Origin of the sequence: Mycobacterium sp. SMC-16 (assembly GCF_046250085.1) — a bacterium.
Lineage (GTDB): Bacteria > Actinomycetota > Actinomycetes > Mycobacteriales > Mycobacteriaceae > Mycobacterium > Mycobacterium phocaicum.
In genome coordinates, this window is record NZ_CP176427.1 from 169,690 (window position 1) to 285,032 (window position 115,343).

The following is a 115,343-nucleotide window of genomic DNA, read 5'->3' on the forward strand; positions in this document are numbered from 1 at the left end:
GTGATCAGGCTGAGGGAATCTTCAGCCGTTACGGCATCGCCTCGGCCGTGCTGGGTGTCGTCGCGGCGGTCGCCGTCGTCGTCGCGACCTGGGTCTACCTGGGCCACCGGGCCGACGACGCGGAGCGCGCGCACGAGGCGCAGGCCATGAAAGCCGCCGCCGAGTGGTCCAACCTGCTGATCAACATGACCAAGGACAACGTCGCCGTCAACGTGCCGAAGCTGCACGAGGGCACCGTCGGCCAGCTCAACGCCGATTTCGACGCCACCGTCGCGCCGTTCACCCAGCTGGTGCAGAAGCTGCAGAGCCAGACCAGTGGTCAGATCGAGTCCGTCGCGCTGGAGACGCTGCATCACGCGCCGCCGGGGGACCAGGGCAAACCGGCGGTCCAGCCCGAGCTGGCGGCGATCGCCTCGGATACGACGACGGTGCTGGTGATCGCGACGTCGGTGAGCCAGAACGCCGGTGCCAAGCCGCAGACCGTGCGCTGGCGGCTGCGCCTCGGGGTGTCCGACGTCGACGGCAAGATGCTGATCTCGCGATTGGAGACGCTGCGATGAGGAACGCGTGGCGGGTACTGGTCTTCGACATCCTGGCGCCGCTCGCGGTGCTGGCGAGTCTCGTCTACATCGGGCTGGCCCTGGAGCGGCCGCTGTGGTGGGTCGTGGTGGGCACCATCGTCGGTCTGCTGGTGTTGCAGGCGTCGGTGGTCAACTTCGTGCTGTTCCGCCGTGACGGCGTCACCATGGGCACCGATGACGACGCGCCCAGGCTGCGGCTCGCGGTCGTGGGGCTGACGGCGGTCGCGGTGGTCGCGGCCGCCATCGTCGGCTACACCAAGTGGACGGTGCCCGACCGCACCACCGAGAACGACATGTCCACGGTCGTGGGGATCGCCAGCAGCGTCGCGGAGGCGTCGGCGACCTTCACCCCCGGCGCGCCGAACGTGTCGATCGACCGGGCCACGTCGTTGATGGCGCCGCAGCGCGCGGAGGCCTACCGCAACGAGTTCAACGCGGTCGCCAAGGACCTGACCAGCCGTGGGGTGGCCGGGCAGGCCAGCACCATCTCGGCCGGTATCGAGACCATCGGCCCGAATTTCGCCAGTGTCGCGGTGGTCATGCGGGCCACTCAGAACACCCCGAACAAGCCGGCGCAGGCGACGGTGTTGGGGCTGCGGGTCACGCTGACGAAGCAGGACGGCCGCTGGCTGGTCATGGACGTGACGCCGATCGCGTCGCGGTAGGACGGCTCGGGCGCCGGCTCAGGACCGGGCGGAGCGCATCCGGGCGAACCGGTCCGACAGCCGCCGCATGCGCACCAGCAGCGCGGCCGACGGGCTGGTGGTGCCCGCGACGTAGGCCGAAAGTTCTTGTGCGCCAACACCGATGCGGGACGCGAATTCCGTCTCGCTGAGGCCGGAACGCTCCATCAGCAGCCGGATCTGACGCGCCACCTCGGCGCATTCGTTGGCCTCGAGCTGGGTGCGGGCACGGGCCAGCACCTCGGCCAAGGCCTTGGAGATGCCGTACGGGTTGGTGGTCGCCAGGATCTCTTCGACCTGACGAGCGGTGCGGCCGAAGGGGTCGCGCTTGATGGCGACGACGATGCGCTGCCACACCGCGAGGTCGTCGTTCTCCAGCGCGGCGCGGATGGCGGACGTCGACCAGAACTCGACGGGCTTCTCGCCGGGGGCCTGCGCCGGGAACGCGACGGTGGGTGCGCCGTTGGTGCCGGCTGCGGTGGCGTCACCGGGATCGTCGGCACCAGAAGGGGTGTCCCTCACTTCGGATGTCAACGTCACCTCGCCTCCTCCAACATGGCCACTGCCACCGCCAGACAACGCTGTTTGACGTCGGGCCAATCTGCCGTTTCGTGGTCGTCGAACGGGTGCGGGTCGGCCAACCTGCGGACCAACTGGGTGGCCACCCACTGGTTCTTCGACCGTTCTCCACAGTAATACCCGTCAATTCCCGCGAGAACCGCGGCTGCGGTCCGGATGTCCATGCAGGACACCAGGTCGACGAAGTCGGCGTAGTCCTGGACGCTGTTGCGGGACATGATCAGGTAGCCCTTGAGCCGCAGCGTTTCGGCGCCCGTCGGGATCTCGAGCCGGTCGCCGGTGGGCAGCAGCACCGTCGTCGTCTCCACGGGGCTGCGGCGCTCGATGGCGGGGCCGTCGGTGTCGCTGAGCGACAGCGCGTCGAGCGCGACCGACAGCCGGCCACCCCACATGGTGACGGGGTGCACGTCGGGGTTGTCCGACGCGGACCGGGACAGGCCGTGCGCACGCCGGCGCAGCAGCGCGAGGCCGGTGCGGGACCGGTCTTTGCGCGGGGGCGCCGCCGCGATCCGGCGGGGTACGGCCCGGGGCACGTACTGCTGCTCGCCCGGCTCGCAGCCGCTGAACGCCAGCGGATCGGCGACCGTAACAGTCTGTTCGGCAAGGTTTTTCAGCTTGGCGGCGGACTTCACGACGCTGCGCAGTTCGGCGCCGGACGGGCCCAGCGCGGAGATGTCGTCGGGGATGATGACGAGGCTGCCGGTATCGGTGGTGGGCAACGGCTTGTCGAAATCCACCGACGGCAGCAGGCGGTCCAGCCACTTGGGCAGCCACCAGTTCCACTGGTCGAACATCGCCATCAGCGCCGGCACCAGGACCAGGCGGACCACCGTCGCGTCGACCGCGATGGCCACGGCGCAGGCCACGCCCATCTGGGCCACCAGCGGCATACCGGCGAACGCGAATCCGATGAAGACGGCGATCATGATGAGCGCGGCACTGGTGATGGTGCGGGCGCTGGTGCTGACGCCGTACGCGACAGCGTCGCGGGTGTTGCCGGTCTGCAGGAAGCGTTCCCGGATGCGTGTCAGCAGGAAGATCTCGTAGTCCATGGACAGGCCGAACGTCATCGCCAGCACCAGCGGCGGGATGGTGGTGTCCAGCGATTCCAGTGGCTTGAACCCGAGCGCCTTGAACCAGCCCCATTCGAAGACGATCACCAGGCTGCCGTAGGCCGCGGCGACCGACAGCACCGTCATGAGGACGCCCTTGAGCGCCAGCACGATCGAGCGGATCGAGATCAGCAGCATCACGAACGCGATGAGCGACACGAAGACGAAGACCAGGATCTCGGTGTTCGCGACGCGGTGGTCGAAGTCCATGATCAGCGCCGTCGGCCCACCGACCGCGATGGCGACGTTCGGGCCGGCGACACCCGGTAGGTGTTGTCGCAGCCAGGTGATGGAGTCCCGCGCGACGAGGTCTTCGGGGTCCACCGCGAGCACCACCGAGAACAGGGCGCTGCGGTTGTCGTTGCTGAACACCGGCGGTGCCACCTGGGCGACGTCCGGCGCCTGCGTCATGGTCTGGTGCAGGGCGTCGAGCGTCGCGGTGTTCTGCGGGTCGGACGCCGTCGCGTCGGGGAACGTCGCCAGCACCCGGATCGGGCCGAGCGCGCCGGGGCCCAGCGCTTCCGCCGCCGCGGCCACGCCGCTGCGGATTTCGTGGGACGGCTCGAACTGGCGCAGCATGCTGTTGCCCAGTTGCATGCCGAACGATGGTGCGGCCAGGGCGACCAGGAAGACGGTGGCCAGCAGCGCCGACAGCCACGGGCACCGCATGGTCCGTTCGGTCCACTGGGTCCAGAACGGTGACTGCGTGGCGTCCGGGCGGCGCGAGACGTGCAGCCACGACGAGCGTTTGGCGACCCGCTTGCCGAACGTGGCCAGCACCGCCGGGATCAGCGTGGTCGACGTCAGCACCGCGACGGCGACGGCCAGGATGGCGCCGGTGGCCATCGACGACAGCACCGGCGTGCCGATCAGGTAGATGCCGGTGATCGACGCGATCACCGTCAGCCCGGACAGCAGCACCGCCAGACCGGACGTCGCCATCGACGCGTCGACGGCCTGCTCGGGATCGCGGCCGGCCCGCAGCTCCTCGCGGAATCTCATGAGGATGAACAGCGAATAGTCGACGGCCAGCGCGATGCCGAACATCGACAGCGTCGTCGTCACGAAGACACTCATGGTGACCCAGATGGACAGGAGATAGACCACCCCCATCGTCACGATCACCGTGCAGGCGCCGAGCAGCATCGGCATGGCCGCGGCCGCGAGGGAGCCGAATACCGCCAGCAGCACGATCAGCACGATCGGCAGGTTCCACTTCTCGGCCTCGGCGACGTCGTGCTTGGTGGTCTCGCTGGCGGCCGCGCCGAGTGCGCCCTGCCCGATGACGTACAGCCGGACCTTGCCGTCGGCGGTCTGACCGGCCTTGCCGCCCTCGATGCCGACCGCCTTACGCAGCTTCTTGGCGATGTCGACGGCGCCACTGTTGTTGAAGTCGAGGCGCAACGTCACGACGTAGGGTTTGCCGGCCTGCGGCTCGGCCTGCGTGGGGTCGGGGACGACCTTGACGTTGGAGACGCTCGCCGCGATGCGTTTGAGCTCGTCGACGGCGGCGGTCATGTCTTCCTGCGACGCGTTGGCGTTCGGGGCCGCAACCAGGGCCAGTGGTGAGGCGCCCTCGTCGGGGAAATGGTCCTCGAGCTCGTACTGGACGTGCAGCGATTGGGAGCCGGCGACGTCGAACCCGCCGCCGCTGAGGTTGCTGGACTGGGTCGCAGCGAGATACAGAGACGGCACCATGAGCAGCAGCCAGGTGGCGAAAACCGCCCAGCGCCAACGCCGGAGCAGACCGCTCAGCCGCATCATCAACTGCTGGATGGCGAACCCTCTTCCTGCGGTCGTCCCGGTTGCCACCGGAGTCTTCTGATCGGCGTTTCGTGCGGCCGACCCTACCCCAGTATGGGGTAGGGTGACCGGCTCGCGAGCGCCGTTGCGGCGCCAGGTGGGAACCTTGATCCAACTGCAACCGGGCCGCTCCCGGCCCCGCCGGCAACGCCGTCCGATGCCATAGGGGGCCTTCGGCGCAGTCCGCGAACCCCGCGGTGACCTGGATGTTTGCTGTGTGGATTGGTCACCGGCCTCGCCGCGATGGCAAGATGGCAGGAGCCGAATCCCGGATGCGGCCGGCGCAGCCATCGGCGCCACCCCGGGAAAACAGTGTTTGCCGAGTGTTTACACGGCCGTAGTTGGCCCGTAAACCGGTGAGGAGATTTGCCATGAAGACGACCAGTGTGGCGGTTCGCCGCGGACTCGCCGGGACGTTCGCTGTAACTGCACTCGGCGGTGTGATGGTGACGTCGGTCGGCGCTCCGTCGGCCGGTGCGGGCCAGGATCCGTGTGCCGCCAGCCAGGTCGCCAAGACCATCGGCATGGTCGCCACCTCGACGGGCACGTACCTGGACGCGCACCCCACTGCGAACCAGACGCTGACCAACATCTCGCAGCAGCAGCCCGGCCCGCAGTCGTTGGCAGCGCTGAAGACCTACTTCGATGCCAACCCGCAGGAGGGCGCCGCGCTGCAGAACCTGCAGGCGCCGCTGGTGACGCTGTCGTCGCAGTGCAAGCTGCCGTTGACGCTGCCGCAGCTGATGGGCCTGATGCAGTCGGCGCAGCAGGGCGGCGGATTGCCGGCCACGCTGCCCGCGATGCCCGCCGTGCCTAGCGTGCCCGGCGCCGTGCCGTTCACGCCCACCCTGCCTGGCGTGACGACGGCGACGGGGTCCATCCCGGCGGCCCAGGCCGTGTCGGCGGCGCAACCCGCCGGGCGCTAGACAGGCGGTTATCCGGCTCTTCTGCTTATCTTTGAGGGGCCGGTAGCCCCGTCGGGGTTCCGCTACCGGAACTCTCGACGAAGGGGTTTGACCACATGATGCTCACCGCTCTGGCCAAGCGACGCGTTGTTGCCGGTTTCATCGGCGCCGGCGCAGTCGCCGGCAGCATGTTGTTCGGTGCCGTCCCGTCGGCCCTCGCCGACGACCTGCCGCCCAACTGCTCCGCTGCGGACATCGCCGGTGTCAAGTCCGGTGTCGAGGCATCGACCTCTGCCTACCTGTTCACCCACCCGGACGTGAACGACTTCTTCACCAGTCTGCGGGGTCTGTCGAAGGACCAGGCGCACGCCAAGGTCAAGCAGTACCTGATCGCCAACCCGCAGACGAAGGCGGAGCTGCAGGGCATCCGGCAGCCGCTCAAGGACATCCGCGACCGATGCGGCCTGCCCGGCCCAGCCGCCCGCTAGTCAGGGATTTGTGCACGAAAATCCGCGGCTAGCGCGGATTTTCGTGCACAAATCACTTGCGGAGTCGAGCCAGGCCGCGCCAGCCGAGCAGGAAGACGGCCGTGACGGTCGAGGCGACGATCACGAAACTCACTGCGACGCCCTGGGCTGAGGCCTTGCGCAGCAGCATGCCGATGACGACGGTGCTGATCCACACCACCAACCCGGTCGGGTTCAGCGCCGTCGGGCGGTGCCAACCCCGCGACAGCGCCCAGCCCGCCACGGTTCCGGTCAGGAACGGCCAGCTCGTGTGCGCCACGCCGGCCAGGGTGATGCCCTCGGCGTGACTGCGCCGGCCGATGGCGCAGAAGATCACCACCAGCACCACGTCGGTGACGAAAGCCAGTGCGGCGCTGCGGTTTCCGGTGGTCTGCTCAGTTGTCATAGGTCATCACGTCCAGATTCAGTGGGCTGACATCGGTTTCGGCCCGGACGGTGAAGCCGGGGACCGGCCGCGCGGGACCGCCGGCCTCCACCGCGTCGACGGCGGCCATGTCGGCCAGTCGGTCGGTGAGCCGGAACGAGCGGAAGACGAAGGGCAGGCCGTCGGCGCGCAGCGGATCGGGCGTGCTCATCACGTGGAAATGTAGATGCGGCGCACTGGAATTGCCGGTGTTGCCGACGTTGCCCAGCACCTGCCCGGCAGTCAGCCGGTCACCGGGCTTGACCTTGACACTGCCGGTCTTCAGGTGCGCGTAGAACGCGAAGTTCCCGTTCCCGAGGTCCTGGACGACGTGGTTGCCGCCGTACTGCGCCAGCGTCAGGCCGGTCGGGTCGACGCCGGGCACCTGCTCGGGCAGTCCGTCGAGGACCGCGACCACGGGGCCGTCCGCGACGGCGTGCACGTCGGAGCCGAAGTAGAGGTAGCTGTCCGTCTTCGCGCGGTCCCCGCCGAACAGCTGTCCGTCGGCCCGGAGCTGCTCGTAGTCGATGGCGAATCGCTCTGCGGCCCAGAGCTTTCCGTCGATCGGGTTGAGGGCCATCCGGTGCGGCGTCATGTCGCAGCAGCCGTTGGCGTCGAGCCAGCCGGAGCCGCGCAGCGGTGGGTCGAGTACGACGGGCTTGCGGTCGGACACCGGCACGGGTGCGACGTTCTCCGTCACCACCGGCGGCACGAGCGGTGGCATGGGTTTAGGGACCTTGACCACCACGCGGTGGGAAAGCTGCTGCGGCACCGCACTTCCCGCGTCCAGTTTGACGTCGAGCCACACGATGGAACGCTGTCCCGGGGCCAGGTCGTTGGTGCTGACCCGGGTGCCCATGGTCCGCGTCCAGTAGCCGAGGCCGGCGCCGGACAGCTGCAGCAGTGGCCCGACGGGTCCCATGACCGCGACCGAATCCACCGTCACGGGTTCGGGTGAGGTGTTGGTGAGCAGCAGCTCGTACGCGAGATGGACCCGACCGTCGGTGGCCGGCATCGGGACGGGTTCGGCCACGACGTCGACCAGGACGGGTGTGACGATCGGCGTGGCGGCATCCGCGGAACCGGTTGGAGTAGTGGAAGATCGGCCCGGTTGTGGTACGGACGTACACGATGTCAGCGCGGCGGTGAGCAGGACTGCCGCCGCCAGCCGGCTACCCGGAGTCATGGCGAGTCCTCGGGGCTGTCGGGCCGCGGCCCGGGAGCGGTGCCAGGGCTGCCAGCCGTATCGGGCGCATCCGGGTCGATGTCCTTCTCCGTGCGGAACAGGAAGAAGAACACCACCCAGCCGATGGCCGAGATGAAGATCCAGCTGACCAGCCGATAGATCAGCATCGTCGAGATGGCCCCCGCCAGCGTCATCCCGCTGGAGACCAGACCGGGCACCAGCACCGCCTCGACCACGAGCAGTCCGCCGGGCATCAGGGGAATCGCCCCGACCGCGCGGGCCGCGGCGTAGGCGACCGTCAGCCCGGCCAGCGAAGGATGCCCGCCGGTGGCGTACGCCGCGCAGGCCAGGCATGCGACATCGGCGATCCAGTTGAACAGCGACCAGCTGAACGCCACGGTCAAGGTCCGGCGGCTCAGGCTCACCGACTCCAGCTGGCTCAGGGTGCGGCGCCAGCCGTCCAGCCCGGTGTCGGCGGGCTTACCGCGCAGCGAGTTGACCCACGACAGCAGCCGCACGCCGATGCCGTCGATCTGCTGCGGATTGGCGGCGACGGCCTGGGCGAGCAGCAGCAGCGCCACGAAGCCGCCGATCGTGAAGATCAGCGACAGGGGGTTCTTGCTCGCGCCGAGCAGGAACGCACCACCCAGACCCAGCAGCGCCAGCCCGACCACCTGCAGCGCCCCGGACATCACCAGCTGCCACGACGCCACCAGCGGCGACGCGCCCCACAGCCGCTGCTGGCGGTAGACGAAAGTGGCCGAGAGCACCGGGCCGCCCGGCAGCGTGGTGGACAGCGCGTTGCCGGCGTAGAAGGCGGCCTCGGATCGCCACTGCTTGACCTGGACCCCGGCGGACCGCAGCAGGGTGCGCTGGATCTGCGCGAAGCTGTGCATCGAGGCCAGGGCCGCGACGGCCGCGGCGGCCACCCACCACCACGTCGCCGACAGCAGGCTGCGCCAGGCCTTGGCCAGCTGCTCCCAGACCATCACGACCTCGACGGTCAGCACGGCGACGGCGATGCCGATGAGAACCCAGCGCAGCCACCAGTACTTGCCGCGCGTCCGAGCCGGCCGGGCATCGCCACGACGGCACGCCATCCAGAGGCCGCGACGGCGGGCCGTCATCGGTCCTGGCGCAGCCTCGTTCGACACGCGCTTAGCGTATCCGGCGTGTCGCGCCCGGCGTGCCGAGCGCGGCCGCATCGTGCAACGTCGTCACGGCGCTACGCTGGCGCCCATGTCACATGCCCACGAAGCGGTCGATCCGGTGGTACGCAAGGCAGCAGCCTGGTCATGGCGGTTGTTGGCGATCTTCGGCGCGATGCTCGCCGCGTTGTGGGTGGTGATCAAGCTCGAGGTCATCGTGGTGCCCGTGCTGCTGGCGACGCTGGCCACGGCGTTCCTGCTGCCGGCAGTGGACCTGTTGACCCGGCGGGGACTGCCGCGCGGCGCGGCCGTCGCGGTCATGCTGCTGAGCTCCATCGTGGTGATGGGCGGCATCCTGACGTTCGTCGTCTCCCAATTCATCGACGGCGCACCGGCTTTGGTGGAGCAGGTCACCAGGAGCATCGACGGCGCCCGCAGGTGGTTGACCGAGGGGCCGATCCTGCATCTGAGCGCCGAACAGATCAACAGCGTCGGCCAGACCGCCATCGATGCTCTCAAGAACAATCAGTCCAAACTGACCAGTGGCGTCTTCTCCACCGCCGGCGCGCTGACCGAGATCATCACCGGAATGCTGCTGGTCCTGTTCACCCTGATCTTCCTGCTGCATGGTGGGCGAGACATCTACGCCTTCGTCACCAAGATCGTCCCGGCCTCGGTCCGCGAGCGGGTGCGCGACGCCGGCCGCGCCGGCTTCGGCTCCCTGATCGGGTACGTGCGGGCGACGTTCGTGGTGGCGCTCGTCGACGCCGTCGGCATCGGCACCGGCTTGGCCATCATGGGGGTGCCGCTGGCGCTCCCGCTGGCGTCCCTGGTGTTCCTGGGCGCGTTCGTCCCGCTGGTCGGTGCCGTGCTGACCGGTTTCGTGGCCGTGGTGGTGGCGCTGATCGCCAAGGGCTGGATCTGCGCGCTGATCGCGCTCGGCCTCATCATCGCGGTGCAGCAGTTGGAAGCCCATGTGCTGCAGCCGATCGTGATGGGCCGTGCGGTGTCGGTGCATCCGCTCGCCGTCGTGCTGGCCATCGCCGGTGGCGGTGTCATGGCGGGCGTCATCGGCGCGCTGATCGCGGTGCCGATCGTCGCGTTCCTCAACAGCGCCATCCGGGTGCTGGTTGCCAGCGACCCGGACGCCGAGCAGGCCGAGCTACTCGCCGAAGCCGGCTCGGTCGCCGCCGAGACCGTCTCGCAAGGGGCTGACGCCCCTGCTACAGACGGCCCTCGCGGCGCAGCAGATCCTGCGCGCTGACCCCGCCGCCGGTACCGCGACGCTGGGTTTCGGCGGTATCGATCTTCTCGGTAGCGTCGGGTGCGTCGGCCGGCTGGGCGCGGAACGCCGTGGTCGGCTCGTTGCCCTGGTCGCCAGGGCCGTCTGACGGCGTCTGGATCTGCGGCCCCGAGGCACTGATGTTGCCCCGCAGCTGTCCGAGCCACGACTCGATCTCGCGGTTGCCGGTGGCGCCCTGGCCCTGGCCCGGGTCGGCAGACCGGCCCGCGCCGGGCGCACGGAACGCCGTGGTGGCGGGCTCGGAGGACTGACCGAAGGCGGTGGTCGCCGGGTCGCCGATCGCGGTGGTCGGCGGCGTCGGATCCCCGTTCTGCGGCGTGACGGCGCGCGTCACGTTCGACACCACATTGCGGAACGCGCCCTTGGCGGCGCTGAACCGCGTGGTCGCGGGCTCAGATGCCGGAGCCGACGGCGGTGCGGGCGGGGCCTGCGGTGCCGGTGGCTGCGGGGGAGCGCTCGGCATCCGGTTGGTCGGGGCCTGACTCGGCGGCTGCGGCTGGCCGGGGTTGATCCGGGTCGGGACGGCGCGTTGGCCGGCAGCCGGATGGGTCGGATCGTGCGGCGCCCGGACCGGGGCACCGGAACCGACCAGGGCACGCGGGTCCTCGGGTTCGCGGACGGTGGGACGCTTGCGCTCGTCGGGCAGCTCGGTTTCGCCGAGGCCCAGCTTCTGCTGGATGCGCTTCATCCACAGCGGTGCCCACCAGCAGTCGTCGCCGAGGAGCTTCATGACGGCCGGCACCAGGAACATGCGGATGACGGTGGCGTCGAGCAGCAGCGCCATCAGCAGACCGAACGCCAGGTACTTCATCATCACCAGGTCGGAGAACGCGAAGGCGCCGACCACGACGGCCAGCACCAGCGCGGCACCGGTGATGAGGCGGCCCGTGGTGGCGGTACCGATGCGGATGGCCTCGGCGGTGGACATGCCGCGCTCGCGGGCCTCCACCATGCGGGACACCAGGAACACCTCGTAGTCGGTCGACAGACCCCAGATGACCGCGATGATCAGGCCGATCATCGGCGCCATCAGTGGCTGGGCGGTGTAGTTCATCAGCCCGGAGCCATGCCCGTTCTCGACGAACATCCAGGTCAGGATGCCCATCGTCGAGCCGAGGGTCAGGGCGCTCATCAGTGCGGCCTTGATGGGCAGCACCAGCGAGCCGAACGCCAGGAACATCAAGACGGTCGTCGTGACCACCAGGATCACCACCATCAGTGGCAGCTTCTCGAACAGGGTGCTGATGCTGTCCTGCTCGAGGGCAGGGGTGCCGCCGACCATGACGTGGACGCCGTGCGGTTCCTGCAGGCCGCGCAGTTCGTCGATCTTCTGGGCGGCATCACCGCTGTTGATGAGACCGTTGGACAGCACCCGGACGGCCGGGTCCTTGGTCCCGCCCTCCTGGTAGGTCCGCTCGGCCCACATCTTCGACTTGTCGTTGTCGTCCGGGGTGACGAAACCGCTGACGGTGCCGGCGTTGGCTCGCACCTGGGCGATCTGCTGATCGGTGACGGGCTGGCCGTTGTCGCTCTTGATCACGAGGGTCAGCGCGTTGGTGCGGAAGCCGGGGAAGATCTTGTCGAACTCCTCCTGGGCCACGCGAACCGAGTTGTCCGGCGGCAGGTACTTCTCGCTCATACCGGCCAGGGCCAGCTGTCCGAGCGGGATGACCAGCAGGATCATGCCGATGGTGATCGGCACGGCGAACGCCAGCGGCCGCTTCATCACGACGTTGACCAGCTTGCCCCAGAAGCCCTTCTCGACTTCTTCGCGGGTCTTGGTCTTCTGCGTCTTCTCGGCGAACCAGTCGATGATCTTGCGCGAGAACGGCCAATTGGCCAGGAACGGCACCTTCAGCAGGGTGCGGACACCGAGCGCGTCGACGTTGGTGCCCAGGATGCCGAGGACGGCGGGCAGCACGGTGTTCGACAGGAAGGCGGCCAGCAGCACCGAGGCGATGATCGCGTACGTGATCGAGCGCAGGAAGCCCAGCGGGATCAGCAGCAGCGGCAGCGACGAGGCGACGATGATCACGGCGGAGAACGCGACGGTCCGCCCCGAGGTCATGACGGATCTTCGTACCGCGGCCTCGACGTCGTAGCCTTCGGCGAGCTCTTCTCGGAACCGGCTCACGATGAACAGGCCGTAGTCGATGGCGATACCGAAGCCCATCATGGTCACTACGGGCTGGGCGAAGAAGTGCACCGGCCCGAATTCGGCGGTGAACCGCAGGATGCCGAGCCCGCCGCCGATGGTCAGACCACCGATGATGGCGGGCAGCGCGGCGGCGACCGCGCCGCCGAACACGAAGAACAGCACGACCGCGACCAGCGGCACGATCGCGAGCTCGGCGCGCTTCTGGTCGGTGCCGATGGTGCCGGTCAGCTCGCTCGCGAGCGGTTCGAGGCCGGCCAGCTTGATGTTGCCGCCGTTGACCTTGTACAGGTCGGGCGCGACGGACTGGTAGTTCTTCAGGATCGCGTCGTCGTTGTCGCCCTTGAGCGGGACGGTGATGAAGGTGTGCCGCAGGTCCGGCGTCGTCATCTTCTTCAGGCCGTCACTGGGCGCTTTCAGCCAGCCGACCCAGGCGACCACCTTGTCCTTGTGGTCGTTGACGAAGGTGTCCAGCTCGCCGCTGACCTTCTTCTGCCACGCCGGATCGGTGATCTTCTTGTCGTCGGGCGGCGTCAGGATGGCCACCACGAGGCTGGTCCGATCGCGGCCGTACACCTCGTCACCGAGCACCGAGGCGGCGACGGACTCGCTGCCCTCGTTGTAGAAGCCACTCTGGGTGACATGCTCGCCGAGGCTGGACCCGTATACGGCGCCACCAAGGCACAGTGCGACCATGACACCGATCACTATGTATCGGAATCGGTACACCGTTCGACCCCACCAGGCGAACACGTCAGCTCCTCACGATTATCTGCAAAAAATATTGCTCAAAGGCACCCTCTAAGAGGTTGCCATTTTCAGCCACCGCACACGTCATCTGTAGTTTTTCCTAAACGCGCGAGCTCAGCAGCGCGGACAACGGCCGGAAGGGCTGCAGCCAGGCGCCCTGATCAGGCAGCGAATCCAGGCCGATTCGCGGCAGCGGCTCCCGGAAGACACCAGGGATGTCTTCCAGGTCGACGAAGTCCAAGGTATCCGACGCTAACGCCCAACTGGCATGTTCGCGAAATCCGACCACGGTCGCGGGAGTGCCGTCGCGGGCGATGTCTTCGAGCGGCTGCCGGAACGCCTGACCGTCGGCGGAGGCCACATAGATGCCGGCCAGACCCTCGCTGCGGCGCAGCGCGATGTGCGCCAGCATGTCGCTGTCGACGTCGCTGTCCTCGTCCGTCTTCGGTTTGGCGAAGACCGCGAAACCGACGTTACGCAGGGCCTCCACCCACGGGCGGACGACGTCGGCGCTACCGGGGGCGATGTTGGTGAAGACGGTCGCCTCGGGCTCCAGGGACACCGGTGCCTGGTCGGGCCTGCGGCCGTTGGCGATCTCGCTGGTGCGCGCCAGCAGCCAGCGGCCCAGGGCGTCGAAGCGGGGCCGGTGGGCGGCGGTCGGCCGGCCGCCGAGGATCGACCCGAGGCCCATGTCCAGGTTCGGCGCGTCCCAGACCAGCAGCACCCTGTGCGGCCGTGGTCCCGGCGGCGGAGCCGGCGGGAAGGGCTTCGGTCCGGGGACGGGCTGCGGGATGGCCTGCGGGAAGGCCTCAGTGGTGGTCACCTACGGCTTCTCCCAGATGAGCTCGGTGATGGGACTGCCCATCCGCATACCCCGGGCCTCGTATTTGGTGGTGGGCCGCTGGACCGAGATCGGCAGGTCGGCGTCGGCCGAGGTGCGCTTCAGCGTGGGCTCGGCGTCACCCACCTCGGCGATCTGCACCGCGTAGTCGGCGTGGTCGGTGGCCGCATGCAGGATGCCGCCGGACTTGAGGCGGCTGGAGATCAGGGCCACGGTCTCGGCCTGCAGCAGCCGGCGCTTGTGGTGGCGGGCCTTGGGCCACGGATCCGGGAAGAACACCCGCACGGCGGTCAAAGTGCCCGGCGCGATCATGTGTTCCAGCACATCGACGCCGTCACCGCGGACGAATCTCACATTCGTCAGTCCGGCCCGGTCGACGCCGCCGAGCAGCTGCGCCAGGCCCTTGCGGTAGACCTCGACCGCGATGACGTCCAGGTGTGGTTCCTCCTGCGCCATGGCCAGCGTCGAGATGCCGGTGCCGCTGCCGATCTCCAGCACGACGGGGGCGGTGCGGCCGAACCAGGCGGCGGTGTCGATCAGCGGGGCGGGTTCGCCGTCGTCGGAACGGGCGACTTTGCCCAGCTCAGGCCAGCGCCGGTCCCAGGTGCTCTGCTGCTTGGTGGACAGGCTCGACCGGCGGGACCGGAAGCTGGTGACGCGCCGGTGCTGGTGGGTGGGCGCGGCGGTGGTTTCGGTTGCGGACTCGTTTTCGGCCGCCGAGGCGCCGGCCGACGAGGCAGCGTCGTCCTCGCGCTGGGCATACATCCGTCCATCGTCTCTCATTCGGCGGTGAGAGCCCGCATCGTGGTGCAGATTGATACCCAACAGTTGCCTGGAAAACGGCGTCGGCCGGACCCGTGCCGAGGTGCGACGATGGCATCCGGGGGTACGTGGTGTCGGGGGATCTTTGGCAGCGGTTCACGGCCGAGCTGCAGCGGTTGACGGCCGAGGTGCCGGGGCTGGCGGACGTCGCCGCGGGCCCCGACGTCGGTGACGCCGCCGGCCGGTACCGGTCGATGTGTGCCGTGTTGAGTGAAATCGCCTGCACAGCAAGCGAATTGGATGATGGCCGCGTGTGGACGTGGTTGGCGTCCGATGCGGTGGCGGCAGTGCGCACCGCCGCGGCGACGGCAGCGCTGGAAGCGGACGGCCTGGCCGTCGACGCCGCCATGGACCCCGACGCCCATCTGCGACGGGCGCTGCACTGGCGCCGCTATGGCCGTCGCACCACCGCCGACCTGCAGCGTCGCTGTGCGGCGGACGTCAGCCGCGGTTCGCTGCGGCTGCTCGCGGGTGCCGCGCCGCGGCGGGTGATGTCCCGGCTGGAACTGCAGCGCGTCCGGTTGGACCTCGTCCGCGATTCCCGTCGTCGATACGGCGACCTGCGTGCCGATCTGCTCGCCCGGGTGCCGTCCGGGCGGGGCGCGGCCGTGGGTTTCGAAGCCGGCGTCCGCGAGCGGCTGGTCGAGGTCGCCGACCAGATGCGCGATGCAACCGCCGTTGAGCTGGGCAGTTCCGGGCCGGCTGAGCGGTGGCCGGTGCCCGAGGTCGCCGGTCCGGTGCTGGTCCAGCGTCCCGACGAGCTGTGGCTGGGCGTCGTCCTGGGCGCGGGTTTCGGTCTGGGGGCGGCGTTGGGGCTGGCCAGGATGGCGACGGGGCTGGCCGGCGTGCCCGACGGCATCGGCGCGGTGGTCGGACTGGTGCTGGGTCTGGCGCTCACCGTGGCGGTCGTCGGCGGCCGTGCCCGGTTGCATCGGCGGGCGGTGCTGGACCGGTGGGTCGGGTCCGTCATCGCGGCGGCACGGCAGGCGAGTGAAGAGGAACTGGCGTACCGGTTACTGGAGGCGCAGACGGACATGGCGCCCGCACATCACAAAACGAAAAATTGACCGCTTTACGAATTGTGCCCATCGGGGCTGCCGCGCTACTGGCAAGTAACCGCCCGTCGGTGTCACCAAACGCGTTACCAGCGGGTTCGGGAGCGGCGATCGGGCTTTCTGAATCGTTCTTGTGAGAGATCGGACAGCAGCCCGATTGTCCACTTGTATGTCACTCACGTTAACCTCTAAAGAGGTATAGCTGCGATTTGCGAGCAGGAGAATTTGATGACCTCAGCGACCATTCCCGGTCTCGACGCCGCTCCGACCAATCACGCCGGGCTGCTCGCCTGGGTGCGTGAAGTTGCGGAGCTGACTCAGCCCGACCGGGTGATGTTCGCCGACGGCTCCGAAGAGGAGTACGACCGCCTCGCCGCTCAACTCGTCGCCGCCGGCACGTTCCAGAAGCTGAACGACGAGAAGCAGCCGAATTCGTATCTCGCACTGTCGGATCCGTCTGACGTCGCCCGTGTCGAGTCGCGCACCTTCATCTGCTCGGAGCGCGAAGAGGACGCCGGCCCCACCAACAACTGGATGGACCCGGCCGAGATGCGCGGCATCATGACCGACCTCTACCGCGGTTGCATGCGCGGCCGCACCATGTGGGTCGTGCCCTTCTGCATGGGCCCGCTGGACGCCGAGGATCCCAAGCTCGGTGTCGAGATCACCGACTCGGAGTACGTCGTCGTCTCGATGCGCACCATGACGCGCATGGGCGCCAAGGCGCTCGCCAAGATCGGTGACGACGGCTTCTTCGTCAAGGCGCTGCACTCGATCGGTGCGCCGCTGGAGCCGGGCCAGGCCGACGTGCCGTGGCCCTGCAACGAGACCAAGTACATCACCCACTTCCCCGAGACCCGCGAGATCATGAGCTACGGCTCGGGTTACGGCGGCAACGCGCTGCTGGGCAAGAAGTGCTACTCGCTGCGCATCGCCTCGGCCATGGCGCACGACGAGGGCTGGCTCGCCGAGCACATGCTGATCCTCAAGCTCATCTCGCCGGAGAACAAGGCGTACTACATCGCCGCGGCGTTCCCGTCGGCCTGTGGCAAGACCAACCTCGCGATGCTGCAGCCCACCATCCCGGGCTGGCGCGCCGAGACCGTCGGCGACGACATCGCCTGGATGCGCTTCGGCAAGGACGGCCGCCTGTACGCCGTCAACCCCGAGTTCGGCTTCTTCGGCGTCGCGCCGGGCACCAACTGGTCCTCGAACCCCAACGCCATGAAGACCATCGCCGCCGGCAACACCGTCTTCACCAACGTCGCCAAGACCGACGACGGTGACGTCTGGTGGGAGGGCCTCGAGGGCGAGCCGGAGCACCTCATCGACTGGAAGGGCCAGGACTGGATCCTGCGGGAGACGGAGACCAAGGCGGCGCACCCGAACTCGCGCTACTGCACCCCGATCTCGCAGTGCCCGTCGGTCGCCCCCGAGTGGGACGACCCGCAGGGGGTGCCGATCTCGGCGATCCTGTTCGGCGGCCGCCGCAAGACGACCGTGCCGCTGATCACGCAGGCCCGCGACTGGCAGCACGGTGTGTTCATCGGCGCCACCCTGGGCTCCGAGCAGACCGCTGCCGCCGAGGGCAAGGTCGGCACCGTGCGCCGCGACCCGATGGCCATGCTGCCGTTCCTCGGCTACCACGTCGGTGACTACTTCCAGCACTGGATCAACATCGGCAAGAACGCCGACGAGTCCAAGATGCCGAAGATCTTCTTCGTCAACTGGTTCCGCCGCGGCGACGACGGTCGCTTCCTGTGGCCGGGCTTCGGTGAGAACAGCCGCGTGCTGAAGTGGGCCATCGAGCGCATCGAGCACCAGGCCGAGGGCAAGAGCACCCCGATCGGCATCGTGCCGACCGCCGCTGACCTGGACCTGGAGGGTCTGGACGTGAAGGCCGCCGACGTCGATGAGGCGCTGGCTGTGCGCGTCGACGAGTGGCGCAACGAGCTGCCGCTGATCGAAGAGTGGTTCGAGTTCGTCGGCGAGAAGCTGCCGACCGGCATCAAGGACGAGTTCGACGCCCTCAAGCACCGCCTGGCCGAAGAGGCCTAGGTCCTCCTCACGCAAACACGCAACCCCCGTCTCCGCCGGAGATCGGGGGTTGTGTGTATTCGGGGGTGTTCCGCCACGAATGTGCGGCCAGACCGCGGATCGGGTGGCGGAGACGCGCTACGAGCGCGCACGTGGCGCGACGGGCGAATGCGATGCCTGCGACGCGACGGCTTCCCCGCCGGGCCGGGGGAATCCGGTCCGGGCATAGCCAGGGAAGTGCGTAACTTCAATCACCGACGTACAGGGCTGCCCGTGATGGAAGCCAGGTACTTCTTCTGGACGCCGGCGGTCCCTGGGTTCAATAACCACAGCCTCTCGCGGCCGCGATTGAGCCCACGTACTTTGCGCCGGGACCCAGCACTGACGCCACGCCCGAAATCGGCGGCCGAGCTCGATCCGGGCTCGGGCTGGGCCCACGACTGCCGGTGCCGACGGCGTTCGGCGTGGTTCCACACACCCGGGGCTCGCCGACATCGCCAGACGTGGTTAGCCACAAAATCAAGTTAGGGTAGCCGAACTCAAAAGATTCGCGACTCTGAGCAGCAAATTCAGCATCGCAAGCTCAACTAATTCGTAGCAACACTAAGTTGCTGGCGTGGTTTTGGGCGGCTAACGTCAGCGGCGTGACCAGCACCAGATCCGTCGGCCCGACCACGCGTCGGCCGCTCGCGCGATCCCTGCTGCTGGCCGCCGCGTTCGTTCTCCCGGCGGTGGCGCTGCGTGTCACCGGTGTGCACCCCGAACCCGTCGTCTCGCTACTGGCGTTCGGCGCGGCCGTCGTCGCCGCCAGCTTCGTGCTGGCCTGGGCGGCCGAAGCGGCGCAGGTCGACGTGTCGGGCGGCCTCGCCGTCGCCGTCCTGGCGCTGATCGCGGTGCTGCCCGAGTACGCCGTCGACCTCTATTACGCCTACGTCGCCGGTCACGACGCCGAGTACGTGCAATACGCCGCCGCCAACATGACCGGCTCCAACCGGCTGCTCATGGGCATCGGCTGGCCGGTCGTGGTGATCGTCGGCCTGTACGTCGTACGGCGCATGTCGGCCGAGAACAGCAAACCGATGCTGGCGCTGGAACCCGGCAACCGGGTCGAGCTGGGATTCCTGCTCATCGCCGGGCTCGTTGCGTTCGTCATCCCGACGACGGGTCGCATCCACCTGGTGCTCGGCGTGGCAATGCTGGCCTGGTTCGGCTTCTACCTGTACAAACTGACCCGCGGGGAGCCCGAGGAGCCCGAGCTCGTCGGTACCGCCGCGGCCATCGGCGCGCTGCCGGACCGGGCCCGCCGGATCACCGTCGTGACGCTGTTCCTGGTGTCCGGCGCGGTCATCCTGATGTGTGCGGAGCCGTTCGCGAACAGCCTGATCGACGCCGGCACCGAACTGGGCGTCGACCGCTTCCTGCTGGTGCAGTGGCTGGCGCCGCTGGCCTCGGAGGCGCCGGAGTTCATCATCGCGACCATTTTCGCCGCGCGGGGCAAGAGCACCGCGGCGATCGCGACCCTGATCTCATCCAAGGTCAACCAGTGGACGCTGCTGATGGGCTCGCTGCCCATCGCCTACCTCGCCGGTGGCGGCGGAACCGCGCTGGTTCTCGACGGCCGGCAGGTCGAGGAGGTGCTGCTGACCGCCACCCAGACCATGATGGGTGTGGCGCTGATCCTGTCGCTGCGGTTCCACCGGGCGACGGCGTGGCTGCTGTTGGCGCTGTTCGTCGTGCAGTTCCCGATCACCTCGACCACCGGCCGGCTGGTGCTGTGCGGTGTCTACGGTGCGCTGACGGTGGTGGGCTTGATCATCAACCGCGGTCACATCGTCGCGACGCTGCGGGCGCCGTTCCGCGCGGACGACCGCGACGGTGACGGAGTCAGGTTCGACGGCCGGGAGCTGTCGATCGTCGGTCGGTGACCGCGGTGGCGGCCGGCGCGCACCGGCGTGTCCAGGATGAGATCTGCGGCCCGCGCGGCCATCGCCATGGCCGGCGCATTTGTGTTGCCGGACAACATGATCGGCATGATCGACAGGTCGGCGACCCGTAGTCCGTCGATGCCGCGCACCCGTAACTGGTCGTCGACGATGTCGTCGTCGTCGGGTCCCATGCCACACGTTCCGATGGCGTGGAACCCGGTCAGCCCCTGCGCCATCGCGGCGTGCAGGAGCTCGTCGTCGGATTGGGCGTCGGGGCCGGGTGTCAGCTCCGTGGCGATGAGGTCGGCGATGGGCGACTGCTGGAACACCTCGCGCATGGTGCGTAGGACGCCGATGGCAGCGGTCCGGTCGTGGGCGGTCGCCAGGTAGTTGGGGTCGATCATCAAGGGGTGGTCGGGGTCGGGTGAGCTGATCCAGACGCTGCCCTCCGACGTCGGGCGCAGAATCTCACCCATACAGGACACGCCCGGCAGACGCTCGACGGTGCCGCCGACGCCGGCCAGTGTCAGCGCGGTGACGAGCATCTGACCGTCGACGCGGGGCTGGTCGGGGGCGGTCTTGAAGAACGCGAGCACGTCGCCGGTCGGTGCGGCCAGTGGTCCCCGGCCGGTGGCGGCGTATCTGACGGTGGACCGGACCTTGCCGCACGTGGTCGACAGGTGCCGGTTGTGCCCGATGTTCCGATTGAGTCGGTAGGTGTTCACCAGGGTCCGGTGGTCGCGCATGCGCCGCCCGACGTTCGCGCGCTCGAGGTAACGCGGCACGCCTGCGGCCGCGAGTACGTCGCCGGGCCCGATTCCGGAGAGCTGCAACAGTTTTGGTGATCCCAGTGCGCCCAGCGTGAGCACCACTTCGCGCTTGGCCCGGACCACCATCGACAGGCTGCCCATTCGGAGGACCACGCCCGTGGCCCGGCCCCGCGTGAATTCCAGCCGCTCTGCCGTGGCGCCGGTGAGCACCTGCAGGTTGGGGCGGAGGCGCACCGGGTCCAGGAATGCCGTGGCGGCGCTGACGCGTCTGCCGTTGTGGATGGTCGCGGGCGACAGGCCGATGCGGGGCTCGTCCGACTCGTTCAGATCGGCGAGTGGGCGCATGCCCAGGTTGGTGCCGGCGGCGATCGTGGTGAGCGCGAGCGGATCGGGGTCGGGAACGACGCTGATCGCCAGTTCGCCGCCGAACCCTCGCGTCGACGACTGGCCGATGGTGTTGTGTTCGAAGCTCCGGTATGCGGCGAGGATGTTGTCCCAACCCCAGCCGCGGTTGCCCAGCTGTTCGAGTTCGTCGAAGTCGGCTTTCTGGCCGCGGTTGTAGACCATGCCGTTGACCGAGCTGGATCCGCCGAGAACCTTGCCGCGCGGCCAGAACTCGGTGGTGCCGTCGTGGCCCAGCGGAATGGTCTGGTGCTGCCAGATGTACCGCGGGTTGCCGAACAAGCGACTGCCGAGCTTGGGTACGCGCAGGTAGGGGCTACGCGCGTGACCGCCGGCCTCGATGAGCAGTACCCGGTTGCGGGGATCGGCGGACAGGCGATTGGCCAGTACGCACCCTGCCGTCCCGGCGCCCACCACGAGGTAATCGAATGTGGCCATCGCGACCTCCGGTCGGCGTAACTAGAAATTTGCCAAAACTACAGTCGCAAGCACACGACATCGAGAGATAGTGACATAGATATGCAAAAAATGTCGATTAGATACTGCTCTGGCGATTAGCTGAGAGTTTGCCAAAATTGCAGGAAAAGCAGAATATTGGCTGCTTGCCCAGTGGTGGCAGGGTGTCGTCATCGGCTGTGGCACGCCGAGGAGCCTCGGACACGGCCTTCTTGACAGGTGTCAAGTCACCTGTCGTAGAGTGCCGTCATGCAGATTCGCCAGCACGTGGGCAATGGGAAACCGGCCGTGATCTTGCACCCGTCCGGCACGGTGGTGACCTTCGACGAGCTCGAGGCCCGCGCCAACCACCTGGCGCATCACTTCCGGGCCAATGGCCTGGTCGAGGGTGACGTCGTTGCCATCCTGATGGAGAACAACGAGCACATGCACGCGGCGATGTGGGGCGCGCGGCGCAGCGGCCTGTACTACGTGCCGATCAACATCCACCTGACGCCGGCCGAAGCCGCCTACATCATCGAGAACAGCGGAGCGTCTGCGGTGATCGGCTCTGCGGCCCTGAGCCAGACCTGCGCCGGCCTGGCCGAGCACCTCACTGCCGGGCTGCCCAAGCTGCTCATGATCGCCGACGGTGAGTTGCCGGGCTGGGACCGATACCCGGAATGCGTTGCGGCCCAACCCGACACGCCGATCGAGGACGAGATCGAAGGTGACCTGCTGCAGTACTCGTCGGGCACGACGGGTCGTCCGAAGGGCATCAAGCGCGAGCTGACGCATCTGCCGCCGGCCGAGGTGCCCGGCCTGATGAAGATGCTGATGAGCTTCTGGCTCCCCAAGGATGCCGTCTACCTGAGCCCGGCGCCGCTGTACCACACCGCGCCGTCGGTGTGGTCGATGCAGATTCAGGCCGAGGGCATCACGACGGTCGTGATGGAGAAGTTCGACGCCGAGGGCTGTCTGGACGCCATCGCGCGTTACGGCATCACGCACGGCCAGTTCGTGCCGGTGATGTTCACCCGCATGCTGAAACTGCCGCAGTCCGTGCGGGATTCGTACGATCTGTCGTCGCTCAAGCGCGTCATGCACGCCGCCGCCCCGTGTGCGGTGGAGATCAAGAAGCAGATGATCGACTGGTGGGGTCCGATCGTCGACGAGTACTACGCGTCGTCCGAGGCCATCGGTTCCACCCTCATCACCGCCGAAGATTGGCTGACCCATCCCGGGTCGGTCGGCAAGCCGATGCTGGGCGTCCTGCACATCCTCGACGAGGAGGGCAACGAGCAGCCGCAGGGTGTGCCCGGCGAAATCTACTTCGAGGGCGGCAACACCTTCGAGTATCTGGACGACGCCGAAAAGACCGCGGCCTCAAGGGATGCGCACGGCTGGCCCACCGTCGGAGACATCGGCTACCTCGACGAGGACGGCTACCTCTACCTCACCGATCGCCGACATCACATGATCATCAGCGGCGGTGTGAACATCTACCCCCAGGAAGCGGAGAACGTCCTCGTCACGCATCCCAAGGTGATGGATGCCGCGGTGTTCGGTATTCCGGACGCCGAGATGGGCCAGAGTGTGAAAGCGGTTGTGCAGACGGTGGATCCGGCCGACGGCACCGAGGAGTTCGGCTCCGAGCTGCTGAGCTGGCTGCGGGACCGGCTGACGCACTACAAGTGCCCGCGGTCCATCTCGTTCGAAGAGCAATTGCCACGGACCGACACGGGCAAGCTGTACAAGCAATCGCTGATCGACAAGTACTCTGTGTGACGTGCCCTCTGGCGGACCGTTTTTCGAGGACCTCAGGATAGGTCTGGTCTTCGACTGGGCGCCCGGCATGACGCTCACCGACGGCACCGCTGCGGTACACCAGGCCATTCTGGGCGACCGAATGCGGCTGCCGCTCGATGCCGCACTGGCTGCCGCGGTCACCGGATCGCCGCGGGCGTTGGTGCATCCGGCGCTCGTGTGTGACGTCGCGATCGGTCAGTCGACCTTGGTGACCCGGCGGGTCAAGGCGAATCTGTTCTACCGCGGACTGCGGTTCCACCGCTTCCCGCACATCGGCGACACCATCACCACCCGTACCGAAGTGGTTGGACTCAAACAGAATTCGGCCAAGCCCGGCCGGCCGCGCACCGGGCTGGCGGCGCTGCGCATGATCACCATCGACCAGGATGGCCGCACGGTGCTCGACTTCCACCGGTGCGCCATGCTGCCGCTGCGCGACGACGCCGACGACACCGGCCACGCCGACGACCTCAGCACCATCGGCACTGCCGTGCCGGGCCTCCCGGACCCGGCCGCGGGATGGAGCGCCGATGCGTGGCGCTCCGCGGTGCCCGGCGAGAATTTCGATCCGGAGCTGGCCGGCCAGGTGTTCACCAGCACGGCCGACGTCGTCAGCAGCGCTCCGGAGCTGGCCCGGCTGACGCTCAACGTCGCTGCCACGCATCATGATTCGCGCGTGGCCGGGAGGCGCCTGGTGTACGGTGGGCACACCATCGGCCTGGCATTGGCGCAAGCCACCCGGCTCCTGCCGAACATCGTCGCCGTCCTGGGTTGGGAGTCCTGCGACCACACCGGTCCGGTGCACGAGGGCGACACCCTCTACAGCGAGCTGCACGTGGAGGCTGCCCACGAGACGTCGGGCCGCGGCGGCACGCTGGACCTCCGGTCCGTGGTGTTCGCGGTCGACGCCGACGGGCCCGACCGGCAGGTACTGGACTGGCGGTTCAGCGTCCTGCAGTTCTGAGCATTGCCAGAATGACGGCGTGAGCGCGTTGCGGTTGTCTGAGCTGGGCAGTGACCCCGAGTCGGTACTGCGGCTGGTCCGGTTCTTCGACGACCTGGACGCCACGGGCGCCGACGCGGTGCTGCAGGCGGCACAGGCTGTCGCCGGGTGTCCCGTCCATGTGCGCTGGGACGGTTCCGAGCCGGAGGTCTGGTTGGAGCGAGACGGCCCAGCCCACCCCTTGGACGCTGTCCTGCTGGATCGGGTGCGACACACGTTGGGCGACATCGGCGCCCGGGTACCGCCCAGCTTCGGCGACCCGGCGCTGGTCGAGGTGGTGCTGTCGAGCCGGGAGCGCGCCGAGGACCGGGCGCGGGCGATCAGGCTGCTGGGGCTCGACGAGTCCCGCGAGGTCAGGGTGCTGGCGGTGTCGGCGCAGTCGTCGCCGGAAGCGCTGCGGGTCATCACGTCGGCGCTGGCCTCGGTGTCGGTGCGGACCGCGGACCTGGGTACCGCGACGGCCGTGGTGTGCCAGGGCCGGACCAACACGCGCGCGCTGTCGGACGAGCTGGACGAGGCGATCGTCACCGCGTTCCCGGCGCCGCTGCCGATCGGTGCCGATCGGGGTCCGTGGGTCGGGCTCGGGGCGGCCGGCGGCGTGTTCGCGGCGCCGACCTCGTGGGCGCAGGCACTGCGGGCGCTGCGGTTCGCGTCGTCGACCGGCTTCGGGCGCCGCGCCGTCGCCTACGAGCGGCTGAGCGCGCTGGAGCTGCTGGCCGAGTTGCCGCCCGAGGCCACGCGCGGCAGTCACGCCCTGACCCGCCTCAACGAGATCGCGGCGACGCCCGCGGGCCTCCTGCAGGTCGAGACGGCCGAGGCGTTCTGCGTGTTCGGTTCGCTGCGGCGGACGGCCGAGGAACTGCACGTGCACCACAGCACGGTGGCCGCGCGGCTGGCGCGCATCGAAACCCAGTTGGGTTGGGACATGGACGATCCCCTGGATCGCTTCTCGGCGACCCTGGTGCTGATGATCCGGCGCATTGCGCTGTCGTCGGCGGAGCTGACGGACTGACCGGACCGGAGTCGTCAGCCGCCGAACGGAACGATCATGAACGTGGCGGTGGACCGGGCCAACACCCGCTCCCCGGCATCGACGATCGAGCATTCGCAACTGAGCAATCGGCGACCGACATTGACCACCTGGGCTTCGGCGACCAGCGGCCCGCCGTGCGGCTGCCGGTAGTACCGGACGTGCATGTCGGTTGTCACGGGGATCTCTGAGCCGAGCTCGAAGAGGCCTTCGAGGCAAAAGCCGGAAGCGGCATCCGCGAGTGTCGCCAGCATCCCGCCGTGGATGCTCCCGGCTGCGAGCCCCTCGAGGTCTGGCGCGAGCGGCATCGACAGAATCGCGACGCCCTGTTCCTGCCACACCACGCTGAGCTGCAGGTGCCGGTGTACCGGGGACCGTCGCAGGTCTTCGGTCGCTTCGAGCGGATCGCGGAACGCGTGCACCATCGCCGGCATCTCCTGTCGCGCGGGAGATCCGCATGTTATCGCCCTCAGCAACGCCCGGGACTGTTACACGCAATCCGACGAACGTCGGGAAATCTGGGCGCAAAACCCGACGTATGTCGGATGACCAAACCTGACTGGGTTCGTGATGATTGCCACACCAAGCCTGAACCGTCACGCTCAGCCACAGACTCAAGGAGTACCCACATGGCCGTCATCGACCCCACCAAGACCTGGGAACTGGTGGAAGAACGCCTGTCGCGCACCACGAACGAGCGCCACCGTCAGGTGCTGGGCATCGTGCTCGAGCACATGAAGGCCGAGGCCGTGCCGGACATGGACCGCCTGATGGCCACGTTGTCGCCCAACCCGGACTACCACTTCTGGTACGCCAACACCGATATGGGCCCGAAGACCACCGAAGGTGTGCGCGCCTACTACGAGGCGTTCGTGGCCAGTGGTGCCAATCATCTCGTCTTCGAGATCGATCGCCTCGCCGTCGACGATGATCTGGTGATGACCGAGGGCTGGATGAAGATGATCTACCCGGGCGCGGCCGCGCAGGCCATCGGCGTCGACGTCGACGACCCGAACGGCGATTACCTGCTGGTGTTCCGCCAGCTGATCAACTGGCCGATCGACGCCGACGGCCTGATCATCGGCGAAGACGCTTACCAGACCGGCCCGGTCAGCGTCACCAAGCTCGGCGTGGCCGACCTGCCGCAGGAATACATCGACCAGAAGGCCGCCGCCGCCAATGCCTGAGCCGCGCGAGGACATCGCGTCCCTGCTGCTCGATCGCCTCGGCGACGAGCGGCTGGGGCTGCGTACCCGGGACCAGGACTGGACCTGGGACGAGGTGGTTCGCGAGTCCGCTGCCCGCGGCACACTGGCTGCCGAGCTACGCAACGACGGTCCCTTCCACATCGGTGTGTTGCTGGACAACGTGCCCGACTTCCTCTTCTGGCTGGGCGGCGCCGCCCTGTCCGGGGCGACGATCGTCGGGATCAACCCGACGCGCGGCAACCAGGAGCTGGCCGGCGAAGTCCGCCATGCGGACTGCCAGTTGATCGTCACGGATTCGGCTGGGCGGGAACGACTTTCGGGACTCGACCTCGGCCTGACGCCGGACCGCGTCCTCGTCGTCGACGATCCCGCCTACCAAGACGCGATTCGTGCACGAAAATCCGCGGCCGGCGCGGAAAATCGTGCACAAATCGCTCCGGCGGAGGGCGTCGGGGCCGAGTCTCTGTTGCTGCTGCTGTTCACCTCCGGCACCACCGGCGCGTCGAAGGCCGTCAAGTGCAGCCAAGGCCGTCTGGCGTGGATCGCCTACTCGGCGGTGGACAAGTTCCACCACGTCCGGGAGGACGTCGACTACTGCTGCATGCCGTTGTTCCACGGCAACGCCATCATGGCGCTGTGGGCGCCGGCGCTGGCCGTCGGCGCGACCGTTTGCCTGACCCCGAGCTTCTCGGCGTCCGGGTTCCTGCCCGACGTGCGGTATTTCGGCGCGACGTTCTTCACCTACGTGGGCAAGGCGCTCGGCTACCTGCTGGCCACGCCGGAACAGCCCGACGATGCCGACAACCAGCTCAATCGTGGGTTCGGTACCGAGGCCTCGCCGGAGGACCAGGCCTACTTCAAGCGCCGCTTCGGCGCGGAGCTGTACGAGGGGTACGGCTCCAGCGAAGGCGGCGGCGCCGTCGTCCTCGACCCGAACCAGCCCGAGGGGGCGCTCGGCCGCCCCGCCCATCCGGGCGTCGCGATCGTCAACCCGGAAACCATGATCGATTGTGTCCCAGCGGTTTTGGACCGGCACGGCCGCATCCTCAATCCGGACGAATCCGTCGGCGAGATCGTGGACAAGCTCGGCACCAAGAAGTTCGAGGGCTACTACAAGAACGACGCCGCCGACGCCGACCGCATCCGGGGCGGTTGGTACTGGACCGGCGACCTCGGGTACCTCGACGCGAACGGTTTCATCTACTTCGCCGGGCGGCGCGGTGACTGGATCCGCGTCGACGGCGAGAACACCTCGGCGCTGTCCATCGAGCGCGTGCTGCGGCGTCATCCCGAGGTGATCGCCGCCGGGGTGTATGCGGTGCCGGACCCCCGCTCGGGCGATCAGGTGATGGCGGCCATCGAGGTCGCCGATCCGATCCTGTTCGACGTCGACAAGTTCGTGCAGTATCTCAACGACCAGGACGACCTGGGCAAGAAGGGCACGCCGCGGTTCCTGCGGATCTCCGACTCGCTGCCGGTCACGGGCTCCAACAAGGTGCTCAAGCGCGAGCTCCAGGCAGACAAGTGGCACACCGACGAGCTGGTGTACCGCTGGGTGGGTAGGGGGGTACCGGTGTACGGCCTCATGTCGGAAGATGCCAAGCGCGCGTTGGACGACGAGTTCACGCAGTACGGACGGCAGCGATACCTGTAGGGGAGTTTGGGCATGACGGACTGGGACGCGACGGTTGACGTGCTGGTGGCGGGCTCTGGTGGCGGTGGCGTCACCGGCGCCTACACCGCCGCGCGTGAGGGACTCGAGGTGCTGCTCATCGAGGCCACCGACAAGTTCGGTGGCACGACGGCCTACTCCGGCGGCGGAGGCGTGTGGTTCCCCTGCAACCCCGTACTGCAGCGGGCCGGCACCGACGACACCATCGAGGACGCGCTCGAGTACTACCACGCCGTCGTCGGTGACCGAACGCCCCGCGAGCTGCAGGACACCTACGTCCGCGGGGGCGCGCCGTTGATGGAGTATCTGGAAGCCGACCCCAACATCAAGTTCGACATGCTGCCGTGGCCGGACTACTTCGGGAAGATGCCGAAAGCCCGGCTGGACGGTCAGCGGCACGTCGCGGCCCGCCCGCTGAAGATCGAAAAGGCGCCTGAATTCAAGGAATTGGTGCGTGGCCCGCTCGACAATGACCGGCTCGGTGTTCCGCAGCCCGATGACTATTTCATCGGCGGCCGGGCGCTGATCGCCCGCTTCCTGGTGGCGCTGAAGCAATACCCCTCGGCGGCAACGCAACTCAATACCGCGCTGGTCGAGCTGGTGACGGAAGAGGGCAAGGTCGTGGGCGCCGTCGTCGAAACGGACGGCGTCCGCAAGACCATCAAGGCGCGCAAGGGTGTGCTGCTGGCGGCCGGTGGCTTCGAGGGCAACGACGAGCTGCGCCAGAAGTACGGCGTGCCCGGCGAAGCGCGAGACACCATGGGGCCCTGGGGAAATCTGGGTCAGGCGCATGAAGCCGGCATCGCCGTCGGTGCCGACACCGACCTGATGGAGCAGGCCTGGTGGTCACCCGGCCTGACCCATCCGGACGGCCGCAGCGCGTTCGCGCTGTGGTTCACCGGCGGCATCTTCGTCGACCAGGACGGCAAGCGGTTCGTCAACGAGTCCGCGGCGTACGACCGCATCGGCCGTGTCGTCGTGGACCGGCTGGCCAAGGGCGAGATGACGCTGCCGTTCTGGATGATCTACGACGACACCGATGGCGGAGTACCCCCGATCAAAGCCACCAACGTCTCGATGGTGGAGACCGAGAAGTACGTCGACGCCGGGCTGTGGCACACCGCCGACACCCTCGAGGAGCTGGCCGCCAAGATCGGCGTGCCCGCCGAGCAGCTCGCCGCGACCGTCAAGCAGTTCAACGAGTACGCCGACGCAGGCTCCGATCCCGACTTCGGCCGCGGCGACGAGGCCTACGACCGCGCCTTCTCCGGCGGCGCGTGCCCGATGGTCCGCATCGACAAGGCGCCGTTCCACGCCGCCCGGTTCGGCATCTCGGACCTGGGCACCAAGGGCGGCCTGCGCACCGACACCGCCGGGCAGGTGCTCGACACCGCCGGCCACCCGATACCCGGGCTGTACGCCGCCGGCAACACCATGGCCGCGCCGAGCGGCTACGCCTACCCGGGCGGCGGCAACCCGATCGGCACCAGCATGGTCTTCTCCCACCTGGCGGTGCTCGATATGGTCAAACGAGAGGCTTCGTGAGCGTCCTGGGTCCAGGGCTCGGCGAATTCGAAAGGGGCACAAGATGACTGAGGCTGAGGTCCGGCACATCGATGCCGGCGTGGAGATGACGCGGTTCGCGCGGGGCTGGCACTGCATCGGGTTGGCCGAGTCGTTCCGCGACGGCAAGCCCCACGCCATCCAGGCGTTCGGCACCAAGCTCGTGGTGTTCGCCGACTCCACCGGTGCGATCAAGGTGCTGGACGGCTACTGCCGGCACATGGGTGGTGACCTGTCGCAGGGCACCGTCAAAGGCGATGCGGTGGCGTGCCCGTTCCATGACTGGCGCTGGGGTGGCGACGGCAAATGCCAGCTGGTGCCGTACGCGAAGCGCACGCCGCGGCTGGCCCGCACCCGCGCCTGGCTGACCACCGAGGTCAACGGGCAGCTGTTGATCTGGCACGACCCGGAGGGGTCGACGCCCGCCGCGGAGCTGACCCCGCCGACCATCGAGGGCTACGAGGAAGGCCAGTGGTCGCCGTGGCAGTGGAACTCGCTGCTGATCGAGGGGTCGCACTGCCGTGAGATCGTCGACAACAACGTCGACATGGCGCACTTCTTCTACATCCACCACGCCTACCCGACGTACTTCAAGAACGTCATCGAGGGCCACACCGCCAGCCAGTTCATGGAGTCCAAGCCGCGCCCGGACTACGCGACGCGCGAGCTGTGGGATGGCACCTACCTGCGGTCAGAGGCCACCTATTTCGGGCCGGCATACATGATCAACTGGCTGCACAACGATCTGGCGCCGAACTTCACGGTCGAGATCGCGCTGATCAACTGCCACTACCCGGTGACGCATGACTCGTTCGTGCTGCAGTGGGGGGTGGCGGTGCAGAACAATCCGGCGCTGCCGGCCGACAAGGCCGAGAAGCTGGCGGCGTCGTTGAGCCGCAGTTTCGGGGACGGCTTCATGGAGGACGTCGAGATCTGGAAGAACAAGACCCGGATCGAGAACCCGCTGCTGACCGAGGAGGACGGCCCGGTCTACCAGCATCGCCGCTGGTACGAGCAGTTCTATGTCGACGCCTCCGACATCAAACCCGATATGGTCGCCCGCTTCGAGCAGGAAGTGGACACCACGCACGCCAACGACCTCTGGCACGAAGAGGTCGCCCAGAACCTGGCCAACCGCACCACCGTCGGTCAGGCGCACGCCGTTCAGTAGGCACCGAACAGCACTGAGCCGCCCTCGATTCCGAGGGCGGCTCAGTGGTCAGATCGGGGCGTTGGAGCCTAGCGGGCCGGGTGTGCCTGCGGGCCTTGCACGATGGCGGCGAGCTGGCCCAGGTTCTGCAGCTTGTCCATGTCCGGAGCGGACGGGACCGGGACCGCGGAGAACGTCGGCAGCACCGGGTCGGCCGGCTTGTCCTGCAGCATGCCGAGGGCCATGTAGCCGGCCACGCCCAAGCCTGCCGCCGTCAGCACCACCACAGCGGTGGAACGCCGGAACAGCTGCCGCAGCGGGCCGATGTTTTCGGTCGTCTGATGGGTCAGGGTGGTCATTGCCGTGCCTCTTCTCGGTGAAGATCACGACCGAGGTGGTCGTTGGTCTGTTCAACAACCATGCGCCCCGAAATGCTTCCCCGCAAGGGTTTATTTGATTGGCTAATATTTCGAAAAGCGCCATTGACCTGCGTAAACATCAATTAGATAGTATGAACTAAGTAACGAAGATCACGCTCTCTCCGACGCTGCGGCCCGGGATCGGCTCTGCCGCAGCGGGCTTGCGGCGGCCGGGAACCGGCATGGCGGGCCGTTGAGTTAGCCGATGGTCAGCCGACGACGGCCGGGTTCAGCAGCGGCCGCAGGAACGCCACCTGGCTGGCGAAGAACGCGCGGGCCACCTGCGTCTTGGCGGCGACGCCGTCGAACCCGTGATAGGCGCCCGGCACCACTTCCAGTTCGCACGGCACGCCCGCCGCGCGCAACCGCTCGGCGTACTCGACGTCCTCGTCGTGGAAGACGTCGAAGGTCCCGACCCCGACCCAGGCCGGCGGCAGCCCGGACAGGTCGGCCCGCCGGGCGGGCACGGCCACCGCCGGATCAGCGCCGCCGAGGTACGCGCGCCAGCCGAAGCGGTTCGACTTCTGGGACCACAACCGCTGCCCAGGGTGGTCCAGCCCGGGCCGACTGCCCGACCTGTCGTCGATCATGGGATACACCAGAAGCTGTGCTGCCAAGGGGATTTCGCCGCGGTCGTACGTCAGCTGCGCCAGTGCCGCCGTAAGTCCGCCACCGGCGCTCGCACCGCCGATCGCCACGCGGGCGGGGTCCACGGCCGGCAGCTCGACCAGCCAGCGCAACGCCGTGTAGCAGTCCTCCAGCCCCGCCGGATATGGATTGTCGGGCGCCAGGCGGTACTTGACCGCCGCCACGGTGATGCCCAGTTCGTCGGCGAAGCGGCGGCACAACTTGTCGTCCTGGGCCGGCGAGCCGATGAGGTAACCGCCGCCGTGGATCCACAGCAGCGCACCGCCGCTCCCGGTTCCGGTCGACGGCCGGTGCAGCCGGATGCCGACTCCGGACGGGAGCGTCAGCACCTCGACCCCCTCCGGGACCCGGCGTTCCTGCAGGAGGGTGAGCTTGCGGACCAAGCGCAAGTTCAGCGGATTGACCGCGCTGCGCGGCATGAACCGTGCGGCCCGCGCCAGCTCGGGGTGGAAGTCGACTGTTTGGGAGAGGCCCGACATCCGACCGACATTACCGACCTGAGCCGTCTCGGTGGGTTCACACACAGGAAACTCGTTGCCCTGCGCGAAGCTGCGCATCAGTGTTCACTGAAACGCTATGACCTCTACGCCGCATACGCATGTCGAGCCGCCCGGTCTGACGGCCGAGGACGCGGGCTACCACCACACCCTCAAACCGCGCCAGTTGCAGATGATCGCGATCGGCGGCGCCATCGGCACCGGCCTGTTCCTCGGTGCCGGCGGTCGCCTGCACAACGCGGGGCCAGGCCTGTTCCTCGTCTACCTGATCTGCGGCGGGTTCGTCTTCCTGATCCTGCGGGCCCTCGGCGAACTGGTGCTGCACCGGCCGTCGTCGGGATCGTTCGTGTCGTATGCGCGTGAATTCCTCGGGGAGAAGGCGGCTTACGTCGCCGGCTGGATGTACTTCCTGAACTGGGCCATGACGTCGATCGTCGACTCGACCGCCATCGCCACCTACTTCCACTACTGGAAGGCATTCGACGCCATCCCGCAGTGGCTGATCGCGCTGATCGCCCTGGCGATCGTGCTGAGCATGAACCTGATCTCCGTGACGCTGTTCGGCGAGCTCGAGTTCTGGGCGGCGCTGATCAAAGTCGTTGCGCTGGTGACCTTCCTCGTCGTCGGCACGGTGTTCCTGGCCGGCCGGTTCAAGGTCGACGGTCAGTCCACCGGCTTCAGCGTCATCGCGGACCACGGTGGCCTGTTCCCGACCGGCCTGCTACCGCTGGTGGTGGTGACCTCGGGCGTCGTCTTCGCTTATGCCGCAGTCGAACTCGTCGGCACGGCGGCGGGCGAGACCGCCGAACCGCACAAGATCATGCCGCGTGCCATCAACTCGGTGATCTTCCGCATCGCGCTCTTCTACGTCGGCTCGCTGGTGCTGCTCGGCCTGCTGCTGCCGTACTCCGCGTACAAGCCGGGGGAGAGCCCGTTCGTCACGTTCTTCTCGAAGATCGGTTTCGAGGGCGCCGGCACCCTGATGAACGTCGTCGTGCTCACCGCGGCGTTCTCGAGCCTGAACGCCGGGCTGTACTCGACGGGCCGCATCCTGCGCTCGATGGCGATGAACGGCAGCGCCCCGAAGTTCACGGGCGTCATGTCCAAACGCGGTGTGCCCTATGGCGGTATCTGTCTCACCGCCAGCATCGGCCTGCTGGGTGTCGTGCTCAACGGCGTCGTGCCGGCGCAGGCATTCGAGATCGTGCTGAACATGGCGGCACTGGGCATCATCGCGTCGTGGGCCACCATCGTGATCTGTCAGCTGCAGCTGTTCCGCTGGTCTCAGCGCGGCGAGATGGTCCGGCCGGCGTTCCGGATGTGGGGCGCGCCGTACACCGGATACGCGACGCTGGCCTTCCTGGCCGCCGTGCTGGTGCTGATGGCGTTCGACAAGCCGGTGGGCACCTGGACGGTGGCGACGCTGGTGCTCATCATTCCCGCGCTGATCCTCGGCTGGTACGCGGCGCGGGGCCGGGTGCTCGAGATCGCCAAGCAGCGCCAGGGTTTCACCGGCCAGTTCCCGGTGGTCGCCAACCCGCCGCCACCGGGCGAACGCCAACCTTGACGCGTTGACGTTTACCGCCCGCCGATTCGGGGTTTACTTGGCGGGTGGAGATCATGTCGCCAACCGATGCCATGTTCCTGCTCGGTGAATCGCGGGAGCATCCGATGCACGTCGGCGGCCTGCAGCTGTTCACCCCGCCCGAGGGATCCGGCCCCGAGTTCATCCATGACCTGTACCGGGACATGTTGGCGCACACCAACTTCAACCCCACCTATCGCAAACGCCCGGCGCGGATCCTGGGCGGCATCGCCAGCTTCGGCTGGGCGTATGACGACGACGTCGATGTCGACTACCACCTGCGCCGCTCGGCGCTGCCGTCACCGGGCCGGGTTCGCGAGCTGCTCGACCTGTGCGGGCGGCTGCACACCAGCCTGTTGGACCGGCACCGCCCGCTGTGGGAGACGTACCTGGTCGAGGGTCTCGAGGACGGCCGGTTCGCCATCTACTCGAAGGCCCACCACGCGCTGCTCGACGGCGTCTCCGCGCTGCGGATGGCGATGCGCACACTGTCCGACGACCCGGCCGAGCAGGAGGTGCGGGTGCCGTGGGACCTGCCGTCCCGCAAGCGCACGCCGAAACAGGGCTCATCCCTGATCGGTTCGGCGGTGGGCGCCGTCGGTGCGGCGGCGGGTCTCGCGCCGTCGACCTTCCGGGTGGCCCGCGCCGTGCTGCTCGAGCAGAACCTGACCCGGACTTTCAGTGCGCCGAAGACGATGTTCAACGTCAAGATCGGCGGCGCCCGACGGGTGGCGGCTCAATCCTGGCCGATCGCCCGCATCAAGGCCGTCAAGCAGGCTGCCGGCGGTGTCACTGTCAACGACGTCGTGCTGGCCATGTGCTCCGGCGCGCTGCGCGCCTATCTGCTCGAGCAGGGTGCCCTGCCCGACGCGCCGCTGATCGCGATGGTCCCGGTGAGCCTGCGGTCCGAGGCCGACGCCGACGCCGGCGGCAACCAGGTCGGCGCGATCCTGTGCAACCTGGCCACCGACGTCAAGGATCCGGCGACGCGGCTGCAGACCATCGCCGACTCGATGCGCGGCAACAAGCAGGTGTTCTCCGGGCTGTCGAAGACGGAGTCGATGGCCCTGTCGGCGCTGTTGCTGTCCCCGATCGCGCTGTCCGCGGTACCGGGTTTCGTCGATGCCACCCCGCCGCCGTTCAACATCGTCATCTCGAACGTGCCGGGACCACGCGTGCCGATGTACTGGAAGGGCGCCCGGCTCGACGGGAATTACCCACTGTCGATCGCCCTGGACGGCCAGGCGCTCAACATCACGCTGGTCAACAACGGCGACAACCTCGACTTCGGACTCGTCGGCTGCCGGCACAGCGTGCCGCACCTGCAGCGCCTGCTGGGCCACCTCGAAGACTCGCTGACGGACCTGGAGGCCGCGGTGCGCTAGCTGCCCTGGCCATCAACGGCCGCGAAACTGACTGGGTGGCGGAAAACCTGCCCGGAAATCGCCCTGTGGTCAGTCTCGGCGCGGATCGGCTCACGAGGCGGACCGCCACGAAGGCTCCGCCCCGCCCGTCCTGAGTTCTACGTGGTCCACCGCTCCTCGTGACTTGCGGGCATGGGCAATTCTGCGGAGCACCACACCGGCGGAATCACGCGAAGTGACGCGGATGACGAGCCAGTCCATCTCGATCATCTCCTCGATCCGGGTGATGTCTTTGCGGACCTGATCTGGGTCCATGTGGTGCCGGCCCTCGTATTCGACCGCGACCTTCAACTCCGGCCAGGCGAAATCGACAACTCCGATCAGCACGGAGAATTCGTTGCAGACCGGATGCTGACTTTCGGGCGGTGGGAATCCAGCGCGAACAATCAGCAGTCGCAAGGCGGTTTCCCGGGGCGACTCTGCTTTCGGGTCAACCAGTGCGATGGCCTTCCGCGCCTGCCGGATCCCGCGCTGACCGGCTCGACGCTGCGCGGCCAGTTCGATATCAGCGACCGTCAGTTTCGTCGCACGCGCCAGTGCATCGATGGCGGTGACCGCGACGTCTTCAGGGAACTTGCGTGCCAGGTCGACCGCGGTGCGGGCGGCAGTGGTCAGTCGCAGTTCGCCGATATGGCACACCTCATCGGCCTCGGTGCTGTCGGCCCACACCACGATGCCGCGCGTCGGTCGACAGGGACTGCCAATGATGTTGGCGGGCAGGGACGGATCGATATACCTGGCTCCGTGCATTGCCGCCGCTGAGAATCCCGCGAGAACGCCCGTGCGGTGGGAGCGCAGCCATGCGGCCTTCGCTCGGATGATCGCGGTTGGTCGTGTTCCCCTCGGGACGTAAACATCCTTGTGGACTGCAACGAAATTCATCCGCAGTTGATGACGGGTCAGGCGACCCGCCGCCACTGCTTCACTGCCGATGAATGGCTCCCCCACGTCGGCAGTGTGCCCGGTGATTCTGCGGCGACGCCACCGTCAGTCGACGCACCCTGTGGATAACCTTCGCGAAACTGACCGGGTGGCGGAAAACCTGCCCGAAAATCGCCCTGTGGTCAGTCTCGGCGCGGGCCTTACAGCGGGGGCGGGGCCCAGGGCAGGGTGATCGGGGCCATGCCCGGGATCTCGAGCACGTGCGACGGCGGGGCCGGCTCGGCGGGTGGTGCCGGTTCGGCCGGGGGCGCCTGCGGTACGGCCGGGTTGTCGACCGGCGACGCCGGGGCCGCCGGCGGTGCGGTGGTATCGGTGACGGAAGCGCTTGGCGCCTCGGCGGTTTGGGCCACCGACGCCGCTGACGACGCCGCCGACGTCGACGTCGGAGACGATGAAGACGGTGCCGCTGCCGTACTCGGGGCCGCGGCGGTGGTCGGCGCGCTGCTCGTCGGCGCGACGGTCGTCGTCGTAGCCGGCGGGGGCGGTGCGACCGGATGCGCGGCCACGGGAGCGGGTACTGCGGTGGCGCCGCCGGGGGCCTTGACGCTTCCGGTCATCGGGCCGGGTGTGCGCGGCGCCAGGGCGCAGAGCACCTGGTGGCTGCCGGCGGACCAGCTGGCCGCCCCGATCGGTCGGTGGCTCAGGGTCAATGCGCTGCCGGACAAGGTCTTCGGCGCCAGATACGCGGTGGCCATCGTGACGCAGGCGGGCCGCAGCACCTCCTCCTGCTCGGTATCCGAGGGTGGCGGACCGTCGTGGAAGTGCGCGCCGAGGTCGATGGGGCCGACGGCCTCGACCGAGTGCGGCTCGGCGCAGTCCACGGGCACCAGACCCGTCTGCCCGCCCTTCATGTCGGCGCCCAGGCAGGTGCCGGGCGGCCACACCCGTGACTGGTCCTGTTCGGCGACGAGCCCGCGGAACGGCAGCTGCGCGCCGTTCGGGCCGGGCAGTTGCAATCCGCACAGCGAGATGCGCGACCCGGCACCCTCGCCCACCGAGCGCAGCAGGCCGTACGCGAACCGGCCGTTCGGGTCGTAGTGCGATCCGAGGTACCGGCGTCCCGACACCGCGCAGGATTCCTGGTCACCGTCGCCCTGGACCGAGTTGACGACCTCGAACAGGTGCGGGCTGCTGCACTGGACGAAGGCGGGGCGCTGTGGCGGCTCAGGTTGCCAGGTCAGGCAGCTGCCGGCGTGCGCGCTGCGGAAGACGGCGTCGGTGTGGTCGTCGTCGGTCGCGCCGCCCGCGGACGGGCCGACAGCGGCCACGGTGACCACACCGGCGATCAGCTGGGCGCACAGCAAAGCCGCTAGCAAAGCGCGGCGCTGCACCCATGACTTGACCGATAGCACACTCATCGGTGCCTAGCGTGACATATCTGGCCGATCGGCGCAGCTTGGCGGATCGATTGCGACCGAGTCGGGGCCGACTCGTGACAGGCGACGGGCTACTTGAGCAAAGGGTCGCGGGGCAGCCCGAGAATGCGTTCGGCGATGGTGTTGCGGGTGATCTCCGAGGTGCCGCCGGCGATGGTCATGGCGCGGTAGCCCAGGTAGGCCTGGGTGAGCGCGGGAGTTTGCCCGGTCACGGCCGCGACGCCGGCGAGCTTCATGCCCAGCTCGGTCTGCCGCTGCCCCTGTTCGGCGACCACCAGTTTGGTGACGTTGCCCTCTGGCCCCGGGCCGGTGCCGGCGATGGCCCGGCTGATCCGGCGCAGATTCAGCAGCCGCAGGGTGTGTCCTTCGGCGATCACAGCGCCGGCCCGGTCGCGCTGCGCGGCCGCCAGGTCCGGCGGGGCTGCGTCCAGCAGGGCGATCAGGTCGTCGGCGCTGAATCCGGATTGTGCGCCGGAGCCACCGCCGATCGACAGGCGCTCGTTCCCCAGCGTCGCGCGCGCCACCAGCCAGCCCTTGTTGACGTCACCGATGACGTCGGCGTCCGGGACGAACACCTCGTCGAAGAACACCTCGTTGAAGTGTGCGTTGCCGGTCAGCCCCTTGAGGGGGTTGACGGTCACGCCGGGCGCCTTCATGTCGATCGCCATCATCGTGACGCCGGCGTGTTTGGGAGCGTCCGGATCGGTGCGCACGGTGGCCAGGCCCCACTGGCAGTACTGGGCCAGGCTGGTCCACACCTTCTGCCCGGTCACCAGCCAGCCGCCGTCGACCTTCTTGGCGCTGGTGCGCACCGCCGCCGCGTCCGAGCCGGCCTCGGGTTCGGAGAACAGCTGGCACCACATGATCTCGCCGCGCAGTACCGGGTATACCCAGCGCTCACGCTGGTCGTCGGTGCCGGCCTGGGCGATGGTCAACGTCACCCAGCCCGTGATGCCGAGGTCGGGCCGTTCCACATCGCGGAACTCCTCCTCGATCGCCAACTGCTCCAGCACGCCCGCGTCGCGGCCCCACGGCTTGGGCCAGTGCGGCACCAGATAGCCGGAATCGACGAGAAAGTCGCGCTTCTTGTCTTCCGCCAGCGACCGCAGGGTGGCGACGGCGTCGCGGGCGGCGGTGCGATATTCGGCCGCTTCCTCGGGCAGCGCGAACGACGCGCCGTGGGCCCGGCCGGTGCGCTGCCCGTCCACCACATCGGCCAGCGAGTCGGCGCCGTCGCCCGTCACCGCGGACAGTGTGAGGGCGCGGCGCAGATACAGATGCGCGTCGTGTTCCCAGGTGAAGCCGATGCCGCCGTGCAGCTGAATGTTGTTCTCCGCGTTGAAGACCTGGCTGTGCATCGCCTGGGTGGCGGCCACGGCCGCGCCGAACCAGGCGTCGTCCAGATTGTCGGCGCGGGCCGCGTCCCACGCTGCGGCGGTGGTGAGTTCGGCCGCCACCAGCATGTTGGCGGCATGGTGTTTGACGGCCTGGAACGTGCCGATGGTGCGGCCGAACTGCTCGCGCACCTTGGCGTACTCGACGGCCATCTCCAGCGCCGCCCAGCTGATCCCGACGGCTTCGGCGGCGGCCAGAATGCGAAATGCGGTGTGCGCCTTGGTAGCTGCATCGCGGATGACGGCGATGGCCGCGGCCTGGTCCAGCGTCACCGAGCCGATGCTGCGGGTGGTGTCCGCGCCGTCCAATGGCGTGACGGTGACGCCGGTGGCCCGGGCGTCGACGACCACCACGTCGTCACCGGCGACGAGGACCAGAAGCGCGGCGTCGGGGGCGCCCAGCACCGTCGGGCTCTCGCCGAACACGGTGTGGCCGGTGATGTGAACGTGGCCCGACAATCCCAGGGCGGCGACGGTGCTGCCGTCGGCCAGCCCGGGCAGCAGCGCGGCACGCAGCTCTTCGGTTCCGCACCGGTCGATGACGACGCCGGCGGCGACGGTCGGCAGGAACGGCCCGGGGCACAGTTCGCGGCCCTGCGCCTCGAGCACCACGGCCAGCTCGGGCAGCCCGAAACCGGAGCCGCCGTACGCTTCGGGGATCGCCAGGCCCTGCCACCCCAGATCGGCCGCGGCCGTCCAGAAACCGGCCGGATGCGACGGCCCACCCTCGAGCGTGGCGCGGGCGGCGGCCCTGCTGCCGAGCCGGTGCAGCAGTCCCGCCGCTGAGTCCGCGAGGTCGTTGTGGTCGTCGGTGATCGCCAGCGCTGAGGTACCCATCGCTCGACTGTAAGCACGACGGTACGACTTCGAATAGGCCCTGATCAGCTGTGATGCACTTCACAAATGAACAGTCGCCGAAATGTGACCACTAACTTGCCTTGCCCCCGAAACCGCGTGGTCAGGCCGGTGTACGCTCGCGAAATGACTGCTCAACAGGTCAACGTCGACCACAGTCCGTCCTTGGCGACCCGGCTCCGCTGGTTTATGGCTGCCAAGCCCTCCGATCATCTGTTGGCGATGGCCACGGCTGCCGCGTCGCTGCCGGTGATCGGCAAGAGTCTCGAGCCGCTCGGCGGCGCCACCGCGATGACCCTCTGGGGCATGCGGCACGTGCCGAGCTTCTGGGCGCCGACGTCGAAGGCGCTGTTCACTCCCAGCGTCGCCGAGATCCGCAAGGCCGAGCGCGACTGCACCAATGAGGTCGTCCGGGCCGCGCTGACGGGCGTCGTGCCGCCCAAGGAACTCGACATCGAATGGCCGGCGCCCGAGCGCACGCCGCCGTTCTGGCGGGCGCGCGAACACCGGCGCCAGGTGCACCGCACGTCGGTGCGCTATGGCGACAGCCCGTCACAGCTGCTGGACGTCTGGCGCGCCGACGACCTGCCCAGCGAGCCGGCCCCGGTCCTGATCTACCTGCCCGGCGGGGCGTGGGTGCACGGCAGCCGGCTGTTGCAGGGCTACGCCCTGATGAGCCACCTGGCCCAGCAGGGCTGGGTCTGTCTGTCCATCGACTACCGCGTGGCCCCGAATCACCGTTGGCCGCAACACATCACCGACGTCAAGACCGCGATCGCGTGGGCCCGGGCCAACGTCGACAAATTCGGCGGCGACCGCGAATTCATCGCGATCTCCGGTGGCTCGGCCGGTGGGCACCTCGCCGCGCTGGCGGGTCTGACGGCGGGCGATCCCGAACTGCAGGCCGAGCTGCCCGAGGGCGCCGACACTTCGGTCGACGCCGTCGTCGGCATCTACGGCCGGTACGACTGGGAGGACCGGTCCACCAAGGAACGCGAGGAGTTCGTCGACTTCCTGGAGCGCGTAGTGGTCCGGCGCCGCATCGACAAGCACCCGGAGATCTACCGGCAGGCCTCGCCGATCGCGCGCGTGCACCGCGACGCACCGCCGTTCCTGGTCATTCACGGCAGCGGCGACAGCGTCATCCCGGTGGCGCAGGCGCGGGACTTCGTGCACGAGCTGCGCGCGGTGTCCGCGTCGATGGTCAGTTACATCGAATTGCCCGGTGCCGGACACGGTTTCGACATGACGGACGGTGCCCGCACGGGGTCGATGGCCACTGCCATAGGGTTGTTCCTCGACGAGGTTCGCCGGAACCAGAACCAGCATCGCGTCGAAGAGGTCGTCTAGACCGATCGACCGGCCGAGGTTCCGACCCGAAGCGCAGGAGAGGTCGAGTGAAACGACTGAGTGGGTGGGACGCGTTCCTGCTGTATTCGGAAACGCCCAACGTGCACATGCACACCCTCAAGATCGCCGTCATCGACCTGGCCGGCCTCGGTGACCGCACCTTCGGGATCGACGAATTCCGGCGCGTGCTCCGCGAACGGCTGTACAAGCTGGAGCCTTTCGGCTACCAACTCGTCGACATCCCCTTCAAGTTCCACCACCCCATGTGGCGCGAGCACGCCGAGGTCGACCTCGAGTACCACGTGCGGCCGTGGCGGGTTGCCGCTCCGGGTGGTCGCCGCGAACTGGACGAGGCCATCGGCGAAATCGCCAGTACCCCACTGGATCGCAGCCGGCCGCTGTGGGAGATGTACCTCGTCGAAGGCCTGGCAAAGGGGCGGGTTGCCGTGGTCGGCAAGATCCATCACGCGTTGGCCGACGGGGTGGCCTCGGCCAACCTGCTGGCCCTCGGTATGGACATCACCGAGGGTCCGCAACGCGACAACGATCTGTATGTGACCGATCCGGCGCCGTCGCGCGGTCAGCTCGTCCGGTCGGCGTTCGCGGATCACCTTCGGCAGATCGCGCGCTTTCCCGGCGTCGTGAAGTACACCGCCGACGGCATGGCGCGGGTACGCAAGAGCAGCCGCAAGCTGTCGCCCGAACTGACCCGGCCGTTCACGCCACCCCCGAGCTTCATGAACCACGTGATCACGCCCCAGCGGCGTTTCGCCACAGCCACTTTGGCGCTCGCGGACGTCAAGGAGACCAGCAAGAAGCTCGGCGTCACCATCAACGACCTGGTGCTGGCCATGTCGTCGGGTGCGTTGCGTGAGCTGCTGCTGAAGTACGACGGCAAGGCCGATCACCCGCTCCTGGCGTCGGTGCCGATGAGCTACGACTTCTCGCCGGATCGCATCTCGGGCAACCGATTCAGTGGCGTGCTGATCGCACTGCCGGTCGATGTCGACGACGCTGCGCAGCGCGTCCAGCAGGCCCGTGAGGCCGCCCTGCTGGCCAAGGAGAGTCACCAGCTGGTCGGCCCGGAGCTCGTCGCCCGGTGGGCGGCCTACATGCCGCCGGCGCCGATGGAGTCCATGTTCCGCCGGCTGTCCAACAAGGACGGGCAGAACAAGGTGCTGAACCTCAACATCTCGAACGTCCCCGGACCCCGGGAAGTCGGCAAGGTGGGCGGCGCGACCGTCACCGAGATCTATTCGGTCGGACCGCTCACCGCGGGCAGCGGCCTGAACATCACGGTGTGGAGCTACGTCGACCAGCTCAACATCTCGGTGCTCGCCGACGGCTCGACCACCGACGATCCGCACGAGGTGACCGCGGGCATGGTCGACGACTTCAAGCAGATCCGCAGGGCCGCAGGGCTTTCCGAGGAGCTGACGGTCGTCGAGACCGCCATGGCGCAGTAGGCTTCTGGTCTGTGAGGGCGCCCAGTCAATGTGGGCCGGCGTTGAGTGTGCGTGGGCGCAGACAAAGGTCGAGTGGCGATCTGCTGGGGTGCACGGTCAAACCCGGCCTTGTTTGAGTGTGCGTGGGCGCAGACAAAGGTCGAGTGGCGATCTGCTGGGGTGCACGGCCAACTATGCGCACCGTTGCCCGCCGCGCCGACCGGCAGGACCGTCGGCTAACCCACGCCGTCCGCGGGGACCGTGGCATGCCCCTTCTCGGCCCGCACCCACTCCAGGAACCGCGTGATCGCCTCGGCGGTGTAGTGACCGTGTGCGGATCCGAAGATGTCGAATGCGTGCTGCGCGTTGGGGATTTCGGCGTACGCCACCGGCGCCGGCGACTGCTCCCGGAGCGCGGCGACGAAATCCCGTCCCTCCTGGACATCGATCAACGTGTCGTTGGTGCCGTGCAGCACGAAGAACGGTGGGGCGTCGGGGCCGATCCGCTTGATGGGCGAGGCATCGAGGAACACCTGCGAATCGTTGGCGTACCGCTTCTTGATGATCAGCTGCTCCAGGGCCCGCATCATTTCGGCGCGCCCGGGGCCCTCGAAGCCGAACCAGTCGTACCGGCCGTACACCGGGACTGCGGCCACCACCGAGGTGTCGGCGTCCTCGAAACCCGGCTGCCACTGGGGATCTCCGGGAGTAAGAGCCGCGAGTGAGGACAGGTGACCGCCCGCCGAGCCGCCGCTGATGGCGACGAAGTCGGGGTCGCCGCCGTACTCGGCGATGTGTTCCTTGACCCAGGCCAGGGCCTGCTTCACGTCGATGATGTGCGCCGGCCACTGATGCTTCGGGCTGACACGGTAGCCGATCGACACGCAGATCCAGCCGCGGTCGGCCAGCGCGCCCATCAGCGGGTACGCCTGCGGCCGGCGATCGCCGAGCATCCATCCACCACCCGGAACCTGGAGCAGCACAGGGGCTTTGCCGTTGCTCGGCAGGTCGGGGCGGCGCCAGATGTCGGCCAGGTTGGCGCGGTGCGGGCCGTACTTGACGGTGTCCTTGTTGTATTTGCGGCGCGACAACATGGTGCGCCCGATGCCGGGCAGGCGCGGGACGCCCGGATCGGCCGGGTTGCGCGGACCGATCACGTCGGTCAGCGGCTCCTCGAACGCCGGCTGCGAGCTCCGGCTGCGGGCGAAAATGTAGCCCAGGATGGCCCACGTGATCGCGTTGATGCCCAACGCGATTCGGCCGCTCGTGCCCGAGAAATCGCCGCGTCGGCCACGGCGGATCGCGGGCAGTACCGAGGAACTGAGCACGAAGCCGGCCGCTTCGCTCGAGGGCCAGCTGTAGGCGAACGCGACGATGCCGGGGTTCCCGGACCGGGCGAGCGGGCGGGCGGCGTTGGTGGCGTTGACGAGTCCGAGGACGGCCCGCAGCAGGGTCACCGGTTTACGCGCCATCGACCAGTGCCTTCAGTTCGCGGCGGTCGATCTTGCCGGTGCTGTTGCGGGGCAGTTCGCCCAGGACCGTAATCGACCGTGGCACTTTGTAATTGGCCAGGTTGTCGCGCACATGCTGCTTGAGCGCATCCTCGGTGACGGCTGAACCGTCGGTCAGCACGACGAACGCCACCAGGCGCTGGCCGTACTGCTCGTCGTCGACACCCAGCACGGTGGCCTCAGCCACCTCGGGATGGGTGGACAGCGTCTTCTCCACCTCGATCGGGTAGACGTTCTCGCCGCCCGACACGATCATTTCGTCGTCGCGGCCCACCACGAACAGGCGGCCCGCGGCATCGAGATAGCCGACATCGCCCGAAGACATGTAGTCCTGATGGAAATCCTTTGTGGCACCGGAGGTGTAGCCGTCGAACTGGGTGGAGTTACGGACGTAGATGGTGCCCACCTCGCCCGTCGGCAACTCCTTGAAGTCGGCGTCCAGGATCTTGATCTCGGTGCCCTCGGCCGGGCGGCCGGCGGTGTCGGGGGCGGCGCGCAGGTCGGCCGGCGTCGCGGTGGCGATCATGCCCGCCTCGGTGGCGTTGTAGTTGTTGTAGATGACGTCACCGAACTGGTCCATGAACGACGTGACGACGTCGGGGCGCATGCGCGAGCCGGAGGCCGCGGCGAACCGCAGCGAGCGGCCGCTGTAGCGGTTGCGGATGTGATCAGGCAGTTCCATGATGCGGTCGAACATCACTGGGACAACACACAATCCGGTCGCCTGGTACTTGTCGACCAGGGCCAGGGTGGCCTGCGGGTCGAACTTGCGGCGGGTGACGACGGTGCAGGCCATCGACGCCGCGAACACCAATTGTGAGAAGCCCCAGGCGTGGAACATCGGCGCGACGACGACGGTCGTCTCCTCGGTGCGCCAGGGCGTGCGGTCCAGGATCGCCTTCAGCGCGTCCACGCCGCCGCCGGAATGCTTGGCGCCCTTGGGAGTTCCGGTGGTTCCCGAGGTCAGCAGGATCACCCGGCTCTTCTCGCCGGTGCGCCGCGGCTGCAACCCCAGATGGTCGATGATGAGCGACTCGACGGTCAGCGGGTGGTCGTCGGTGTCGGTCCACGCCACGATCCGCGTGGTGCCGGTCCGGCCCTCGAGCGCGCGATCGACCGTCGCAGTGAACTCTTCGTCGTAGATGATGACGTCGACGTTCTCGCGGGCCACGACCTCGGCCATCGCCGGACCGGCAAAAGAAGTGTTGAGCAGCAACACATCTGCGCCGATGCGGTTCGCGCCGATCAAGGCGTCGACGAAGCCGCGGTGGTTTCGCGCCATGATGCCCACGACCTTGGCCGACGACAGCATCTGCAGGGCGGCGGCGAACGCGTCACCGCGCTTGTCGAGCTCACTGAAGGTCAGCGTGCCAAGTTCGTCGATGAGGCCGGGACGGTTCCCGCAGCGCTGCGCGGAGCTCGCGAAACCCGAAGTGACGCTCATGTTTTCGCGCGCCATGGCGCCGGCGATCCGGACGTACTTGTCGGGACGGAGCGGGGCGATGACACCGGCCCGGACCATGGTGTTGACCAGGCCGGCTGTCGCGGCCAGCTTGTCGGTGATACCCACGGCCGGTCAGCCTAGTACCGGGAAGCGCCGCTCTTCGGCGAGTTCGTCGAGAGCGTCCTGCATGACCTTGCGGACGCGAGCGTCGACCGCGTCGATGTCGGGCTCTTCACCGAACTCGGCCTCGATGTTGATGGGCGGCAGCACCTGCATGACGATCTTCGACGGCAGTGGCACGTTGAAGGGCAGCACGGCGGACAGGCCGAACGGCAGGCCGACGGACAGCGGCACCACCTTGGCGCGGGCGGCACGCGCGATGGGGCCGAGTGCCTTGGCGATCTTCTCGCCGCGGGTGAGGAAGATCTGCGTCTCCTGGCCGCCGATGCCGACCATCGGCACGATCGGCACGCCCGCGTTGATCGCCGCCTTGACGTACCCCTTACGGCCGTCGAAGTCGATCTTGTTGGCGTCGGTCGACGGCCGGTAGACGTCGTAGTCACCGCCGGGGAAGACGACGACGAGGCCGCCTGAGCGCAGTGCCTCGTCGGCGTTCTCGTGGCTGGCCAGGATGTAGCCGGTCTTCTTGAAGAAGTCCGCGGTCGGGCCGACCATGAGCATGGCGTGGCTGAGGGTGTAGACGGGACGGTCGTAGCCGTACTTGTCGTAGAAGTGCGACGAGAAGATTGGCACGTCCATGGGCAGCATGCCGCCCGAGTGGTTGCTCACGACGAGCGCGCCGCCGAGGGGAATGTTCTCCAATCCGCGGACCTCGGATCGGTGATACACCTTCAGCAGCGGGCGGAGAATCCCCATGACCTTCTCGGTCAGCTCCGGGTCGAATTTGGTGATTTCGGGCAGCTTGGCCACGGTTTCTCCTCTGACTGCGGCAAAAACTAGAACGCGTTCTAATTTTCGATTATTCACTGGTTGACCGCCGGACGCCAATCCCCTGTGGCTAGCATCACCGTCGTGACCGAAGAAGCCACCAGCGAAGATGCCGTCCTGCTCGAACAGCGCGACCGCATACTGATCATCACCATCAATCGGCCCCAAGCCAAGAACGCTGTCAACTCAGCGGTCAGCAATGGCTTGGCAGCTGCCGCGGACCGCCTCGACGAGGACCCCGGACTGTCGGTCGGCGTGCTGACCGGTGCGGGCGGCTCGTTCTGTGCCGGCATGGATCTCAAGGCCTTCGCCAAAGGCGAGAACATCATCTCGAGCCGCGGCTTCGGCCTGACCCAGCGCCCGCCGGCCAAGCCGCTGATCGCGGCGGTCGAGGGTTACGCCCTGGCGGGCGGCACCGAGCTGGCGCTGTCGGCCGACCTGATCGTCGCCTCCAACGCGTCGGCGTTCGGTATCCCCGAGGTGAAGCGCGGTCTGGTCGCCGGTGGTGGCGGGCTGCTGCGGCTGCCGCAGCGCATCCCCTACGCCATCGCCATGGAGCTCGCGCTCACGGGTGACAACCTCACCGCGACGCGCGCGCACGAATTGGGCCTGGTCAACGAGCTGACCGAGCCGGGTGGCGCACTGGAGGCCGCGCTGGCGCTGGCCGAGCGCATCACCGCCAACGGCCCGCTGGCCGTCGCCGCGACCAAGCGCATCATCGTCGAGTCGCCGGACTGGTCCGACGCGGAGAAGTGGGAGAAGCAGGGCGCCATCCTGGGCCCGATCTTCATGTCGAAGGACGCGCGTGAGGGCGCGGTGGCCTTCGCCGAGAAGCGCGCGCCGCAGTGGACCGGTAGCTGACCCTCGCTACTTGGGTTTCTTCTCCGGCTGCTGCACCGGGCACTGCTGCTCAACCCAGTTGTTGAGCGTGCGGCTGAACTGGCTGCGGTCGGGATCGCTGCTGTGCAGGCCGTTGGTCTTGACGAAGTGCGTCACGGCGGCCTGCACATCGGCCGGCGGGTGGAAGCCGTTGATGGTGTCGCCGGCGGCCTTCGCATCGTCGGGGGACGCCCCGGACATCAGGTTCACCACGGCGCCGGTGAGCTGTAGGCAGGTGCCGCCGTCGAGCTGACGGCTGGTGGGGGACGGCGGCGCACCGGCTTCGGGTGTGCTGGGGGCCGCTGCCGACGAACTCGGCGCCGGAGCGCTGGACGTCGAGGTGGTCGGCGGCGCCGGCTGCTTGTCAGCCGAACATCCGGCCAGCAGCAGCGCGGCTGCCAGCACCGCGGCCTGACGGCCACCGAATCGCCGCGACGTCATGTTCTCCCGGTAGCGCATGTGTTTGTTCTACCGGGAAGATCGTTCGCGTCGGCCGCTGGGGTCGAACAAATGTCAGACCGAGGCGACGAAGTCGCTGCTGTAGAACTCGGCCGGGCTCTGCGAGTGCGGCTGGGGCAGATCGACCGCGACCCAGACGCCGGTGGTGCCACGGGCGACGGGCAGCTGGACGGTGGCGCTGCCGTTGCCCCAGCCGTCGGTGCTCAGCGGGGCGGTGCCGATGCTCGGGTCGCCCGGCAGGCAGCCGAGGGTGGCATGCGGTGCCGGGATCACGCGGACCGTGTACTGCGCGTTGCGCGCACCGTCGAGCATCTCGATGTGGGCGGTGGCGGTGCGCCCGTCGGAGGTGATCTCCGCCGTCGGGACGGCCGGGAAGCGGAACTTCATGTAGTTGATCGGCTGCCGGTCGCAGGTGTAGGCCCGCGACATCAGGGTCTGACGATGCGTGCCGGCGGCCTGGGCGGGCGCGGCGACGACGGCCGCGGCGGGCAGGGCGGCACAGACGGCCAACGCGGCGAAAGCGCCACTCTTCTTGGACATGTGTCGAGTTTTTACCGGGACCGCCGGTAGCGCTATGGCCGCCGTCACAAGCGGATCGAACCCACTTTCGGCGTGATAATGACTTAGGTCACAACAGGATTCGGCTGCGCCCTACGGTCACATCCCATGGGCCGGTTGTCGCTGTGCGGCCGGCCAGTCGCCGGGCGTGCCAGCTGGCGCTGCCGAACTCGTCGGCCCAACTGCGGGCCCGCATCGTCGCGCGCCACAGCGGATGTTCCGCCGTGGTGCCGATGGCACCGTGCAGCTGGTGGGCGATGGTCGTCACCGGGCCGACGGCCCGGCCGACGGCGACCTTCGCCACCGTCGTGGCGTAGACGGTGCGGTCGTCGCCGAAACCGTATTGCGCAGCGGCCGTGACCGCCAGAGTGGTTGCGGCCCGGGCTCGCTCGATCTCGCCGAGCATCGTGGCCAGCGAGTGCTGCACGGCCTGGAATGCCGCGAGCGGGCGGCCGAACTGCACGCGTGTCTCGGTGTGCGCGACGGTCAGTTGTGCGGCGGCGTCGAACGCGCCGACGATCTGCACGCAGCGACACCACGCGCCGCGGATGGTCAGCTCGTCGGCGATCGCGAGCGGAAGCCGGACGACATCGGCTGCTGCGGTGTCGAATTCGATGGCGGCCCGGGGCTCGCCGGCGAAGTTGTGTCCGCCGTCGATGAGTGCCGGTGTGTCGCGCAGCGCGACGTAGAGGGCGTCCGGCTTGCGCGCCGCCACCACCACGGGTCCGCAGTGCGGCCAGGTGGCGACGCCGTCCGGCGCCAGTGCGAGCGGTCCCGATTGCGGCACGCTCAAGCCGGCTTCGGCGGCCAACCATGTTGCCAGCACATCGGTTTCGGCGATCGGCACCGCGGCGGCATGGCGGGCCAGGGTGCCCAGCACGACGGCCGCGGCGGCGGGTCCGGCGTCGGCGTCACTGCTGAGCCGGGTCAGTCCCGAACCCTCGGCGGTGCGCCACAGGGCGTCGTCGAACGTCAGCGGCAGTGTCCGGGCGGGCGCGGCCGTCCGGCCGATCTGCTCGGCCAGTTCCCGCAATTCGGCGTACTCATCCGAATGCTGCTCGGCCGCAGACTGTTTGGTCCAGTTCTTGGCGACGATGCCGCGCAGCACCTCGTTGGTGCCGCCGCGCAGTGTGAACAGCGGTGCGTGCACGCGGGCGGTGTCCAGCATCGCCTGTAGCCGCGGCCGGTCGGGGCCGTCGTACCGATCCAGCAACTCCGCGGCGATCTCGACGGAATCCTGTTCGAACCGCGTGCCGAGGTCTGTCACCAGCGCGGCGGACACCGCGGCGTCCCGGCCGGCGGTCAGTGCCCGGGCGACCGAGATGGACAGCTGACGCAGCGAGATCATCCGCGCCATCAGGTCACCCACATCGGTGCGCGGGTCAAGGGCCGCGATGAGCGCGAAAAGCAGTGTGGCCGTGGACAGGAAGCGCTCAGGGCCGCTGCGCTCGAAACCCAGCTCGGACGTCACCTGATGCCAGCCGGCGCCGACGGTGCCGAGTAGATCGGCATCCGTCAGCACGACGTCGTCGAACAGCACCTCGTTGAAGTGGTGCTCGCCGTTCATCTGGACGATCGGCTCGATGGTGACGCCCGGGGCATCGGTCGGCACGATGAACTGGCTGAATCCTGCGTGCCGATGTTTCGGGTCCAGCGGGCTGGTACGGGCGAGCACCACGATCTGGTGTGCCAGGTGCGCGCCGCTGGTCCACACCTTGCTGCCGCTGAGCAGCCAGCCGCTGTCGGTGTGCGTGGCCTTGGTCGTGACGGCGGCGAGATCGGAACCCGCCTCGTGCTCACTCATGCCGATGGCGGAATGCAGAGTGCCGGAGGCGATTCGGGGCAGGAGGCGGCGGCGCTGGTCCTCGCTGCCGTAGGTGAGGAGGGCGGGCGCCACCTGTCGGTCGGCGATCCAGTGTGCGGCGACCGGGGCGCCGTGGGCCAGGAGTTCCTCGGTGACGACGTACCGGTGCATGTGGCTGCGCCCGCGGCCGCCGTACTCGACGGGGATGGTCAGCCCGACGAAGCCGGCCGCAGCCAGCCGCACGCTGAAGTCGGCGTCCCACTTCGACAGCCAGCAGTCGACGCCGGGTTGCCAGCCGAACTGCGCCGCGTCCGCCGCCAGGAAGCGGCGCAGGTCGTCGCGTAGTTTGGCCAGGTCACCGTCGTCGGCGCGGAGAGCGTCGAAATCGTCCATCGGGCAACAGTAATCGCGGCGCGCCGGAATGTCGGTGGGTCACGGCATACTCGGTGCGATGGCGACCATTTACTACACCGCGTCGAGCTTGGACGGCTTCATCGTCGATTCCGCCGGCAGTCTCGACTGGCTGCTCTCGCGTGACATCGACGTCGACGGCCCGTTCGGCTACAAGGCCTTCGAGAAGTCGGTGGGTGCCCTGGTCATGGGGTCGACGACGTACCGCTGGGTCGTCGAGCACGAGCCGGGTGCCTGGCCGTATCCCCAACCGACGTGGGTGCTCACCTCCCGGTCGGACGTCGTCGTCGATGGCCATCCGGTACAGGCGGTGAGCGGTGATGTGGCGCAACTGCTTCCGACCCTGGTGGCGACGGCGGGCGAGCGTGACGTGTGGATCGTCGGGGGCGGTGACGTCGCGGCGCAGTTCGTGACGGCCGGTCTGGTCGACGAACTCATCGTGTCCTACGCGCCGTGCTCGTTGGGCGAAGGAGCACCCGTGCTGCCGGTGCGCTCGGAGTGGAAGCTGTTGGAGTCCGCGGTGAACGGGGACTTCGTGTGCGCGCGCTGGGCTCGCGCGGAAGGCTAACTGCCGGCGGTCGGCAGGCCGTTGTTCTTGACGAAAGCCTTTGCCTTGATGAGGAATTCGAGTTGAGTGGCGACGTCGTGCAGCGGTTCGACGCTCTGTGACGAGCGGCTCAGGACCACGGCGCCCTCGAGCGCGGCCAGGCAGGTGACCGCCAGCGCTGACGCGTCACTGTCGCTGAAGCCTTCGGCAGTGAAGGCGTGTCCGAGCGCGGTGCGCCACCGATCGAAGATCTCGGCGGCGATGGGCGTCAGGGTCGGCGCTTCGTCGCCCGACCCGACTGCTGCCGCGACCACCGGGCACCCGGCGGTGAAGTCGCTGTCGGCGAGGATGCGATCCCAGAACGTGACGAATCCGCGCACGAGGGCGATGCCGCCGTACGCGGCGGACGCGTCGATATGTGCGGCGATCGCATCACCGGCGAACTGCAGCGCCTCGATCAGCAGCTGGCTGCGGCCCTCGGGAAAGTGGTGGTAGACCGAGCCGCGCGGGGCACCGCTGCGGACCAGCACCTCGTCGATGGTCACGCCTGCGGCGCCGCGTTCACGCAGCACGGCGGCGGCGCTGCGCACCATGCGTTCCCGCGTGGCGCCCCGCTTGTTGACCGTCTTGGCGACGGGCTCAGCTGACGTCAATGCGTGACCCGGTTCCGCAGCCGCGTCATCCGATCCTGCATGCCGCGCGCAGCTTCACGCAGCCGCTCGTTGGCACCCAGGACGGTATGCGTGAAGCGATGGCCCTTCACGTTGACCTCGACCACCCACATGGCGCCTCCTTGATATGGGACTCAGCATAAAACGCCGACCGCACGAGGCCAAAGAATGTATTCCAGGTCACTATTGGGTGGCTACAGCGGCCAAATGCCATCAAAACTATGGTCTCTTGCATAATTTGTGAATCGAGAGTTCACTGCTGACATGACGACCGAACCCGTATTGCAGACCGTCACCATCGAACGGGACGGACGTGTTCTGGTGATGGGACTCGATCGGCCCGACAAGCGCAACGCGTTCGACCGCACGATGCTGGCTGACCTCTCCCGGGCATACGGGCTGTTGGAGCGCGACGAGAGCCTTCGTGCCGGCGTGCTCGTCGCTCACGGCGACCACTTCACCGCGGGCCTGGACCTGCTCGACGTCGCGCCGTCCATTGCTGCGGGGGAAAGTCCTTTTCCCGCCGACGGCCGCGATCCCTGGCGGCTCGACGGTCCGTGGACCAAGCCGGTCGTCGCGGCGGTCCAGGGCCGGTGCCTGACGCTGGGCATCGAACTGCTGCTCGCCGCAGACATTCGGGTCGCTGCCGCCGACGCCCGCTTCGCCCAGATCGAGGTGCTGCGCGGCATCTACCCGTTCGGCGGCGCCAGCGTGCGGTTACCGCGCGACGCAGGATGGGGCAACGCCATGCGTTGGCTGCTCACGGGTGACGAGTTCGACGCGGCCGAGGCGCACCGCATCGGCCTGGTGCAGGAGGTGGTCGAGAACGCTGCGGCCGCGCACGCGCGGGCGCTCGAGATCGCGCACGCCCTCTCCGACCGTGCTGCTCCACTGGGTGTGCGCGCGACGCTGGCCTCGGCGCAGCTGGCCCGCAGTTCCGGCGAGGCCGCGGCGTTCGAGCGACTGCAACCCGAAGTCGCCCGATTGTTCACCACCCGGGACGCCGCCGAGGGCGTGCAGTCCTTCGTCGAGCGTCGCCCCGCTCAGTTCCAGGGGGCGTAGCCACGGTCCAACTCGAAGGCCGGCCTCGCGACTGAGAAATGGCGTTGACTGCGAACCTACGCACCTGCCCACGCGTACTTTTGCGACCTCAGTTCGCACTCAACTCCCGCGATCCGGCCGGTTGCTGCTGGCTCGGCGCGAAAACCTCCCGACAAGTACGTCGCGTCAATCACCCTGCGCATTTAGCCGCCGTGATTGAACCCAGGGACCATTTAGGGGCTTGAGCCGTCCCTGAATGCAGAAACCGTCGGCAGATCCCGACCGCGATTGCACCCAGGTACTTTCCGCTAGCATCCGCTAAACCGAGCCGAGGCTGACACAGCGCTCAGCCGGACTCGGCGCGTGGCCCTCAGCATTACTGACGAACTCCCGCTCGGGGGAACGCAAAACTGCCCCTTCTCCGAGGAAAAGGGGCAGTTTTGCGTCAGTTCGCAGAGAAAACTAGCCGGCGTTCTCCAGCGCGACGAGCGCGGCAGCGACGGCGAAGTACTTGCTGGAACCGAGCTGACGCACGGTCTTGATGTTGAACGCCGCGGCGAGGTGCTCGGCGTCGGCGTCGCTGACCCCGGCCAGCGCGGCGGGCGATGCGTCGAGGATTTCCTTGAGGGACTTGCCCTCGTACGCCTTGTCGAGTGCCTTGTCGAGATCTACAGAGACAGCCATACGTTTCCTCCCAGATTGTTTGCCAGACCTTCGGACGGGCGTGACGGTATCAGCGATTGCTGGGGTTCGCCTGGGATAAAAAACCGGTGCTGAAAAAGCCGAATGGCCACCCGGCCGAGTCCCCCGAGGGGCGAAGGACAAAGCGCGGGTGGCCATCCGGACGAAGGTGGTATTACTCCGGGGTGTAGCCGAATGGCATCAGGACGCTCTTGGCCTGGCAGTAGGCCTCGATGCCCTCGGGGCCGTTCTCGCGGCCGATGCCGGAGTTCTTGTAGCCGCCGAACGGCGCACCCGGGTCGAACGCGTACATGTTGACCGCGTAGGTGCCGGTGCGAATCTGCGAGGCGATCTTCATGGCCCGCGGGATGTCGGTGGTGTAGACGCTGCCGGCCAGGCCGTAGTCCGAGTCGTTGGCGATCCGGATGGCGTCTTCTTCGCTGTCGAAGGGGATGATCGCCAACACCGGGCCGAAGATCTCCTCCTGGGCGATGGTCATCGAGTTGTCGACATCGGCGAACACCGTCGGCTGCACGAACCAACCGGAATCGAGGCCGTCGGGACGGCCACCGCCGGTGGCGATGCGGGCGCCTTCTTCGACACCCTTCTTGATGTAGCTCTCGACGCGCTCGCGCTGCTTCTCGCTGATCAGCGGACCGATCATGGCGGCCGGATTATCGGGGAGGCCGACCTGCATGGCGGCCGCGCCGGCGGCCACCTTCTCGACGACCTCGTCGTACCGCGACCGCGGGGCCAGGATGCGGGTCTGGCCGACGCAGGCCTGGCCGGTGTTCATCAGGCCCGAGAACAGCAGCATCGGAAGGGTGGAGTCCAGGTCGGCGTCCTCGAGGATGATCGCCGCGGACTTGCCGCCGAGTTCCAGGGTGCAGGGCTTGAGGCGCTCAGCGGCGACCTTGCCGATCTCCTTGCCGACAGCCGAGCTGCCGGTGAATGTGAACTTGTCGATCTCGGGGTTGGCGGTCAGCGCGCGGCCGGTCTCGGGGCCACCCGGCACGATCGACAGCACGCCCTCGGGCAGGCCGGCGTCGGCGAAGGCCTGCGCCATCGCGAACACCGACAGCGGCGTCTCGGCTGCGGGCTTGAGCACGACGGTGCAGCCGGCGAGCAGTGCCGGACCCAGCTTGTTGGCGGCCAGGAAGAAGGGGACGTTCCACGCGGCGACGGCGGCGACGACCCCGATGGGCTCGCGGGTCACCAGGGTCTGGCCGTAGATGCCGTCGCGGATGTCGCTCCACTGGAACTTGTCGGCGGCGCCGGCGTAGTAGTTGAACGACGACATGGCGGCGCCGTACTGCATCATGTCGACGATGCTCGGCGGCTGGCCGGTCTCGGCGGCGAGCAGGAACTTCAGCTCATCGGCGCGCTCGGTCATGATGCGCGACGCCTCGGCGATCACCGCGGCGCGCTCGGCCGGCGACATCTTGGGCCACGGGCCCTCGTCGAACGCCTTGCGGGCGGCGGCACAGGCGGCATCCACATCGGCCTTCGAGGCCAGCGGCACCTTGCCGACGAGCTCGCCGGTGGCCGGGGAGTGCACCGCGATGACGTCCGACGTCGCGGGTGCGGTCCACTGACCGCCGATGAACAGCTGATCCCACTCGGTTTTGAAAGCCGTGCTCTGTGTCATGGCCGTCACACTACCGAGTTTTCGGCCAAACGAGAACATGTTCCAATTAGGTCATTCAGCTGGGCCGGAGCACCAACACCAGGTTGCTCGTCAAGAACTCCTGTAACACCGGTACAGAAGTCGCACGCCAGGCCCATTGCGGGTGGTAGCGGGGGAATGCGGCGACCAGCGCCCCCGTGCTGCGCGCCCACTCCAGCCCAGCTGCGGCAGACACCGCGAACAACGACGATCCGTAGTCGTTCTTCGGCCGGCGGCCGTGTTTGCGGGTGTACATCTCGGCGGCCCGCCGGCCGCCGAGGTAGTGCGTCAGCCCCATCTCGTGCCCACCGAAGGGCCCGAGCCACACCGTGTACGACAGGATCACCAGCCCGCCCGGCCGGGTGACCCGCAGCATCTCCCGGCCCATCAGCCACGGTTCGGGGACGTGTTCGGCGACGTTCGACGACAAACAGACATCGACGCTGTCGTCGGCGAACGGCAGCGCCATGCCCGAGGCGCGCACGAAGCTACCGGCGCCATCGGGTTGCGCGGCCGGACCCGCGTGCATCTCGCGAGGGTCGGGCTCGACGCCGATGTATGTCATTCCGGCGCTGGAGAATTCGGTGGCGAAGTAGCCCGGGCCGCCGCCGACGTCGAGCACCGTCATGCCGTCGGGGGCGGTGCCGTTGAGGTCGCGCCACAGACCGTCCACGAGCGCGACGGTGTCGCTGGCGAGGCCGCCGTAGAAGCGGGCCGGGTCGCTCTGCTCGAAACGGAACTCGCCGAGCAGTCGGATCGAGCGCGCGAGGGTGGCCCGCTTACGCGTGGTGACCAGTCGTTTGGCTGCCCGGCGATTCACTCCGCAACCCTACTGACCGGTACCCTTCATTCGATGCCAGACCACCCCCAGCAGCCTGCTGGATCTCCTGACGAGATCCGGTCGGTGCTGCTGCTCTGCTGGCGCGACACCGGCCATCCCCAGGGTGGCGGGAGCGAGACGTATCTGCAGCGCATCGGCGCACAGCTGGCGGAGTCCGGCGTGCGGGTGACGCTGCGGACCGCCCGCTATCGCGGGGCGTCGCGCACCGAGGTCGTCGACGGCATCCGGATCAGCCGCGGCGGTGGCCGGCTGTCGGTCTACATCTGGGCCGGGCTGGCGATGGTGCTGGCCCGCGTCGGGCTGGGCCCGCTGCGCGGCGTCCGGCCGGATGTGGTGATCGATTCGCAGAACGGCATCCCCTTCCTGGCTCGCCTGGCCTACGGCCGGCGCGCGATGGTGCTGGTACATCACTGCCACCGCGACCAGTGGCCGGTAGCTGGGCGCGTGATGAGCAAGTTCGGGTGGTTCGTGGAGTCGCGGCTCTCGCCCCGGCTGCACCGCAACAACCAGTACGTGACGGTGTCGCTGCCGTCGGCCCGGGACCTCGTGGATCTGGGCGTCGACGCTTCGCGGATCGCTGTCGTGCGCAACGGCGTCGACCTCGCTCCGGCGGCGTCCCTGTCGCTGCCCCGGGCGACGGAGCCGCGCATCGTCGTGCTGTCGAGGTTGGTGCCGCACAAACAGATCGAGGACGTGCTCGACGCCGTCGCGCTGCTGGCGCCCCTGGTGCCGGGGCTGCGTCTGGATGTCGTCGGCGGCGGCTGGTGGGACGAGCGCCTGGTCGCGCACGCCCGGCGGCTCGGCATCAGTGCCGCGGTGACGTTCCACGGCCATGTCGACGAGGACACCAAACACGAAGTGCTGCAACAGGCTTGGGTTCACGCACTGCCGTCGCGCAAGGAAGGCTGGGCGCTGGCCGTCATCGAGGCCGCGCAGCACGGCGTGCCCACGGTGGGCTACCGGTCCTCGGGCGGCCTGACCGATTCGATCGTCGACGGCGTCACGGGCCTGCTGGTCGACGACCACCGCGGCCTGGTCACCGCGCTCGAGACCTTGCTGACCGACGCCGTCCTGCGCGATCAGCTGGGCGCCAAGGCGCAGGTGCGGGCCGCCGAATTCTCGTGGCCGCAAAGCGCTTCCGCGATGCTGACGGTTGCCGAGGCCGTCCGGGACGGCAAGTTCGTCAACGGGATCGTCTGAACCGAGTCGCGAGCGAGCCTGGCTTGAGCTGGGAAATTACCGTCCGGAAGGTTGTCGACTCCGAATAGACTAGGGCGGTATGGGGGATGCGCTCGATGCGTTTGATTCGGTGTGGCAGCGGGCGCACGCCACATTCGGTACGGGTACGCCGCAGACCGGCGAGCATTTCGACAAGAGCGCCCAATTGCGTGGCATGCAGGCCACCGTGCAGTCCGCTGCGCCGGGGGATAACTGGCGCGGTACTGCATCCAGCGCTTATGGCACCGCCAACACCAGTCAAGGACGTGCCCTCGGCGGACTGGCGGACCTGGACCAACAGTTGCGTACTGCTGTCGATCGATCAGCCGAGATCGTCACCAAGGGGCGGCAGGGCCTTGATGAGACCCGTAAGTGGGTCCAGGACATGGCAGCCCAGGTTCCGGCGGGACGTAACCCCGATATGCAGTTGCAGCCCATCGCCAGCCAGGGACTCAAGCAGGTTAGTGATCTCCTGACGTCGACTGTGACGCAGCAGAACGCCGTCGCCGGTGACATCAAGGTGCTCACTACGCGGTATAACGCCATCAAAGGCGATCTGCCGCTGTCGCCGAAGGACGACAGAAAGGACGATCAGGACAAAAAGGATGGCAAGGACTCGGTCGTCGGCGATGACAAGAAGGATGGCAAGGACGACAAGAAATCTCCGGCTCAAACGGGCGCTGACGATGCCAATGCCCTGCAGAACGGACAGCTGACCCCCGAACAGCGCGAGCGCCTGACGCAGAACACCACCCTGAGTCCCGAACAACAGGCCGCGCTGCACAACGGAAAACTGAATATGCCGCCCGACCAGATGGCGTATCTCCAGGGATTCTCGCGTGCCTTCGGCGACAAGACGCCGGCCGAGATCAAAGCGATCATGGACAAATCCGGCCCCGACGGCAAGAGCGTTGCCGATGTCTTTCAGCTCGCATCGAACCCCAACATCAAGACGGGACTGCCGGAGACACAACCTCCGTCAATTGACCATCCGTCCAGCGGTGGAAAGTACGCACTGCCGGACGGCATCCAAAAGGTGCTCGACGGACCTGTCCTGACTCCGCTGGTCTACGGCGAACCAGTGCACAAGCCTGACGGCTCGATCGGCCCGCCGCCGCTCATAGGTCCATCCCAGCCGACTGCGGGCCTCAATGACCTCGCCAACATCATCCAGAGTGGCAACCGAGATTTGCAGGTCGGGTCTGCCCTCGACTCCGGCATGATGACGCAGAGTCAACGACTGCTCGAGCAGTCCAATGGTTGGGCTGTCCCGAATGCCCACGATTTACAGGCCGACCGTGCCCATTGGTATCAGGCCGCTGTCGATCCGACACTGCAAAACATGTTCAACGCCCTGAACAAGGACGACATGGTGATCCATGGCGCCGTTGCCGGGCCCGGCGGGGATAAGTTTCTCGACAATCTCACCAATCATCAGTGGCAGGACAACGGGTTGGCCGCGGGCGGCCTCTTTGACTGGGTTGGGGATACTGCCGCACACGATTCCACTGGCCGTGCCGCGCAGACGGCGCATGCTCTCGCCCAGTACATGAGTGATCCCGACAAGCATCATTTGCTCAACTTGGAAAGCGCGCCGGGCCAATCCCTCGGCCAAGTCAATCCCGAACTGACCCGAGATTGGGCGCGGGCCCTATCTCCCTATCTTGACGACATGGTGGGCAACAACGTCAGTGGCAACAACGGATTGTTCCCACCGCTTGATCCGCCTGACGGCAGTAAGACTGAACCGACGAACACCCGCCACGTCATGAGCGTGCTGATGTCCGACCACCCGCCGGCCGATCAGAAAGTGGACGCCAACGCGCCAAAGACGGCCAGCCAGATTGTCTTCGAAGCCACTCAGCACGACGTCAATCAGATGTTCGACAAGGCGGCATTGTCCGCAGTGGACCCAAGCGGCGCGAAAGATGATTTCTCGGCTCAGGCTGCAGGTCGGCTACAGGCAGCACTGAATCTCGGGAGCTTCGACGAAGCGAATTCCCGACTGCACAACACATTTCAAGCCCAGCACGACGCGTGGCAACTGCGTGGGAAGTTGTACGACATTGTGGGGGCGGGTGTCGACCAATTCGGTGCTCCCGGCGGTGCCGCGAAGGACGTGATGGATCTCGGCAAGGAATACATCATCGGTCCGGAGCCGAAAGAGGTAAAAGCGGCGAATGTCACCATTCCGGGAACGTTCCCCACGCAGCAGCACATGGCCGAGGTGCTGGCGCAGTCGCACGCCGGTGATATGTCGAAGTTGCAAGAATATTTCAGAGACGGTGAGTTGCATCCACCGAAGAATGATGGAGGCCCTGCGTATTCCCGGTACCACAATCAGGTAGTGGCGTATCTCAATTCCATTGGGGAATCCGGCTCGATCAACGATCTTTTGCAGTCGTACTGGACCACCTACACGGGTTCGGTCTACGGGGCGACATAGATGACACGGGGCACAAAACTCATTGTTGTGATGCTCGCGGTCGTCACGTTGATTTCCGGCTGTGTTGATTACCAGAAACCTAAGGCTGACTCAACCGCGCCGACAGAGAAGCGCCTGTTTCAATACTGGCCCACCTTGCTCAACAATTTTCGATTTCGGTGGAGTTCTGAATTGGGTATTGATGTGACGACTGGTCCGGCGATGGTGGTTCGCGCGTATTTGGAGGCCCACGACATCGCGACATTCACCCTGGACGCGAACAATGTGTATCCCGGTTTCATGCGGGCGACGCCGGAGAATTTGACATTCAAACAAGCAGAGTTGTTGCAACAGACGTATGTACGTCCCCTTGGCGAGGGGTACCCGACCACTCCGAAGGACGCCCGTGCGCACTTCGGATACACCATCAGTCATTTTCTGGAGCTTGTTCCTAGCGGAGATGGCTGGGCGGCGCTCGTGTGCGAAGGGACCTATCCCCACTTCACGGCTAGTCGTGTGCATCCGGGCAAGTATGTGTCGGTGAACGCGGACGAAGTGACCGCGCAGCCGAATAATGGTGTAGTCAAGGATGAAGATCTCGGCGTTGAGCCTATTAGAGTGACGCTGACTCAACATGATCCGCGCGTCGGACCGGGTGCTCCTGCTGATGTCACCACTCCGCAGAAGGGGCCTGCGTTCTCGCCCGACCGCGACGTTTTCGGCAACTGGTTTATTACTGCGGCGAGTTTTGGCGGGTGGGGTCCAAAAGACGTCACCCAGTCGTTGCGGTGGGACCAGCCCGAACCGCAGAATCGCTGCAACTCCGTCATGCCGCAGAACGCCGCTGAGCGTCGAGCCATCATTACCGGGTTCAGAGACGCGCCACCTCCACACGGCGACGCCGTCCCAGGATGGCCGCTACCAGCGGGTGACCGACCATGACCCCGCCACCGGAGGACGTCGCCCACCAATCTGGAGATAGATAATGACCGAACCACTACGAGTAGACCCCGCAGGCCTGTTGAACTACGCCCAGCAGCACGCCGATGTCTCCTCGGGTATGTCAGGTCTGTTCGGTGCTGGGGCGCCTGACGGCAAGGGCGTCGACACCAGCCACGGGGTCGTGTCGTCGGCGGTTTCCACCGCACTGTCGAGTGCGCTGGAGGGCCGCGGTGAGGTCTTCGGCGCCGTCTCGGAGACTGCTGACAAGTTTTCGGAGCGCCTGCAGCGCGCGTCGAAGGCATATGCCGACGGCGATCGGCAGGCGGCGGATCGAATCAAGGCCGCAACGGGCGGGATGGAAGGAAATGGTTCCGGTGGCCAGGCGGGCGGACCGGCTGGCGGCGCTCCTGGCGCTCAGACGGGCCAACAGATGATGGGCCAAATGAGCCAGATTTTGGGGCAGGTCGGCCAGCAGGTCGGTCAGCTTGCGCAGTCGGTCACCCAGCCTTTGCAGGGCTTGACGCAAGGCCTGCAGCAGATCCCCCAGCAGATCGCCCAAGCTGCCCAGCAAGCATCGCAGTCTGCTTCCGCCGGCAGCGCCGGTCAAGGCAAGGACCTCAAAGCGCGCGACGCTGAACGGGACGAGCGCGAGCGCAATGACGCGGAACGCAAGCGGGCTGCGCGCGCAGAGCGCGACGGAGCCGGCGGCCCCCCAACGCAACAAGAACAAGCCGGACAAGGCAATTCGAGCGGCGCGGGGCGGGCTCCCGTCGAGCCGAGCGCGCCCACGGTTCGCCCTGCGCCGACGCGCGTGCCTGTTGACTGAGGTCGTCTTGCAAACTCGGCGACCCGTTCGCGGGCCCCAACTCTGGACGCCGTATGTACGGCGATCGGCAACCCGCGCGGATATCGCGGATCTTTCGGATCCAAATCTGCCGTTTTGCTGTTGGACACCGCCTCGCCGCATAAACTGACGGCCAGGTCAAATTTAATAGCAATGAGGGCCGCCTTCGGGTTCCGGCTTTCGGGTGTCCCTCTCATTTTGCGGATCCAGGCAACTGGGCCCGGTGATGCAGTGCGTTCGAACTCCGTTCTCATTCAATGTAATTGGATATTCCGCTCCATCGATGTACCACCGGGTCTGAGGAGTTGAGCATGTGGAGTTGCCGATGACGCTTTCGACGTTCGGGCTCACCCGGCTTTCGAATTCACGCACGGTCTGGCAGCCGCATTACGCGCGTCGCGTGCTGATCACCGACGCCGCGGCCATCGTCCTGGCGATGCTGTTCGCGCAATGGGTCCGATTCGGCGGAGCGGGCTACGGTCCGTCGGCCTCCATGCTCTATACCGGGTACTCGCTGGCGCTGGCCTGCCTGTGGCTGGGCGTCCTGACCCTGCATCACGCCCGCTCCGCGTCGATCCTCGGCTGCGGCATCGAGGAGTATCGCCGCGTCGTCGCCGCGTCGTTCTGGACGTTCGGGGTCATCGCGATCGTGGCGCTGCTGGCGCGGCTCGAGATCGCGCGCGGCTACCTGGCCCTGGCATTCCCGCTGGGCACGATCGGCCTGCTCATCGGACGCAAGCTGTGGCGGCGCCGGGTTCGTGCGCGCCGGCATGCGGGTGAATGCCTGACATCTGTTCTCGCCATTGGTGATCGGGACGCCATCGCGGTCCTGGCGACCGAGCTCATGAACGATCCGGGCGACGGTTACGTGGTGGTCGGCGCCGGCATCCCGGGCGATCCGGACGCGCGCGGTGACGTCATCAGGATCGGTGATCGGGTGATCCCGATCTTCGGCGACGAGAACGACGCCCTCGGTGCCCTCGGCGACCGCTGCGCCGCCGATACCGTGGCGCTGACCGACGCCGAACATTTCGGTGTCGCCGGAATTCAGCGGCTCACCTGGCGACTCGAGGCGTCCGACGTCGACCTGGTGGTGTCGCCGGGCCTGCTGGACGTGGCCGGTGCGCGGCTGGCGATGCGGCCGGTGGCCGGCATGCCGCTGCTGCACGTGGAGAAGCCGCAGTACCACGGCGCCAAGAGTTTCCTGAAGAAGGCGTTCGACTTCGGATTCGCGCTGGCGGCGCTGATCGGGACGGCGCCGCTGCTCGTGCTCGCAGCCATCGCCATCAAGATGACGAGCCGAGGCCCGGTGTTCTACCGCTCGGAACGTATCGGGCTGGACGGCGAGCCGTTCACCATGATCAAGTTCCGCAGCATGGTGGTCGATGCCGAGGAGCGTCTCGACGAACTGCTGCCGTCGAACGAGATGGCCGGCGGCGTCATGTTCAAGATGCGTGAGGACCCGCGGGTGACGATGGTCGGAAAGGTCCTGCGCCGCTACAGCATCGACGAACTCCCGCAGTTCATCAACGTGCTCAAGCAGGACATGAGCGTCGTCGGCCCCCGGCCGCCACTGCGCCGGGAGGTCGAGACCTACAACGGTGACATCAGGCGCAAGCTGCTCGTCAAACCGGGTGTGACGGGGTTGTGGCAGATCAGCGGACGGTCCGACCTCACGTGGGACAAGGCTGTGCGCCTTGATCTTTCGTACGTCGACAACTGGTCGATGCTCACCGATGTGGGGATCATCCTGAAGACCATCAGCGTGGTGGCACGCGGCGACGGGGCGTACTGAGGCCCCGCCACCGCTGAACGGCCATCGCGGCGGGGGCGCCGATCAGCATGCCCAGCCACACCACGTGTGCGGCGATCAGCAGCGCGCGTCCCGATGCCGCGGGCGTCGTCCCACCGACGCGGTACAACGCAATGTCGTTGTCCCGATAGGCAATCGGCAGGGACAGCGGGGGAGCCGCGCCCTCCACCACCACCCAGCCGACCCCGGCCGCGGCCAACTGATGCACGTCGGCGCCCCGCAGCAGCAGGTCCTGCACCCGCCGGGCCCGCACGCCTTCCCCGGGCACGGTCCGGCCGCCGATCACCAGGTCTCCGGTTGCCAGCACGTCGGCGGAAACCCACCGGGGCAGCGGGTCCAGTACTGCCGAGGGTCCGGCCCACGGGAACTGCCGGATCACGTCGGGCGGCAGCACCGCGACGGGCTTCCGGTCGGAATTGATCTGGGCTGCAACCGAATACCAGCCGGCCGGGTATTGCACCGCCCGCAGCTGGCCGCCGACGCCCCAGGCAAGGTCGGGCAGCGCCGCCAGCACCACCACACAGCAGCCCGCCGCCGCGAAAGCCGTTGGCAGCCAGCGCCGCAGCACCGCCACCGCGGCGGCCCCGGCCAGGGCATAGCCCGGCATCGCCAGCGCCACCCACTTCTGCCCGTCGCGCAGTACACCGGTGCTGGGCACGGTCCGGATCAGCCAGTCGAGGAACGCGGACCCGGCATCGGTCGCCAGCAGCGCGGGCACCACCACGGCGACGACCGCGAGCACCAGCAGCGGCCGCGCCGCGGCGACGGACCATGCCTTCCGGGCACCGCAGGCCACCACGGCCAGCAGCACCACCGTCCCGACCAGCGCCCACAGCGTCGTGCGGGACGCCGGTACCGCAGATGCGTTCCAGATGCCGCCGAGCCCGGCCAGGCTGCCCAGCGTCCCGAGTCCCGGCTCCGCCCGCGCCGCGAACGCCGGCACACCCGCGCTCGCCACCGGCAGTACCGCGCGCGCCACCAACGTCGCCACCAGCCACGGCAGCGCGGCTCCGACGGCGGCAGCCAGCGTCACCCAGACGCCGCGCCAGGTCCGCGAACACACCAGCGCCACCACCAACGCGAGCAGCAGACCCGTCGGCGTCAGCCCGGCCAGAGCGATCCAGAACGCCAGGCTCCAGCGATTTGTGCACGATTGTTCGCGCTCACCGCGGATAATCGTGCACAAATCACTCGAGAGGGCGACCCAGGGCAGGCAGCCGTAGCCGACCAGCAGGCTCCAGTGCCCCTGCAGCAGCCGCTCGGCGACGTAGGGGTTCCACACCGCGATGGTGACGGCCACCAGTTGCCCGCCGAGACCGGCGTCCAGAACGGCAGCGGCCAGCTTCGCCGCGCCCCAGCCGGCGAACCATAGCCCCAGGATCAGCAGTGCCTTGACCAGCAACCCGCCGTCGACGACGGGCGAGAGCACGGCCAGGAAGAAGTCCTGCGGCAGAGCCCGGGGCGCGGCCTCGGACAAGCCCAGGGCCGCGTCGGACAGGTAGGACCGCGGCGTCGAGACCGCGTCACGTAGCAGAAGATAACCGGGCGCCAGCAGCGGCGCGGTGACAGCGAGCGTCAGCCCCAGCGCGTACAGCGCCGGCAGGGCACGACGAAAAGCGATCAGATCCGGTCCGGTGGCAGATCGGTCGGCCGCTGGGTGGGCAGCTTCTCGGTCATGGCCTCAGCGGCGGGCATCGGTCCGGAATCGGTGTCGCGCCGGCCGAAGAAGCCATGCCCGGCGGCGTCGAGGCCCGGATCGATCAGCGCGGCCTGCGACCGCAGGCTGTAGCCGGCGAGCAGCACGCCACCGACGAGGAACACCAGGCCCAGGCCACCGAACGTGATGGGCAGGATGCGGTCCCACAGGGCCAGCTTGTCGCGCTCGTCGTGGGCCGCGGCGACCTGCGACTCGACCGTCTGCTCGTTGGAAGTGACGGTGAAGTCGGCGAACGTCACCTCAGGCTTGAGGGCGTCACGCGAGTAGTAGTGGAAGCCGCGGTCCTTCTCTTTGACGATGGTGCCGGAGACCGGGTCCACCCAGAAGGTGCGCGCAGCGGCGTAGTAGCGCTGCATGGTGATCGGGTCGGTCGGCTCGGCCGACGGCACGCCCCACAGTTCGGCGCGCGCGGTCACCGAACCGTCTTCGTCCTTGTCATACAGCGACGAGAACTTGATCGGCTCGACCAGCTTGCCGTCGGCGTCGAAGCCGACGTTCTGGGTGAACTTGTAGACCGAGAGGCCGTTGACGTCTTCTTCGCCCTCGTAGTTGGCGTCGTACGCCTTCTGCGCGATCGGGTCGAACACCTGGTAGGTCTTCTTCTCCGTGCTGAACGGGAAGCGGTAGCTCAGCCCGGTGTGGGGCAGCGCGATGTTGGTCGGCGGGTTCTGGTCCTCGATGGTGCGCGGCTTCTGCACGGAACCGGCCGCACCCGTCACCGCGGCAGCGGTGGTGCGGTTGAGCGTCACGGTGTCGACGAGCGCCAGCAGCAGGCCGTTGTCCTGCTGCTTGTCGGTGCGGCGCACGGTGCTGCCAACCTGCAGCGTCACCACGTCGGCGTTCGCCGGGTTCTCGACGCTGACCTGGCGCTGCAGCACCAGCGGCACGTTCTTGTTGACGACGAACTTCTCGCCCAGCAGCGACGCGGGGTCCAGCGCGGTCCCGGTGCCGTTACTGACCAGCGTGGTGTCGATGTCGAGCGGAATCTTGGCGATTTTGCCCGACGTATAAGTAGTCAACAGCAGAGCAGCAATCAGCAGGGCGGCGCCGAGCCCCATCAACACGCATGCCGCGATTCGCAACCCCACAGCGCGGTTCAACCCGTGCTCCTTACTTTGTCTGCCAGCCACACAGCAACCCGACTGACCCTAACAGCCCTTACTAAGGCACACCCTCAGAGTGGTCTGCGGGCGTCGGTGAGATTCGCCGCCGAGCCCGGGCACCCGGCACACTGGGGTCGTGGGCGACCAGGGACACGACACCGCGGACAGTGCTGAGGTGAGGGGCACCCGCAGTTTCCTGCCCGCTGTCGAGGGCATGCGTGCCTGTGCCGCCATGGGAGTCGTCCTCACGCACGTGGCGTTCCAGACCGCCAACAGCAGCGGCTGGTACGGCCGGTTGTTCACCCGTTTCGATCTGGCGGTGGCGGTGTTCTTCGCGCTGTCGGGCTTCCTGCTGTGGCGCGGCCACGCCGCGGCCGCGCGGGGTTTGCGGCACCGACCACCGACGGGTCACTACCTGCGCTCGCGCATCGTCCGCATCATGCCGGGCTACCTGGTCGCGGTCGTGGTGATCCTGACGCTGCTGCCCGACGCCCACGCCGACCTCACGGTGTGGCTCGCCAATCTCACGCTCACCCAGGTCTATGTGCCCCTGACGCTGACGGCCGGGCTCACCCAGATGTGGAGCCTGGCCGTCGAGGTCAGCTTCTATCTGGTCCTGCCGCTGCTGGCACTGCTGGCGCGCCGGCTGCCGGTGGACTGGCGCGTGCCCGCGATCGCGGCGCTGGCGGTGGCCAGCTTCGCGTGGCCCGCGCTGCCGTGGCACCTGCCCTTCGGCGTCAACCAGATGAACTGGCTGCCGGCGTTGTTCTCGTGGTTCGCCGCCGGCATGCTGCTGGCCGAGCTGACGGTCATGCCCGTCGGGCGCATGCATCAGCTGGCCCGCCGCCGCTGGGTGATGGCGGCCATCGCCGGGGTGGCGTTCGTCATCGCCGCGACGCCGCTGGCCGGCAACATCGGACTCGCACCGGGCGCCGTCAGCCAGGTCGTGGTCAAGACGGCGATGGGCGCCGTGGTCGCCGGGGCACTGCTGGCGCCGCTGGTGCTGGACGCACCGGGAACGCCGCACCGCATCCTCGGCAGCACCACGATGGTGACGCTCGGCCGCTGGTCCTACGGTCTGTTCATCTGGCACCTGGCGGCGCTGGCCATGGTGTTCCCGGTGATCGGCGAGTTCCCGTTCAACGGCCACATGCCGATCGTGCTGATCCTGACCTGGGTTTTCGGTTTCGCGATCGCCGCCGTGAGCTACGGGCTGATCGAGTCGCCCTGCCGCGAGCTGCTGCGCCGCTGGGAATCCCGGCATGCCCCGTCACCGCGGGACAGCGCGATCACGGACGCTCCGGAGCCCGCCGCGGTCGGATAGCCGCTGCTACGCGCCGCCGGTGCGGCCACGGTCCCACGGATCGGGCCGTGTCGGTCGGGTGCGCCATGCTCGCGCCATGACGCAATACACCTACCGGGCGGAGTGGTCGCCGGAGCGTGGCCGCTATCTGGCCGGATGCCTGGAGTTCCCGCGGCTCTGGGCGACGGGCATGACCGCCGCGACCGCGATTGCCGCAATGGAACAGACGGTGGCCGACGAGGTCCGCGATCTGCTGGCGAGTGAAATGTCGCCGCCTGAATCCATCACGGACCGCAAGTACAGCGGCAAGTTCCTGTTGCGGATGCCGACGGCCATGCACGCCAAGCTCAGTGTCGAAGCGGCTGAGCAGGGCGTCTCACTGAATCAATGGGTGGTCCAGAAGCTGGCTGCCCGGCCACCGTCATTCGACGATTTCTAGCAGTGTGCGGCCGGGGGTTCGGTGTGCCGGCGTGTCGAGTTGTCAGTTGGCCCAACCGATTCCGGAACTCGGTATCGCCCGCGATACCACCTGCCAATCTGTCCTGGTCAGGCCGCGCCTGATACTGCCGGCGATACCGAGTTCCAGATGCGTGTGGCGACCGACAGATCGGTGCGTGTGATGCAGGTGTGACTCGTGAATCACTCGTCGAGCTGGCGCGTCCATCTGGCCGGTGCCTCCCACAACGACGCGGCCAGCGCGGCCACCGAGATGAGCGCCAGGAACTGCACCCACGGCGAATGCCCGACGTAGCCGTCCACCGAGCGCCACGGGTACGCGCTGAGCACCGCGCCGGCACCGATGAGGCCGCTCGCCGAGGCGATGACGGTCCAGCCGTCGAGCCACCGCTCCTGCGACCGCAGCAGGTATCGGATGCCGATGGCTGCCCCGACGGTCGCCAGACCCGCGAATCCGGCCGCCAGGAAACCGAATCCGACGAGGGCCACGCCGACGAGCGCGGGCCCCGGCTGCCAGGTCTGCGTCGGCTCGTCATCGACGCGGCGCCGCATCGGTAGCAGCGCCAGGAGCGCCAGGAGCGGTAGCAGTGCGAGCCCGCCGAACAACCCGATGCGGTACGGGGTGTTCAGCCCGAATGTCAGTGTGACGATGCCCGCGGTGCCGGCCGGCAGCACCCAGCCCTGCTGCCAGCCGTTGATGGTCACCGGCGTGAGGACGGCGCCGTTGGCGGTGTGGGCGGTCCAGCCGGGGTTGACGCTCTCGGGCACGACGAGCACCCGCTGCAGCGGAGACGGCGTCACGTCCACCTCGCGGTGATCGGAGGTCCATGTCTTCAGCTGCGCGGGAGTTGTTGGGGCACTGTGGATGTGGGCGGCGAGCGGGCCCGTCAGGCGGGCGCCGACGACGGTGAAGAACGGGCCGGGGCTGATCAGCAGCTCCTGTTTCCCGGCGGGCAGTTGCAGCGGCGCGGATTGGCAGGGCTGGGCCGCGATGGGCTCGCTGTCCAGGAGCGCGCCGACGGTGGTGTGCACCGAGGTCTGCAGGAACTGGCCGGCGATCGCGACGATCGGTCCGCGGCCACACGGCAGCGTGATGGCGCGGCGTCGGTTGGCGGCCGCGTCGGCGGGGGCGATCGGCGCGCCGCGGTCGTCGAGGGCGGTGACCTCGGCGAGGCCGGGCGGCTTCACCTGGTCGAATCCCAGTGACGTGCGGTCGATCAGGTCGTGCCAGTCGAGGATCGACAGCTTGATGGTGTCGGTCTTCGTGGGGTTGAGCTTGATGGTCTGCGGGCCGTCGCCGATGCGTTGCACCTGCGGTCCGTTGCCGAGGTCGACGGCGACGACGGTCGGATGCGCCGGCAGCTCGGAGGCGCTGGGCGTGAGTCGCAGGGCGCTGACGGTCGTCGGCGCCGGCAGGTGCACGGTCAGGTTGGCACCGTTGCGGAACTGGACGATGCCCTGCGGCGCGACCCAGGCGGTCCGCGAATCGCCGTCGGTGGCGGCGTAGGCCGATCCCGCGACGTCGATGACGTCCGAGTCGCCGGACGCCCGGGTGGTGCCGGGCTGGCTCACCAGGTCGGCCAGGTGCGGTCCCTGCCGGGCCTGCACCCAGATCGTCGGGACGACGGCCGTCGGCGTCGGCACGGTGAGGGTGCGGCTCATGTTGACGGGTTCTTCGGGCGACTGCGCCATGGTGGCGGCGCACCGGACCCCGTTCGGGCCCTCGGCGCAGCCGGGCCGGCCCAGCTGGTCATTGCCCAAATCCCATTGCGCGACTGCCGATCCCGCCGGCGGGCCGGGCACGTCCACGGTGTGGCGCAGGCTCACGGCGTGGGCGAAGCCGGACGCGTCGTACTGCGTCACGGAGAAGTCGGTGATGCCGAACTGCACGCCGGGGGAGCCGTCGTCGGTGCCGGTCGCGGTGAACCGGACCCAGGACGTCTCGCCGTAGGGCAAGGCGGCGGTCAATGGCTTGCCGGGCTGATCGAAGCGAATTGTGCTGGTGCCGTTGGCGGTTGCGACTTCGATGCGGCGCACCTGGGCGCCGACGGCGGTGGCGCTGGGCGTCAGGGTGATGGTCGCGTTGGTCACCGGATGGTCGAAGTCGACCTGAAGCCATTGCCCCACAGCGGTTTGCAGCGAGCTCGACACCCAGCTGGTAGAGGTGTCGCCGTCGATCGCGGCGGCCGGGCCGGCCGCCGTCGCCACGTTGGGCAGCGCGGTGGAATCGGACGACGAACTCGACGTGGTGATCCGTCCACCCGGCCACTGGCCGTAGGCGGTGGTGGCGCCGGGGCTGGGGTAGTCCATGACGCGGTTGTAGGTGCGCCGCGGGTCGTCGGGGGCCCGGACTGCCGACGAGTGGTCGTCGACGCGTCCGTAGTCGGTCTCGCGGGCCAGCGGGGTGTCGGTGACGGTCACCTCGGGCACCGGCAATCCGGCGCGCTGCGCATCCTGCGTCAAGATCATGGGGCCCAGCGGGTTTCGCGCCATCAGGCGGCGGCGCTCGTCGATGCGCAGCAGCGATTCGGGTCCGCCGTCGACGCGCGGCATGGTGTCGGTGGCGGCGAGGTACGGCTGGGTGGGCACGGTGCCCGTCACGCGGTAGATCTCGACGGCTGGGTAGCGCGGCCGCAGGCCACTGTCGGAGACGAACCCGTCCAGCGTGCCCGGGCCGACGGGATCGCCGAACTGCGCGACTTTCGTGAGCCCCCGGGAACCTTCCAAGGCCCGGTGCACCAGCAGCGGTCGCGCCGACCGCGAGTTGTCGGGGTCCAGGTCGTTGCGCACCACGACGAACGAAATGCCTTGGCGGGCCAGGGTATCGGCCAATCCGGCGGACGGCCGCCCGGTGGCGAACAGGCGTTGCACGGAGTCCAGCGCCCGGATGGTCTCGGGCGGCGTCAGCGGAATCGAGTCCCGCACACCCCACGCGCCGCGTTCGAGGACCTGCAGCGGCTCGTCGTGCGTGTTCCCCCAGACCTGGTTGGCGAAAGGCGCGCCCGGCGCGACAAGCACGCGGCCCGGGGTCTCGGCGTTGTGCGCGTCGAGCCAGTCCGCGGTCTGGTGCCAGTACTGCGGGATGGCGCGGTAGGCACCCGGAGCGGCGAGCCGGCCCGTCCACGCCAGCGACGTCCCGGCCACCAGTGCCGTCAGCAGCACGACGGCCACGGCCATCCGCTTGTCCCGCTCGAGGTGCGCGAACGCGTTGATCCACTCTCGCCGCGGCGCGGTGCCCGGCAGGGGAATGCGGCCCAGCACGTGGGCCAGGCCCAGCGCCAGCGGCAGTCGCAGCACGGGTTCGAGTTTGTGCACGTTGCGCAGCGGGGTGCCGCCGGCATCGAGGAAGGCCCGCACCTGGTGCGCGATGGGCGAGCCCAGCCCGCCCGCGTACGCGACCGCGAGCAGCAGCAGCCCGAACAGCAGCATCGAGATGAGCCGGCCGCGGGCCGGCATGCTGCGCATCGCCAGGCCTGCCATGCCACCGGCGGCCACCAGCGTGGTGGCCAGTACCGCGACCGAACCGGTCACCAGCGACGAACCGGCCGTCGCGTTGGTCGCGACGAATGCCGTCCAGCCGTAGGTGCCGCGCAGCACCTCGGTCAGTGACAGCCACTGCGTCGTGACGCCCGACGATTCGATGAAGTCCAGGAACGGCGGGCTGATCCGGCCGAGCAGCAGCAGCGCGACGGCCCACCACAGGATCGCGAGCAGCGTGCAGCCGAACCACCAGGCCGTGAACCGCCACCAACGCCGGTTGGGCCGGTGCGCGGCCCACCAGATGATCGCGGCCAGGCAGCCCGTCAGCGTCGCGACGGCGTTCACGGCGCCCATCAGCGCGACGGCGACGGCCGAGCGCGCGGCCAGCTGACGGATTCGCGGGTCGCCGCGCAGCGCCAGGATCACCGGCAGCAGCACCCACGGCGCCAGCATCATGGGCAGCGTCTCGGAGGAGATGGCGCCCAGCGTCGTCAGCGCCCGCGGGGACAGGGCGAACGCCACGGCGGCGAGGACGCGGGACGACCGGCTGCCGATGCCGAGCGCCTCGGCGACCCTGATGACGCCCCAGAAGCCGACGACCAGCAGCAGGGCCCACCACAACCGCTGCGTCACCCAGCCGGGCAGGCCGATGACGTCACCGGCGAGGAAGAACGTGCCGTGCGGGAACAGGTAGCCGTAGGCCTGGTTCTGCGACTGGCCGAAGGGGAGGTCGCTGCTCCACAGGTTCGCTGCCCGCGCCAGGAAACGTGCGGGGTTGGCGGTGAGATCGAGTTTGGTGTCGGGCGAGACCCGGCCCGGTGACTGGGCGAACGTCAGGACCAGTGCGGCCGCGCTGACGACCCATAGGCAGCGCCGCGAGAGGGGCGCTACGGGATCAGCTGCGGTTGCCGTATTCGACCCGGTTGAGCACCGATGACGCTGGATCGCCCGATTGCAGCGTCGGCTTGGTGTCCTGCTCCAGCATCAGCGTGGTGCCGAAGACCGCTGCAGCGCCGAGCAACAGACCGACCACGATGCTGGCTCCGGCGGGCACGAGGAAGCGGTCCATGGGCCCCAAACTAGCATGGCGACCTGCCCGCTTCTGTGTTCGCCGGCCTGCGCGCAGGTCATCGCCGGACCAACGTGCCCCGGCTGCTCGACTCGTCACGCGGCTAGGCTCGGACCCCATGTCCCTGACCCGAACCCTCGGCGCGCTGGCACTGGTGTCCGGATTGATCGCCGGTTGCTCGTCGTCGTCCGACAAGCCGGCCGCCTCCAGCACGACCGGCACGGCAACCAGCACCGCGTCGTCGAGCAAACCGATGGACGCGCCCGCACCGACCGCCCCGCCATGCGATCCGCACGCGCTGCTGAGCACGCTCACGCTGCGGCAGAAGCTCGCGCAGCTGCTGATGGTCGGCGTCAAGGACGCCGCCGATGCCCGTGCCGCGGTGACGCAGCAGCAGGTCGGCGGCATCTTCATCGGTAGCTGGACGGACCTGTCGATGCTGTCGGACGGTTCGATCCCCGCGCTGCAGGCCGCATCCGGCGCTCTGCCGCTGGCAGTCAGCATCGACGAGGAGGGCGGCCGGGTGTCCCGGCTGAAGAAGCTGATCGGCCCGCAGGAGTCGGCACGCGTGCTCGCCGCGACCAAGACCCCGGCCGAGGTGCAGGCCATCGCCAAGGACCGCGGGCAGCAGATGAAGGACAAGTTCGGCATCACCGTCGACTTCGCGCCCGACGCCGACGTCACCGAAGAACCCGACGACGAGGTCATCGGCGACCGCTCCTTCGGCGCGGACCCGCAGAAGGTGACCGAGTACGCCGGCGCCTACGCCGCGGGCCTGCGCGAGGCGGGGCTCGTCCCGGTGCTCAAGCACTTCCCGGGACACGGGCACGGCTCGGGCGACTCGCACACCGGTGGCGTGAAGACGCCGCCGCTGGACGCGCTCAAGGACAACGACCTGGTGCCGTACCGGACCCTGACGACGCAGCAGCCCGTCGCCGTCATGGTCGGTCACCTGCAGGTGCCGGGCCTGACGCTCGGGGACGACCCGGCGAGCCTGAGCAAGCCGGCCTACGACCTGCTGCGCAGCGGTGACTACGGCGGCCCGCCGTTCGACGGTGTCGTGTTCACCGACGACCTGACCGGCATGGCCGCCATCACCCAGCACTTCGGCGTGGCCGACGCGGCTTTGAAGGCCATCCAGGCCGGCGCCGACGTCGCGCTGTGGATCACCACCGACGGCATCCCCGACGTGCTGGACAAGCTGGAGGCGGCCGCGAAGGCCGGGCAGCTGGACCAGGCGCAGATCGACAAGTCGGTGCTGCGGGTGGCGGCCATGAAGGGGCCGGGCGCGAAATGCGTGAAGTGAGCTGCTCGTTGCATACCCTGTTCTGATGGCAGGTGGAACCAAGCGGCTGCCGCGGGCCGTCCGCGAACAGCAGATGCTCGACGCCGCCGTGCAGATGTTCTCGGTGAACGGCTATCACGAGACCTCGATGGACGCGATCGCCGCGCAGGCCGAGATCTCGAAACCGATGCTGTACCTCTACTACGGCTCGAAGGAAGAGCTGTTCGCCGCCTGTCTGGACCGCGAGCTCACGCGGTTCGTCGACACCGTCCGGGCCGACATCAACTTCGCCCAGAGCCCGCGCGACCTGCTGCGCAACGCGGTGCTGTCGTTCATGACGTACATCGACCGCAACCGCGCGTCGTGGATCGTGCTCTACACGCAGGCCACCAGCTCGCAGGCGTTCGCCCACACCGTGCGCGAGGGCCGCGAGAAGATCATCGACCTGGTGGCGCGGCTGCTCAGCGCCGGTACCCGAAACCCGGAGCCCGACAGCGACTTCGAGATGATGGCCGTGGCCCTGGTGGGTGCCGGTGAGGCCATCGCGTCCCGCGTCAGCGCCGGCGACACCGACGTCAACGACGCCACCGAGCTGATGATCAACCTGTTCTGGCGCGGCCTGAAGGGTAAGCGCGCCGAGTCCTGACTTCCGCGGCGGGCGCGGTCACCTCCCCCTCGCGAGCAGACGCAAAACTGTCGATTTCGGCAGGAAAACGACAGTTTTGCGTCTGGTCGCGAGGCAGCGCCGGATCCGCGCGTTGTGGGATGCCTTGCAGGATCCCGATCGCAAGTCATGGATTGCGGTTAAGGAGCGCGCAGCGCGCGGGCATGCTGCTTTGCGTGTGTTGCTGGATGTTCCGCAAGCGTGACTGCATATTGCCGACGGCTAGCACCACTTCGGTCACTTAATCTGGAAGACGTGCACAAACGCGCATGGCGCCTCTCGCTGGTGGTCGCCGCCTTGGTGATTGCGGGTGTCGCAGCCTTGGCCGGGTATCGCGGCCACCGCGAACACGTTGCCCGGCCGGGCTTCCCGGCAGTCGACACCTCGCAACTCAGCCCCGGGCGGGCGGCCCTCGTGCATGTCCTGGCTCAGGAGTACGCGGCGCAAGCGGGCATGTCGAAGTACTCCGAGGGCAACGACGAGCCCTGGTGCGCGGACTTCACCAGTTGGGTGATGCGGGAATCCGGAAAACCCTTCACCAACCCCAACTCCGGGCACTGGCGCATCCCGGGTGTCATGACGCTCACCGACTATCTGCACACCGAGGGACGTTGGGAGTCAACGGATTACTCGCCACTGCCCGGCGACATGGTGCTCTATGACAAGCCGAGTCCAAAGGGCCAGCACGTCAACATAGTGCTGATCAACGACAACGGAACCCTCACCACGGTCGGCGGGGGTGAGGGGGCAAATGTGGGCCTGTCGACCTACAAGATCGCCGACGACCCCGGCATCCGCGGATTTGGTCGTTACGAATGATGCTGTGCCGGAAGGATGTTAGGTGACTGATCTGCCGAAGCCTGACGGCTGGAAAGACAGAACTCTGCTGTTCGGGTTCGCGCTGGTGATGGTGGGATCACTGGGGCTGTTCTTCGCGGTCAAAACCGTTCGCGCTGTGCAGCACATGCATTGGCTGGCGGCGACCATTTGCCTTGCGGTGGTGGTGGTTTCGTTGATCGCCGTGGTGGGCACGGCGTGGGTGCTGGTGGGCCGGGTCAAGTTGCGGGCGAGTTTCGATGCGGCCGGCACGACGTTGCGATCGGCTTCCGCGGCGAAATACCTTGTCGCGGTGTTGGTCGCGCTCGTTGTGGGGGGCGGCCTGTTTCTGATGTTCAATTCGCAGGTACGTGACGACCTACCCAGCGACGCAAGGGATCGCGGCAAGGTCACTGTCCTGCTGGTCATCAGTTTGATCGGCTTGGGTTTCATGGCCCGCACCCGTGGGCGTCCAGCGCCAGGATTGAGACTGTCCGCCGATGGTGTCGATTACACCGATTGCTACGCCCCTTTCACGCTGGCGTGGGATGAGATCAGCGACATCACCGGGCTCGCTCCGAAAGGCAAGACCTACTACCGCCCTGTGGTTTTAGAGCTGCATGGTGATCGGCCGCCAGCGGTGATCAACAACGCGTCGGCATGGGCGCCCGACGGTGTGGTCCTCTTCTGGCTGATCCGCCACTACTGGCGGTACCGCCAGGACCGCGGCGAATTATCCAATGATGTTGCGATAGAACGACTCAGGGACGGTCGGGTCACCGCCGAGCAGACGTAAAACTGTCGATTTCGGCAGGAAAACGACAGTTTTGCGTCTGCTCGCGAGGGGGTGGTGACCCCTACAAACCAGCGACCGTCGCCGTCAGGTGCGGGTAGCCCTTCGAGAGATTGCGCAGTGCCAGCTCCCAGCCGCCGTCGATGGGTTCGACGTACAGTCCCACCTTGGCCGGCAGCAGCACGGGCTTGCCGAACTTCACGGAGTACTTCACCGCATCCGGCAGCTGACCCTCGATGTTGGCCAGTACCGCTGCGGCACTGAACATTCCGTGCGCGATCGCGGTAGGGAAGCCGAACAGCTTGGCGCCGATCGAGCTCGTGTGGATCGGGTTGTGGTCGCCGCCGATATCGGCGTAGTGCCGAATCTGACCGGGCGTGATGCTGATGACCGCGTTGGGCGGCGGCAGCTTCGGCTGCTTCACCGGCTCCGGCTTCGGCCCACCCGACAGGCTGGTCCGCTGCTGGTGCAGGAACGTGGTGACCTGGTCCCAGACGAGGTCATTGCCGACCTTGATCTCCGTGATGATGTCGACCAGCAGACCCTTGCGATGCTCGCGCAGGTTCTCCGCACGCACCGCGACGTCCAGCTTGTCGGTCACCTTGATGGGCCGGTGTTGCGTGATGTGGTTCTCGATGTGCACCGAACCCATTGCGGCGAAAGGGAAATCGAAGCCGGTGACCAGCGACATCATGGTCGGGAACGTCAGCGCGAACGGGTAGGTCAGCGGCACGGTGTCGCCGAACCGCAGCCCGGTCACCGCGGCGTACTCGGCGACGTTCTTCGGGTCGATGGTCAAGCCCGACACCGTCACGGTACGGGCCGGCAAGGTGGAACCCCGCGACACGAACGGCAGCGCACCCGCCACCGCCCGCGCCATGTTCACAAGACCGTTGGGCTGCGACATCTCAGGCTCCCAACAGGGCCTGGCCGCAAACCCGAATCGTGTTGCCGGTGACGGCATTCGAGGCGGGGCTGGCGAAGTAGGCGATCAGCTCGGCGACGTCGACCGGCAGGCCGCCCTGGAACAGCGAGTTGAGGCGACGACCCACCTCGCGGGTGGCCAGCGGAATGGCGTCGGTCATCTTGGTCTCGATGAATCCCGGCGCGACGGCGTTGATGGTGACGCCCTTCTCGCCGAACACCTCTGCGTACGCGTCGGTCATGCCGATCATGCCGGCCTTGGTGGCGGCGTAGTTGGTCTGGCCGCGGTTACCGGCGATACCGGCCATCGACGACAGGCCCACGATGCGACCACCCTCACCGATGGTGCCGTTCTCGACCAGCCCCTGCGCAAGACGTTGCGGCGCAAGCAGGTTCACGGCGATCACCGAGTCCCAGCGGGCGTCGTCCATGTTGGCGAGCAGCTTGTCGCGCGTGATGCCGGCGTTGTTGACCAGTACGTCGGCCTTGCCGCCGTGGTGCTCGGTCAGGTGCGCGACGATCTGCGCGACGGCGTCGTCGGCCGTCACGTCCAGGGCCAGCGCGGTGCCACCGACGGCGGCGGCGGTCTCGGCGAGTGCGTCGGCGGCCTGCGGGACGTCGATGGCGACGACGGACGCACCGTCGCGCGCGAACACGCGGGCGATCTCGGCGCCGATGCCGCGGGCGGCACCGGTCACGAGCGCGACCTTGCCGGCCAGCGGCTTGTCCCAGTCGGCGGGGGCGACGGAGTCGGCGGCACCGACGTAGAACACCTGGCCGTCGACGTACGCCGACTTACCCGAGAGCAGGAAGCGGACGGTCGACTCGATGCCCGACGCGGCGGGCGACGCCGCGGAAGACAGGTAGACCAGGCCGATGGTGGCGCCGCGCTGCAGCTCCTTGCCGAGCGAGCGGGTGAAGCCTTCGAGGGCACGCTGGGCGATGCGCTCGTCGATGCTGTCGGTCTCGTCGGGCGTGGTGCCGACGACGACGACGCGGCTGTTGGCGGCCAGGTTGCGCAGCACCGGGGTGAAGAACTGGTGGAGCTGCTTGAGCTGCTCGGGCTTGGTGATGCCGGTGGCGTCGAACAGCAGGCCACCGAACGAGTCGGCCCAGCGGCCGCCGACGTTGTTGCCGACCAGGTCGTAGTCGTCGGCGAGGGCGGCGCGCAGCGGCTCGGCCACGCGGCCTTCGCCGCCGATCAGGAGCGGACCGGCCAGGGCGGGCTCGCCGGCCTTGTAGCGGCGCAGCGGCTGTGGCTGCGGCACGCCCAGCTGCTTGGCCAGGAACGAACCCGGACCAGAGGTGAGGACTTGGGAGAGGACGTCAGCCATTGCGGACCTTTCTGCGGACGTGTGTCGTATAGACGGAACCGTCTTGTCAGAGACGAACTTACTCCAGAGTAAGAACGGTGGGTAATATAGGCGTCAAGCAACATCTTGCCTCAGTCATCGAACGTCAAGGAACTGGAGAAAAACCGTGGCCGAGACCAACAGCCGCCGCCGTGTGGCCGTCCTGGGTGGTAACCGCATTCCCTTCGCACGATCCGACGGTGCGTACGCAAACGCCTCCAACCAGGACATGTTCACCGCGGCCCTGGACGGCCTGATCGACCGCTTCAACCTCAAGGGCGAGAAGCTCGACATGGTCATCGGCGGCGCCGTCCTCAAGCACAGCCGTGATTTCAATCTCATGCGCGAATGTGTGCTCGGCACCTCGCTGTCGCCGTACACGCCGGCCTTCGACCTGCAGCAGGCCTGTGGCACCGGCCTGCAGTCGGCCATCGCGGCCGCTGACGGCATCGCTGCCGGCCGCTACCAGGTGGCCGCTGCCGGCGGTGTGGACACCGCGTCGGACGCGCCGATCGCCCTCGGCAACGACCTGCGCCGCGTGCTGCTGAGCCTGCGCCGCGCCAAGTCGAACGTCGACCGCCTGAAGCTCGTCGGCAAGCTGCCCGCCGCCGTCGGCGTCGAGATCCCCGTCAACAGCGAGGCCCGCACCGGTCTGTCGATGGGCGAGCATGCCGCCCAGACCGCCAAGGAGATGGGCGTCAAGCGCACCGACCAGGACGCCCTGGCCGCCGCCAGCCACCAGAACATGGCCGCCGCCTACGACCGTGGCTTCTTCGATGACCTGGTCAGCCCGTTCCTGGGTCTGTACCGCGACAACAACCTGCGCGCCGACTCGTCGACCGAGAAGCTGGCCAAGCTCAAGCCCGTCTTCGGCGTGAAGCTGGGCGACGCCACCATGACCGCAGGCAACTCGACCCCGCTGACCGACGGCGCCTCGGTGGCGCTGCTGTCGACCGATGAGTGGGCTGCTGAGCACAACATCCCGGTGCTGGCCTACTTCGTCGACTCCGAGACCGCCGCCGTCGACTACGTCAACGGCACGGACGGCCTGCTCATGGCCCCGACCTACGCCGTGCCGCGCCTGCTGGCCCGCAACGGCCTGACGCTGCAGGACTTCGACTTCTACGAGATCCACGAGGCTTTCGCCTCCGTGGTGCTGGCCACGCTGGCGGCCTGGGAATCGCCGGAGTACTGCAAGGGCCGCCTCGGCCTGGATGCGCCGCTCGGCTCCATCGACCGGTCCAAGCTCAACGTCAACGGCTCGTCGCTGGCCGCGGGCCACCCGTTCGCCGCGACCGGCGGCCGTATCGTGGCCCAGTTGGCCAAGCAGCTCGCGGAGAAGAAGAAGGAGACCGGCAAGCCGGTTCGTGGCCTGATCTCCATCTGCGCCGCGGGTGGACAGGGCGTCACGGCAATCCTGGAAGCCTGAGCGATGTAGGAATGGCCGCCGAACCAGCGGTTTTGCGGCCATTTCCATTATTTTCCGCGGGCCTGTAACGCCCCGCGAAGTCGTAGCGATACCCCTAGTGCCTCGTGTTTCCGTCCGACCCCCGACCTGACGGAGGCACGGGGCACTCTCGTTTCCCGTGGGGATTTGTGCACGATTTTCCGCGCCGGCCGCGGATTTTCGTGCACAAATCCCTCGGCAGGCTTGCGTTCGAGCGCGCTCAAACTCTTAGCGTCGCGGCCATGACAGCTTCTACGTCACCGCAGACCTGGGTCATCACCGGCGCCTCGAAGGGGCTGGGACGCGCACTGGCCGAGGCCGCCCTGGTCGCCGGCGATCACGTCGTCGCCGCAGTCCGAAACCCGGACAGCGTTGCGGAGCTGAGCGCCACCTACGGCGACCGCTTCGCCGCCGTCGCGTTCGATGTCCGAGACGTGAGCGGAGCCGCCGGGCTCATCCAGGCGGCCGTCGACCGCTACCGTCGGCTCGACGTCCTGGTGAACAACGCCGGGCGGGCCATCGTCGGCGCCGCCGAGGAAGTCACCGACGCGCAACTGCGCGACCTGATGGACCTGCATCTGTTCGGTCCCGCGGCCCTGGTGCGCGCCGCGTTGCCGGTCATGCGGGCACAGGGGAGCGGGACGATCATCCAGATGAGCAGCCAGGGCGGCCGGATGTCGTTCCCCGGCGTCTCGACGTACTCGGCGTCGAAGTTCGCATTGGAGGGCTGGTCGGAGGCCGTGGCCGGAGAGGTCGCGCCGTTCGGGATCCGGGTGATGCTGGTCGAGCCGAGCCGGTTCCGCACGGCCTTCAACGCCGCCGAGGTGCTCGACTTCACCGCCGCCTCGCCGACGTACCGGGACGTCCTGGCCGAGGTGCGAGCCGACATGGCCGGTGCGGACGGGAAGCAGGAAGGCGACCCCGTTGCGGCCGCACAGATCATCGTCTCGATGGTCCGCGCCGACGACGTGCCGCTGCGGCTGCCGCTGGGTGCCGAGGCTGTCGAGCGGCTCACGGCGACCTACCAACGCGGTCTGGACGAGGTCGGCCGGTGGGCAGAGCTGGCCCGCAGTGCCGACTTCGCGGACGTCTCCGCGTCAGCGCGGCCGATCTAGGATCGAGTATGTCCTCCACCGACGACCTGATGAACAGGGCGCTCGCCGCGCTCGGCGAGATGGACGGCCCGATGTCGATCGAGGTGATCCACCGGCTCGCGGACACCGACGGGCTCGACGAGCCGATGACCATTGCCGAAGTTGCCGACCTGCTCGACGTCTCCGCGCACACCTTGCGCTATTACGAACGTGCCGGCCTGGTCGAGGTCGACCGCGACAGCAGCGGGCACCGCAGCTACCCACCCGAGGCGGTACGTCGGCTTGTCTTCCTCACCCGGATGCGGTTGTCCGGCATGGCTATTCGCGATCTGCAGCACTACATCGCACTCGTGGACAGTGGCGAACAGACCGTGCCCGAACGACTGGACATGCTGTTGGAACATCGCGACACCATCCGCCGCCAGATCCGCGAACTCACCCTCTCGCTGGCCGCCACCGAGTACAAGATCGCCACCTACGGGGGCACCACCGGCGACACCTGCTGACCGCGGCGCGAAAGGCTCAGAGGAGCGCCGCCAAGATCGGCACATGGCTGATGGCGACGTCCTTGGCAGCGGTCGTCAGCGTGACGGGTCCCATCGCGCGGAGCTTGGCCAAGTCCTCTGAGTCGGCGAGTTCCTCGCGGTAGCGGGCCGCGAAGTCGTCGTACTGGTCCAGATGCGCGTGGTACCACTTGCGCAGTTCGTTCGAGGGTGCGACGTGCGGCATCCAGGTGCCGACCCGCGGGTCTTCCTTGTGAATGCCCCGGGGCCACAATCGGTCCACCGTCACCCGGGGCGGCTGGGCGGGATCAACCGGGTCGTACACCCGAGCAGTGTCGATCATTTCGGGTCCTTGTGGATGGCTGCCGGGGCAGGTGGCGGGGTGAACAGGCTGCCTCCGACACTGCCACGCAGCGTCCGCACCGCGACCAGTGCCCAGGTACACAGTAGGAAGACGTACGCCAGGACCGCGGCGACGCGGAAGGCCGGCAGCCCGGTGTGTGCGGCGAGCTGCGAGGTGCCGGTGACGAACGTGCCGACGGGGAAGGTCAGGCTCCACCACGTCAGGGCGAAGGGCATGCCGCGCCGCATGGTCCGCACCGTTAAGGCGCTGGCCAGGCTGATCCACAGCACCGCGAATCCCCACACCGGGACGCCGAACAGCACCGCGAAGATGTTCATGCCCGACGCCAGCTCCGGGCTGATGGCCGAAGCCGCCGCCGTCCCCAGCAGCCCCGCCGCGGTGATGCCCTGCCCCAGCGGGCCCAGCACGATCCACAGCGTCGGCACTCGCGCCGATCCCGAGGTGCCGTAGTGCGCGAGCCGGCTCCAGATCATCGTGATGATGATCAGCGCCGCGATCAGTGACAGCCCGAACATCGCGAAGCAGCCGTAGAACATCGTCGTACGGGCCGTGCCCGGCGGCAGGTGCGGCAGCAGCAGCGCACCCGACGCCGCCGACACCATCGGCGGCACGACGGGCATCAGCCAGCCGCCGAACGCGGCGTCCGGCCCGACTTCCAGCTGCGTGAACATCAGGAACGGGATGGTCATCGCGGTGAACAGGCCGCCGATGGTGCCCGCGGTCCACAGGATCCAGTCGAGGTCGACGGCGAAGCGCGTGCCGATCAGGTCCTTGCCGATCAACAGCGCGCCGAGGCCGACGGTCATCAGCGCCATCGGCGCCGCGCCGTAGAAGTGCGTCATCTGCGGGTTGCGCACCTGGCTGCGCGCCACCGTCGGGTGGCGCACCCACTGCACCGACACCGCGACGATCAGCAGCACCAGCAGAGCGGTGGCGATCACCCAGACGCCTTCGGCAAAGCCCCGGAGTCCCGGCAGGTGCACGGGCAGGGACGCGGCAGCGGTCGCGACGATGCCGGTGCCCATGACCGAGGCGAACCAGTTGGGCCCGAAATATTGCAGCCGGGCAGTCTCGGGCGCATCTGTACTCATGCGCGATCCGCCTTCACTACTCGCTGGGAAGTCATGGTTCGATACAAACAGGTGACCCAATCCGGCCTCAAGGAGCATCCCGTGCAGATCAGCATTTTCGGTTCGTTGAGTGGTCTCAAATCGCCCGTCGATGACACCGTCGCGTACCTCGCCCAGCTGCGTGACGAGGGATTTCGCCGGGCCTGGTTCGCTCAGATGCCTTACGAGCCAGACCTTCTCACCGTGCTGACGGTCGGCCTGCGGGAGGTCGACGGCATCGAGGTCGGCACCGGCGTGCTGCCCATCCAGAATCAGCTTCCGATGCTGCTGGCACAGCGGGCGCTGACCATCAGCCAGATGGCGGGCGGCCGTCTGCTGCTCGGGCTCGGCATGACGCACCAGGCCGTCACGGAGGGCATGTGGGGCATCCCGTGGGACAAGCCGGTGCGCCGGCTCAACGAATACCTGGACGGTCTGCTGCCGCTGCTGAACGGCGAGAAGGCCGACGCCACCGGTGAGACGGTCACCACGCGCGGCGCGCTGATCATCCCCGGCGCACCGACGCCGCCGGTGTACATCGCCGCGCTCGGACCGAAGCTGCTGCAGATCGCCGGACGTCGGTCGTCGGGCACCGTCACGTGGATGACCGGGCCGAAAACCCTTGCGGGCCATGTCGGTCCGACGTTGCGCCAAGCCGCTGCCGACGCCGGCCGCGCCGACGCGGTCCGGGTTGTCGCGGCCATTCCGGTCGCCGTGACCGACGACGTCGACGGCGCCCGTAAGCAGGCCGCCGAGCAGTTCGCGATCTACGGTCACCTGCCGTCGTACCGCGCCATGCTCGACCGCGAGGGCTACGCCGGTCCGGAGGACATCGCGATCATCGGCGACGAGCAGACGGTGCGCGACCGGCTGGCCGAACTCGAAGCCGCCGGGGTCGACGAGTACGTCGGCGTGACGTTCGATCCGTCGGCCGAAGGCCGGGCCCGCACCCGCGCGGTGCTCAAAAAACTGGAATCCTGAGCAGGTTTGGCAAGGCTTCATTGGCTGGCGGATCGCCGCGCGCCCGCATAGCGTTGCAGGAATGGCGATCTCGTCCCATGATGCCGAGCCCCACGCGGGTTCGGTTGCGTCGAAGCTGAACTGGTTGCGCGCCGGCGTGCTCGGCGCCAATGACGGCATCGTGTCGACCGCCGGCATCGTCGTCGGCGTCGCGGCCGCGACGGCCGAGCGCGGACCGATCTTCACCGCCGGCATGGCCGGGTTGGTGGCCGGCGCGATATCGATGGCGTTGGGCGAGTACGTGTCGGTGAGCTCGCAGCGCGACACCGAGCAGGCCCTGCTGGCCAAGGAGAAGCGCGAGCTCAGGGAAGACCCCGCCGCGGAACTCGACGAACTGGCCGGCCTGTTGGAGGGGCGCGGCCTATCGGTGTCGACCGCCCGGACCGCGGCGGAGGAACTGACCGACCACAACGCGTTCGCGGCGCACGCGGTCGTCGAGTTGGGCATCACGCCAGGCGAATTGGCCAACCCGTGGGCGGCCGCGTTCTCGTCGGCGGTGTCGTTCACCATTGGCGCGTTGCTGCCGTTGGTGGCGATCTTGCTGCCCCCGACGACGCTCCGCGTCCCGGTCACGATGTTCGCGGTACTGCTGGCATTGGCGATCACCGGCGTGGTGTCGGCCCGGCTCGGTGGTGCGCCGGTCGGCAAGGCCGTGGCACGCAACGTCATCGGCGGCGCCCTGGCGTTGAGTGCCACCTACCTCGTCGGCCATCTCGTCGGCGGCGTCGTCGCCTGAGTTCGGCTCACCCTGCCGAGCAGACGCAAAACTGTCGCAAATCACGGGATTTTGACAGTTTTACGTCTGCTCGCGGTTAGGGGCGTTCCCCGGGCTCGTTGAGGAACTGTGCGATCACGGGCGCCAACTCGCCGGCATTGGTGATGAGGTCGACGTGCCCGCCGGAATGCAGATGCAGATGCGAGTGCGGCAGTAGAAAGTTCATGATGCGCGCGTTGGCCACCGGGATGATGGGGTCGTCGGTGCCAGCCACGATCAGGCTCTCCTGCCGGACCGCCGGCAGCGCGTGGATGCTCGTCCACACCGCCCCGGCCAGCAGCTGGTGTACGTAGCCGACCTTAGAACCGGCGTGCAGCTGCTGCAGGAACAGCTTGGCGATGTCGTCGCCATGCTGCCGGACCGTGCCGCCATACAGTTCCCCGGCGATCGAGGCGGCGTACGAAGCGTTCGAGAACCGTTTCGGCGTCACCATTTTCGCGAGCACCCGCGGGTGTCCGGGAATCATCACAGCGCCGGTCCCGGTGGCCACCAGCACCAGCCGTCGGCAGCGCCGGGGATTCTGGAACGCGAACTGCTGCGCCAGCGCCCCACCCCACGACAGACCGAGGATGTCGACGACCGTGAACCCCAGCTTGTTCAGCAGCCGGCCCAGCACCCACGCCAGGTAGGGAAAGCCATAGGGCGCAAACGACGTTGGTGACCCGCCGGTGCCGGGGACGTCGAACCGGATCACGGTGCCCGGCATCCGCTCGACGAAGGGGTCGAGCACCTCCAGGCTGGCGCCGATGCCATTGCACAGCACCAGCGGAACCGCGCTCGGATCGGTCCCATGGTCGATGCGCACCCGCAGCCGCTGGCCGCCGACCGACACGTACCGCTCGGTGACGGTCATTTCTGCAGCACGTACGTGCCGGGTGCGGGGCCGACGGCGATGAAGCCCTCGGCGCCCAGCGTCGTCGGGGCGTCGATGTCGTCGCCGCTGCGTTCGGCCAGCCACGCGACGTAGTCGGGCCACCAGGAGTCACTGGACTTTTCGGCCTCGGTCAGCCATTCCTCCGGCGTTCCATCGGTCACCTGGGCGATCCGGTACGACGCCTTCGGGTTCCCGGGCGGGTTGACCAGTGCCGCGATGTGGCCGCTGGTGGACAGCACGTAGCGGTTGTCCTTGCTGCCCAACAACTTCGCGCTGCGGTAGGTGGCCTGCCACGGCGAGATGTGGTCGGCGATGCCGCCGATGACGTAGGCGTCGCACGTGATCTTGGACAGGTCGACGGGTGTGCCGAGCATGCTCACCGCACCGGGCGTGACCAGTGAATTGTGCAGGCCCATCAGCACCATGTCGCGGTGCAGCGCCGCCGCCATGCGGGTGGTGTCGGCGTTCCAGAACAAGACGTCGAACGCCGCCGGGCTACGGCCCTGCACGTAGTTGTTCACCCAGTAGCGCCACACGAGATCGGTCGGCCGCAGCCAGGCGAACATCTCGGCCATGGCCTTGCCGTCCAGATAGCCCTTCTTCGCCGAGGTCGCGATCGCGGCCTGCGCTGCCCGATCACTCATTGCGGCAGAAGCGAATCCGGCCCGGTCCTGATCCAGCACCGTCACCGCGAGGGTGAGGCTCGCAACCTTGTCGCCGTCGCCGGTCTCGGCCAGGTGCGCGGCCGTCATGGCGGTGATGATGCCGCCCGAGCAGCTCGCCATGAGGTGGGCGCCGGCCGCGCCGGTGATGGCCCGCACCGCGTCGATGGCCTCGATGATCGCCGCCCCGTAGGCATTGATGTCCCAATCCTTGTGCCGGGCTTGCGGATTGCGCCACGAGATGGCGAACACCTGCTGGCCCTGCTGCACGAAGTACTCGATCATGCTGCGGCCGGGCGCGATGTCCATGATGTAGTACTTGTTGATCACCGGCGGCACCATCAGCAGCGGTACCGCGTGCACCGTCGGGGTCTGCGGCGCGTACTGGATCAGCTCGAACATCCGGGTCTGCAGCACCACAGCGCCTTTGGTGACGGCAACCGTCTCGCCCACGGTGTAAGCGTCGGGCTCGACCATGGCTGGCACCCGCGGCGACGACATGATGTCGCGGGCAAAGGCTTTCAGGCCGCGGACGGCGCTCAGGCCGCCGGTGTCGATCATGGCTTTCCAGCCCAGCGGGCTGATCAACGGGTTGTTGGTGGGGGCCAGGCCTTCGATGGCGTTGTCGAACACGAACCGCATCTGGGCTTCGTCGCGCCAGTCCAGGTCGGCGTCGGCGAAGAGCTTCTCGGCGGTGTCCGACGCGGCCAGGTAGCCCTGCATGATGCGATGCAGTAGTGGGTTCTGTTGCCAGGCAACATCACTGAAGCGTTTGTCGGCGCGTTGCGGGGCCCTGTCCGAGTCGCCGGTGGCGATGTCGCCGAGCTCGCGGGCCAGTTCCTTGCCGCGGTCGAGAACGGTGCCCGGCTGCTTGGCGAGGCTGACGGCCATCCGCGCCCAGGCCTGGCCGGGCATCATGCGGCGGGCAAACGGCTTGGTGGCGCTGGTCAGCAGCAGGTCCAGCGGTGCGGCGAGCTCATCGGGGTGCAGGGTTGCCATGTCAGTTGTCGCTTTCCGTTGTGGGGATGGTGATTTCGCGACGGAGCAGCTTCCCGGTCGGGCCTTTGGGCAGGTCGTCGAGGAACCAGATGCGTCGCGGATACTTGTAGGCGGCCACCTGGCTCTTGACGAACTCGCGGAGTTCGTCGGCGGCGACCTCGAGGCCCGGCTTGAGGCTGACGGCAGCGCCGACCTCCTCGCCGAGCGAGTCATGCGGGATGCCCACGACAGCCGCCTCGGCGACGGCCGGGTGGGTGTAGAGCACCTCTTCGATCTCGCGGGGGTAGACGTTGAAGCCGCCGCGGATGATGAGCGCCTTCTTGCGGTCGACGATGTAGTAGTAGCCGTCCTCGTCGGTGCGGGCGATGTCGCCGGTGGCGAACCAGCCGTCGGCGTTGATGGCTTCGGCGGTGGCCTCGGGCAGGTTCCAGTAGCCCGTCATGACGTTGTGCCCGCGGATCTCGATTTCGCCGGGCTCACCCTGCGGCACCTCGGCGCCGTCGTTGTCGACGATGCGCATCTCGACGCCCTCGACGGGCGTACCGATCGAACCGGGCTTGCGCGGGCGGTCCGGGTGGTTGAACGCCGCGACAGGCGACGTCTCGGACAGGCCGTAGCCCTCCAGAACCAGGCAGTCGAAGGTCTTCTCGAAGTCCTGCAGCACCTGTACCGGAATCGCGGCACCGCCCGACACAGCGATCCGCAGCGTGTCCGTCGACGCCGTACCGGCCGCGGCCAAGAGGGCCGAGTACATCGTCGGCACACCCTCGAAGATGGTGACGCCGTCGCGCTCGATCAGCTCCAGCGTGCGGGCCGGATCGAAGCGGGGCAGCAGGCTGAGCGCCGCGCCGGCCAGCACCGCCGAGTTCAGGCCGCAGGTCAGGCCGAACACGTGGAACAGCGGCAGGCAGCCCATCACCACGTCGTCGGGTCTGATGTTCAGCAGCGTCCGCACGCACACGTCGGCGTTGCGGCCCAGGCCGCCGTGGGTCAGCTCGGCACCCTTGGGCTTGCCCGTCGTACCCGAGGTGTGGAGGACGACGGCGGTGTCGTCGTCCGCGCGCTCGACCGGCACCGGTTGGGCCGGGAGCCCGTCGATCAGCGCCACCAACCCGGCGTCGTCGACGACCCAGCAGCCCGCCCCGGCGGCCTCGGCGCCGGCCTGCGCCTCGCCGGCGAACGCCGGTGGCGCGAACAGCGCCTTGGCCGTCGTATTGGCGAGGTAGAACTCGATCTCCGGCGCCTTGAGCAGTGGGTTCATCGGCACCGCGACGGCGCCGGCGTACAGGATTCCGTAGAACGCGGCGGCGAAAGCCGGACCGTTCGGCAGCATGACACCCACCCGGTCACCCGGCTCGATGCCGGCCTGCCGCAGCAGCGTCGCGACGCGGGAGGCAGCGTCGTCGAACTGGGCGTAGGTGTAGGTCTGGTCGTCGCAGCGGAGGGCCACGCTGTCGGGGCGACGGGTGCGGCTGGCGACGAGGTTCTGGGCGAGGTTGGTCATGCCTTCAAGCGTGATTCGGCGCGGCCCCAGAGGCGATGGTGGCGGGAACAACAGTGGCCACCGCCAAATGTGACCGGCCACAATCGGCGCCTCACCTAAGGTTGGCTGATGGCCGGGGTCGACGAGCACATGCGGGAACTCAGCCGGATCATGCTGACGCGTGTGGAGGCGCTCGGCGAGCAACTGGCCGACCGCATCTACAGCCGCATCGACGGCTACCGCGCCACCCCCGAGGCGCGCGACAATGTGCGCGAAAGTTGCGTCGCCAACATGACTTTCGTGTTCCACACGCTCTGCGGCGACGGCGAGGCGGACCTGTCGCCGGCCGAGGCGACCGGCCGGCAGCGGGCCGTCGAGGGCATTCCGCTGGCCGCGGTGATGACCGCCTATCGCATCGGTTTTCGCTTCATGTGGGAGAGCAGCGTCGCCGCGGCGCGGGAGGCCGGCATCCCGACCGAATCCATCCTGGAGGCCAGCGCGCGCATCTTCCTGAGCCAGGACGAGTTCACCCAGGCGATGACCGGCGCCTACCGGGAGCAACTCACCAGCCAGATCATGGACCGCGAAGAGGAGCGGTCGGCTCTGGTCGAGGCGGTGCTGCTCGGCCGCATCACCGACAACCAGAGCCTGTGGGAGGCGGCCGATCTGCTGGGCCTACCGACGACGGGCCCGTATGTGGTTGCGGCGGCCGAGATTCCGGCCATCGGCAAGCTGGGGCTACCCGAGATCGCGAGCAAGCTCGCGGCCCGTGACATCCGGTCGGCCTGGCGTCTGCTGCCCGATCTGCAGGTCGGCGTCGTGCACCTGCGACAGGACGCGACGTACGACGTGCTGGTCGAGGTGCTGCGCAAGATCGCGACGGCGCGCGTCGGCCTCAGCCCGGCGTTCACGAGCCTGGCGGAGACGGGTGAGGGCCTGCGTCTGGCCCGGCTGGCGGTGGCCGGCCGGCCGAGCCGTGATGGCTTCGTCTGCGCCTTCGACGACGCGCCACTGGCGTTCGCCGCCGTCAGTGCGCCGGAGGTGATGAACCGGATCGAGGAATCGGTACTCGGCGGGCTGCGTGGGCTGCCCGCCGAGGAGCGGGCCGTGCTGTCCCAGACCTTCCAGGCGTGGCTCGACGCCGGCGGCTCCGCCAATGAAGCCGCCGCCGCAATCTTCTGTCACCCCAACACTATTCGGCACCGGCTGCATCGCATCGAGGAGCGGACGGGACGGTCCCTGTCCCGTCCCCGCGACGTCGCCGAGCTGTGCCTGGCGTTCGAGATCAGTCAGCGCCTGCCGGACTAGGTGGGGCTCGCGGGCCGGGCAGGGCGGGGCTCGGGTCGCGGCTCGGCTCGCGGGGCGCCGAGGCGTTGATCGTGCGTCATGGCAGACGGCTACTCGCAGAGATTCTGCTGTGGCGCACGGTCAATGATCCCGGGAGTTCACCGTGCGTCTTGGCAGGCCTCCACTCGCAGAAAGTCGGCTGTGGCGCACAGTCAACCGGTGCAGAGATGGCCGGGGATCGAGTGTGCGTCCGGCATCACGCGGGCGCAGGCTATCCACAGTTCGCGATCCGTCCACAAGCGCCGCCTCCGGTGTGGCTGACACTGCAGTAGATGTCTGCGGCCGCGGAGACGGTGTCGCTATGACCGAACCATTCGTCGGCAGCGAGGCCCTGGCCTCCGGCATGCTCAACCGCTACGAGCTCAGCCGCTATTACCGGCTGCTCATGCCGAAGATCTACGTGGACAAGCGGACAGAGCTGTCGCTCCAGCAGCGCACGAAAGCCGCGTGGTTGTGGACGGGTCGGGAAGGCGTCGTCGCGGGAGCCGCTGCGTCAGCTCTTCATGGCGCGAGTTGGGTGGCCGACGACATTCGCATTGAACTGATCAGCGCCAAAATCCGCGCACCTCGCGGCGTGGTCACTCGCCGCGACCTGGTCTACGACGACGAGGTCACCCGCGTCGACGGGTTGCTCGTCACCAGCGTGGAGCGGACCGCGTTCGACCTTGGCCGTCGGGAGCTGATCGGATCTGCTGTGGCGCGCCTCGACGCCCTGGCTCGAGCTACCGGATTCACGGCCGACGATGTTCTGACGCTGGCTACGCGCCACCCTCATGCCAGGGGCTTGAGGCAACTGGAGCCGGCGCTGGGCTTGTTCGACCCCGGCGGCCATTCGCCGCAGGAAACTCGATTGCGATTGACGTTGATCGGCGCGGGGTTTCCCAAGCCTCACACTCAGATTCCGGTACCTGGGCCCGACGGCAACCCGAAGTACTTCCTCGACATGGGCTGGGAGGAACTGATGCTTGCGGTCGAGTACGACGGTGCGCAACATGCTGAGTCGCTCGCCTACGACATCGAGCGTGCTGACTACATCGCGCAAGTCGGGTGGACCCATGTCAGGGTTGCCGCAGGGCATCGCAAGGCGTCCGTGATTGCGCGGGTGGAGCGCGAGTGGAATCGCCTCTGGCGGCCAGGACTCGGAGTTGCCGGGCGCACGCCGCCCCTTCCAGGGCCTCCGCTGGACCTGATGCGTTGACTGTGCGTCTTGGCAGACGGCTACTCATAGAAGTTCTGCTGTGGCGCACGATCGACGGGACGAGGGGACGGCCGGGAGTTCACTGTGCGTCTACGCAGGCGCCTACTCGCAAGAGCTCCGCGCTGGCGCACAGCCAAAAACAGCAGCCCCCGGCGAATGCCGAGGGCTGCTGTTCTAGATGCGGATCAGAAGGACGCTTCGTCCAGCTCCATGGCCTCGTTGTCGATGGACTCGACGACGCCGCGGACGCTGGTGAGCAGCGGCAGCATGTTCTTGGCGAAGAACGAAGCCGACGCGATCTTGCCCTCGTAGAACGCCCGGTCGTCGCCGGTGGCGCCCTCGTCGAGCGCCTTGATGGCGACCGCGGCCTGCTTCAGCAGCAGCCAGCCGATGACCAGGTCACCGACGGCCAGCAGGAAGCGCACCGAGCCCAGGCCCACCTTGTAGATGGACTTCGGGTCTTCCTGAGCGGCCATCAGGTAGCCGGTCAGGCTGGCGGCCATGCTCTGGACGTCGCCCAGGGCGGTGGCGAGCAGCTCGCGCTCGGCCTTCAGGCGGCCGTTGCCGTCCTGGTTCTTGATCAGCGACTCGATCTCGCCGGCGACGAACGCCAGGGCCTGGCCCTTGTCGCGGATGATCTTGCGGAAGAAGAAGTCCTGCGCCTGGATGGCGGTGGTGCCTTCGTACAGCGAGTCGATCTTGGCGTCACGGATGTACTGCTCGACCGGGTAGTCCTGCAGGAAGCCGGAACCACCGAAGGTCTGCAGCGACTCGGTCAGCTTCTCGTAGGCGCGCTCGGAGCCGACACCCTTGACGATCGGGAGCATCAGGTCGTTGACCTTGAAGGCCAGCTCGGCGTCGACGCCGTGGACGGCCTTGGCGACCTCGGGGTCCTGGAACGACGCGGTGTACAGGTACACGGCGCGCAGGCCCTCGGCGTAGGACTTCTGGGTCAGCAGCGCCCGACGAACGTCCGGGTGGTGCATGATCGTGACGCGCGGAGCGGTCTTGTCCATCATCTGGGTCAGGTCAGCACCCTGGATGCGGGTCTTGGCGTACTCGAGAGCGTTCAGGTAGCCGGTCGACAGGGTCGCGATGGCCTTGGTGCCGACCATCATGCGGGCCTGCTCGATGACATCGAACATCTGCGCGATGCCGTTGTGCACCTCGCCGACGAGCCAACCGACGGCGGGGGTGCCGTGCTGGCCGAGGGTCAGCTCACAGGTGGCCGAAACCTTCAGGCCCATCTTGTGCTCGACGTTGGTGACGAAGGCGCCGTTGCGCTCGCCGGGCTCACCGGTCTCGGGGTCGAAGTGGAACTTCGGCACGAAGAACAGCGACAGACCCTTGGTGCCCGGGCCGGCGCCCTCGGGGCGGGCCAGGACCAGGTGCATGATGTTTTCGAACAGGTCGTCCGAGTCGGCCGAGGTGATGAATCGCTTCACACCGTCGATGTGCCAGGTGCCGTCGGCCTGCTGGACAGCCTTGGTGCGGCCGGCGCCCACGTCAGAGCCGGCGTCGGGCTCGGTCAGCACCATGGTGGCGCCCCAGCCGCGCTCGGCAGCCAGGATGGCCCACTTCTTCTGCTCGTCAGTGCCGTTGTTGTAGAAGATTTCGCACATGCCCGAGCCCATGGCGTACATGTAGGCGGCCGGGTTGGCGCCGAGCACGTGCTCGATGAGCGCCCACTGCAGTGCGCGGGGCATCGGCATGCCGCCGAGCTCTTCCTTCAGACCGACCTTGTCCCAGCCACCGTCGAGCAGTGCGCGCATCGACTTCTTGAAGGGCTCGGGCAGCGTGACGGTGTGAGTCGCGGGATCGAAGACCGGCGGGTTGCGGTCGCCGTCGGCGAACGAATCGGCGATCGGGCCCTCAGCGAGGCGCGCGATCTCGTTGAGCATTTCCCCGGCGGTGTCGGCATCCAGATCGGCGAACTTGCCTTCGCCGAGTGCCTTGTCTACGCCGAAGACCTCGAACAGGTTGAACACCTGGTCACGGACGTTGCTCTTGTAGTGGCCCACGATTTCTCCTCGATGAGATGGAACTGTCGGTTGGGTACTCAGGGCTAAGTTACCCACCAGTAACTGGGCCTAACTATACCGCCGGGTAACTTCATCGCAAAGCACTTGCGAGCAATTCGTCCGCAACCACCAACCCAGTAGTTGATAGAAGTCCCATCGGAACCGTCAAAAACTCCCTGACCTGCTGTTTCTGTGGGGTGTGAGGATGGTCACTCGGGGGTGAAGTACGGTGCACAAATGCGGCGAATTGTGGTGTGGGGAACAGGAAATATGGGTGCCACGGCGATCCGATCGGCGGTGGCGTTCCCGGGACTCGAGCTGGCGGCAGTCATCACCTCGAGTGCGGACAAAGCAGGCCGAGATGCGGCGACGTTCGCGAACCTGGACACCCTGACCGGGAAGGTCGCCACCACCGACATCGACGCGGCTCTCGCGGACTGCGACGCGGTGGCCTATATGTCTTCCGGAGACATCCGCCCGGAGGAGGCCATCGCCGAGATCGAGCGCTGCCTGCGGGCCGGCAGGCACGTCGTCACCCCATCGCTGTACTCGCTGTACGACCCGGCCTCGGCGCCGGCCGAGTGGGTCGAACGCCTCACCGACGCCGCGGCCGCCGGCAATGCCTCACTGTTGGTCAGCGGTGTCGACCCCGGGTGGGGCAACGACGCGCTCGCCGTCACGGCGGCCGGGCTGTGCACCCGGATCAAGACCATCCGGTGCCAGGAGATCTTCGACTACTCGACCTACAACCAGCCCGAAGCGGTGCGGGTGCGCTGCGGTTTCGGCGGCTCGATGGAGGAGACGCCGCTGATGCTGATCCCGACCATCCCGACCATGGTGTGGGGCGGCAACGTCCGGCTCATCGGCCGCGGGCTCGGCATCGAGATCGACGACATCACCGAGACCTGCGAGCGGCTGCCGCTGACCGAGGCCGTCGAGAACATCATGGGTCGCTTCGAAGCCGGCACCCAGGGCGCCTTCAGACTGGAGGTCATCGGGTGGTCGCAGGGTGTGCAGCGCGTCATCATCGAACACATCACCCGCATCGACCCGTCGTGCGCGCCCGATTGGCCGCAGCCCGACGAGGGTGTGGGCGATCACCGGGTGATCATCGACGGTGATCCGCAGCTGACCATCGTGGTGCGCGCCGACGTGCCGGGCGGCACTCGGGCCGACGGTGGCAACACCACCGCCGCGAACCGGCTGCTCGGGGCCATCGAGTGGCTGGCCACGCAGAAGCCGGGTATCTACGACGGATTGGATGTGCCCCTCCACGCGCCGCTGCCGGCTGAGGTTGAGGCGACGCGCTGGGCGTGAGCGTTTGCAGTAGAGGTAGACGCGGTCCATCGGCAGATTGGCCGGTGGGCGGCGCTCCTCGAAGGGATTAGCCGACCAGAACGCCGATCGGGGTTAGCTGCACCGAGTGACGCGCGGAGACCGGTTCCGGCCACCAATCGAGCTCGGTGATGCGGTTGCGTTCCATGGCATCGGATCGAGCCTCGTAGTCCGCGATTGCCGCCGAGATTCCGGTTACGCGCATCAGGCCTTTTCGAGCGGCCAAAAGCATCGACGTAGAAACTGCGATCTTCTTCACTCGTAGCACTCCTGTACCCTGGTCAGAAATTCAGAGCCGCTTCACGCTCTGCAACGTCCGTCGGTGGGTCCGGCGTCCATGGGATGGCTGCCAGCTTAGCTGAAATTGACGTCAGCAACCACCCAGTTGACGGAATTTCTTGTTTGCCAGCGCAGCGCAACGTCCTAGTTGAGCGGCGTTTTATATGGACCTGCGGTGTAGCAGCGATGGATATGCGATGGATCTGCAGCGACCCTGTGCAATGACCCTGGTCGTCGGGTCAATTTGCTGACGGTGGAGTTGCGCCCGTCGGCCTCGAGGTGTTTGCGGCGACGGCCCGCCCGCCCGGACTGATCTGTGAGCGGGTGTTGAGACCGGCTCGGATCTGACTCCGCCAGGGCCTGAGACTTCGGCCGCGACCAGCGGGTGTTACGAGTATTTGAAATTTACGACTACGTCACTGAAGTCTGGCTACGCTCCCAATCCAGAGACCCGGCGGCCGCAATCAATGCCTGGCCTCCCTCAACTCGCGCTCTTGGAACCGATGGGAAGTCCGACGTGACGAAAAAGGCATTGATCACTGGTATCACGGGCCAGGACGGGTCGTACCTGGCGGAATTGCTGCTGCAGAAGGGCTATGAAGTCCACGGGCTGATCCGGCGGGCATCGACCTTCAACACGGTCCGGCTCGAGCACCTGTACCGCGACCCACACGATCCTGAAGCCCGGTTGTTCCTGCATTACGGAGACCTCACCGAAGGCAGCCGATTGGCCACGCTGTTGCAGGACATCCGGCCCGACGAGGTCTACAACCTCGGGTCGCAGTCCCACGTGCGGGTGAGTTTCGACGACCCCGAATACACGGGCAACACGACCGGCCTCGGCGCGATGAGGCTCTTGGAAGCCGTCCGGAAAGTCGGCTTGGACTGCCGGTACTACCAGGCTTCCAGCTCGGAGATGTTCGGTGCGGCCCCGCCGCCCCAGAACGAAGAGACGCCGTTCTATCCGCGGTCACCGTATGGCGCAGCGAAGGTGTACTCGTACTGGGTGACCCGCAACTACCGCGAGGCGTACGGCATGTTCGCGGTCAACGGCATCCTGTTCAACCATGAATCTCCCCGGCGGGGCGAAACATTCGTCACCCGCAAGATCACCCGTGCGGTCGCGAACATCAAAGCCGGCAGGCAGCGTCACCTGTATCTGGGGAACATGGACGCGGTGCGTGACTGGGGTTATGCACCGGAATTCGTCGAAGGCATGTGGCTGATGCTGCAGGCCGATGAGCCCGAAGACTTCGTTCTTGCCACCGGCACCGACTACACGGTGCGTGATTTCGTTGAATTCGCTTTTGCGCATGCGGGATTGGACTGGCAGGAACACGTCGAATTCGACGATCGCTATCTGCGGCCGACCGAGGTCGACTCACTGATCGGCTGTGCGGACAAGGCGAACAAGGTGCTTGGCTGGAGCCCGAAGATCAAGACGCCCGAGCTGGCCCAGATAATGGTGGACGCCGACATCGAATCGGTCGCACACAGTGGCACTCCGTGGGTCGACCGGGTGAAACTTGACGGGTGGGGAGCCTAGGAGTGGCAGGTGGGTTCGCGCCGGCAGAGCTGGACCGCGATGTGCCGCTGTTCGTGGCCGGACACCGCGGCTTGGTCGGTTCGGCGCTGTGGCGGGCACTCGAGAGTCGGGGATTCACGAATCTGATCGGCAGACGCTCCGACGAGCTCGATCTCCGGGAACGTGATGGCGTGTTCGACTTTTTTGCCGACACCAAGCCGGAAGTCGTCATTCTCGCGGCGGCCAAGGTGGGCGGCATCCTCGCGAACAGCACCTACCCCGTCGACTTTCTGTCCGACAACGTGCGCATCCAGGTCAATGTGCTGGATGCGGCGGCTGCCTGTGGAACGCAGCGTTTGTTGTTTCTCGGCTCATCGTGCATCTACCCGCGAATGGCTCCCCAGCCCATCCGCGAGGACTGCCTGCTCACCGGGGCTCTCGAGGCAACGAACGACGCGTACGCGATCGCAAAGATCGCCGGCATCATCCAAGTCCAATCGGTCCGGCGTCAGTACGGCCTGCCGTGGATCTCGGCAATGCCGACGAATCTTTATGGGCCAGAAGACAATTTCTCCCCGCAGGGTTCCCATGTGCTGCCCGCATTGATCCGTCGGTATGACGAGGCCGTCCGGAATGGCACGGAAACGGTAACCAACTGGGGCACCGGGTCACCGCGCCGGGAGTTCCTCCATGTCGACGACATGGCGGCCGCGTGCCTGCATCTGTTGGAGAACTACGACGGCGACATGCAGGTGAACATCGGGACTGGTGAGGACTGCACGATCGCGGAGATCGCGTCGATCGTCGCCGAGACCGTCGGCTACACCGGTGAAACCCGCTGGGACACAAGCAAGCCCGACGGTACACCGCAGAAGCTGCTCGACGTCAGCTTGCTGCGCCAGACGGGGTGGACGTCGCAGATCGGCCTTCGCGCGGGCATCTCCTCCACCGTCGACTGGTACCGCGAGAACCTGCAGCAGTTGCGGCGCTGAGAGCGACGCGAAGACCCGCGATTCTCTTGGCCAAAACCGGCCGCGACGTGGTAAATGACGCTAAGGTCAATACATTGGAGACGCGGATGGCGCCCCCGCGGATCGGGGGTTGCCACCGGTTCTGCAGGGAGGAGGTCAAGCCGGCTAGTGGCTGTGGCCTGTGGGTGACGACACAGTGCAGGGAACTCACGTTTGAGTCGCGGGTGACGCCGTCGGCGTTCTGGCTCACGCGGAGCCTCGGCGCGCGCTAAGCGTGGCAGCCATTTCATTCGAGTCGTGATCGTCGACGGGGCAACGATGACTCGGATCGGCGTTCGCGCACTGGCCCCGTTGCGCAGCGAAGCGACTGTGACGCTGCGTATTACGAATACGCGTGGCATTCTCCGGTGTCGTGATGCTCTGAAAGTGGCTCATATGAAAATTCTCATCGTCGGTCTCAACTACTGGCCCGAAACGACCGGCATTGCGCCGTACACAACGGGTCTGGCAGAGGGGCTTGCGTCCAGGGGCCATAGCGTGAGGGTATTGACTGGGCTTCCGCACTACCCCGCTTGGCGAATCGCCGATGAGTACCGCGGCAGTCGCGGTGAGACCGCAATCATCAGGAACGTCACCGTCAAGCGGGTGCCGCATTACGTGCCCAGCCATCCAAGCGCCGGCGCGCGGGTGCACATGGAACTGTCGTTCTCGCGCATGGCCATGGCGAGCCATTGGGGCCACCCCGATGTCGTCATCGCCGTCAGCCCCGCGCTGTTGTCCGCAGCTGCCGTCGTGGCGAAAGCGCGCGCCGCGCGGATTCCCGTCGGCGTGATCGTCCAGGACATCTATAGCCACGCAGTCGTCGAAACCGCTCAGATGGGCGGTCGCGGAGCTAAGCTCACCACGGATCTCGAAGCATCGGTGCTGCGAAATGCCAGCGGTGTCAGTGTGATTCATGACCGGTTTGTCGCATCGATAAGGAAGCTGGGTGTCCGCGAGGACAAGATCACGGTGATCCGCAACTGGAGCCACGTGGACAACAGCCCCACGGCCTATCGCGGTGCCGACATTCGACGCGAATTCGGTTGGTGTGACGACAAGGTCATCGTCATGCACGCCGGAAACATGGGGGTCAAGCAGGGTCTGGAGTCGGTCATCTCGGCCGGACGGCTGGCTCATCGGCAAGCGGCCGAAAGATCACCGCACTTTGTCCTTGTCGGCGATGGAAATCGTCGGGCGGCGTTGCAGGAGTTGGCATGTGATGTGCCCACCGTGCAGTTCATCCCGCCGGTAGCCGACGACAAATTCGGTGCAATGTTGAGCGCGGCGGACATCCTGTTGGTAAACGAGTTGCCGGGGATCGCCGAGATGGCGGTACCGAGCAAGTTGACGTCATATTTTGCTGCGGGAAAGCCTGTCTTGGCGGCGACAGAGTCGCGAAGCGCGACCGCGTGCGAGGTGACTACGTCCCTGGGCGGGGTGGTGGTCAGCGGAGGCGATCCGGAGGCGCTGGTGCACGGAGTCGAGATGCTGGCAGCGGATCCTGCACTTCGGGCGCGACTCGGGGCGGCGGGCCAGGAGTTCGCGCGCCGCACCTTGCAGCCGGAAGTGGCCATCGATGCGTATGAAGCATGGTGTGGCGCCCTGATGGGGGAACCGCGGCGCCGGCGTCTCATCAGTCTGGCCGCCGGCTGAGGATTGGGCGTTCATCTTGCTGCAGTACCAACGGGCATCTGGGGTTGAATATGGGGGGTTGTCGATGACGCTGCCATCATTCGCGCTCACGCGACTGCCCAATTACCTTACGCGACTACCGAATTCGCGAGCGCGACTGCTGAACGCACGTGCAGTGTGGCAACCGTCATTCGCTCGCCGCGTGTTGGTGACCGACATGGCGACGGTGATTCTGGCCGTGATGTTCGCCCAATGGGCCCGATTCGGGCGGGAGAGCAGCTACTCGTATGCCCCGGCGACTGCTGTGTATTTCACTGCGTACTCGGTGCTGCTGGCGAGTCTGTGGCTCGGTGCGTTGAGCCTGTATCACGCCCGTTCGGCACCAATTCTGGGAAGTGGGATCGAGGAGTACCGGCGAGTCATCGCGGCGTCATTCTGGACGTTCGGCGCCGTTGCGATCGTCGCGTTGCTTTCGCGGGTGGATATTGCCCGGGGCTACCTCGCGTTGGCGTTCCCGTTGGGCACATGTGGGCTGCTGGCAGGGCGCAAGTTGTGGCGGCGGACAGTACGCGCGAGTCGGCTTGCGGGCAATTGCCAAACCCTCGTACTCGCCATCGGCGATCGGGAAGCGGTAGCTGTCCTGGCCGGCGCGCTCATGAACGATCCCGGCGACGGATACGTGGTGATCGGTGCAGGCATACCCGGTGACCCTGGTGCGCGCGGTGGTGTCATCACTGTCGGTGACACGGCGATCCCGATTCTTGGTGACGAGAACGACGCACTGGATGCGTTGGGTGACAAGTGCGTTGCCGACACAGTCGCCCTGACTGACGCCGAGCATTTCGGGTGCTCGGGAATCCAGAAGCTCACCTGGCGGCTGGAAGCATCGGACGTTGATCTGGTGGTGTCGCCCGGATTGCTCGACGTGGCCGGAGCGCGGCTGGCGATGACACCAGTGGCGGGTATGCCGCTGCTTCATGTCGAGAAGCCGCAGTATCGGGGCGCCAAGCGTTTCCAGAAAAAGGCGTTCGACTTTGGATTCGCGCTCGCCGCGTTGATCGGCACCGCGCCGGTGCTCTTGCTCGCTGCGATAGCCATCAAACTGACAAGCCGCGGTCCGGTCTTCTACCGAGCCGAACGCATCGGCTTGGACGGCAAGCCGTTCACGATGATCAAGTTCCGCACCATGGTGGTCGACGCCGAGGCGCGACTGGCGGACTACCTCTCGTCCAATGAGATCGACGGCGGAGTGATGTTCAAGATGCGCGAAGACCCGCGCGTGACTCCGGTCGGTAAGGTGTTGCGCCGCTACAGCATCGACGAGCTGCCGCAGTTCATCAACGTGCTGAAACGGGACATGAGTGTCGTTGGCCCGAGGCCGCCGCTGCGGCGTGAGGTCGAGAACTACAACGGGGACATCAAGCGGAAGCTGCTCGTCAAACCGGGTGTGACCGGGCTCTGGCAGATCAGTGGGCGATCGAACCTCTCGTGGGAGAAGTCGGTGCGCCTCGACCTCTCCTACGTCGACAACTGGTCGATGATCACCGACGTCGGAATCATCTTCAAGACCGTGAGCGCGGTTGCCCGTGCCGAAGGGGCGTATTGATGGTTGCTGCGATAGCCGATATGAGAGGAGTGACTCGGCCGGGCAGGTTGAAATCGAGCAGTTTCAACGCAGCCCGCTCGGCTCCGTGCTGTTGGGCAATAAGTGCTGCCGCACGACACTTTTGGAGTAGTCGCACGCAGCTATCATTCGTTCATGTGACGTACGCAGGTAGCCTTGCTGCGGTCCGCCTCCACTGAAATACGTTCGCGTTGCCGCGAATTGAATACGCGGCACCGCGGACTGCGGGCGTCACTATCGATCTTCTCCTGCATCGCACTCGGGTATTCGGTGGTAGTGCTATTGGCTCGCGCCTTGCCCCTGTCCAGTGTGGCCGCACTGGTGGTCGCGATCAGCTCGCCCTACGCCCCAGTTTTGGTGTTGTCGGGTGTCGCGTTCGCGGTCCTCTCACGTCGACCCATTCTGTCGACAAGCAGTGCGGTAATGGTGTTAGTGCTCCTCGCGTTTCAAGTTCCCTGGTACTACTTGGGCCGGCCGGAGAACATTGCTCGAAATGTCACCTTAAAAGTGGTGGCTTCGAATCTCCGCAATGGCGAGGCGGATGCATCCGCATTCGTGGGTATGGTGCGAGATGCAGCCGATGTGATCTGCGTATCGGAACTGACGCCCGAAGAGGTCGTTCGGTTTCGGCTAGCGGGGATCGAGAATCAGTTCCCGTATTTTGTGCTGAAGCCGGCGCCAGATGCCGCTGGTGTCGGTCTCTGGAGTCGTTTCCCGCTCAAGGAGTTTGTTTGGGCCGATGGTCGAACAACGGGATCGGCAGCGCGGCTGCGGGTTCCCGGCGTGAGATTCGACGTTGTTGTCGCCAGTGTGCACGTGATTTCGCCGATCGCGTTCGGCTTGACCTCATTCGGAGAGTGGCAAGCGCACATGACCGCGACCAAGGCGCAACTCGAAAGCCTGAGCCGCAGTGACGAACCGGCCGCGGTAATCGTCGCCGGAGACTTCAACAGCACAGTCGACATGCGCCAGTTCCGCGACTTGCTGGGCAGTGGCTATCGCGATGCCGTCGAACAGACCGGTGCGGGTTTCGCTCCTACCTATCCGGCCAGCCGCCTGGTGCCACCGTTGATCACGATCGATCACGTCCTAACGGAACGCGCGTCCGCAGTGTCGGTGAAGACGTTGAGCGTTGGTGGCTCCGATCATCGAGCATTAGCGGCCGCCGTCGACGTGCCGAGCGATCCGACGGCACCGTGAGTTCAGCGATGTGGTTCGTGGGCTTGACGTTGAAGAGCGCATGCGATCCGATCACTCGCGCTCGTACACGAAATCGCCCTGCAGCCAGCGACCCGACGAGTCGAATGTCGAAATGTGCCCGGCGACAATATGAAAGCCGCGGTCTTCGAGATAGCGGGATACTTCTGGGAACAGTGACTGCCCCTCGTAGAGCTCCACGAACGATGCTTCGATCAAGATCTGGTCGAGATGTTGGAGCGTCTTTTCGGCCCCTCGAAGAACCGGCAATTCGAAACCCTGCACATCGATCTTGAGAAGCGCGGGACGGGCGATCTCGCGGTCAGCCAACGCGTCGTCGAGGGTCCGAATCGACGCGCGAATCGTTCCAACTTCTTCGGTGCCCGGAAATATCGATGTCTGGCGTCCGCCGATCGGGAGCAGCGAGGACGAGTCGTCTCTGGCGCTGAGATGGATGTCCATCTCTCCGTTGGCCTCTCCCAAGGCGAACGGAGCGACAGTTACGCGGTCCTCCTTGTCGAAAAGTCGCAGCATCTGACCTCTCGCCACCGGAAGAGGCTCGAACGCAACGACTTCTGCTGTTGGAAATCGAGTACACGCGTACAGGGTGAACTGCCCCCGATTTGCACCGACGTCGATGACGGTGCGCAGATCGGGGCGCAGAGGTAGGGCATCGTGCTCTACGGTCGCCGCGACGCCGGATCGCATGCCACGCCGCCACTCTGGCTGCTGGATGAGTTTTGCGAACTTTCGCGCTTTGCGCACGGCTTCGAGGATGCGACGCCGGGCACTCCGTGCCGGCATCACAGGCCATCCAGGCAGCAGACGCCGAGGGGCGACGTGGCGTTGCGCGTGCGCGAACGTGGAGGGGAGGCTGGGCAACCCCAGCATCGGGTTTTCAAGTGCTTGAAAATCCTTCCGTGCGGGCCGATGTAACGCCTTTGGCGGTCTGGCGACGCTTGTTCGGTTCTCCAGCGTGTCCGCATAATATGGTGCGAGAATACGTGTTGTGGGTGGCATCGGAGACGAAATCAGCTGTGAATTAACAACAATGCCCGACAAATCTCCAGCTTTCACCACCTGCCGCGCGTTACCCCGTGGCGCAATGATCGACCGAACAAGCGAATGGAACGACATGACCAATGGTTCAATTTCATGAGCCGCGCGCGTGTTGTGATGATAGGCGCGTTCCCGCCACCAGTCGGCGGAGCAGCGTTCGTCAACGCCGCGGTCGAAGCCGAACTCACCGTGGCTGGCGTTGAGGTGACTCGGGTGAACCTGGCCGGCCCGTCGCTGGCCCACAACCGGGGCGTTACTTACCACGCTCGCCGATTAATGGCCAACGCGCACGGGCTTTTGCGAGCGCGAGCTACGGCAGATCGCCAGAAGACCCTGTACATCGTCCCCGACGCGGGGCTCGGTGCCTGGTATACGCGTGCCCACATGACGGCCGCTGCACGTCGATACGGCGCCGTCGTGATTCACCATCATTCCTGCCGCTATGTCGAGGAGCACGATCGGGCAATCGCTGCGGTAGCGCGTATCGCCCGCGGCACAGCAACTCATGTGTTCCTTACCGAAGGCATGGCAGAAGCCTTTCAACGCCAGTACGGAGACGTCTCTTTTCGGGTCGCAACGAACGCGAGCTTCGTCAGACAGGAAGCGGAGTGTCAGCCCCTTTCTCGGGGTGCAGGGCCGCTACGGATTGGGCATCTGAGCAACTTGTGCGCCGACAAAGGGTTCTTCGCAGTTGCCGACGCGTTTGAGGCTGTGCGAGCTGCCGGTATCGATGCAACGCTTGTACTAGCGGGGCCGATCCTCGAGCAAGCCGTAGCTGATCGCCTTACAAATCTTGTTGCTAGTCACGGCAACTCAGTACGCCATGCTGGGCCACTCGCTGGTGACGACAAGCTCAAATTCTATCGGGAGATCGACGTCTTCCTTTTCCCCACTGAGTTCAAACAGGAGGCGGCGCCACTTGTGGTGTACGAGGCGCTCGCCGCCGGAGTTCCGGTAGTCGCGACTGACCGCGGGCTGATCGCCGAAATCGTTCGAGAAGATGTTGGCGGCGCCGTGTGTGAGCGCAATGCGGATTTCACCGCCTTCGTGACGAACTATCTCCGCAACCAGACATGGTCGGAGCCAGAGCATAATCGGCGAGCGATCGCGATCAAGGAGTGGCTGCGTGATGAATGCGCCCGATCGGCGGCCCAGCATGAGGCGCTCGTAGCGCAGCTCGCAGCGTCCCCGGCCGCCAGATAGACGAAGTAGATCGACGGCCCTGCGGGTTCACCCTCGATGAGATCGAAGCCAATCAATCGTGAGAACCGTGCCCTGATCGAGTGAGAACGGCAAGGGGCCGGCTACAGCCTCTGTTCCGGACATGTCGAATGTCATGTCCGTCGTCAGATTGTTCAGCCGAAAGCTCGTCATCGGGAACCTGACCCCAATTCGTGCCAAAGCGTCCCCCGCGGCAGCGGCGACCCGAAGCGCCGCGTATGGCACTCTGCGGATTGGGCGAGACCCGAACGCCTCCGCGATTTGCGATGCCCACTCCGCAACCACCACGGGTTGATAATCGGCCAGCCAGAATGTCTTTTCATGCACGAGTTCCTTCGGCGCTTCGAGGAGCCGGTGTAGCTGATGCACGGAATTCCCAACGTAGCCGTAGCCCTTGTGCACGGCACGACTGGAGGGATTGACGTACATGCCTCGCTCGACCATCTCGAAGAACGATCGGTATGGTTCACCAAACCAAGGACCCCAAATGCCAGTCGGCCGAACTATCGTCCAGACGTCGAGATCATCAGACGCGGCTCGAACGATGTCCTCGCCCCTTGCCTTGCTCACTCCATACAGCGTCGAGGCGCTGTAGTCCGTTTCGTGACGGGGCTCGTAGCCAAGGTCGAAGACCAAACGGGTAGACGCAAATATCGTGCGGCGTACGCCACCAGTGGCGCGAACAGCATCGATGATGTTCCGTACCCCAGTGATGTTCGTGTCGAAGTGCTCCAACCCCTTGTGCTCCTCCAAAACCGCACGAGCTGCGAAGTGAAGCACTGCCTCTGGGCGGAAGTCGTCAAAGACAATCCCGAGCGACTGTCGGTCCATGATGTCCACCTCGCGGTAGACGGCAATGTGATCGACATTTCTGGGTGCCGCTATGTCGATACTGAGAACACTGTCGCCGCGTTCCAGAAATCCTTCGACGATGTTCGTGCCAATGAACCCAGATCCTCCTGTTACGAGCACCCGCATGACGGCACCGTACCGTAGTGCGCACCGACCTGAGCGCGTGTCGCGTCAAGTTCCCATCGGAAACTTCAACGGTCCGTTCGTGCTCGGCCGGCCGCGCGATCACTCAGGCCCCTTCCGTCGTCGATGCGTCGATTGCGGCGTTCGCCCCACTTGTGATTGTCACCACGAAAATCGCTAGCTATCAACACAATTCAACGCCAGACCAACGCAGCGCCAAGTCGCATGAAATGAAGGGCCAGGCAAGTCCAACTATCCCCTGCAACACAGGTACATTCGCGAATCTATAGACCCCGCGTACGGCGTTCCGCGAAAAACCGGGCTGGCTAGCGGTTGTCGGAGACGACCAATTCGGGGATCGGGCCGCGGGCGCCGTTCGCGAGCAGCAGGGGACCGAATCTATTACTTTCGCCGCCGTCTCGCAGCGGTACCATTGTGGACATGATGGGCGCTCCCGAGCTGCCGCTTTGGGTGATCGGACCGTAGTATCCACCAACGATATTCGATGTGGTCGACCGTATCAGTGGAATGTGTGCGAGATCGCCTATCCCATTTGACAGGACCTCGGATATGGTGTGGCCGCCGATCCAGCCTGTGGATGGTTTTTCGAGAACAGGCCATCTCTCGTTCTGTGCTGGCCCCGCGGATTCGTCGGCGTAGACGATACGTAGATCTATTCTGTCGAGGTACTCATTGCCAAATTTGCATCGATTCAACACCATCCCCGCGCCCGCGTTGACATCCGTCTCTGCGGGAACGAACCATACATCTATACGTGGAGGCCCATCTGGTGGTCCGAAGCGGAGAAAGTCGTTGTTGGTGATGTAGGTATTGTTGCCGCCAGCTGAGAGTTTAATGTGAATCCGATTGACGCGGAACGAGTTGTCGCTGATGCTCGTGCCGTCAGTCAGGCCCGATAATGCGATACCCATCGAAGCCCGGCAATCAGCCGCGTGGAAAATGTTGCGCGTAATTTTCCAGTAGGGATTGTCGCTGCTGTTGGTTGAAATGCTGCAGCTTTTGTAGTTTACGAACGCGCAGTCACTAACCACGTACAAATCGTTGACATTCGACCCTCGGAATCTATTTCGTATGTGCCCTAACCCGCCGTCGAAACGGATTCCGGTGAGGCTTAAGCGCAGCCAAGGCTGGTCGGAGTCGATGAAAAACGCATCTGGTGCGAGGGAGACGGTCGTAGCTCCCTGTCCGGCACCGGCTATTGTTGGCGCGCTGTGATTGATTCCGGGACCGTAATATAGGTACTGCCCGGGTGGCAGATAGACCGGTCGTCCCGACGCGACAGCGGCACGGATCGCGGGGCCGGAATCTCGCTTTGCAGTTGGGTCGGCCCCTCCTTCAAACTGCGCGTCCGTGGCAACTGCATGCCCTGCGAAGTGTGGATCTGTCGGCGGACCGGTGGGGGTGGCGTTCGTGCCGACTGGCTGCGGGGATGCCGGCGACCGTGAGGTTGTTCCGCAACTTGCCAGGGCTGAGCCAGCGACTAACCCGAGTCCGGCAATCATCGTCGCTCGCCGCGAGAACACCGAGTCGCGAGCATGTGGGTCGTGGGCGCTGTCGCGTGCCACCGGAACCTCCTCAAGCGGAGGCTGCGGCCTCACTGCGCGGAAGTCTCGATTGTATTGAGGAGATCGAATCACCTTGGCGGTATTGGGGTTAATCGCTGCTGACCGGAGAGCGATCTATGCGCGTAGCTCACCTGGTTCGAGCGCGTCGGGGATTGCGGACCCGGGGGCTTCAGTGACGATGCCAGGGCGGTGCTGGACGATGCCGGGGTCCAGATGGGGATGCCGCGCGGCACTTACCTGGTGGTGATGCCCGGCCAGTCGCTGCCGCTGCTGGATGCCGCCGGGCATCTGGACAAGTAGTTCGCGACCGGTAGGGAGATCGCCGAGCTGCGGGGATGCGCGCAGCGACGGTCGACCGGTACCTCAAATCGGCCCGCGACCAGCGCGAACATCAGTATTCTCAATTTACGACGGCGTCACTAAACTCCCGTTACGCTGCGAAACCAGAGACCTGACAGCGGCAACAAGTGCAGGGCCTCAGTCGAGAGCGCTCCTGGAACCGATGGGAAGTCCGACGTGACGAAAAGGGCATTGATCACCGGTGTCACCCTCGCCGCGCGCTGGCTCAGGACCGGCGCGGAGGATATGGAGTGAGCGCTCGAGGTATGTGTGTGACGGCGGCCGTGCTGTTCGTTGTCGCATCGCTCGGCAGCGGCTGCACATCCGACGACGCTGGCTTCGCAGCGTCCGGATTGACATACGACGAGCCGCTTCCGTCTCCGGTGCCGACGATCGCGACTGAGGTTCGCGAGAGTCGTGGCCAAATCATTTCACAATCGCAGTTGGATCCCCTGTCGGAGAGAATCGGCGCACACGCTGCGGCGGCGAAACAAGCTGATTACCAGTCAACTTCAGGAGTTACTGGCGCACGCACGGAGGTATCCGGAGCCTTCTTCATTCCTCTGGGTGAACCACCGCAGGGCGGCTGGCCGGTCGTTGCTCTCGCGCACGGGACCTCCGGAACACAGCATGGTTGCGCACCTTCGCAGACGGCTGATCTGCGGGGGGAGGCAGGGCTCGTTGTTGCACTGCTCTCGAAGGGGTATGCGGTTGCGGCTACTGACTACCAAGGACTTCGCGAACAGGGGCTGCATCCCTATCTAGAGCCGCGTACCTCAGCGTTCAATGTCATCGATTCGGTGAGGGCGTTGCGTGCTCTCTTTGGCTCAGTGTCGGACCGGTGGGTGGCATTCGGGCCATCCCAAGGGGGGCAAGCCGCCTGGGCGGTCAACGAGTTGAACGGCACGTATGGCGACGGTTTGCAATTGCAGGGGACTGTGGCGTTGTCACCCGCAGTGAATATCAGCGATTTGGCAGACCGCGCTTTCAGCGGTGCGCTGACAGGGTGGCAGAGCGCGTTGATGCCACTGGTGGTCGATGGATTGGCTCGATATGACCGAACCATAGTGGTCAGTCATTACCTGCGAGGTGAGACGGCCAAGGAGTTGAACACCATCACCGGCTGCGGTCCTGAGGCACTGCACACTCGAGCACGTCTCGCAAAATCTGACGACGTCAAGCCGACTACTGTCGCCGATGCGACGGCGCTCAGGGACGCTCTCAGGCGCATCGCATTGCCTCAGGGCCCTCTGACCGTGCCAATGCTGGTGATGAACGGATCGAAGGACGAGTCCATCATGCCCAGTTGGGTGAGCGGGGCGGTCGAGCGCGCCTGCAACCTCGGCGGGCGTGTTCAGCACATGGAGATACAAGGAGTTGGCCAGTCCAACCTTGGCCATGACGCCGTAACGTTGCACTGGATCAGTGAGCGATTCGCTGGGCTGCCCGTTCCGCAAGGGTGCGGCGATCTACCGTGATGCCCGATGATGCGACGACAGAACGTGTGACTGTCAGCCGCTATGACCGCCGTAATGCGGGCCAGACGGCTCGGTACTTGGTCGGGCCCCTCGCCAACATGGACGATTCGCGCGCAATACGAAACCGCTTGCAGGTCATTGCTTCTCAAGGACCGCAGAATCGGATTGGGTTGATTCCTGATCCGTCGGACACACGTTGGGAATTCGACCGTACTACGGAGGCATTCGTGGTGACGGAAGGGCCGGCACCTGACATGACCGATCCCGCAAGAGTGATTGTGGACTTCCCGTTTCCAAGATCACGACCTGCGCCGATGCACATTCACTTGGCCGCGCCGTGGCTCTTACTTGAATTCGACCATGGCCTCGGAGGTGGCCGCCTCATCTCTAAGCTGATTGCAGCGATCACGTCGGACTCACCGGGATACGCGGAGCCGCGGGCCTCGACAGTCTGCACCCGACCTGGGTTGCGCGCATTCGTTCACGAGGTGCGAGAGAACCCAGTAGCGATGTTGCACGCACTGAGTGAAATGGGGCGGCGCCCAAACCGGCCCGTTGCGAACGGCAGTTTCACCGAGTCTCGGCAGCTCGTATACGCGCGCAGCGATGTTCATTTTTTGGACAAGCTCCGCGCTCGGCGCGATACGACATCGCCGACAGTCACCACCCTGGCGTGCGTAGTGTCATCGGCGCTGAAATCGCTAGAGTCGGTTGGAATACGCGCAGAGCCATACGTCGGTGTATTGGTCGACTTGAACCGCCATTTGCCACCGGAAGTAGAAGCACTGTCGAACTTTCAGGGGGTCGCTCCGATCGCTGTTTCGCCGCCATTCGGCGCTGTGCCAATCGCTACTGCATTGGCGGAGTACACAAGCGGGTGTCGGACGCTGGTCAGATTTGGTTTGGCTAACGGCCGCGATATGTTGCGATCGGGTATCTCACATGATGTCCAACGGTGTGAGAATCGAACGGCCACGCTTACGGTCTCAGACCACGGTGAGTCAGCGTCGCGAACGATCCAATGGCGATCCGCCAGCGATGGTCTGTTTCTGGGGCTGGCGCCGCTGGGGTCTTCGAACCAAATCAGTCTGGTCATGGGTCGCGTGGGATCGCAATTGCACTTGAGCGCTTCATTCTTCGGGTCACAATTCGACCGAACGCTGGTTGAATCAGCGTTGTCGCGCGTGGTTGACATCGCCGATGAGGTATCTGCGATCGGATGCTGCGAATGATGAGACAACTCGCCACTCGGCACACTGATGGCGCGCAACCGCGTGAGGGCAGGTCTCCGTCGTCTCGCGCAATAGATCCGAAGGGGCGCGGGAGGGCGAAGTCTCCGAAGTGGTCCGTACGCGACTTGACCGTCGGCTATGTATTCGGAGTGGTAACAGTCGTTGCAGTGCTGGCGGCCGTTTGGGGAATCAACCGGCTACCTGTCCACCGAGTAACCCCAACGCTGATTGCAAACTTCGCGGCGATGTCCAACGGCGCCGTACCAAAGGCAACCAGCGGCCAAACTTGGTCCAATTCGAGTAATGGAGCAGCGGGTTCCGAACTCTCAGTGGTAGACGGGAGATTGACCAACAATGCCGTGACCGACGGTGCTGCGGCCGGCATTCTGTCCGCGGATCTTCCATCAGCGGTAACTATGATCACCGCAAAGTTCGGGTTCGTCGGTGCGGGCTCGACGGGCAACGGTGCGGCCGTCATTCTGGTGAGTGCTGATCCTGCGCCAAAGTCCGAGAATTTGATGGCCCACCTTACGTCTCCGTGTTACCTCATCGTATCTCCCACGCAGGTCGCATTTGGCGTGGTGAATGATGGTCGGCTGAGTTTTTTGGATACCTCGAAATTCGATGCGCCGCTTTCTGACAACACAGAGCATGAGGTCCAGATGGAAGTCAATTACGAAACGGGTATAGCAAAAATCAAGGGACCTGACGGTCGGGTGCGAGTGCACAGTGATCCTCGGATCACGGCCAACAGAGGAAGTATCGCGAATTTCGAGGCCTACCAGAAGAACGCCGCGACCGATGACCGCGCATATTTCACTTATGTCGAGGCCGGATGACGGCGCAACTCCACGACAACACGGTTTCACAGTAAGGCAAGTCAATGGAAATCCAGGAGATCTTGCGGGTCGCAGGCGAGCGGTGGCGAGTGATCGCTTCCGCGATGCTGTTGGGTGTCTCGCTCGCGCTTGCTTGGACTCTCGCAGGACCTGTCGACTATCAGGCGCAGGCGCGCGTCATGATCGCGACGTATGGCAGCTTGGGATCCGCGATGGATGCGTACAACGGGGAACGAATCTCGCAGCTCCGGGCGCCCACCTATGCCCAAATATTACGGGGACCTGAGGTTGCAAGGCGCGCAGCAACGGCCCTGGGGGGACGCTTCACACCTGAAATGATCGAGAGGTCGTTGGATGCGCGCATCTCGGCTGCCATGCCGATGGTGGTTGTGACGGCCAAAGCCAGAACTCCGGACGATGCCGCACGGATCGTGACCATGGTCGAGCAGGTATTTGAGGAGTACGTCAAAGAAATCGAGCAGCCCGGACGGGACGGGTCACGCACGGCTGTGCGGTTGACTGGTGATCCACCGGAAGTTACCAGGGTCAACAATCCGATTACTACCGCGGTATTGGCAGCTATAGCGGGTTTGGTATCGGGGATCGCGATCGCACTCTACCGGGATAGGACGGACGAGGTGCTGCGCAGTCCGGGTCAGCTGGCCCGAGTCGGCCTGACATATCGCGGAATCGCCACGATAGGCGACAACGGTCGGCAGAATTCGCAGGAGGGATTTAGAAAGCTGGCTGTCGAATGCCTCATGAGCGACGATCGCGGAGGAACCCGCCTGATGGTGAGTGGAGTCGGCGCAGAAGCTCCGACCTTCGACGTCGCGCACGGCCTTGCAGTCGGCTTCGCCTCATATGGTCGCGCGACCGTGTTATTGGATACCGGCACCGACGAAGATTCGTCGCGTCCGGGGTTGTCGGATTTCCTAGCTGGACTAGCACCTTGGCAGGCCTGCACGGAATTGCCGCAGGCCGGCAGCGTGGCAACTGTTTCTGCCGGTTCTCAGCGTGGGCGGCTCGACGAGTTGCTGATACGTGCCAATAGGAACGGTCTGGAGTTGCCAGTGGATGCAGATGGCCAGATGGTTGTGGTGGCGCCATCGATTCTGGCATCGCCGGTTGGTGCTGCGTTGAGCGGCTTCGTCGATGCCTGTCTACTGGTAGCAACGCTGCACGTATCGCTGCTCTCAGATCTTGTCGAAGCCGCGCTGACGCTCGAGGCGCTCGAATGTCGCCTGGTCGGAATCGTGGTGGTGTCCGAGGACGGCCAGCGAGCCGTTCGAAAAGCCGGCAGGGAGTCGGTGCCTACCGATCTCGCCCCTGCCACGGTTGCCAGCTCGGAACCATGAGCACGTCAATCGGTAGCTTGGCTGTCGGTGGGCCAGAGAAGGGAAGCAACGCACCGGTTGGCACCGGTGGTCGGTCCGTGATTCTCACCGCCACCGACCAATTGCTGTCGAGTGCCAGTAACGCCCTGATGCTTTTTGCGCTCGGTCAGGTCTCGAGTGTGGACGAATTCGCAACTATCGGAATTCTCGTGGCGGTGGCTTTGACTTTCCTCGGATTCAATCGAGGAGGCCTCGGAACACCGGTGCTGTTGGTGAGCAACCTACCTAGATCCGCGATCCTCGCCGAATCGGGGTACGCACTGTCCTGGGCTTTTCTTGTGGCGGTTGTTGGTGCTGCTCCGGCTTTGCTGGTAGCTGGCGGAGTTATGGGCGACTGGACGGTCGGCGTCGCGTTTGCTCTCGCCATCCCCTTCGTTCTGGCGCAGGACGTACTCAGGATGGCTTGCATCGCCTTGAACCGGCCGGTTGTGGCGGTGTTGTCAGATGGCTTCTGGACGGCGTGTATGGCGGGCTTGTTCGTCGCGAACCTGATCGGGGTCGGCGCGTTACCGCTTTCTGTGGTCGGCTGTTGGGGTGTCGGCGCGGTTGTTGCTTGCGCGATTCCACTCGCAGTAACGGGCGTTCTTCCTCGATCCGCGGATCTTATGGGTTGGTGGTTGACCTACTGGCGGGCCCGCGTTCGATTCGGGGGTTTGTGGTCCGTCAACCAGCTTGGCGTCGTGTTGGTCCTATCGATTGCGGCTACCCTCGTGGGCTCTGCTGCTGCCGCCGGCTTGCGTGGCGCATATGCACTGTTTGGACCCATTACGATTCTGATCAGTGCTGTGCCACTGGTCTTCGTGCCGCATGCGCGGCGTGCCGCCGGTTCTGTTGACGACGAGTGGCATCTACTGGTGAAGTCGTCGCTCGCAATGTCAGTTCTAACCCTCGTCGCTACAACGGTGTTGATGGTGACGCCGTCGTCGATGGGTGCGGCTCTGATCGGATCCAGCTGGAAACCTGCCGCGGAATTGGTGCCGTACGTGGGACTTGAGTCAGCCATGTTGTGCTGGTTGGTCAGTGTCTATAGCTATCTGCAAGCGTGCGGTCTCAGCAAACTGCTGATTAGGTTCAAACTAATACAATTGGGTATCCAATTGTGCGCGTGCACGGCAGCGGGCATAGTCTTCGTGACATCGGCTGCAATCGGTTTGGCGCTTGCCGCCAGCGCCATGTTCACCACAGTTTGTGGACTTCAGATTGTGAGGCGACGTCAGCCGCGGAGTGCCCGCAACCGACTGAGGTTCGGCGGGCTCGTACATGCGGGAGGTCGGGGGTGATGTCGAAAGTTCTTGGCAATGTGGTTGTGGCACTGCTGGTCGTCACGGTTGCGATCCTCGCGGTCGCAGTGAATCACTGGAATGCGGCAACGACTCCGCCCGATCACTTTCGAGGCGTTCACGTCAGTACGTCAAAAACATCGTCTCCAGCGGCGGACGCGGTGCCGGCAACGGCGGTGTTTATCGGAGATTTCACGGCCGGATCCGATCAAGGTGGCGAGGGCGACAGAAATTGGACAGCCCAAGTAGCGGCCTTGGTCGGACCAGATCATCCCATTCGCGTGGTGGCCGACAATTCCGGAGGGTCCGGCTATGTCATCAGGGGTGCACTGACAACGTTTCCTGACCGGGTTCAATCGATTGTGACATCCGACGCAAACGTGGTTGTCATTGCGGGAAGCCGAGACGACATGGTCGCGGAGCCGCGGGACGTCCTCGCGGCGGCAGCGCAAACCTACGCAACCGTGCACCAAACGGCGCCTGGCGCGGTGCTCTTGGTGGTGGGACCATCGTGGATCGATGACAATCCGCCACCACGATTGTTACAGACGCGGGACGCGGTCAAGGCCGCAGCGCAAGCTGCCGGCGCCATTTTCATCGACCCCTTGGGCGATCACTGGTTCAGCGAACCCGGACTTGTGGCTCCGGACGGAATCCATCCGACCGATGAGGGCCACCACAAGATGGCCGTGTTGATGGCGCCGCTGGTATCGGACGCGCTGGACCGGTCCGCGTCCGGAACTCAATCACCGGCACGCGGAGATGTGTCAGTTCCGAGCGAAACGGTGACGCCGAATGCATTCCACGCTGGATAGCGAATCCCAGATTGCGAACGATCGGATTAGGGGAGCGGCCCGAATGAGGAACAAATTTCGCCAGCTGATGGGGCGGACCTCGCTGGTGTTGTTGGCGGCGTTGGCAATTGGATTTGCCGTCGGAATCGCGATTGTTGTCTTCCCTAAAGACAAGTTTGTTGCACGGGCGACATACTATGCCGCCCCCCCGAGGGCAAGCAGTCTTTCGGACGCGGTCATGGGAACCCAATATGCGGAAAACCGGGCTAAGTTGTACCTCTCGTTGATCGAAAGCGAACCGCTGGCGCGAGCCGTCGCAGCTGCGCTGAATGAACCGGATGGTGCACAGGCAATCAAGCGCCGAGTGAAAGCGACAGGCGTACATCAGACATCGCTCATAGAACTGGAAGCGAGTGGCCCGACTGCCGAGGCGGCGGTGGCTGTGGCTCGGGGATACGCACTCGTGCTGCCCGAGTTCGCGAAATCAGTTGAGGACCAGAGTGGCCTTCGTCAGGGACCTGCGCTGACATTGCTCGGACCGCCGGACGGTATTACAGCCAAACGAAAGGGTCTGCCGCCCTGGCAGCTCGTGAGCGCCACCACGCTCAGCGGTGGACTGATCGGACTCGCATTGTGTGGTTGGTATAGGCGGCGAAATCCAGTTGTGACTGGTCCGCGGGCCGCCCGCAGGCTCCTTGGTATTCGTTATATCCAAGCTGCCGCGTCGAATGACCTCCGCCGACTGGCGGCGTTGCTTCACCGGCGAAGCCGCAAAGATGGCGCCCTGTTGCTCGTTTCAGCCACACGCGCGGATCAATGCCATGAGTTCGTTGAGAAGTTGGCAGCAGAATTGCGAAACGAGCATCTTCCGGTGAGTGTGCTTCGATTAGTTGATATAGGCGCGGAACCATTCGCTCCCAACAGCAACGGAATGACGTTGATCGAGGCGTCGGAGTTGTTGGACGACTCAGTTGGCGCTGCGGCACTTCGAGGCCATGATTTCGAAACCGTCATAGTCACCCGCCGCAATTTCACCCGTATCCAGTCCGTTGTTGAACTCAATCGACTTCTCGAACTGAACGGTCGAGCCGCCGACGGGGTCTTCATCGTCCGCAGCCCCCGGCCCGGCAGAATGAAGCAGTCCGGGTCCGACGTTGCCACGAGCAGTGTGCCCGCGAACCCGTG

The 115,343-nt window shown here is 66.6% G+C and carries 95 protein-coding genes and 1 pseudogene (2 of these 96 only partly in view); 53 read left to right on the plus strand and 43 right to left on the minus strand.

Going from position 1 to position 115,343, the window contains the following annotated elements:
* Nucleotides 1–560, plus strand: partial view of a hypothetical protein gene (locus tag ACJEIK_RS00825; protein WP_064858615.1) — the 3' portion only. The gene continues 121 nt to the left of window position 1, outside the view; only the last 560 of its 681 coding nucleotides appear in the window; the start codon falls outside the window, past its left edge; its stop codon occupies nt 558–560.
* The gene (locus ACJEIK_RS00830) at nt 557–1,246 is read left to right on the plus strand and encodes a hypothetical protein (protein ID WP_061006518.1); all 690 of its coding nucleotides are present in this window, start codon (nt 557–559) and stop codon (nt 1,244–1,246) included. Before ACJEIK_RS00825 ends, ACJEIK_RS00830 begins: the two co-directional genes overlap by 4 nt.
* A gap of 18 nt (nt 1,247–1,264) precedes the next feature.
* On the opposite strand, the gene ACJEIK_RS00835 is transcribed toward ACJEIK_RS00830, so the two are convergent.
* Together ACJEIK_RS00835 and ACJEIK_RS00840 are read right to left on the minus strand one after the other, a co-directional pair.
* Nucleotides 1,265–1,804 carry a helix-turn-helix domain-containing protein gene (locus ACJEIK_RS00835; RefSeq protein ID WP_409430867.1) on the minus strand — a complete coding sequence of 180 codons (540 nt, stop codon included), beginning with the start codon at nt 1,802–1,804 and terminating at the stop codon, nt 1,265–1,267.
* On the minus strand, nt 1,801–4,719 hold the full coding sequence (locus ACJEIK_RS00840; protein WP_409431779.1) for an MMPL family transporter: 2,919 nt from the start codon (nt 4,717–4,719) through the stop codon (nt 1,801–1,803). Before ACJEIK_RS00840 ends, ACJEIK_RS00835 begins: the two co-directional genes overlap by 4 nt.
* 410 nt (nt 4,720–5,129) lie before the next feature.
* Here ACJEIK_RS00840 and ACJEIK_RS00845 point away from each other — a divergent pair, with 410 nt between their 5' ends.
* Nucleotides 5,130–5,684 (plus strand): hemophore, encoded by a 555-nt coding sequence (locus tag ACJEIK_RS00845; RefSeq protein ID WP_409430868.1) that lies wholly within the window; start codon nt 5,130–5,132, stop codon nt 5,682–5,684.
* Nucleotides 5,685–5,779: 95 nt separating this feature from the next.
* Entirely contained in the window at nt 5,780–6,151 is a 372-nt protein-coding gene (locus tag ACJEIK_RS00850) for a heme-binding protein (protein ID WP_293015187.1), read from the plus strand.
* A gap of 52 nt (nt 6,152–6,203) precedes the next feature.
* Here the strand turns inward: ACJEIK_RS00850 and ACJEIK_RS00855 are convergent, their stop codons facing one another.
* From ACJEIK_RS00855 to ACJEIK_RS00865, 3 genes are read right to left on the minus strand one after another with little or no spacing between them, the layout of a single operon-like run.
* Nucleotides 6,204–6,575 carry a DUF3054 domain-containing protein gene (locus tag ACJEIK_RS00855; protein ID WP_409430869.1) on the minus strand — a complete coding sequence of 124 codons (372 nt, stop codon included), beginning with the start codon at nt 6,573–6,575 and terminating at the stop codon, nt 6,204–6,206.
* Nucleotides 6,565–7,779 carry a M23 family metallopeptidase gene (locus tag ACJEIK_RS00860; RefSeq protein ID WP_409430870.1) on the minus strand — a complete coding sequence of 405 codons (1,215 nt, stop codon included), beginning with the start codon at nt 7,777–7,779 and terminating at the stop codon, nt 6,565–6,567. Before ACJEIK_RS00860 ends, ACJEIK_RS00855 begins: the two co-directional genes overlap by 11 nt.
* Nucleotides 7,776–8,879, minus strand: coding sequence for a YbhN family protein (locus ACJEIK_RS00865; RefSeq protein WP_409431780.1), 1,104 nt, complete (start codon nt 8,877–8,879; stop codon nt 7,776–7,778). Before ACJEIK_RS00865 ends, ACJEIK_RS00860 begins: the two co-directional genes overlap by 4 nt.
* Nucleotides 8,880–9,018: 139 nt before the next feature.
* Here ACJEIK_RS00865 and ACJEIK_RS00870 point away from each other — a divergent pair, with 139 nt between their 5' ends.
* Nucleotides 9,019–10,191, plus strand: a complete 1,173-nt coding sequence (locus ACJEIK_RS00870) for an AI-2E family transporter (RefSeq protein ID WP_409430871.1) — start codon at nt 9,019–9,021, stop codon at nt 10,189–10,191.
* Here the strand turns inward: ACJEIK_RS00870 and ACJEIK_RS00875 are convergent.
* The 3 genes from ACJEIK_RS00875 to trmB all read right to left on the minus strand — a co-directional run bounded on the left by ACJEIK_RS00875 (nt 10,151) and on the right by trmB (nt 14,759).
* Complete coding sequence (locus ACJEIK_RS00875) at nt 10,151–13,138, minus strand: MMPL family transporter (protein ID WP_409430872.1); 2,988 nt, start codon at nt 13,136–13,138, stop codon at nt 10,151–10,153. The genes ACJEIK_RS00870 and ACJEIK_RS00875 overlap by 41 nt on opposite strands.
* A gap of 97 nt (nt 13,139–13,235) precedes the next feature.
* A complete protein-coding gene (locus ACJEIK_RS00880) occupies nt 13,236–13,928 on the minus strand; it encodes an NYN domain-containing protein (RefSeq protein ID WP_110767573.1) in 693 nt (230 codons plus the stop codon).
* Nucleotides 13,929–13,958: 30 nt separating this feature from the next.
* Entirely contained in the window at nt 13,959–14,759 is an 801-nt protein-coding gene (gene trmB, locus ACJEIK_RS00885; protein WP_064860321.1) for a tRNA (guanosine(46)-N7)-methyltransferase TrmB, read from the minus strand.
* Between the two features lie 110 nt (nt 14,760–14,869).
* Here trmB and ACJEIK_RS00890 point away from each other — a divergent pair, with 110 nt between their 5' ends.
* From ACJEIK_RS00890 to ACJEIK_RS00900, 3 genes are all read left to right on the plus strand, one after another.
* Nucleotides 14,870–15,865: a hypothetical protein gene (locus ACJEIK_RS00890; protein ID WP_131808824.1), complete on the plus strand. Its 996-nt coding sequence runs from the start codon at nt 14,870–14,872 to the stop codon at nt 15,863–15,865.
* A 216-nt stretch (nt 15,866–16,081) separates the two neighbouring features.
* Nucleotides 16,082–17,911 (plus strand): phosphoenolpyruvate carboxykinase (GTP), encoded by a 1,830-nt coding sequence (locus ACJEIK_RS00895; RefSeq protein WP_064860319.1) that lies wholly within the window; start codon nt 16,082–16,084, stop codon nt 17,909–17,911.
* Between the two features lie 623 nt (nt 17,912–18,534).
* Complete coding sequence (locus ACJEIK_RS00900) at nt 18,535–19,815, plus strand: sodium:proton exchanger (protein ID WP_061003499.1); 1,281 nt, start codon at nt 18,535–18,537, stop codon at nt 19,813–19,815.
* On the opposite strand, the gene ACJEIK_RS00905 is transcribed toward ACJEIK_RS00900, so the two are convergent.
* Nucleotides 19,716–21,425: a GMC family oxidoreductase gene (locus ACJEIK_RS00905; protein WP_061003501.1), complete on the minus strand. Its 1,710-nt coding sequence runs from the start codon at nt 21,423–21,425 to the stop codon at nt 19,716–19,718. The genes ACJEIK_RS00900 and ACJEIK_RS00905 overlap by 100 nt on opposite strands.
* Nucleotides 21,426–21,692: 267 nt before the next feature.
* On the opposite strand from ACJEIK_RS00905, the gene fadD4 reads away from it, so the two are divergent.
* From fadD4 to ACJEIK_RS00920, 3 genes are read left to right on the plus strand one after another with little or no spacing between them, the layout of a single operon-like run.
* On the plus strand, nt 21,693–23,210 hold the full coding sequence (gene fadD4 / locus ACJEIK_RS00910) for a fatty-acid--CoA ligase FadD4 (RefSeq protein ID WP_409430873.1): 1,518 nt from the start codon (nt 21,693–21,695) through the stop codon (nt 23,208–23,210).
* 1 nt (nt 23,211) lies between these two features.
* Nucleotides 23,212–24,195, plus strand: a complete 984-nt coding sequence (locus ACJEIK_RS00915) for a MaoC family dehydratase (RefSeq protein ID WP_409430874.1) — start codon at nt 23,212–23,214, stop codon at nt 24,193–24,195.
* A gap of 19 nt (nt 24,196–24,214) precedes the next feature.
* Nucleotides 24,215–25,246 (plus strand): PucR family transcriptional regulator, encoded by a 1,032-nt coding sequence (locus ACJEIK_RS00920; protein WP_409430875.1) that lies wholly within the window; start codon nt 24,215–24,217, stop codon nt 25,244–25,246.
* 14 nt (nt 25,247–25,260) lie between these two features.
* On the opposite strand, the gene ACJEIK_RS00925 is transcribed toward ACJEIK_RS00920, so the two are convergent.
* Nucleotides 25,261–25,689, minus strand: coding sequence for a PaaI family thioesterase (locus tag ACJEIK_RS00925; protein WP_409430876.1), 429 nt, complete (start codon nt 25,687–25,689; stop codon nt 25,261–25,263).
* A gap of 204 nt (nt 25,690–25,893) precedes the next feature.
* Between ACJEIK_RS00925 and ACJEIK_RS00930 the strand changes: the two genes are divergently transcribed.
* The 4 genes from ACJEIK_RS00930 to ACJEIK_RS00945 are packed head-to-tail and all read left to right on the plus strand — an operon-like array spanning nt 25,894 to nt 30,878.
* Nucleotides 25,894–26,451, plus strand: coding sequence for a nuclear transport factor 2 family protein (locus tag ACJEIK_RS00930; protein WP_293015210.1), 558 nt, complete (start codon nt 25,894–25,896; stop codon nt 26,449–26,451).
* Nucleotides 26,444–28,126, plus strand: coding sequence for an AMP-binding protein (locus tag ACJEIK_RS00935; RefSeq protein WP_409430877.1), 1,683 nt, complete (start codon nt 26,444–26,446; stop codon nt 28,124–28,126). Before ACJEIK_RS00930 ends, ACJEIK_RS00935 begins: the two co-directional genes overlap by 8 nt.
* Before the next feature lie 12 nt (nt 28,127–28,138).
* Complete coding sequence (locus ACJEIK_RS00940) at nt 28,139–29,689, plus strand: FAD-binding protein (RefSeq protein WP_409430878.1); 1,551 nt, start codon at nt 28,139–28,141, stop codon at nt 29,687–29,689.
* 43 nt (nt 29,690–29,732) lie between these two features.
* A complete protein-coding gene (locus ACJEIK_RS00945; RefSeq protein WP_409430879.1) occupies nt 29,733–30,878 on the plus strand; it encodes a Rieske 2Fe-2S domain-containing protein in 1,146 nt (381 codons plus the stop codon).
* Between the two features lie 68 nt (nt 30,879–30,946).
* On the opposite strand, the gene ACJEIK_RS00950 is transcribed toward ACJEIK_RS00945, so the two are convergent.
* The gene (locus ACJEIK_RS00950; RefSeq protein WP_061003520.1) at nt 30,947–31,216 is read right to left on the minus strand and encodes a hypothetical protein; all 270 of its coding nucleotides are present in this window, start codon (nt 31,214–31,216) and stop codon (nt 30,947–30,949) included.
* Between the two features lie 269 nt (nt 31,217–31,485).
* On the minus strand, nt 31,486–32,403 hold the full coding sequence (locus ACJEIK_RS00955; protein ID WP_409430880.1) for an alpha/beta hydrolase: 918 nt from the start codon (nt 32,401–32,403) through the stop codon (nt 31,486–31,488).
* A gap of 97 nt (nt 32,404–32,500) precedes the next feature.
* On the opposite strand from ACJEIK_RS00955, the gene ACJEIK_RS00960 reads away from it, so the two are divergent.
* Nucleotides 32,501–33,988: an amino acid permease gene (locus ACJEIK_RS00960; protein ID WP_226520360.1), complete on the plus strand. Its 1,488-nt coding sequence runs from the start codon at nt 32,501–32,503 to the stop codon at nt 33,986–33,988.
* Between the two features lie 44 nt (nt 33,989–34,032).
* Nucleotides 34,033–35,391 (plus strand): WS/DGAT/MGAT family O-acyltransferase, encoded by a 1,359-nt coding sequence (locus tag ACJEIK_RS00965; RefSeq protein WP_409430881.1) that lies wholly within the window; start codon nt 34,033–34,035, stop codon nt 35,389–35,391.
* 90 nt (nt 35,392–35,481) lie between these two features.
* On the opposite strand, the gene ACJEIK_RS00970 is transcribed toward ACJEIK_RS00965, so the two are convergent.
* The 3 genes from ACJEIK_RS00970 to ACJEIK_RS00980 form a co-directional block, all read right to left on the minus strand.
* Nucleotides 35,482–36,378, minus strand: coding sequence for a hypothetical protein (locus tag ACJEIK_RS00970; RefSeq protein WP_409430882.1), 897 nt, complete (start codon nt 36,376–36,378; stop codon nt 35,482–35,484).
* Between the two features lie 134 nt (nt 36,379–36,512).
* Nucleotides 36,513–37,730 carry a septum formation family protein gene (locus tag ACJEIK_RS00975; RefSeq protein ID WP_409430883.1) on the minus strand — a complete coding sequence of 406 codons (1,218 nt, stop codon included), beginning with the start codon at nt 37,728–37,730 and terminating at the stop codon, nt 36,513–36,515.
* An 89-nt stretch (nt 37,731–37,819) separates the two neighbouring features.
* Nucleotides 37,820–39,979, minus strand: a complete 2,160-nt coding sequence (locus ACJEIK_RS00980) for an acyl-CoA dehydrogenase (RefSeq protein ID WP_409430884.1) — start codon at nt 39,977–39,979, stop codon at nt 37,820–37,822.
* 144 nt (nt 39,980–40,123) lie between these two features.
* On the opposite strand from ACJEIK_RS00980, the gene ACJEIK_RS00985 reads away from it, so the two are divergent.
* Both ACJEIK_RS00985 and ACJEIK_RS00990 read left to right on the plus strand, forming a co-directional pair.
* Complete coding sequence (locus ACJEIK_RS00985; RefSeq protein ID WP_409430885.1) at nt 40,124–41,347, plus strand: alpha/beta hydrolase fold domain-containing protein; 1,224 nt, start codon at nt 40,124–40,126, stop codon at nt 41,345–41,347.
* A 47-nt stretch (nt 41,348–41,394) separates the two neighbouring features.
* Entirely contained in the window at nt 41,395–42,813 is a 1,419-nt protein-coding gene (locus ACJEIK_RS00990; RefSeq protein ID WP_409430886.1) for a WS/DGAT/MGAT family O-acyltransferase, read from the plus strand.
* Nucleotides 42,814–43,028: 215 nt separating this feature from the next.
* Here the strand turns inward: ACJEIK_RS00990 and ACJEIK_RS00995 are convergent, their stop codons facing one another.
* From ACJEIK_RS00995 to ACJEIK_RS01005, 3 genes are read right to left on the minus strand one after another with little or no spacing between them, the layout of a single operon-like run.
* A complete protein-coding gene (locus tag ACJEIK_RS00995; protein WP_409430887.1) occupies nt 43,029–44,264 on the minus strand; it encodes an alpha/beta hydrolase fold domain-containing protein in 1,236 nt (411 codons plus the stop codon).
* Nucleotides 44,254–45,825, minus strand: coding sequence for an acyl-CoA ligase FadD12 (gene fadD12, locus ACJEIK_RS01000; protein ID WP_409431781.1), 1,572 nt, complete (start codon nt 45,823–45,825; stop codon nt 44,254–44,256). The genes ACJEIK_RS00995 and fadD12 overlap by 11 nt, the downstream gene beginning before the upstream one ends.
* Nucleotides 45,826–45,879: 54 nt before the next feature.
* Nucleotides 45,880–46,623 carry a lysophospholipid acyltransferase family protein gene (locus ACJEIK_RS01005; protein WP_409431782.1) on the minus strand — a complete coding sequence of 248 codons (744 nt, stop codon included), beginning with the start codon at nt 46,621–46,623 and terminating at the stop codon, nt 45,880–45,882.
* Nucleotides 46,624–46,770: 147 nt separating this feature from the next.
* Here ACJEIK_RS01005 and ACJEIK_RS01010 point away from each other — a divergent pair, with 147 nt between their 5' ends.
* The gene (locus tag ACJEIK_RS01010; protein ID WP_409431783.1) at nt 46,771–47,556 is read left to right on the plus strand and encodes a crotonase/enoyl-CoA hydratase family protein; all 786 of its coding nucleotides are present in this window, start codon (nt 46,771–46,773) and stop codon (nt 47,554–47,556) included.
* Nucleotides 47,557–47,562: 6 nt separating this feature from the next.
* Here ACJEIK_RS01010 and ACJEIK_RS01015 read toward each other — a convergent pair whose 3' ends face one another.
* From ACJEIK_RS01015 to ACJEIK_RS01030, 4 genes and pseudogenes are all read right to left on the minus strand, one after another.
* Nucleotides 47,563–48,033, minus strand: a complete 471-nt coding sequence (locus tag ACJEIK_RS01015) for a hypothetical protein (protein WP_409430888.1) — start codon at nt 48,031–48,033, stop codon at nt 47,563–47,565.
* A gap of 54 nt (nt 48,034–48,087) precedes the next feature.
* The gene (locus ACJEIK_RS01020) at nt 48,088–48,573 is read right to left on the minus strand and encodes a hypothetical protein (protein ID WP_409430889.1); all 486 of its coding nucleotides are present in this window, start codon (nt 48,571–48,573) and stop codon (nt 48,088–48,090) included.
* Between the two features lie 88 nt (nt 48,574–48,661).
* The gene (locus tag ACJEIK_RS01025; RefSeq protein ID WP_409431784.1) at nt 48,662–49,699 is read right to left on the minus strand and encodes an acyl-CoA dehydrogenase family protein; all 1,038 of its coding nucleotides are present in this window, start codon (nt 49,697–49,699) and stop codon (nt 48,662–48,664) included.
* Nucleotides 49,676–50,788, minus strand: a pseudogene (locus ACJEIK_RS01030) (acyl-CoA dehydrogenase family protein); the annotation flags it as partial. The gene ACJEIK_RS01025 and the pseudogene ACJEIK_RS01030, both read right to left, overlap by 24 nt.
* A 58-nt stretch (nt 50,789–50,846) precedes the next feature.
* Here ACJEIK_RS01030 and ACJEIK_RS01035 point away from each other — a divergent pair.
* Entirely contained in the window at nt 50,847–51,374 is a 528-nt protein-coding gene (locus tag ACJEIK_RS01035; protein WP_409430890.1) for a dihydrofolate reductase family protein, read from the plus strand.
* Here ACJEIK_RS01035 and ACJEIK_RS01040 read toward each other — a convergent pair.
* Together ACJEIK_RS01040 and ACJEIK_RS01045 are read right to left on the minus strand one after the other, a co-directional pair.
* The gene (locus ACJEIK_RS01040; protein ID WP_133425815.1) at nt 51,371–52,006 is read right to left on the minus strand and encodes a TetR/AcrR family transcriptional regulator; all 636 of its coding nucleotides are present in this window, start codon (nt 52,004–52,006) and stop codon (nt 51,371–51,373) included. The two genes, ACJEIK_RS01035 and ACJEIK_RS01040, sit on opposite strands and share 4 nt — an antisense overlap.
* Nucleotides 52,003–52,137, minus strand: coding sequence for a hypothetical protein (locus ACJEIK_RS01045; protein ID WP_272868753.1), 135 nt, complete (start codon nt 52,135–52,137; stop codon nt 52,003–52,005). Before ACJEIK_RS01045 ends, ACJEIK_RS01040 begins: the two co-directional genes overlap by 4 nt.
* A gap of 151 nt (nt 52,138–52,288) precedes the next feature.
* Between ACJEIK_RS01045 and ACJEIK_RS01050 the strand changes: the two genes are divergently transcribed.
* Nucleotides 52,289–53,086 (plus strand): crotonase/enoyl-CoA hydratase family protein, encoded by a 798-nt coding sequence (locus ACJEIK_RS01050; RefSeq protein WP_133425816.1) that lies wholly within the window; start codon nt 52,289–52,291, stop codon nt 53,084–53,086.
* 441 nt (nt 53,087–53,527) lie between these two features.
* Here the strand turns inward: ACJEIK_RS01050 and ACJEIK_RS01055 are convergent, their stop codons facing one another.
* The 3 genes from ACJEIK_RS01055 to ACJEIK_RS01065 form a co-directional block, all read right to left on the minus strand.
* Nucleotides 53,528–53,749, minus strand: coding sequence for a hypothetical protein (locus tag ACJEIK_RS01055; RefSeq protein WP_061006832.1), 222 nt, complete (start codon nt 53,747–53,749; stop codon nt 53,528–53,530).
* Nucleotides 53,750–53,921: 172 nt separating this feature from the next.
* Complete coding sequence (locus tag ACJEIK_RS01060) at nt 53,922–55,394, minus strand: aldehyde dehydrogenase (protein WP_163692837.1); 1,473 nt, start codon at nt 55,392–55,394, stop codon at nt 53,922–53,924.
* A 55-nt stretch (nt 55,395–55,449) separates the two neighbouring features.
* The gene (locus ACJEIK_RS01065) at nt 55,450–56,208 is read right to left on the minus strand and encodes a class I SAM-dependent methyltransferase (RefSeq protein WP_061006844.1); all 759 of its coding nucleotides are present in this window, start codon (nt 56,206–56,208) and stop codon (nt 55,450–55,452) included.
* 57 nt (nt 56,209–56,265) lie between these two features.
* On the opposite strand from ACJEIK_RS01065, the gene ACJEIK_RS01070 reads away from it, so the two are divergent.
* From ACJEIK_RS01070 to ACJEIK_RS01090, 5 genes are all read left to right on the plus strand, one after another.
* Nucleotides 56,266–57,453: a glycosyltransferase family 4 protein gene (locus ACJEIK_RS01070; RefSeq protein WP_064861096.1), complete on the plus strand. Its 1,188-nt coding sequence runs from the start codon at nt 56,266–56,268 to the stop codon at nt 57,451–57,453.
* A 79-nt stretch (nt 57,454–57,532) separates the two neighbouring features.
* Complete coding sequence (locus ACJEIK_RS01075; protein ID WP_064861095.1) at nt 57,533–59,917, plus strand: EspA/EspE family type VII secretion system effector; 2,385 nt, start codon at nt 57,533–57,535, stop codon at nt 59,915–59,917.
* Nucleotides 59,918–59,944: 27 nt separating this feature from the next.
* On the plus strand, nt 59,945–60,838 hold the full coding sequence (locus ACJEIK_RS01080) for a hypothetical protein (RefSeq protein WP_135357734.1): 894 nt from the start codon (nt 59,945–59,947) through the stop codon (nt 60,836–60,838).
* 43 nt (nt 60,839–60,881) lie between these two features.
* Nucleotides 60,882–61,664, plus strand: a complete 783-nt coding sequence (locus ACJEIK_RS01085; RefSeq protein ID WP_409430891.1) for a type VII secretion target — start codon at nt 60,882–60,884, stop codon at nt 61,662–61,664.
* 343 nt (nt 61,665–62,007) lie between these two features.
* On the plus strand, nt 62,008–63,477 hold the full coding sequence (locus ACJEIK_RS01090) for a sugar transferase (protein WP_244602397.1): 1,470 nt from the start codon (nt 62,008–62,010) through the stop codon (nt 63,475–63,477).
* Here the strand turns inward: ACJEIK_RS01090 and ACJEIK_RS01095 are convergent.
* A complete protein-coding gene (locus ACJEIK_RS01095) occupies nt 63,443–65,098 on the minus strand; it encodes a hypothetical protein (RefSeq protein ID WP_409431785.1) in 1,656 nt (551 codons plus the stop codon). The two genes, ACJEIK_RS01090 and ACJEIK_RS01095, sit on opposite strands and share 35 nt — an antisense overlap.
* Nucleotides 65,099–65,115: 17 nt before the next feature.
* A complete protein-coding gene (locus ACJEIK_RS01100) occupies nt 65,116–66,312 on the minus strand; it encodes a DUF3068 domain-containing protein (protein WP_064861093.1) in 1,197 nt (398 codons plus the stop codon).
* Nucleotides 66,313–66,529: 217 nt separating this feature from the next.
* On the opposite strand from ACJEIK_RS01100, the gene ACJEIK_RS01105 reads away from it, so the two are divergent.
* Together ACJEIK_RS01105 and ACJEIK_RS01110 are read left to right on the plus strand one after the other, a co-directional pair.
* Nucleotides 66,530–67,639 (plus strand): acyltransferase family protein, encoded by a 1,110-nt coding sequence (locus tag ACJEIK_RS01105; protein ID WP_409431786.1) that lies wholly within the window; start codon nt 66,530–66,532, stop codon nt 67,637–67,639.
* A gap of 76 nt (nt 67,640–67,715) precedes the next feature.
* Nucleotides 67,716–68,057 carry a type II toxin-antitoxin system HicB family antitoxin gene (locus tag ACJEIK_RS01110; protein WP_020103455.1) on the plus strand — a complete coding sequence of 114 codons (342 nt, stop codon included), beginning with the start codon at nt 67,716–67,718 and terminating at the stop codon, nt 68,055–68,057.
* A gap of 200 nt (nt 68,058–68,257) precedes the next feature.
* Here the strand turns inward: ACJEIK_RS01110 and ACJEIK_RS01115 are convergent, their stop codons facing one another.
* Nucleotides 68,258–72,499, minus strand: a complete 4,242-nt coding sequence (locus ACJEIK_RS01115) for an alpha-(1->3)-arabinofuranosyltransferase (protein ID WP_409431787.1) — start codon at nt 72,497–72,499, stop codon at nt 68,258–68,260.
* Nucleotides 72,450–72,623, minus strand: coding sequence for a DUF2613 domain-containing protein (locus ACJEIK_RS01120; RefSeq protein WP_020103457.1), 174 nt, complete (start codon nt 72,621–72,623; stop codon nt 72,450–72,452). The genes ACJEIK_RS01115 and ACJEIK_RS01120 overlap by 50 nt, the downstream gene beginning before the upstream one ends.
* Nucleotides 72,624–72,741: 118 nt before the next feature.
* Here ACJEIK_RS01120 and ACJEIK_RS01125 point away from each other — a divergent pair, with 118 nt between their 5' ends.
* The 4 genes from ACJEIK_RS01125 (at nt 72,742) to ACJEIK_RS01140 (ending at nt 76,184) form a co-directional block, all read left to right on the plus strand.
* On the plus strand, nt 72,742–73,929 hold the full coding sequence (locus tag ACJEIK_RS01125; protein ID WP_133425827.1) for a glycoside hydrolase family 3 N-terminal domain-containing protein: 1,188 nt from the start codon (nt 72,742–72,744) through the stop codon (nt 73,927–73,929).
* A 25-nt stretch (nt 73,930–73,954) separates the two neighbouring features.
* Nucleotides 73,955–74,554 (plus strand): TetR/AcrR family transcriptional regulator, encoded by a 600-nt coding sequence (locus ACJEIK_RS01130; protein ID WP_020103459.1) that lies wholly within the window; start codon nt 73,955–73,957, stop codon nt 74,552–74,554.
* A 264-nt stretch (nt 74,555–74,818) separates the two neighbouring features.
* A complete protein-coding gene (locus ACJEIK_RS01135; protein WP_406774814.1) occupies nt 74,819–75,391 on the plus strand; it encodes a CHAP domain-containing protein in 573 nt (190 codons plus the stop codon).
* A 22-nt stretch (nt 75,392–75,413) separates the two neighbouring features.
* Nucleotides 75,414–76,184 (plus strand): hypothetical protein, encoded by a 771-nt coding sequence (locus tag ACJEIK_RS01140; protein ID WP_406774791.1) that lies wholly within the window; start codon nt 75,414–75,416, stop codon nt 76,182–76,184.
* Nucleotides 76,185–76,245: 61 nt separating this feature from the next.
* Here the strand turns inward: ACJEIK_RS01140 and ACJEIK_RS01145 are convergent, their stop codons facing one another.
* Both ACJEIK_RS01145 and ACJEIK_RS01150 read right to left on the minus strand, forming a co-directional pair.
* The gene (locus ACJEIK_RS01145) at nt 76,246–77,088 is read right to left on the minus strand and encodes a MaoC/PaaZ C-terminal domain-containing protein (RefSeq protein WP_409430892.1); all 843 of its coding nucleotides are present in this window, start codon (nt 77,086–77,088) and stop codon (nt 76,246–76,248) included.
* A gap of 1 nt (nt 77,089) precedes the next feature.
* On the minus strand, nt 77,090–78,439 hold the full coding sequence (locus ACJEIK_RS01150; protein WP_061007385.1) for a 3-oxoacyl-ACP reductase: 1,350 nt from the start codon (nt 78,437–78,439) through the stop codon (nt 77,090–77,092).
* 145 nt (nt 78,440–78,584) lie between these two features.
* On the opposite strand from ACJEIK_RS01150, the gene ACJEIK_RS01155 reads away from it, so the two are divergent.
* From ACJEIK_RS01155 to ACJEIK_RS01165, 3 genes are all read left to right on the plus strand, one after another.
* A complete protein-coding gene (locus tag ACJEIK_RS01155; protein WP_020103466.1) occupies nt 78,585–79,886 on the plus strand; it encodes an acetyl-CoA C-acetyltransferase in 1,302 nt (433 codons plus the stop codon).
* A gap of 260 nt (nt 79,887–80,146) precedes the next feature.
* On the plus strand, nt 80,147–81,019 hold the full coding sequence (locus tag ACJEIK_RS01160) for an SDR family NAD(P)-dependent oxidoreductase (protein ID WP_409430893.1): 873 nt from the start codon (nt 80,147–80,149) through the stop codon (nt 81,017–81,019).
* 8 nt (nt 81,020–81,027) lie between these two features.
* Nucleotides 81,028–81,504: a MerR family transcriptional regulator gene (locus tag ACJEIK_RS01165; RefSeq protein ID WP_064859352.1), complete on the plus strand. Its 477-nt coding sequence runs from the start codon at nt 81,028–81,030 to the stop codon at nt 81,502–81,504.
* A gap of 16 nt (nt 81,505–81,520) precedes the next feature.
* On the opposite strand, the gene ACJEIK_RS01170 is transcribed toward ACJEIK_RS01165, so the two are convergent.
* Together ACJEIK_RS01170 and ACJEIK_RS01175 are read right to left on the minus strand one after the other, a co-directional pair.
* Nucleotides 81,521–81,844, minus strand: a complete 324-nt coding sequence (locus tag ACJEIK_RS01170; protein WP_064859351.1) for a DUF488 domain-containing protein — start codon at nt 81,842–81,844, stop codon at nt 81,521–81,523.
* Entirely contained in the window at nt 81,841–82,956 is a 1,116-nt protein-coding gene (locus tag ACJEIK_RS01175; RefSeq protein WP_110784252.1) for a TDT family transporter, read from the minus strand. The genes ACJEIK_RS01170 and ACJEIK_RS01175 overlap by 4 nt, the downstream gene beginning before the upstream one ends.
* Before the next feature lie 33 nt (nt 82,957–82,989).
* Here ACJEIK_RS01175 and ACJEIK_RS01180 point away from each other — a divergent pair, with 33 nt between their 5' ends.
* Nucleotides 82,990–83,955 carry a TIGR03564 family F420-dependent LLM class oxidoreductase gene (locus ACJEIK_RS01180; RefSeq protein ID WP_409430894.1) on the plus strand — a complete coding sequence of 322 codons (966 nt, stop codon included), beginning with the start codon at nt 82,990–82,992 and terminating at the stop codon, nt 83,953–83,955.
* Between the two features lie 61 nt (nt 83,956–84,016).
* Nucleotides 84,017–84,730: a VIT family protein gene (locus ACJEIK_RS01185; RefSeq protein WP_409430895.1), complete on the plus strand. Its 714-nt coding sequence runs from the start codon at nt 84,017–84,019 to the stop codon at nt 84,728–84,730.
* A gap of 76 nt (nt 84,731–84,806) precedes the next feature.
* Here ACJEIK_RS01185 and phaZ read toward each other — a convergent pair whose 3' ends face one another.
* Genes phaZ through ACJEIK_RS01200 form a run of 3 tightly spaced genes read right to left on the minus strand, consistent with a single transcriptional unit; the run spans nt 84,807 to nt 88,808 of the window.
* A complete protein-coding gene (phaZ, locus tag ACJEIK_RS01190; protein WP_267324477.1) occupies nt 84,807–85,622 on the minus strand; it encodes a poly(3-hydroxyalkanoate) depolymerase in 816 nt (271 codons plus the stop codon).
* Nucleotides 85,619–87,304, minus strand: a complete 1,686-nt coding sequence (locus ACJEIK_RS01195) for a PHA/PHB synthase family protein (RefSeq protein WP_409430896.1) — start codon at nt 87,302–87,304, stop codon at nt 85,619–85,621. Before ACJEIK_RS01195 ends, phaZ begins: the two co-directional genes overlap by 4 nt.
* 1 nt (nt 87,305) lies before the next feature.
* The gene (locus ACJEIK_RS01200; protein WP_409430897.1) at nt 87,306–88,808 is read right to left on the minus strand and encodes a long-chain-fatty-acid--CoA ligase; all 1,503 of its coding nucleotides are present in this window, start codon (nt 88,806–88,808) and stop codon (nt 87,306–87,308) included.
* A gap of 108 nt (nt 88,809–88,916) precedes the next feature.
* Here ACJEIK_RS01200 and ACJEIK_RS01205 point away from each other — a divergent pair, with 108 nt between their 5' ends.
* Both ACJEIK_RS01205 and ACJEIK_RS01210 read left to right on the plus strand, forming a co-directional pair.
* On the plus strand, nt 88,917–90,095 hold the full coding sequence (locus tag ACJEIK_RS01205; protein WP_267324479.1) for a CdaR family transcriptional regulator: 1,179 nt from the start codon (nt 88,917–88,919) through the stop codon (nt 90,093–90,095).
* 340 nt (nt 90,096–90,435) lie between these two features.
* Nucleotides 90,436–91,332: an endonuclease domain-containing protein gene (locus tag ACJEIK_RS01210; RefSeq protein WP_409430898.1), complete on the plus strand. Its 897-nt coding sequence runs from the start codon at nt 90,436–90,438 to the stop codon at nt 91,330–91,332.
* A gap of 185 nt (nt 91,333–91,517) precedes the next feature.
* Here ACJEIK_RS01210 and ACJEIK_RS01215 read toward each other — a convergent pair whose 3' ends face one another.
* The gene (locus tag ACJEIK_RS01215; protein WP_409430899.1) at nt 91,518–93,353 is read right to left on the minus strand and encodes an acyl-CoA dehydrogenase; all 1,836 of its coding nucleotides are present in this window, start codon (nt 93,351–93,353) and stop codon (nt 91,518–91,520) included.
* Nucleotides 93,354–93,590: 237 nt separating this feature from the next.
* Here ACJEIK_RS01215 and ACJEIK_RS01220 point away from each other — a divergent pair, with 237 nt between their 5' ends.
* On the plus strand, nt 93,591–94,670 hold the full coding sequence (locus tag ACJEIK_RS01220) for a dihydrodipicolinate reductase (RefSeq protein ID WP_061004008.1): 1,080 nt from the start codon (nt 93,591–93,593) through the stop codon (nt 94,668–94,670).
* A 67-nt stretch (nt 94,671–94,737) separates the two neighbouring features.
* Here the strand turns inward: ACJEIK_RS01220 and ACJEIK_RS01225 are convergent, their stop codons facing one another.
* The gene (locus ACJEIK_RS01225; protein WP_162563505.1) at nt 94,738–94,947 is read right to left on the minus strand and encodes a hypothetical protein; all 210 of its coding nucleotides are present in this window, start codon (nt 94,945–94,947) and stop codon (nt 94,738–94,740) included.
* Between the two features lie 537 nt (nt 94,948–95,484).
* On the opposite strand from ACJEIK_RS01225, the gene gmd reads away from it, so the two are divergent.
* From gmd to ACJEIK_RS01250, 5 genes are all read left to right on the plus strand, one after another.
* On the plus strand, nt 95,485–96,513 hold the full coding sequence (gmd, locus tag ACJEIK_RS01230; protein ID WP_409430900.1) for a GDP-mannose 4,6-dehydratase: 1,029 nt from the start codon (nt 95,485–95,487) through the stop codon (nt 96,511–96,513).
* Nucleotides 96,514–96,554: 41 nt separating this feature from the next.
* Nucleotides 96,555–97,484, plus strand: a complete 930-nt coding sequence (locus ACJEIK_RS01235) for a GDP-L-fucose synthase (RefSeq protein WP_324609720.1) — start codon at nt 96,555–96,557, stop codon at nt 97,482–97,484.
* A 276-nt stretch (nt 97,485–97,760) separates the two neighbouring features.
* Nucleotides 97,761–99,158 carry a WcaI family glycosyltransferase gene (locus ACJEIK_RS01240; protein WP_110783863.1) on the plus strand — a complete coding sequence of 466 codons (1,398 nt, stop codon included), beginning with the start codon at nt 97,761–97,763 and terminating at the stop codon, nt 99,156–99,158.
* Between the two features lie 64 nt (nt 99,159–99,222).
* Nucleotides 99,223–100,743 carry a sugar transferase gene (locus ACJEIK_RS01245; RefSeq protein WP_082762331.1) on the plus strand — a complete coding sequence of 507 codons (1,521 nt, stop codon included), beginning with the start codon at nt 99,223–99,225 and terminating at the stop codon, nt 100,741–100,743.
* A gap of 327 nt (nt 100,744–101,070) precedes the next feature.
* Entirely contained in the window at nt 101,071–101,961 is an 891-nt protein-coding gene (locus ACJEIK_RS01250; protein WP_234785610.1) for an endonuclease/exonuclease/phosphatase family protein, read from the plus strand.
* 51 nt (nt 101,962–102,012) lie between these two features.
* Here the strand turns inward: ACJEIK_RS01250 and ACJEIK_RS01255 are convergent, their stop codons facing one another.
* Nucleotides 102,013–103,260: an FkbM family methyltransferase gene (locus tag ACJEIK_RS01255; protein WP_162563506.1), complete on the minus strand. Its 1,248-nt coding sequence runs from the start codon at nt 103,258–103,260 to the stop codon at nt 102,013–102,015.
* Between the two features lie 33 nt (nt 103,261–103,293).
* Between ACJEIK_RS01255 and ACJEIK_RS01260 the strand changes: the two genes are divergently transcribed.
* A complete protein-coding gene (locus tag ACJEIK_RS01260; protein ID WP_162563507.1) occupies nt 103,294–104,220 on the plus strand; it encodes a glycosyltransferase family 4 protein in 927 nt (308 codons plus the stop codon).
* Nucleotides 104,221–104,247: 27 nt separating this feature from the next.
* Here ACJEIK_RS01260 and ACJEIK_RS01265 read toward each other — a convergent pair whose 3' ends face one another.
* Both ACJEIK_RS01265 and ACJEIK_RS01270 read right to left on the minus strand, forming a co-directional pair.
* A complete protein-coding gene (locus ACJEIK_RS01265) occupies nt 104,248–105,216 on the minus strand; it encodes an NAD(P)-dependent oxidoreductase (RefSeq protein ID WP_061003993.1) in 969 nt (322 codons plus the stop codon).
* A gap of 323 nt (nt 105,217–105,539) precedes the next feature.
* Nucleotides 105,540–106,265, minus strand: coding sequence for a hypothetical protein (locus ACJEIK_RS01270; protein WP_234785611.1), 726 nt, complete (start codon nt 106,263–106,265; stop codon nt 105,540–105,542).
* A 1,145-nt stretch (nt 106,266–107,410) separates the two neighbouring features.
* On the opposite strand from ACJEIK_RS01270, the gene ACJEIK_RS01275 reads away from it, so the two are divergent.
* The 6 genes from ACJEIK_RS01275 to ACJEIK_RS01300 form a co-directional block, all read left to right on the plus strand.
* Nucleotides 107,411–108,616 (plus strand): lipase family protein, encoded by a 1,206-nt coding sequence (locus tag ACJEIK_RS01275; protein WP_409430901.1) that lies wholly within the window; start codon nt 107,411–107,413, stop codon nt 108,614–108,616.
* A gap of 1,399 nt (nt 108,617–110,015) precedes the next feature.
* Nucleotides 110,016–110,687 (plus strand): hypothetical protein, encoded by a 672-nt coding sequence (locus tag ACJEIK_RS01280; protein WP_409430902.1) that lies wholly within the window; start codon nt 110,016–110,018, stop codon nt 110,685–110,687.
* 44 nt (nt 110,688–110,731) lie between these two features.
* On the plus strand, nt 110,732–112,045 hold the full coding sequence (locus tag ACJEIK_RS01285; RefSeq protein WP_061004000.1) for a hypothetical protein: 1,314 nt from the start codon (nt 110,732–110,734) through the stop codon (nt 112,043–112,045).
* A gap of 77 nt (nt 112,046–112,122) precedes the next feature.
* On the plus strand, nt 112,123–113,364 hold the full coding sequence (locus ACJEIK_RS01290; RefSeq protein ID WP_061004003.1) for a hypothetical protein: 1,242 nt from the start codon (nt 112,123–112,125) through the stop codon (nt 113,362–113,364).
* Nucleotides 113,364–114,179, plus strand: coding sequence for an SGNH/GDSL hydrolase family protein (locus tag ACJEIK_RS01295; RefSeq protein WP_082762334.1), 816 nt, complete (start codon nt 113,364–113,366; stop codon nt 114,177–114,179). Before ACJEIK_RS01290 ends, ACJEIK_RS01295 begins: the two co-directional genes overlap by 1 nt.
* Before the next feature lie 43 nt (nt 114,180–114,222).
* Nucleotides 114,223–115,343 carry the 5' portion of a hypothetical protein gene (locus ACJEIK_RS01300; RefSeq protein WP_162563510.1) on the plus strand. 139 nt of this gene lie beyond the right edge of the window, so only the first 1,121 of its 1,260 coding nucleotides appear in the window; it begins with the start codon at nt 114,223–114,225; its stop codon lies beyond the right edge, outside the window.

Excerpts from the sequence above, each read along its gene's own strand:
- ACJEIK_RS00830 (WP_061006518.1), top strand. The coding sequence starts at position 557 with ATGAGGAACGCGTGGCGGGTACTGGTCTTCGACATCCTGGCGCCGCTC.
- ACJEIK_RS00840 (WP_409431779.1), bottom strand. The coding sequence starts at position 4,719 with ATGATGCGGCTGAGCGGTCTGCTCCGGCGTTGGCGCTGGGCGGTTTTC.
- ACJEIK_RS00845 (WP_409430868.1), top strand. The coding sequence starts at position 5,130 with ATGAAGACGACCAGTGTGGCGGTTCGCCGCGGACTCGCCGGGACGTTC.
- ACJEIK_RS00850 (WP_293015187.1), top strand. The coding sequence starts at position 5,780 with ATGATGCTCACCGCTCTGGCCAAGCGACGCGTTGTTGCCGGTTTCATC.
- ACJEIK_RS00855 (WP_409430869.1), bottom strand. The coding sequence starts at position 6,575 with ATGACAACTGAGCAGACCACCGGAAACCGCAGCGCCGCACTGGCTTTC.
- ACJEIK_RS00860 (WP_409430870.1), bottom strand. The coding sequence starts at position 7,779 with ATGACTCCGGGTAGCCGGCTGGCGGCGGCAGTCCTGCTCACCGCCGCG.
- ACJEIK_RS00865 (WP_409431780.1), bottom strand. The coding sequence starts at position 8,879 with ATGGCGTGCCGTCGTGGCGATGCCCGGCCGGCTCGGACGCGCGGCAAG.
- ACJEIK_RS00870 (WP_409430871.1), top strand. The coding sequence starts at position 9,019 with ATGTCACATGCCCACGAAGCGGTCGATCCGGTGGTACGCAAGGCAGCA.
- trmB (WP_064860321.1), bottom strand. The coding sequence starts at position 14,759 with ATGAGAGACGATGGACGGATGTATGCCCAGCGCGAGGACGACGCTGCC.
- ACJEIK_RS00895 (WP_064860319.1), top strand. The coding sequence starts at position 16,082 with ATGACCTCAGCGACCATTCCCGGTCTCGACGCCGCTCCGACCAATCAC.
- ACJEIK_RS00905 (WP_061003501.1), bottom strand. The coding sequence starts at position 21,425 with ATGGCCACATTCGATTACCTCGTGGTGGGCGCCGGGACGGCAGGGTGC.
- fadD4 (WP_409430873.1), top strand. The coding sequence starts at position 21,693 with ATGCAGATTCGCCAGCACGTGGGCAATGGGAAACCGGCCGTGATCTTG.
- ACJEIK_RS00925 (WP_409430876.1), bottom strand. The coding sequence starts at position 25,689 with ATGGTGCACGCGTTCCGCGATCCGCTCGAAGCGACCGAAGACCTGCGA.
- ACJEIK_RS00930 (WP_293015210.1), top strand. The coding sequence starts at position 25,894 with ATGGCCGTCATCGACCCCACCAAGACCTGGGAACTGGTGGAAGAACGC.
- ACJEIK_RS00935 (WP_409430877.1), top strand. The coding sequence starts at position 26,444 with ATGCCTGAGCCGCGCGAGGACATCGCGTCCCTGCTGCTCGATCGCCTC.
- ACJEIK_RS00940 (WP_409430878.1), top strand. The coding sequence starts at position 28,139 with ATGACGGACTGGGACGCGACGGTTGACGTGCTGGTGGCGGGCTCTGGT.
- ACJEIK_RS00945 (WP_409430879.1), top strand. The coding sequence starts at position 29,733 with ATGACTGAGGCTGAGGTCCGGCACATCGATGCCGGCGTGGAGATGACG.
- ACJEIK_RS00950 (WP_061003520.1), bottom strand. The coding sequence starts at position 31,216 with ATGACCACCCTGACCCATCAGACGACCGAAAACATCGGCCCGCTGCGG.
- ACJEIK_RS00955 (WP_409430880.1), bottom strand. The coding sequence starts at position 32,403 with ATGTCGGGCCTCTCCCAAACAGTCGACTTCCACCCCGAGCTGGCGCGG.
- ACJEIK_RS00960 (WP_226520360.1), top strand. The coding sequence starts at position 32,501 with ATGACCTCTACGCCGCATACGCATGTCGAGCCGCCCGGTCTGACGGCC.
- ACJEIK_RS00975 (WP_409430883.1), bottom strand. The coding sequence starts at position 37,730 with ATGAGTGTGCTATCGGTCAAGTCATGGGTGCAGCGCCGCGCTTTGCTA.
- ACJEIK_RS00980 (WP_409430884.1), bottom strand. The coding sequence starts at position 39,979 with ATGGGTACCTCAGCGCTGGCGATCACCGACGACCACAACGACCTCGCG.
- ACJEIK_RS00985 (WP_409430885.1), top strand. The coding sequence starts at position 40,124 with ATGACTGCTCAACAGGTCAACGTCGACCACAGTCCGTCCTTGGCGACC.
- ACJEIK_RS00995 (WP_409430887.1), bottom strand. The coding sequence starts at position 44,264 with ATGGCGCGTAAACCGGTGACCCTGCTGCGGGCCGTCCTCGGACTCGTC.
- fadD12 (WP_409431781.1), bottom strand. The coding sequence starts at position 45,825 with ATGGTCCGGGCCGGTGTCATCGCCCCGCTCCGTCCCGACAAGTACGTC.
- ACJEIK_RS01005 (WP_409431782.1), bottom strand. The coding sequence starts at position 46,623 with ATGGGGATTCTCCGCCCGCTGCTGAAGGTGTATCACCGATCCGAGGTC.
- ACJEIK_RS01015 (WP_409430888.1), bottom strand. The coding sequence starts at position 48,033 with ATGCGCTACCGGGAGAACATGACGTCGCGGCGATTCGGTGGCCGTCAG.
- ACJEIK_RS01020 (WP_409430889.1), bottom strand. The coding sequence starts at position 48,573 with ATGTCCAAGAAGAGTGGCGCTTTCGCCGCGTTGGCCGTCTGTGCCGCC.
- ACJEIK_RS01035 (WP_409430890.1), top strand. The coding sequence starts at position 50,847 with ATGGCGACCATTTACTACACCGCGTCGAGCTTGGACGGCTTCATCGTC.
- ACJEIK_RS01045 (WP_272868753.1), bottom strand. The coding sequence starts at position 52,137 with ATGTGGGTGGTCGAGGTCAACGTGAAGGGCCATCGCTTCACGCATACC.
- ACJEIK_RS01050 (WP_133425816.1), top strand. The coding sequence starts at position 52,289 with ATGACGACCGAACCCGTATTGCAGACCGTCACCATCGAACGGGACGGA.
- ACJEIK_RS01055 (WP_061006832.1), bottom strand. The coding sequence starts at position 53,749 with ATGGCTGTCTCTGTAGATCTCGACAAGGCACTCGACAAGGCGTACGAG.
- ACJEIK_RS01060 (WP_163692837.1), bottom strand. The coding sequence starts at position 55,394 with ATGACACAGAGCACGGCTTTCAAAACCGAGTGGGATCAGCTGTTCATC.
- ACJEIK_RS01070 (WP_064861096.1), top strand. The coding sequence starts at position 56,266 with ATGCCAGACCACCCCCAGCAGCCTGCTGGATCTCCTGACGAGATCCGG.
- ACJEIK_RS01075 (WP_064861095.1), top strand. The coding sequence starts at position 57,533 with ATGGGGGATGCGCTCGATGCGTTTGATTCGGTGTGGCAGCGGGCGCAC.
- ACJEIK_RS01085 (WP_409430891.1), top strand. The coding sequence starts at position 60,882 with ATGACCGAACCACTACGAGTAGACCCCGCAGGCCTGTTGAACTACGCC.
- ACJEIK_RS01090 (WP_244602397.1), top strand. The coding sequence starts at position 62,008 with ATGACGCTTTCGACGTTCGGGCTCACCCGGCTTTCGAATTCACGCACG.
- ACJEIK_RS01105 (WP_409431786.1), top strand. The coding sequence starts at position 66,530 with ATGCGTGCCTGTGCCGCCATGGGAGTCGTCCTCACGCACGTGGCGTTC.
- ACJEIK_RS01110 (WP_020103455.1), top strand. The coding sequence starts at position 67,716 with ATGACGCAATACACCTACCGGGCGGAGTGGTCGCCGGAGCGTGGCCGC.
- ACJEIK_RS01120 (WP_020103457.1), bottom strand. The coding sequence starts at position 72,623 with ATGGACCGCTTCCTCGTGCCCGCCGGAGCCAGCATCGTGGTCGGTCTG.
- ACJEIK_RS01125 (WP_133425827.1), top strand. The coding sequence starts at position 72,742 with ATGTCCCTGACCCGAACCCTCGGCGCGCTGGCACTGGTGTCCGGATTG.
- ACJEIK_RS01130 (WP_020103459.1), top strand. The coding sequence starts at position 73,955 with ATGGCAGGTGGAACCAAGCGGCTGCCGCGGGCCGTCCGCGAACAGCAG.
- ACJEIK_RS01145 (WP_409430892.1), bottom strand. The coding sequence starts at position 77,088 with ATGTCGCAGCCCAACGGTCTTGTGAACATGGCGCGGGCGGTGGCGGGT.
- ACJEIK_RS01150 (WP_061007385.1), bottom strand. The coding sequence starts at position 78,439 with ATGGCTGACGTCCTCTCCCAAGTCCTCACCTCTGGTCCGGGTTCGTTC.
- ACJEIK_RS01160 (WP_409430893.1), top strand. The coding sequence starts at position 80,147 with ATGACAGCTTCTACGTCACCGCAGACCTGGGTCATCACCGGCGCCTCG.
- ACJEIK_RS01165 (WP_064859352.1), top strand. The coding sequence starts at position 81,028 with ATGTCCTCCACCGACGACCTGATGAACAGGGCGCTCGCCGCGCTCGGC.
- ACJEIK_RS01170 (WP_064859351.1), bottom strand. The coding sequence starts at position 81,844 with ATGATCGACACTGCTCGGGTGTACGACCCGGTTGATCCCGCCCAGCCG.
- ACJEIK_RS01175 (WP_110784252.1), bottom strand. The coding sequence starts at position 82,956 with ATGAGTACAGATGCGCCCGAGACTGCCCGGCTGCAATATTTCGGGCCC.
- ACJEIK_RS01180 (WP_409430894.1), top strand. The coding sequence starts at position 82,990 with ATGGTTCGATACAAACAGGTGACCCAATCCGGCCTCAAGGAGCATCCC.
- ACJEIK_RS01185 (WP_409430895.1), top strand. The coding sequence starts at position 84,017 with ATGGCGATCTCGTCCCATGATGCCGAGCCCCACGCGGGTTCGGTTGCG.
- phaZ (WP_267324477.1), bottom strand. The coding sequence starts at position 85,622 with ATGACCGTCACCGAGCGGTACGTGTCGGTCGGCGGCCAGCGGCTGCGG.
- ACJEIK_RS01195 (WP_409430896.1), bottom strand. The coding sequence starts at position 87,304 with ATGGCAACCCTGCACCCCGATGAGCTCGCCGCACCGCTGGACCTGCTG.
- ACJEIK_RS01200 (WP_409430897.1), bottom strand. The coding sequence starts at position 88,808 with ATGACCAACCTCGCCCAGAACCTCGTCGCCAGCCGCACCCGTCGCCCC.
- ACJEIK_RS01205 (WP_267324479.1), top strand. The coding sequence starts at position 88,917 with ATGGCCGGGGTCGACGAGCACATGCGGGAACTCAGCCGGATCATGCTG.
- ACJEIK_RS01210 (WP_409430898.1), top strand. The coding sequence starts at position 90,436 with ATGACCGAACCATTCGTCGGCAGCGAGGCCCTGGCCTCCGGCATGCTC.
- ACJEIK_RS01220 (WP_061004008.1), top strand. The coding sequence starts at position 93,591 with ATGCGGCGAATTGTGGTGTGGGGAACAGGAAATATGGGTGCCACGGCG.
- ACJEIK_RS01245 (WP_082762331.1), top strand. The coding sequence starts at position 99,223 with ATGACGCTGCCATCATTCGCGCTCACGCGACTGCCCAATTACCTTACG.
- ACJEIK_RS01260 (WP_162563507.1), top strand. The coding sequence starts at position 103,294 with ATGGCCAACGCGCACGGGCTTTTGCGAGCGCGAGCTACGGCAGATCGC.
- ACJEIK_RS01265 (WP_061003993.1), bottom strand. The coding sequence starts at position 105,216 with ATGCGGGTGCTCGTAACAGGAGGATCTGGGTTCATTGGCACGAACATC.
- ACJEIK_RS01285 (WP_061004000.1), top strand. The coding sequence starts at position 110,732 with ATGGAAATCCAGGAGATCTTGCGGGTCGCAGGCGAGCGGTGGCGAGTG.
- ACJEIK_RS01295 (WP_082762334.1), top strand. The coding sequence starts at position 113,364 with ATGTCGAAAGTTCTTGGCAATGTGGTTGTGGCACTGCTGGTCGTCACG.